The following is a 115343-nucleotide window of genomic DNA, read 5'->3' as shown; positions in this document are numbered from 1 at the left end:
GCCCGCCTCCAGGCGGATCGCCTCGCTGAGGTCCTCCACCGACTCCAGCGAGCGGTGCAGCGCCACCGGGGTCCGGGCCGTCGCCGCGAACCGCGCGTGGGCGCTCAGGTCGTCGGGGGCGAAGGGGTCCTCGATGGCCAGCAGGTCCAGGTCGTCCAACACGTGGAGGGCGTCGAGGTCGGCGGGGTCCTCGGTGTAGCGTCCACCCGCGTCCACCTGGAGGACCAGGAACGGGAACGCGGCGCGCACGGCGCGCACCACGTCGGAGTCCCACCCGGGGCCGACCGAGAGCCTGATCCGGCGGAAGCCCGCCCCCACCTGCCGGTTCACCTCGGTCACCAGAGACTCCACGGTCGCCTGGGGCGGCAGAGTCACCCCCGCGGTCAACGCGGTGCGCTCCCCGCCCAGGGCGTGCGCCAACGGCGTTCCCCGCTGGTGGCTCCACAGGTCCCAGCACGCGGTGTCCAGGGCGCCGACCACCGCGGGGTCCCACGGCAGGTCGGCCCAGGCGTCACCCACCTCCGTCGGGCGCCGCCACAGGTGGTCGAGCAGGGCCGGGGCGAAGGACGTGGCCAGGCCGTCCCACTGCGCGGGGGTCGCGCACGGGATCTCGCCCCAGCCGCTGAGCCCCTCGCCGTCGGCCACGCGCACCAGGACCGGACCACCGGCGCCGCGCCCGCCGGACGCGGCGCGCAGCCGGACCAGTTCGACTTCGACGATCCTGGTCACGGTCGCCGATCCGGTGTGTGCCACGCTCTCCCACCTCGGTGTCTGGTCTCCCGCCGGTCCGGGGGAGCCCCGGCCGGTAGCGGTCTGTCGATTCGACGGTACCCGCGCCCGACCGGACCGGCCACCCCGACCGGTGCGGCGAGCCCCACCTGGTCGGCCCGGTGAGCGGCCGCGACACACGCCCGGGGGCCGACCGCCCCGACGTGTGTCGGAGGCGGCCGGCCCCTGGGAGCACCACCGGATGGGCCCGTGGCGGGCCCGATCAGCCCCGGGCGAGGACGTCGTCCAGCTCGACGTTCTTGAGGCCGTGCGCCTCGGCCACCGGCGCGTAGACGACCTCACCGTCGAAGGTGTTCAGGCCGCCGGCCAGCGCGGCGTCGTCGCGCAGCGCCTGACGCCAGCCCTTGTCCGCCAGCGCCACGGCGTAGCGGAGGGTGTCCTTGGTGAGGGCGTGCGTCGAGGTGTTCGGCACCGCGCCCGGCATGTTGGCCACGCAGTAGAACACGGTGTCGTGCACGGTGAAGGTCGGGTCGGCGTGCGTGGTGGGACGCGAGTCCTCGAAGCAGCCGCCCTGGTCGATGGCGATGTCCACCAGGACCGCGCCCGGACGCATGCGCGAGACGAGCTCGTTCGAGATGAGCTTGGGGGCCTTGGCGCCCGGCACCAGGACGGCGCCGATCACCATGTCCGACTCCAGGACCGACCGCTCCAGCTCGAAGGCGTTGGACACGACGGTCTTGACCTGGCCCCGGTACAGCGCGTCGACGTGGCGCAGCTTGTTGACGTTGAGGTCGAGGACGGTCACGTCCGCGCCCATGCCCACGGCGATCTGGGTCGCGTTCAGGCCGGACACACCCGCGCCGATGACGGTGACGCGCGCCGGGCGCACACCCGGGACGCCGCCCATGAGGACGCCGCGTCCGCCGTTGGGGCGCTGGAGCGTCACCGAGCCGACCTGCGGGGCCAGACGGCCCGCGACCTCGGACATCGGGGCCAGCAGGGGCAGCGAGCCGTCGGGGAGCTGCACGGTCTCGTAGGCGATGCCGGTGACCTTGCGCTCCAGGAGGGCGTCCGTGCACTCGCGCGACGCGGCCAGGTGCAGGTAGGTGAAGAGGGTCTGGCCCTCCCGCATGCGGTGGTACTCGGCCGGGATCGGCTCCTTGACCTTGAGGATCAGGTCGCCGTAGCCCCACACCTCGTCAGCGGTGTCGAGGATGGTGGCCCCCGCCGCCTGGTACTCCTCGTTGGTGATGGAGGAGCCCACACCGGCGTCGCGCTCCACGGCCACGTCGTGGCCGCGGCGGACCAGCTCGTGGACGCCGGCGGGGGTGATGGCCACCCGGTACTCGTGGTTCTTGATCTCGCGGGGCACGCCGATGCGCACGGTTCCTCCAACTGGTATCTCCGTTGATATCCCCACTGTGACCTGGGAAGGCACTGATCCGCCATCGGCAACATGCATGGCCATGAGCGGCCTTGTTGACATCGTGTAAGGACAGTGTGTGGGGTGGGACACGAGGGTGTGCGTGGGAGGGCACGGTCAGGCGGTCGGCTCCACCCCGGTGACCGCCTCCGGTCGGGGTACGCGCCGCCCCGAGACCCACACCGGCCCCACCGACCCCGCCAGCTCCCGGCCCGCGTACGGCCCGGGGTCCGTCGGCGGCACGGTGACACGGTGGACGGGGTCGAAGGCGACCAGGTCGGCGTCGCACCCCACCGCGATCCGCCCCTTCCCCACCAGGCCCAGCAGCTCGGCCGGAGCGCCCGCCGTCCACCGGGCCAGGTCCGCCAACCCCCGGCCCCGCCCGCGCGCGGCCGTCCACAGCGCCGACAGGCTCCACGCCAGCGTGAACAGGCCGTGCGACGGAAGATGCCCCGAGCCCACCGTGGTGATCGCCGACCCGCAGGGCGAGGCCCCCTCGGCCAGCAGAGCGCTCCACAGGGCCCTGCGGTTGGCGTCCGACCGCAGCGGCGGACGGCACACGTGCGCCCACGGCTCCGCGCCCGGGGTCTGCGCCGACAGGCACAGGTAGTGCGGACAGGTCTGCGCGGTCAGGCCGACGCCGACCGACCCCGCCGCGGCCAGGAGCGCCGCGCACTCGGCCGCGGTGAAGGGCGTCACGTGCGTGCGGGCCCCGGCCACGCGCGCCGCCGCGATCACCCGCTCCATCCCGCGCCGCTCCGCCGTGGCCGGACGCTGCTCCGCCGACACCGGGGGCGTGCCCAGCTCGGCGGCGTCCTCGGCGTGCACCAGCAGCACGGTGTCGAGGGCGGCGAGCTCCGCCATGGCCTTGCGCAGCTGGGGGTCGTCCAGGGCGGCCAGGTCCGGGGCGCCGCCGTCGGACAGCGAACAGTGGAAGGCCACCACGCCCGCCGCTCGCAGGTCGGCCAGATCGAGGGGACCGCTGCCCCGGGTCACCCCGCCCAGGAAGTACACCGACACGCCCGTGCCGACCGCCGCGCGCTGGTGCACCTGGAGCGAGTCCGCGCAGGCCACCGGGGGGCGCGCCGGTGCGGGTGCGGCGACCAGGGTGGTCACCCCGCCGCGCAGGGCGGCCTCGCCCGCCCTCCGGTAGCACGCGGCCAGGTCGTGTCCGGGCTCGTGGACGCCGGTGCCCACGTCGACCGCCCCCGGCAGCAGCGCCACATCCTCCAGGTCGGTGACCTCGCGCGCGGGCATCGGCGCGGCGTAGTCGTCCACGGCCTCGATCCGGCCGTCGCGGATCCCGACGCTGAGCGGACCGACCCCCTCGGGTGCGACGACGCACCTGGACCGGACCACACTGTCGAACTCGGTCATGCTCGTCCCTTCGAAGGGCTCGCGATGAGAGAGGGGGGCCTGCGGGTCGCGGGTGCCGTGCGACGGGAGGGAACCGTGGGCACCCGGTGGCGGAGGGACGCGGTTCCGCCGGGACCCGAGCGTATCGCGAAGGGGCTCGACGGAAGGGGCGAACGACGATTTCCAGCCCGGTTCCGGCCCGGGAGGGCGTGGGCCCGCAGGTGCCCGCGCGTGGCGGATCCGGCTCACACCACCCTGGGACGACCCCGTGTGGTCAACGGTTTAACCTGGAGCGCGGTGTCCCCGTGCGGGTCCTTCGGACCGACCTCGGACAGCCGCGCGGCGGCCGCCACGGCCTACCACAGCGCCGACCAGCCATCAACGAGACGCCGACGACGGAGTGACGCGTGGCTCCTCCCGCACAGAACACGACCCCAGCCAAGGTCGACCGGGACGCACCCGGGACCCGACGCGTACCGCTCTTCGCCGGTGCGGCGGCGGTCCTGTGCGTCCTGGCCCTGATCCTGACGCTCATCCTGGGCGGAGCCGCCTTCCCCGTGCTCATCCCGGGGCTGCCCGACGCGGGACAGGGTGTGCGCTGGGGGCTTCCCCTGGCCAAGGTGGTGATGGACGCCTCCGGGGTCCTGACCATCGGCCTCCTGCTGCTCGCGACGGTCCTGCTGCCCTCGGACAAGGGCCGCCTGTCGGCGCAGGCGCAGTACTACGTGCGCGGCGCCACCTGGGCGGCGCTGGCGTGGGCGGTCGCCGCCGTGTTCACCATGTACTTCCAGGCGTCGGAGTTCCTGGCCGTGTCGTTCGGCCAGGTCAGCGTGGACGAGGTCACCGCCTACGCCGGATCGGTCTCCGGCGGCGTCGCGTTGATGTTCGTCATCCTCATCACCACCGGCGTCGCCCTGTTCGGCCGCACGGTCACCTCGGCCACCGGCGGCATCTGGCTGATGGCCGCCGCCCTGGTGGCCGTCACGCCCCCCGGCCTGACCGGCCACTCCGCCTCCGCCGGAGCGCACGAGCTGGCCGTGACGGCGCTGGCCATGCATATCATCGCGATCTCCACGTGGGTCGGCGGTCTGGCCGCCGTGACCTACCACGCGATGCGCCGGGACGGGCAGGACCCGGTCGTGGCGGTCGCGCGGTTCAGCCGACTGGCGCTGTGGCTGTTCACGGGCGTGGCGATCAGCGGTGTCGGCAGCGCGCTGGCCCGGCTCAACACCGTCGACGAACTCGTCCTCACCGAGTACGGCCTCATCATGGTCGTCAAGTTCGTGCTGTTCTGCGTCCTCGGCGCGTTCGGGTACATGAACCGGCGGTACGCGCTCGGAAGGATCCACGCGGCGCCCGACGGGCCCGAGGGCGCCTCGTTCCAGCGGTCGATGTTCCTGCTGGTGTCGGGGGTCGAGATCCTCATCATGGCGGCCGTCGTCGGTATCTCGGTCGGCCTCGGGCGGACCGCGCCCCCGCCGCCGCTGGAGAGCGAGGTCGACCCGGCCGCGGCGATCCTGGGGTTCCCCGTGCCGCCGCCCATGGACGTCGCGAACCTGCTCACGCTGTGGCGCCCGGACCTGTTCTTCATCATGTTCGTCGTCGTCGCGGGCGGTCTGTACGGAGCGGCCGTGGTCCGGCTGCGGCGCCGCGGTGACACGTGGCCGATCGGTCGCACCGTCTTCTTCGGACTGGGCCTGCTGTCCGTCGTCGCCACCCAGCTGAGCGGCTTCGCCACCTACGCCGCGGTGCTGTTCTCGTCGCACATGATCCAGCACATGATGCTGGCCATGCTCGCGCCGATCCTGCTGGTCCTGGGCGCTCCGGCGACCCTGGCGCTGCGCGCGCTCAAGCCGGCCAGGCGGAGGGGGGACCGGGGGCCGCGCGAGTGGCTGACCCTGTTCCTCAACAGCCGGTTCTCCAAGGTGGTGACGCACCCCGCGTTCGCCGCGCCGATGTTCGTGCTCAGCCCGTACGCGCTGTACTTCACACCGCTGTTCGGCACGCTGATGAACGACCACCTCGGCCACATGTTCATGAGCGTGCACTTCCTGCTCTCGGGGTTCCTCTTCTACTGGATCATCGCGGGTGTGGACCCGGCGCCCAGGAAGGTCCCCTACCTGCTGCGCTTCCTGTTGCTGCTGCTGGTCATGGGCTTCCACGCGTTCTTCGGCATCGCGATCATGGAGCAGACGGACCCGATCGCTCCGGAGTTCTACGACCAGATCGAGATTCCCTGGCTGGAGAGCCGCCTGGAGGACCAGTACATGGGCGGGGGCGTGGCCTGGGCGCTGGGTGAGATCCCGACGCTGCTGGTCACGATCGCCATGGTCCGGCAGTGGTTCCAGGACGACATGAAGCAGGAGCGGCGGCGTCAGCGGCACAGCGCGCGCGGCGGCTCCGACGACGCCGACATGGACGCCTACAACGCCTACCTCGCCGAGCTGGACCGCCGTTCGCGCGGCGCGACCGCGACGGTGCGCACGGGGTCGGCCGGGGCGCGGGGCGGTGCGGAGGAGACCGCTCTCGCGGAGTCCGTCGACACGGAGCGGGACGCCGCCGACGCGGACGGCGGTCCGGATCCGGCGTCCGGCGAACGGAGCTGACCGGCCGCCGAACGCTGACCGGCCTCCGGGCATCGACCGCGGCGCTCACCGGCCCTGGAACGACGGTGGGGGCGGGCCCGGCCGGGCCCGCCCCCACCGTCGTTGGACACTACACGGTCAGGGCCGCCACACCCGCACCCAGCAGCCCCACGACCAGGCAGATCACCAGGCTCACGGCGACCACCGGCAGGGACGGCCGCAGGGCGGCGAGGGCGTCGGCCCCGCCCGCCGCGGCCTGACGGCGCGCCGCCAGGGGCAGCAGGGCCACGTTCACGGCGCACACCACCACGGCCACGCAGACCGCCGTGGCGAACGCCGTCCAGAACCCCGCGCCACCCGCGAGGACGTTGGCCGCGGCGAGCGTCGGCAGCAGAACGAGCAGCACCACCGAGGCGGTGCCGAACACGGTGCGCACCCGCGGCGAGGCGCCGTTGCCGCTTCCGGCGACGACGAGGAGAAGACCGATGAGGGCCGCCGTGATGACGGCGCCCCCGATTCCGAACACGGCGATGTTGACCAGCGAATTCACGCTGGTCATTGTCGCACCGCCCCCGGGGTGGCCCCACCCGGGGTGGGCGCGCGCCGTCAGCCGATGTGCTCCACGCGCGAACCGGCGGCGCCCTTGACCACCCGGAGCCGTGTGCTGACCCGTTGCCGCAGGTCGGCGACGTGACTGACGACACCCACCGCGCGGCCCCCGTCACGCAGCCGGTCGAGCATGTCCAGCACCTCCTCCAGGGTGTCCTCGTCCAGCGTTCCGAAGCCCTCGTCCACGAACAGGGTGTCGATGTCGGTGCCGCCCGCCTCCGCGCTCGCCACGTCCCCCAGACCCAGCGCGAGCGCCAGCGAGCTGAAGAAGGTCTCACCGCCGGACAGGGTGGCGGGGTCGCGCTCCACACCGGTCCAGGCGTCCACGACCCGCATGCCCAGCCCGCCCGCCGAACGCGCGCGCCCGTCGCCCGCCGCCTTGTCCACCGTGTACCGCAGCTCGTACCGGCCGTCCGACATCGTCCGCAGCCGGTCGTTGGCGGCCGCCACCACCCGTTCGAGCCGGGCGGCCAGGACGTAGGCGGACAGGCGGACGCCGCCGGTGTTGTCGGCGGAGGTCCCCGCGGTGAGGGACCGCATGCCCTCGGCCACGGCGTAGCGGCGCAGCACCGGCTCGCACCCGGCCAGCGCCCGGTCGAGCTCGTCGCGCAGGGCGGCCAGTCGGCGGGCCCGGTCCTCCAGCATGCTCCGCCAGGCCACGGCGTGGTCGGCGGCGGCCGAGGCGTCCTCGGCGGCGCCGGCCAGGGACTCCAGGTCGGGTACGGGTGCGGCGCCGGCCTCGACCAGGTCGGGGTCGGCCAGGGCCGCCGCCACCGCCGCCCGGTCGTCGTCGTAGGCGCGCGCGCGTTCGCGCAGCTCGCGCCGCCGGGGTTCGTCGAGCGCGGCCTCCCACACCTGGGCCTCGGTGGCGAAGTCGGCGTCCGCGCGGTGCCGGTCCACGTCGGCCGCGGCCATCCGCAGCTCCTCGCCCGCGCGGTCACGGGCCCGCACCGCGTCCGCCGCGGAGCCGACCAGGTCCGCCTCGCGGGTCAGCCGGGCGATCCGCTCGCCGATCCCGGCGTCGTCACCGCGCGCCGCGTCCAGCAGCTCCGTCAGCCGGGCGTGCTCGGCGACCGCGTTGGCGCGGTCGGTCTCGACCTCGGTCTCCAACCGGGTGAGCTCGCCCTCCCTCGCCCTGGCCCGGTCGAGGTCGGCGGTGAGCTGCTCCAGGGTCTCCTCCAACCGGCGCGCCTCCACGGCGGCGCCGCGCGCCTCCTCCAGGGCGCGGGCGTGGGCGGCCACCTCCTCGCGGGCGGCCCCGACCGTGCGCTCCTCGGCGCGCTCCAGCGCGGCGGAACGCCGTTCGCGCAGCGCGGTGACGGCGTTCCCGGCCTCGGCGCGGCGGGCGTCGGCGGCGTTGGCGGCGGTCTGGGCGGCCTTCTCCTCCTCGGCCGAGACCAGCCCCTCCTCGCTGGGCCGCGCGGGCGCGGGATGCTCCAGCGACCCGCACACCGCGCACGGGCTCCCCTCGGCGAGCTGGCCCGCCAGCTCGGCGGCCATGTGGGTGATCCGCCGTTCGCGCAGGTGGAGCGCGTGGTCGTGGGCGCTCTGGGCGGTGTCGACGGCGGCGCGGTGGCGGTCCTCGGCCTCGACGAGCTGTCCGCCCAGACGCTCGTACAGGTCGGCGGCGTCCCGGCGCCGCTCCGCCGCGGCCAGCGCCGCCTGGGCGGTCTCCACCCGGTTCGCGAGGTCGCGGACCTGGCGCAGTTCGCCGGTCACGTTCTCCACCTGGGGCGGCAGGGAGGCGATCCGTTCCCGGACGCGGTCGAGTTCGCCCCGGACACCGCCGAGGCGGTCGGTGAACGCGGTGATGGACCGCCCGAGCGCGGCACGGCGCTCGGCGTCGCCGCGCAGCAGGTCCAGGCGGGCGAGTTCGTCGCGACGCTCGCGCTCGGCGGCGTCCAGGACGGACAGCGGGTCCTGGGCCAGGTCGCCGACACCGGGCAGGCCGGCCACGAGGGACGTGCGTTCGGCGACGGTGAGCCCGGCCTTGTCGAGTTCGGTGCGGCGGTGGTCGCGGGCGCGCAGGACGGGCAGCACCGACGCGGCCCGTTCGGCGGCGGTCAGCCTGGCGTCGATCCGCGCGCGTTCCTCCGCGCCCCCGGCGAGTTCCTCCTGGCGGCGTCGGGCGGCGGCCCACCGGTCCTGGCGTGCCCTGACCTGCCGTCCCGCCGTCCACGCGTCCTGGGCGCGGTCGCGGACCTCGGTGGCCCCCGTGGTCACGACGGCGGCGTCCCGGGCGGTCGCGGCGGTGACTGACGCGAGTTCGGCGGCCCACGCCGAGAGTTCCTCCGGCAGGTCGGGCGCGGGGGATCGGCCGACCTCGCTGATCCGCCCGGCCACGGCGTGCACCCGTTCGTTGGCGGACTCCACCTCCAGCCGGAGGCGGTTGGCGTGCCCCCTGAACCACTCCTCCACGTCCCGGAAGACGCGGGTGTTGAAGATGCGCTCCAGGGACTCGCGGCGGTCCTCGGCCTTGGCGCGCAGGAACCGCGCGAAGTCGCCCTGCGGCAACAGGGCGACCTGGCAGAACTGGTCGAGGGTGAGCCCGAGGAGGTCGCCGACGAACTGCCCGGCCTCGTCGGGTCGGGTGGTGACGCCCTCCCAGCGGCCGTCGACGAGTTCGGTCACCACCACCTTGGCGTTCTCGGTCCGGGTGCCCGTGCCGCGCTTCTTGGGGCGCTCCCAGCGCGGACGGCGTTCGATCCGGACGCGTCTGCCCCGGATCGTGCACTCCAGGGTGACCTCGGGGACGCGGTCGACCGGGGCGTGGTCGCTCTTGGGGGAGCGGTCGTCCCGACGCGCGCCGGGCACCCTGCCGTAGAGGGCGAAGCACACGGCGTCCAGGACGGAGGTCTTGCCCGCGCCCGTGGGCCCGTGGATGAGGAACAGGCCGCCCGCGCTGAGGCGGTCGAAGTCGACGTGCTCGGTCCCCGCGAAGGGGCCGAACGCCTGGACCGTGAGTGTGTGCAGACGCATCAGCGCGTCCCCTCCTGGATCCGGACCTGTTCGACCGCCGTGGTGACGAGCTCGGCCTCCTCCGGGGTGGCGGGGGCGCCGCGGGCCCACTCCACGAAGTCGGTCACCACCTCCCGCTCGCCGCGGTCGGCGACGGCGGCGGCCACCGGACGGGTCTCGGGCGTGCCGCCCTCCGGGGCGAAGTCCAGCAGCAGGGTGTGCGGGAAGCGCTCGCGGAGCCGGTCCATGGGGTGGGCGGGGCGGCGGTGGTCGGTGAGGGTGATCTGGAGCCAGTGACCGGTGTAGGCGCCCCATTCGGGTCGGGACAGCAGGTCGTCGATGCGTCCCCGGATCCTGGCGAGCGGGCGGGGGACGGGAGCGGGGACGAACGCGGCGTCGGCCAGGCCGTCGGCGTCCAGGTCCACCAGCCAGCAGCCCTTGACGTGCCGTTCCTCGGAGAAGGAGTAGGCGAGCGGGCTCCCCGAGTAGCGCACCGACGGGGTGATGGTCTGGCGGCCGTGCAGGTGGCCGAGGGCGACGTAGTCGACGCCGTCGTAGATCGACGCGGGGACGTGGGCGGCGCCGCCGACGGCGATGTCGCGCTCGCTGTCGGAGGGTTCTCCGCCGGTGACGAAGGCGTGCGAGAGGACGACCGACCGGGTGCCGGGTCGCCGCGCGAGGTCGGCGCGGATCAGGTCCATGGCGTGCCCGATCGCCGCGGGGTGGCCGCGTTCGGGCAGGTCCCAGTGGTGGCGGGCGATCTCCGGCTCCAGGTAGGGGATGCCGTAGAAGGCGACGGGGCCGCGGTCGTCGTCGATGACCACCGGGGCGCCGACGCCGTCCAGGGAGCTGCGCAGGTGGACGCCGGAGGCGTCGATGAGGTCCGTGGCGAAGGCCATGCGGGCCATGGAGTCGTGGTTGCCGCTGATGAGGACCGCGCGGGCGCCGGTGGCGCGGATCCGGCTGAGGGCGCGGTCGAACAGGCGGACGGCGTCCACCGGGGGGAGCGCGCGGTCGTAGAGGTCGCCGGCGACCGCGACGACGTCCACGCGGTGCGTGGCGATGGTGTCGACGAGGTGGTCGAGGAAGGCCGCCTGGGCGTCGATGAGGTTCTCCCGGTGGAAGGAGCGGCCCAGGTGCCAGTCCGATGTGTGCAGCAGGCGCATGGAACTGGACATTACCGAACGTGCGGGCGTGTCCGCCGGGAGAACCGGTCAACCTGTGGACGACCGGGCGTCAGCGCTTCCGGGCGAGTGTGAGGCCGTCGCCGATGGGCAGCAGGACCTGGCTGACGCGGTCGTCGGCGACGAGGTGGTCGTTGAAGTCGCGGATGCCCTGGACGGAGGCGTCGGTGTTGTCGGGGTCGACGACGCGCCCGTGGGAGAGCGTGTTGTCGGCCAGGAGGAGGCCGCCCGGCCGCATACGGGGGACGAGCTCCTCCCAGTAGCCGACGTAGCCGGGCTTGTCGGCGTCGACGAAGGCGAGGTCGAACCGCGGCTCCCGGGGCAGGGCGCGCAGGGTGTCCAGGGCCGGGCCCAGCTTGAGGGTGATCCGGTCGGCGACCTCGGCGCGCTCCCAGTAGCGCCGGGCGACGGACGTCCACTCCTCGCTGATGTCGCAGGCCAGGAGGGTGCCGTCGGCGGGGATGCCGCGGGCCAGGCAGATGGAGGAGTAGCCGGTGAAGGTGCCGACCTCCACGACGTCGCGCGCGCCGATCGCCTGGGCGAGGAGGGTCATGAACGCGCCCTGCTCGGGGCCGATCTGCATGCCCACGAACTGTGGGAAGAGGCGTTCGGTCTCCGCGACCAGGTCGGTGAGGACGTCGTCGACCGGTTCGCTGTGGGCGACGAGGTAGGAGTGCAGTTCCGGGGTGATGGTCTCCGTGGATCGAGTCACGGGGTCACCCTACCGATCCTGCTTCCGTGTGTCCGTGAGCGCCCCGGGGCGGCACGACGCGGTCGGTGGGTCGGGACCCCTGATGTCGGGACGAGCGCATCGCTGGTGGGGGTGTCCAGCCCCGATCGCGCGCCTGTGGACGAGCGCCGTGGGCAGGCCGGGCGTCAGTAGGCGGGGAGCAGTTCGGGCCAGTCGAAGAGGTAGATCGAGTAGACGATCACGCCGACGGTGAGCAGCGGTGTGACGACCTTCTTCTCCACGGGCCCGTCGGTGACGAACCCCTGGCCCTGGCCGATCTTCTTCTTGACGAACGGCCAGAAGAGCGGCACGCCCATCTTCGTGATCATGTCGCCGACGAAGTGCAGGACGCAGCCGAAGGCGACCGCCAGGCCCAACCAGGTGTAGTTCACGCCCGACGTGAACAGGGCGAGGGTGATCGCCGCCGTGCCCAGGGCGTTGATGATCCCGGACGCGGTCCGGTTCTTGTCCAGGCCGAAACCCAGGCCCTGGAGCGCGATGCCGATGAGCAGGAACACGAACACCTGCACGGCCAGCTCCGACCACAGGGCCAGCAGCTGGACCAGGACACCCATGAGGATCGCGAACAGGAACGAGTGCGTGCCGACCCGGTGCCCGCCGAACGCCCACGCGAGGATCCCGCTCAGGGTCTCGGTGACCTTCCCGTAGGTCTTGGTCACCGTGGCGCTCCTGTGGTCCAGGTCGGGCAGGAGCGCCGCCCCCGCGCACACGAGCGCGCCGGCGATGATCTCACCCGAACCCAGGTCGAAGCTGAGCCCGAGGAATTCCGTCCCCTGCACGAGCGGAACGACCGCCATCCAACCGACCACGCCGCTCATGGCGTGAGAGTGCCCCATCATGGCCGGAACCGTAGCGGAGTACCGCATTCACCGCGAATCGGAGGTCATTCCGGGCCGCCGCATTCGACGCACGGCGCTCCCCGACACCCGCGCACGACATTCTTCCGCGGCGATCGCGTTCCGATATCCACAGCTCGCCTCGGAGGTCATTGACGCTCGTCTCCTCCGGTTGGTAAACAACCAACCAACCCCCCGGTGGCACGCCACCGAGCCCACGATCCCGACAGGGGCCGCCATGCACACCCACCCCCGCACTCCCGGAATCCTCCTCCGGCGCGCGGCCGCCACCGTCGCCGCGCTCCTCCTCGTCGGGGGCACCACGGCGGCGCCCGCCGCGGCCGGGACCGACGACCGTGACACGTTCACGATCGCCGTCTCCCAACAGGTCGACACGTTCAACCCCTTCGTCGCCCAGCTGGCGGTCACCACCAACGTCCTCGGCCACGTCTACGACACCCTGGTCACCGCCGACCCCGAGACCAACGAGCCCGCCCCCGCCCTCGCCCAGGGGTGGGAGGCCAGCGAGGACGGCCTGACCTGGACCTTCCAGCTGCGCGACGACGTCGTCTTCACCGACGGGGAGCCGCTCACCGCCGACGACGTCGTGTGGACGCTCACCACGATCATGGCGGAGAGCGCCGCCGCCGTCGCCTCGGGCAGCTACGTCGCCGGGTTCGAGTCGGTCACCGCCGAGGGCGACCACACCGTCGTCGTCGAACTCGCCGAACCCCAGGCCACCATGGAGTCCCTCGCCGTCCCCATCGTCCCCAGACACGTGTGGGAACCGATCCTGGAAGCGGAGGGCGACGCCTTCTCCGACCACACCAACGAGGAGTTCCCCGTCGTCGGCAGCGGGCCGTTCACCCTGGTCGGGCACGAACCGGGCGAGTCCATCACCCTGGAGGCCAACCCGGACCACTGGCGGGGCGCCCCCGGCTTCGACGAGATCGTCCTGCGGTACTACTCCGAGAAGGACGCCGCGGTCGAGGCGCTGCGCGGCGGCGAGGTCTCGTTCGTCTACGAGCTCACCGAGGCCCAGGCCACCTCCCTGGAGGGCGTCGACGGCATCACGGTCAACCGGGCCGAGGGCAAGCGCTTCCAGGCCTTCACCGTCAACCCCGGCGCCCGCACCCAGGACGGCGAGGAGTTCGGCGACGGCCACCCCGCCCTCGCCGACCGCACCCTGCGCCAGGCCATCGTCATGGCCGTCGACAACGACGAGATCGTCGAGCTCGCGCACGGCGGCCAGGCCGTCGCCGCCGGGGGTTACGTCCCCGCCCGCTACGACGACTTCCACTGGTCACCGGAGGGGGAGGAGGACTTCCTCGCCTTCGACCCCGACGCCGCCAACGCGATGCTCGACGAGGCCGGGTACGAGCGTGGGGAGGACGGCGTGCGGGTCTCGCCCGACGGCGACCGGCTCGAACTGCGCATGCACGTCCACCGCGACCGCCCCGCCAACGTCAACGCCGGACTGATCCTCGTCGAGCGCCTGGCCGACATCGGTGTCGAGGTCGAGAACCTGACCGTGGACCCGGGCGTGCTCAGCGACGCCCTGTACGCGGGCGAGTACGACCTCATCTTCACCGGGTGGACGGTCAACCCCGACCCCGACTACGTGTTCGGCATCCACACCTGCGGCGCCCTGCCCGAGGAACCGGGCACCATGCAGGGCGACGCCTACTTCTGCGACGAGGAGTACGACGAGCTCTACGCCGCCCAGCTCGCCGAGTACGACCGCCCCACGCGCGCCGGAATCATCCACGGACTCCAGGAGGTGCTCTACCGCGAGGCGGTCGTCAACGTCCTCGCCTACCCCGACATCATGGAGGCCTACCGCAGCGACCAGGTCGGCGACATCCAGATCCAGCCGGACCCGGGCGGCAACATCTGGGGCCAGGACGGCTACTGGGCGTTCTGGTCGGCCCAACCCGTCGCGTCGGCCGACTCCGGCCTGCCCGGCGCGGGCCTGTCCTTCCTGGTCGGCGCCGGGGCGGTCGTGGCCGTCGCGGTGGCCGCCGGCGCCTTCGTCCTCATCCGCCGCCGCGCCACCATGGAGGACCGCGAGTGACCTCGAACCCCACCACGACGGGGGCTCCGGCCGCCCAGGGGGCGCCGGACACCCCCGCCCCGCGCGCCCGCGCGGGCCCCGAGCGCGCCTGGCGCGTGCTCGTCTACGTGGCGGGGAAGCTGGCGACCGCCGTGATCTCCCTGCTCGCGGTGGTCGTCGCCGGGTTCTTCCTCTTCCGGATCCTGCCCGGCGACCCGGTCCGGGCCATGACCGAGGGACGTGAGGTCACCGCCGCGCAGCGCGAGGAGCTGCGCCGCCAGTTCGGGCTGGACCAGCCGCTGTGGCAGCAGTTCCTCGACTACGGCGCGGGGCTGGCCCGCCTCGACCTCGGCACGTCCTTCCAGTACCGGGAACCGGTGGCCGACCTCATCCTCGAACGGCTGGGCCCCACGGTCCTGCTCGCCGGGACCGGCACGGTCGTGGCCGCACTCCTCGGCCTGTTCCTCGGCGCCCGCGCCGGGTGGCGGCCGGGTGGGCGCGCCGACCGCGCGCACACCGCCGTGGCCCTGTTCCTGTGGTCGGTGCCCACGTTCTGGCTGGGGCTGCTGCTCATCGTCGTGCTCGCCTCGGGGCGCGGGTTCGTGCCCGGTCTGTTCCCCACCGGCGGCATGGTCGACCCCGGGGCGACCGGAACCCTGGACACCGCGCTGAGCGTCGCGCGGCACATGGTGCTGCCGGTCGCCACCATGGTCGCGGTGATCTACGCCCAGTACCTCATGATCATGCGCTCCTCCCTGATGGACGAGCGGGGCGCCGACTACCTCACCACCGCCCGCGCCAAGGGCCTGCGCGACGGTCTCGTCCGCCGCAGGCACGCCGTGCCCAACGCGCTCCTGCCCACCGTGACGCTCGTCTTCCTCAACCTCGGCCAGGTGGTCTCCGGCGTCATCCTGGTCGAGACCGTGTTCTCCTGGCCCGGGCTCGGCCAGCTCTTCTACTCCGGCCTGCGCGTGCCCGACCTCGGGCTCGTCCAGGGACTGTTCGTCGTCTTCGCGGCCTCGGTGATCCTCATGAACCTCCTCGCCGACCTGGTCTACCCGCTGCTCGACCCCCGGGTACGGCCGTGAGCGCCCCGACCGGGCGGGGCGCCCGGCCCGACTCCGCCACCGCACCCGCGGCGGACACCGGGACGGGCCCCGTCCCGGCTCCGCCCAGGCCCGCCGCCCTGGCCTGGCGCCGTCGCCGGGCGGCCCTCGTCGCGTTCGCCCGGGACTACGCCCGCCACCGCTCGGGCCTGGTCGGACTGGCGATCCTGGTCGCCATCAGCGCGGTGGCCCTGACCGCGCCCCTGTTCGTGGACGAGAGCGGGCTGTCCATCACCCAGGCGCCCGGCGCCCCCTACGAGCCGCCCGGCTGGCGCTACCCGCTGGGCACCGACAACTTCGGCCGGTCGGTCCTCGACCTGGTCGTCTGGGGCGCGCGGGTCTCGCTCTCGGTGGGGTTCCTGGCCACGTTCGTCTCCGTCGCGCTGGGCACCCTCGTCGGGGTGACCGCGGGACACTTCGGCTCCCACGGCGGTCTGGGCGGAAGGGTCGTGTCCACGGTCCTGATGCGCGTCACCGACTGGTTCCTCGTCCTGCCCACCCTCGTGCTGGCCGTGGCCCTCGCCGCCGTCCTGCCGCGCGGCGTCGGCACCATCGTCCTGGCCATCGGACTCACCGTGTGGCCGCCCACCGCCCGACTGGTGCGCGCCCAGACCCTCGCCGTCGAGGCCAGACCCTACGTCGAGCGCGCCCGCGCGCTCGGCGGCGGCCACGCCCACGTCATGCTCTGGCACGTCCTGCCGAACGTGATGCCGGTGGTGCTCGCCCAGACCACCCTGCTGGTGGCCACCTCGATCATCGCCGAGTCCACCCTGTCCTTCCTCGGCATGGGCGACCCCGCGACGGTGTCGTGGGGCGGCGTGCTGGAGGCCGCTCGCAACGCTGGGGCGATCAGCGCCGGGATCTGGTGGTACATGATCCCGCCGGGACTGGCGATCGCCGCCGTCGCCCTGTCGTTCACCCTGTGCGGGCGCGCGGTCGAGTCCGTCCTCAACCCGCGGGAGGTGCGTTGACCACCCTCCTCGACGTCCGCGACCTGCACGTCGCCTACCGTTCCGCGCGCGGTGACGTCCCGGCCGTGCGCGGCGTGGACCTGACCCTCGACGCGGGGGGCACGCTCGGGGTGGCGGGGGAGTCCGGCAGCGGCAAGTCCACCGTCGCCCTGGCGCTGCTGCGGCTGCTTCCGGGAACCGCGCGCACCACCGGGGAGATCCTGCTGGAGGGCGAGGACGTCCTCGGGATGCGGTGGGGCCGGCTGCGCGCGGTGCGGTGGGCGGGCGCCGCCATCGTCTTCCAGGGCGCGTCGCACTCGCTGAACCCGGTGCGCGGGGTCGGCGACCAGATCGCCGAGCCCATGCTGATCCACCGCACGGTTCCCTCGGAGCGGGTGCGGAGCAGGGTGGCCGAACTCCTGGAGCGCGTGGGTCTGCCCGCGTCGCGTGCGGGCGACTACCCGCACCAGCTCTCCGGAGGCCAGCGGCAGCGGGTCATGATCGCCATGGCGCTGGCGTGCGAGCCGCGTCTGATCATCGCCGACGAGGCCACCACCGCCCTGGACGTGATGATCCAGGCCCAGGTGCTGGCCCTGCTCCGGGGGCTCACCGTCGACCAGGGCATCGGCATGATCATGATCAGCCACGACCTGTCCGTGCTCGCGGCGCACTGCGACCGGTTGGCCGTGATGTACGCGGGCAGGATCGTCGAGCAGGGACCCGCGGCCGAGGTCGTGGACAGCCCGGCGCACCCGTACGCGGGCGCGCTCAGCGCCGCGTTCCCCAGGGTCGGGGACCCCGCCTCGCGCCTGGCGCCCCGGGGCCTGCCGGGCGAGCCGCCGGACCCGGCCGACCCGCCCCCGGGGTGCGTGTTCCGACCGCGCTGCGCCTCCGCGGAGACCGTCTGCGCCACGGTCGACCCGCCGCTGTGGCCGGTCGACCCCGACCACGAGGGCCGCTCCGCCCGCCACGCGGCGTGCGTGCACGTCGGCCCGGCCCGATCGGCTCCCCTGCCCACGGAGCTCCCATGACCCGCATCCCCGTCGAGGAGGGCCGCCGCCTGAGCACCATGCGCACCGACGCCCACCCGCCGCCCCCAGCCGAGCACGACCCCGTCGGGGGGCCGGTCACCCGCCCCGTGCTGAGCGCGCGCGGCGTGGAGGTCGCCTTCAGAGCGGGCATCGCCCCCGGTGGCGGCCGGGGGACCGCCCGCGCGGTCGACGGGGTCGACCTCGACGTCGGCGCGGGGGAGATCGTGGCGCTGGTGGGGGAGTCGGGATGCGGCAAGACCACCCTGGGGCGGGTCCTGCTCGGTCTGGAGCGCCCCACCCGGGGCCGCGTGGTCTTCGAGGGCGAGCCGCTGCGCTACGGCAGCCGCCACCTGCGCGCCTACCGGCGCAGGGTGCAGTTGGTGCAGCAGGATCCCACCGGGTCGCTCAACCCGCGCCGCACCGTCTACGAGTCGGTGGTCGAGGGGCTGCGCGTCCACGAGGGGACCACGGCCGACGAGGCGGAGAGGGTGACCCGGGCGCTGGCCCGCGCCGGGCTGCGTCCGCCCGAACGGTTCCTGGCCCGGTACCCGCACGAGCTGTCCGGCGGCCAGCGTCAGCGCGTGGTGATCGCGGGCGCGCTGGTCCTGGAGCCGGAGGTGCTCGTCGCCGACGAACCGGTGGCCTCCCTGGACGCGTCCGTCCGCGGCGAGATCCTGCGCCTGCTGCTGGACCTGCGCGCCGATCTGGGGCTGTCGGCCCTCGTGGCCACGCACGACCTGGGCCTGGCGTGGAACATCGCCGACCGCGTCGCCGTGATGTACCTGGGCCGGGTGGTGGAGGTCGGCCCGGTGGAGGAGGTGCTCGCCGTGCCCGCGCACCCCTACACCCACGCCCTGCTGTCGGTGCTGCCCGAGACCGAGGGGGAGCCGGTGGTCCTGTCGGGGGAGCCGCCGGACCCGCGTCACGTCCCCCCGGGATGCCGCTTCCACCCGCGCTGCCCGGTGCTGGCCTCGGGCGAGGCGGAGCGCGCGGGGGTGGCCGACCGCTGCCGGACGGTCGACCCGGGGGTCCTGGAGGGGGGCGGAGGATACCATGTCGCGTGCCACTGGGCCACTGACGAAGGTGGCCGGATTCGGCCACGGGGGCGCGTGTGAAGCGGTGGAATGACACGCGGAACGGGCTGGTTCCGGGTGGTCATGACATCAGTGCACATCGCCCCGGACAGCACCGACACCAGCGGATCCGCCCCCGCGGCGCCCGCCCCTGGACCGGTCGTCACCGAACGCGACTTCTGGCACGGTCGGGAACTCGACCTCGACGCCTACCTGGAGCGCGTCGGACTGGAGGGCGACCTTCCGCCCACCCTGGACACGCTGCGCGCCCTCCAGCGCGCCCACCTGGCCGCCATCCCCTTCGAGAATCTCCAGCTCGTCCTGGACCGGCCCATCCCGCTCGACATCGCGTCGCTGACGGACAAGATGGTCCGCCAGCGACGCGGCGGCTACTGCTATGAGCAGAACCTGCTGTTCGCCGCCGTGCTGGATCGCTTGGGGTTCACGTTCACCGCGTTGGCGGCCCGGGTCCTGGTGGGTGCCGAGGGGAGCGCCCGGCCCGCCACGCACGCTCTGCTGAAGGTGGACGTGGACGGCTCACCGTGGCTGGCGGACGTGGGTTTCGGCGGGGGCGGGCTGCTGGAGCCCCTCCCCCTCGTCGACGGTCATCTGGAGGTCCAGGGCGGATGGCCGCGGACCCTCGACCGCACGGAGGTGGTCGGCGCCGACGAGTGGCTGCTCCGTTCCCACAACGGGAGGGAGTGGCGCGCCATGTACTCGTTCGCGACGACCGCGCAGCTGCCCCAGGACTACGCGGTCTTCAGCCACTACCTCAGCACCCACCCCCGCTCGCCGTTCGTGGGGCGCCTGATGGCGCAGAGCGTCGCCCCGGGCGTCCAGCACGTGCTCGTGGACACGAAGCTGACCACGACCGCGCCCGACGGTTCCGTCGCCGAGCGTGAGATGCCGGTCGACGAGGTCGTCGACGTCCTAGACGAGGTGTTCGGGATCGGGCTGGACGTCCGGGAGCGCGCCGTCGTCGAGGAGCGCCTCCGGGAGTTCAGCGGGGAGTGACGCACGTCACACCTGGGGGTGTGTGCTTTCCGCATGCGTCGTGGCACCCGGAGTCACCAGGAGTGTCGTCGGCGGTCGATCGGAGGTGGCCCGGCGTATGCGGATTGTTCATCTGATTTCTGATCATTTCCTATGTTCAACCTCACGAACTCATGGGCAGGACCCTTGAGGTGTCACCGAGGCTCGGTGCACCGAGAGGGGCGTCCCATGGCACGCATCACCACGGACGACGTACACGACTACATCAACGGGGTCTGCTTCAAGACCGGCCCTCCCGGCAAGGTCGGGGTCGAGACCGAATGGCTCGTCACGGACCCGGCCCAGCCGACCGCGGGCGTCAGCCTCGACCGCCTCTCGGGTGCGCTGGACACCACCACGGCCCTGCCCGGGGGAAGCAGGGTCACCTTCGAACCCGGCGGACAGCTCGAACTCAGCTCTCCCGCCCTACCCGGCCCCGCCCGGGCCCACGAGGCCCTGGCCGCGGACCTCGACCACGCCGCCAAGAACCTCGCCGAGGCCGGACTCCGGCTCTCCGGCGCCGCGCTCGACCCGGTCCGTCCGCCGCGCCGCCAGCTCCGTTCGCCCCGCTACGCGGCGATGGAGCGCTTCTTCACCAACCACCGCCAGCCCAGCGGCCGCACCATGATGTGCAGCACCGCCTCCGTCCAGGTGTGCCTGGACACCGGAGCCGACACCGCCGACCTGCGCGCTCGTTGGGAACTCGCGCACCGCCTCGGTCCGCCGCTGGTCGCCGCGTTCGCCAACTCCGCCCACTGGCGCGGCCGTCCGACCGGATGGAAGTCCACCCGGTGGGTGATCTGGGCCGCCACCGACGCCTCCCGCACCCGACCGGTCCTGGACGGCGTCCACCGGCCCGACCCCGCGACCGCCTGGGCCGAGTACGCGCTGGCCGCCCGTGTGATGGCGATCCCGCAGACCCCCGACGGGGACGGCCGCTGGACCGCCGACCCCGGCTTCACCTTCGCCGAGTGGGTCGACGGCCGGGGACCCCGTGCGGCCACCCTGGACGACCTGGAGTTCCACCTCAGCACGCTCTTCCCGCCCGTCCGCCCGCGCGGCTGGTGGGAGCTGCGCATGATCGACGCGCTGCCCCACCGCTGGTGGCCCGTCCCCATGGCCCTGGCCGCCGCCCTGCTCGACGACCCGGTGGCCCGCTCCACCGCCGAGGAGGCCACGGAACGGCTGTGCGGACCGGGCGTTCCCGACCCCCGTCTGTGGCTGCGCTCCGCGCAGAGGGGCATGGCCGACCCCGCCGTCGCCGAGTGCGCCATCGCCTGCTTCGACGCGGCCGTACGCGCCCTGCCCCGGATGGGCGCCGCGCACCTGGCCTCCCTCCTCGACGACTACGCGGACCGGTACACGCGGCGGGGGCTGTCCCCGGCCGACGACGGTCCGCGGATCCCCGGTCCCCGTGACGCGGGCACCGGGGCGTCCAGGACGGGTCCGGACCCGACACACCACTCCGAGCCCAGTGGAGGAGCGCGGTGAACCACGAACAGGAGCTCGCCAAGGAGCGCATCGCCGTCGAACTCGAACGCAGCCGTCGGCGCAGCAACGGCCTGACACTCGACGCCCTGAACGACGACGGGCTGCTCGCCCAACACTCCAAGCTCATGTCGCCGCTGGTCTGGGACCTGGCGCACATCGGCAACTACGAGGAGCAGTGGCTGCTGCGGGCCGCCGGGGGCCGGGAGTCCCTGCGCCCCGACATCGACCACCTCTACGACGCCTTCGAGAACCCGCGCGCCGACCGGGTCACCCTGCCGCTGCTCACCCCGGAGGAGGCCGCCGACTACAACGACCGGGTCCGCCGCCAGGTGCTGGACGTCCTCGACGCGGTCGACCTCTCCCCGGCCGTGCCCCGCCAGCGCGACGGCTCCGACGCCCACCGGGCCCTGCTCGACTCCGGGTTCGTCTTCCACATGGTCATCCAGCACGAGCACCAGCACGACGAGACCATGCTCGCCACCCACCAGCTCCGCAAGGGCGAACCGGTGCTCCTGGACGCGTCCGGTGACGTCGCCCCGCTGAGCCCGCCCGACGCGCCCGAGGTGCTCGTGCCCGCGGGGCCGTTCACCATGGGCGCCGTCGACGACCCCTGGGCCTACGACAACGAGCGCCCCGCGCACACCGTCGACCTCCCCGCGTTCTGGATCGACACCCGACTCGTCACCAACGCCGAGTACCTGCGGTTCATGGACGACGGCGGCTACCAGACCCGGCACTGGTGGAGCCGTGAGGGCTGGGAGTGGCGGCAGCGGCGCAACGCGGTCTCCCCGGCCTTCTGGACCCGTGAGGGGCAGGAGTGGTCCCGCCGCCGGTTCGGCCGCCACGAGATGGTGCCGTCGGAGGAGCCCGTCCAGCACGTCAGCTTCCACGAGGCGCGGGCCTACGCGCGCTGGGCGGGCAAGCGCCTGCCCACCGAGGCCGAGTGGGAGAAGGCCGCCCGCTTCGACCCCGGCGCCGGGCGGTCGACGCGCTACCCGTGGGGCGACGAGGAGCCCGAACCCCGCCACGCCAACCTGGGCCAGCGCCGTCTGGGCCCCTCCCCGGCCGGACGCCACCCCGACGGGGCCTCCCCGCTGGGCGTGCAGCAGCTGATCGGCGACGTGTGGGAGTGGACGTCCACGACCTTCGACGGCTACCCGGGGTTCCGGGCCTTCCCGTACCGGGAGTACTCCGAGGCGTTCTTCGACGAGGGGTACAAGGTGCTGCGCGGCGGTTCGTGGGCGACCCACCCCACGGCGGTCCGCTCGACGTTCCGCAACTGGGACCACCCGATCCGCCGGCAGATCTTCAGCGGATTCCGCTGCGCGCGCGACGCGGAGACCGTCTGATGTGCCGCCACCTCGCCTACCTGGGGCCGCCGCGTACGCTGCACGAGCTGCTGTACGCGGCGCCCCACGCGCTCCACACGCAGTCCTGGGCGCCGCGCCACCAGCGGCACGGCACCGTCAACGCCGACGGGTTCGGGGTCGGCTGGTACCCCCGGCGGGATCCGGCCGGGGATCCCCCGCCGGAGCCCCTCCGTTACCGGCGCGCCATGCCGATCTGGGGCGACGCCTCGTTCGCCGACGCCGCCCGGGCCATCACCTCCGCGTGCGTGGTGGCGGCCGTCCGGGACGCCACCGCCGGGTTCGGCTCGGAGGAGTCGGGGGCCCAGCCGTTCCGCGCGGACCGGCTGCTGTTCAGCCACAACGGCGCGGTCAAGGACGACGAGGCGCTCACCGCCGCCCTCGCCGCGCCCCCTCCCGCCGGAGCCCTGGACGCGCGCTCGCCGGTCGACTCCGCACCGCTGTTCGCGCACACCGTACGGCTGTGGCGCTCCTCGGGGGACCTGCCGGGCACGCTCGCGGCCGTGGTCGGCCACGCCCGTGAGCACTCCGAGGGCCGGTACAACCTGTTGGCCAGCGACGGGGAGTCGATCGTCGGCACCGCCGCGGGCGACACCCTGTTCACCCTGCGCGAACCCGGTGGAGGGGTCTTCCTGGCCTCCGAGCCCTTCGACGACCAGCCGGGATGGCGGCCGGTCCCGGACGACGCACTGGTCGTGGCCACCGCCGAGGGCACCGAGATCACACCGCTCCGCTGAGCAGACACCTACTGCACTCCACTCCCACCGTCACCTCGCGCCCTGGGTACACCACTTAGGGATACAGGAGGCAGCATGTTCCGGATTGACCGAAACTTGACCGCTGACGATCTTGACAAGGCACTCCGCAGGGACGTCGCCGAGGGCCTCACCGCGCGGCCCAAACAGCTCCCGCCCAAGTGGTTCTACGACGAACGCGGCAGCGCCCTCTTCGAGGAGATCACCGGGCTGCCCGAGTACTACCCCACGCGCACCGAACGGTCGATCCTCCAGGAACGCGCCGACGACATCGCCGAGGCCGCCGACGCCGAGGCGCTCATCGAACTCGGCTCCGGCTCCGGGGTCAAGACCAGGCTCCTGCTCGACGCCATGCGGCGCCACGGCCGCCTCACCCGGTTCGTGCCGGTGGACGTCAGCGGCGACTTCCTCGCCGCCTCCGCCTCCGGGCTGGCCAAGGACTACCCGGGCCTGGACGTCCACGCCGTGGTCGGCGACTTCGAGGAACACCTCGGTCTGCTGCCCGTCAGCGAGGACCGCGGCCGCCAGATCCTCGCCGTCCTCGGCTCCACCATCGGCAACCAGGACCCCCTCGCCCGAGCCGCCTTCCTCCGCGACGTCCGGGGCGTCCTGCACCCCGGCGACTCCCTCCTCCTGGGAGCCGACCTCGTCAAGGACCCCGGACGCCTCGTCACCGCCTACGACGACGCCCAGGGCGTCACCGCCGCCTTCAACCGCAACGTCCTCTCCGTGATCAACCACCAGCTGGGCGCGGACTTCGCCGTCGGGGCCTTCGGCCACGTCGCCCTGTGGAACGCCGAACAGGAGTGGATCGAGATGCGCCTGCGCTCCCTCGTCGACCAGCGGGTCCACGTCGCCGACCTCGACCTGACCGTCGACTTCTCCGCCGGTGAGGAGATGCGCACCGAGATCTCCGCCAAGTTCCGCCGCGAGCGGCTGGGAGGGGAGCTCGTCGCCGCCGGGTTCACCCCCACGCACTGGTGGACCGACCCGGCCGACGACTTCGCCCTCGCCCTGGCCACCGCCCACTGACCGCTCACGGCGGGCGGCGACTCCGGTACGGTGGTGCCGTGTTCAAGGTAGGAGTTTTCGGCGCCGACGGGCGCATGGGGTCAGAGGTCGTCAAGGCGGTTCAGGGCGCCGACGACATGGAACTCGTCGCGGGGATCGACCGCGCCGCCGACCGCGACGCGGTCCTGGGGGCGGACTACGTCGTCGACTTCACCCACCCCGACGCGGTGATGGACAACCTGGAGTGGCTGATCGGCCACGGCATCCACGCCGTCGTCGGCACCAGCGGGTTCGACGAGGCGAAGCTGGCGCGGGTGCGGGCCGCGCTGGAGGCCAAGCCCGGCGCGAAGGTCCTGATCGCGCCGAACTTCGGTGTGGCCGCCGTGCTGATGATGCACTTCGCGCGCAAGGCCGCCCCGTACTTCGACTCGACCGAGATCATCGAGCTGCACCACCCCAACAAGGCCGACGCTCCCAGCGGCACCGCCTACCGGACCGCCGAACTGGTCGCCGAGGCCCGGCGCGAGGCCGGCGCCGCCCCGATGCCCGACGCCACCACCTCCGAGATCGCGGGCGCCCGGGGCGCCGACGTCGACGGCGTCCGCGTGCACGCGCTGCGCATCTCCGGGCTCATCGCCCACCAGGAGGTCGTGTTCGGCACCGACGGGGAGACCCTCAAGATCCGACACGACTCGATGAACCGCACGTCCTTCATGCCGGGCGTCCTCCTGGGCGTCCGGAGGGTCGCCGACCTGCCCGAGCCGCTCACCCTGGGCCTGGAGCCCCTGCTCGGCCTGGAGTAGCACACGGTCCGCCGGGCCGCGCCGGGCCAGGCGCGGCCCGGACCGCGCCTCACCCGGCCGGCGGCAGGACCGGCCCGCCGTCCTCCAGGTAGAGCGGCCCCCCGCCGTCCGCCACGGCGAGCGCCGCGAGCATCCTGCGGGCCACGTGCGGGGACAGGACCCGGAACAGGTCGTCCGGCTCGTGCCACGCCCACCCCGACAGTTCGTCCTCGGGAAGCCGCAGCTCGGCGCGCTCGGGTAGGTCGGCGGTGAACAGCCAGTGCAGCGCCGCCGTGCGCGGCGGACGCGCCGGGACCCAGTCCACCACGGCCAGGCGAAGGACGCGGGCCTCGACGCCCAACTCCTCGCGCAGCTCGCGTCGGCACGCGGCCAGCGGTGACTCGCCCGCCTCGATGATCCCGCCGGGGATCCCCCAGGGGCGCTCGGGAACGTAGGTGCGCTCGACCAGGAGCACCCCGCCGCCCGCGGAGCGGATCACGGCCCCCGCGGAGCCCCGGGTCGCGGGCAGGCTCGCGTAGAACTCCTCCTCGGTCACGCCCCCGACCCTAGCGCCCGGGGACCCCGGCTCCTCAGCCCAGGGCCAGCCCGACCGAGAACAGCACGCCGAAGGCCAGCTGGAGTTTGCCGGTCTCGCCCAGCCCCAACACCAGGTCGCGGCCGACCTGGCCGCCCAGGACACGGCGGATCGGCGGCACGGCCAGCGGCGCCGACAGCACCACCAGCGGCACCCACCAGAACACCGGGGTCAGCACCAGCGCCACGACGTACACCGCCGCGATCGCCGCCGCGAACAGGCGGCGCGTGCCCGCCTCGCCCAGCCGCACGGCGAGCGTGATCTTGCCCGTCTCCCGGTCGGTCGGGATGTCCCGCAGGTTGTTGATCACCAGCACCGAGCACGACAGCAGGCCCACGGGCACCGCCGCCACCCACGCCTGCCACGGCGCGGAGCCCACCTGGACGAACACGGTCCCCACGACGGCCACGAGCCCGAAGAACACGAACACCGACACCTCGCCCAGGCCCCGGTACCCGTACGGCGAGCGCCCGCCCGTGTAGTACCACGCCGCGGCGATCGCGGCGGCGCCCACCAGCAGCAGCCACCAGGACGACGCCGCGACCAGCACCAGGCCCACCGCGGCCGCGAGACCGAAGCTCGCCAGCGCCGCCGTCAGCACCTGCCGGGCGGGGGCCAGCCCGCTCGCCGTCAGCCGCACCGGGCCCGTCCGTTCGGCGGTGTCGGTCCCCTTGACGCCGTCGCTGTAGTCGTTGGCGAAGTTCACGCCCACCTGCAGCGCCACCGACACCACCACCGCCAGCAGTGCCTTCCACCACACGAACCCGCCCAGGGCGAACGCCAGGGCGGTGCCGACCGCCACCGGCACGATCGAGTTCGGCAGCGTACGGGGGCGCGTCCCCGAGACCCATTCACTGACCGTGGCCACGCGCGGTCCCTCCACACTCGACGGCGCCCGCCAGCCGGGCGCACCGCCTCCCCACGGTAGTCCCCGACCGGGGCGGGTCGCGCCGCCCCGCCCTCTGTCGGAGATCCCCTACTCCGAGATCGCGGCGTGCAGGCGCACCATCGTCAGCGGCCGTCCCAGGTCGATCTCCCGGCGGGCCCCGTCCGGGCGCCATCCGGAGGACTCGAAGAAGGCGCGCAGCGCGTTGTCGGACTCGGGCACCCACACGTACACGGTCCCGAAACCCGACTCGACCAGCTGCTCCACGCACGCGTTCAGCAACCGGCTCCCGTGCCCCTGCCGGGTACGCTCCGGGGCCACGTGCAGCGCGAACACCTCCGCGTCCTTGCCGGGCCACAGGTCCGGGTCGCCCGCGGGCCCGAACGCCGCGAAGCCCACCACCCTCCGAACCCCGGCCTCCTCGTCCGTGGCCACGACCAACCGGTGCCGTGAGGTCGGCGGCGACGCCAGCGCCGCGGTCCACTGCTCCCGGAACCGGTCGCGCGCCTCCTCGCCCGCCATCTCCGCGAGCACGTCATCGGGCAGCAGCGTCCCGTACACCGCCCGCCACGAGTCCACCTGGACGGCCACCACGGCGTCCACATCGGCGGCGCGGGCGGGGCGGACGAACTGGGCACGGGACACGGTGGGGCCTCCTCGATCGGCAAGATGACCAACACCGGAGTTTCCGGACCTTGCCATGGCATGGGAACATCTACGTCGTGAGCCTCATTATCAGAGTTATCGTGAACGCGCTCGCCCTTTGGGCGGCTGTCTTCCTGATCGACGGGATCGAGGTCGCGACCCGGGACACCACCGAGCAGATCCTCGTCTACCTTGGTGTCGGCGCGATCTTCGGCCTGGTCAACGCGGTCATCAAACCGATCGTCAAAACGGTGGGGTGCCTGTTCTACGTCCTGACCCTGGGACTGATCGGGCTCGTCGTCAACGCGCTGCTGCTCCTGCTCACGAACTGGATCGCCGGACTCTTCGATCTGCCGTTCAGCATCGACGGGTTCTGGCCCGCGTTCTGGGGCGCGATCGTCATCTCGATCGTGAGCTGGCTGGCCAGCCTGTTCCTCCCCGACGGCGGCGACGACTGACCGTCCACCCCCGTCCCGCCGCGCTGACCTGCGAGCGGACCCCGGACCCGCCCGCGTGGCGCGGGTCCGGGAAGGGTAGGTTCACATTCCGGGCCATCCACCTCGACCCACGAGGACGGCGGCCCGCGAAGCCTGATCCCGCGACCCCACGCGCGGGGCACACCAGATCTTTCCCGCGACCGGAACGGATTCCGCCGGTCGCGGTGGCGGACGCGAAGCGCCGCCCGCCCGTGCCCGGACACGTCCGGACCGCGGGCACGTCCAGCTGTTGACGCACACCGAGAGGAGGAGGGGCACACCCGGGCCCACCCGCCCCGCAGCGGCGGCCCGAACGCCTTTCACAGCGATGGTGGACACCAAGAACCGCCCATTCGGCAAGATGCTGACCGCGATGGTCACGCCCATGCTCGAGGACGGCGAACTCGACTACGAGGGCGCGGCCCGACTCGCCACCTACCTGGTGGACGAGCAGCACAACGACGGTCTCGTGATCAGCGGCACGACCGGTGAGTCGCCCACGACGAGCGACGACGAGAAGGACCGCCTGCTCCGCGCGGTCCTGGAGGCCGTCGGCGACCGGGCCACGGTCGTGGCCGGTGTCGGCACCAACGACACCCGCCACAGCATCCGCCTGGCCCAGGCCGCGGAGAAGGCCGGCGCGCACGGTCTGCTGGCCGTCACCCCCTACTACAACAAGCCCCCGCAGGAGGGGCTCATCCGGCACTTCACCTCGATCGCCGACGCGACCGAGCTGCCGGTCATGCTCTACGACATCCCGCACCGCACCGGGACGCCGATCGCCTCCGAGACCCTGGTCCGGCTGGCCGAGCACCCGCGCATCGTCGCCAACAAGGACGCCAAGGACAACGTCGGCGCCAGCTCCTGGGTCATGGAGCGCACCGACCTGGCCTACTACTGCGGCACCGACATCCTCAACCTGCCGCTGCTGTCGGTGGGCGCCGCCGGGTTCGTCAGCGTGGTCGGCCACATCGTCGGCGCCGACCTGCGCGAGATGATCGACGTCTACGAGGCGGGCGAGGTCGGCCAGGCGCTGGCCATCCACCGCCGCCTCACGCCCGTGTACACGGGCATGTTCCGCACCCAGGGCGTCATCACCACCAAGGCCGTGCTCAACCTGTTCGGCCTGCCGTCCGGCCCGGTGCGCACGCCGCTGGCCGACGCCTCCGCCGAACTCCAGGCCCTCCTGCGCGAGGACCTCGCCGCGGCGGGCGTCAAGGGCCCGATCGGCCTCGCGCCCCACCAGGCCGTCCCGGCCAGCGCGGTCAACGTCGAGCGCCTGGCGGAGGGGTCCGTATGAGCCACCCCCACCCCGAACTGGGACCGCCGCCGCCGCTCGGCGAGGGCGCGCTGCGCATCGTCGCCCTGGGCGGGCTCGGCGAGATCGGTCGCAACATGACGGTCTTCGAGTACGACGGCCGCCTGCTCATCGTCGACTGCGGCGTCCTCTTCCCCGAGGAGGAGCAGCCCGGCGTCGACCTGATCCTGCCGGACTTCGACTACATCCGGGACCGGCTCGACGACGTCGAGGCGATCGTGCTCACCCACGGGCACGAGGACCACATCGGCGGCGTGCCGTTCCTGCTGCGCGAGCGCGAGGACATCCCGATCGTCGGCTCCAAGCTCACCCTGGCGCTGATCACCGCCAAGCTGGGCGAGCACCGGATCAAGCCGGAGACGGTCCTGGTCGAGGAGGGGGAGCGGCACGACTTCGGCCCCTTCGACCTGGAGTTCTTCGCGGTCAACCACTCCATCCCCGACGCGCTGGCGATCGGCATCCGCACCCCGGGCGGGACGGTGCTGCACACCGGCGACTTCAAGATGGACCAGCTGCCGCTGGACGGGCGCCTGACCGACCTGGGCGGCTTCGCCCGGTTCGGCGACGAGGGCGTGGACCTGCTGCTGTCGGACTCCACCAACGCCGAGCAGCCGGGCTTCGTGGTCAGCGAGCGCAACCTCAACGAGGCCATCGACAAGGTGTTCCGCACCTCCGACAAGCGCATCGTCGTGGCCTGCTTCGCCTCCCACGTGCACCGCGTCCAGCAGGTGATCGACGCCGCCGTCAAGCACGGCCGCAAGATCGCGTTCGTGGGCCGCTCCATGGTCCGCAACATGAACATCGCGCGCGACCTCGGCTACCTGAGCGTGCCCGGGGACACCATCATCGACGCCAAGCAGCTCGACCAGCTGCCGCCCCACGAGGTCCTGATGGTGTGCACGGGGTCGCAGGGCGAGCCGATGGCCGCGCTGAGCCGCATGGCCAACCGCGACCACCAGATCCGGATCGAGGAGGACGACACCGTCCTGCTCGCGTCCTCGCTGATCCCGGGCAACGAGAACTCCGTCAACCGGGTGATCAACGGCCTGACCCGCTGGGGCGCCAGGGTCGTGCACAAGGGCAACGCGCTGGTGCACGTGTCCGGGCACTCGTCCGCCGGTGAGCTGCTGTACGTGCTCAACATGGTGCGACCGCGCAACTTCATGCCGGTGCACGGCGAGTGGCGGCACCTGCGCGCCCACGCCGACCTGGCCAAGGCCACCGGGATCCCGCAGGACCGGATCGTCATCGCCGAGGACGGCGTCGTCGTCGACCTGTACAAGAACCGGGCCAAGATCGTCGGCGCGGTCCAGGCCGGGTACGTGTACGTCGACGGCTCGTCGGTCGGCGACGTCTCCGAGGCCTCGCTCAAGGACCGCCGCATCCTCGGCGAGGAGGGGTTCATCTCCGTCGTCGTGGCCGTGGACTCCACCACCGGCAAGATCCTCGGCGAACCCGAGATCCACACCCGCGGCGCCGGGATCGCCCCGGAGGCCTACGACGACGTCGTGGACAAGCTCCAGGCCGCCCTGGACAAGGCCGCCGCCGACGGCGTCAACGACCCGCACCAGCTCCGGCAGCTCATCCGCCGCAGCGCGGGCCGGTGGGTGAACGAGACCTACCGCCGTCGTCCCATGATCATCCCGGTCCTGGTCGAGGTCTGACCGGACGTTTGCGTGTACGGCCCGAGGCGCGTTCGGCGCACTCGGGCCGTTCGGCGTCGTCGGCGGTGCGACCGCGCGACACGCCGACCCGAAATCCGCTCCGGGCCTGGACTTCCTAGTAGGCTGCGCGCCGTGGCGTGCCGCCCTGCCCGCCGGACCGAACGACCCGCTCCCCTGGAGGTGTGACCCCCGATGGCCGCGCGTGCCAAGTCCTCCGGAGGCTCCGGGCGTTCCGGCCGGAAGAAACCCGCCGCGCGCAAGTCCGCCCCCGCACGCATGCCCGACGGCCCCATCGCGTTCGTCTTCACCCTGTTCGGCCAGTTCCTGCTGGTGCTGTGGAAGATCGTCGCGCACACCGTCGGCGGCGCGGCGCGCGCCGTGGGCCGCAGCACCCGCGACCTCGACCCCGACCTGCGCAGGGACGGCGCCGGACTGATCCTGCTGGCGGCGGGCGTCCTCATCGCCGGGGCGGTGTGGTGGCAGAGCGAGGGGCCGCTGCTGCGGGCCACCCGGACCGTCGTCGTCGGCGGCTTCGGGACCTTCTCGCCGATCCTGCCCCTGCTGTTCCTGCCCGTCGCCATCCGGCTGATGCGCACCCCCTCCACCGCGCGGGAGGGCGACGCCGGACGTCTGTTCATCGGCTTCAGCGCGATCATGCTCGGCCTGCTCGGGCTCATCCACATCGGCCACGGCGTCCCCCAGCCCTCCGAGGGGCTGGAGGCGCTCATGGACTCCGGCGGGCTCATCGGCTACGTCGCCGCGGGGCCGCTCAGCGCCATCGTCACCCCGTGGCTGACCGGCCTGCTCCTGGCGCTCATCCTCGTCTTCGGCGTCCTCGTGGTCACCGCCACCCCCATCCGACGCGTTCCCGAACGGCTCCAGACGCTCTTCGGCGCCCTCATGGAACGCGACACCGGCCCTGACTCGGGTCTGGGCATCCTGGGCGCCGACCCCGAACCCGACCGGCCCAAGCAGCGCCGCAAGCCGAGGAGGAAGAAGGCCGAGGAGACCGTCGCGGGCGACCACGAACGCCCCTACGACAGCCCCGTCCTGCCCAGCGACCCCGACACCGCGTCCCTCGCCCCCGCCCTCACCGACGAGGAGGAGGCGCGGGCGGAACGGGAGCGGCCGACGCCGAAGCGCAAGGGCCAGCCCGCCCCGGCCGACCGGGGCCGGACCCCCGACCCCTCGCCCGCGCCCGCCACCAGCGAGCAGCTGTCCATCCCCTCGCGCGTCGTCGACGGCGACTACGACCTGCCCGCCCCGGGCATGCTCAAGCCCGGAAGCCCGTCCAAGCCCCGCACCAAGGCCAACGACGAGGTCGTCGACGCGCTGTCGGGCGTGCTGACCCAGTTCGCCATCGACGCCGAGGTCACCGGCTTCACCCGGGGCCCCACGGTGACCCGCTACGAGATCGAGCTGGGCCCGGCGGTCAAGGTCGAGAAGGTCACCGCGCTGGCCAAGAACATCTCCCTGGCGGTCAAGAGCGCCGACGTGCGCATCCAGTCGCCGATCCCCGGCAAGTCCGCCATCGGCGTGGAGATCCCCAACACCGACAAGGACATCGTCAGCCTGGGCGACGTCCTGCGCTCCCCGGCGGCCACCTCCGACGACCACCCCATGCTCGTGGGCCTGGGCAAGGACGTCGAGGGCGCCAACGTGGTGGCCAACCTCGCCAAGATGCCGCACGTGCTGGTCGCGGGCGCCACCGGCGCCGGTAAGTCCACGTGCATCAACGGGCTGATCACCTCGCTGATGATGCGCGCCACCCCCGAGGAGGTGCGCATGATCCTCGTCGACCCCAAACGGGTCGAGCTGACGATGTACGAGGGCATCCCCCACCTGATCACCCCCATCATCACCAACCCCAAACGGGCCGCCGAGGCGCTCCAGTGGGTCGTGGGGGAGATGGACCGGCGCTACGACGACCTGGCCGCGTCCGGCTACCGGCACGTCGACGACTTCAACGCCGCCGTCCGCACGGGGGAGCTGAAGGCTCCCCCCGGCAGCGAACGCGAGTACCAGCCCTACCCCTACCTGCTGGTGATCGTGGACGAGCTCGCCGACCTGATGATGGTCGCCCCGCGCGACGTCGAGGACGCGGTCGTGCGCATCACCCAGCTCGCCCGCGCCGCCGGGATCCACCTGGTGCTGGCCACCCAGCGGCCCAGCGTCGACGTCGTTACCGGGCTGATCAAGGCCAACGTGCCCTCCCGGCTGGCGTTCGCCACCTCCAGCCTGTCCGACAGCCGCGTCATCCTCGACCAGCCCGGCGCGGAGAAGCTGGTCGGCAAGGGCGACGCGCTCTTCCTCCCCATGGGCGCGGGCAAGCCCATCCGGCTCCAGAACGCGTGGGTGTCGGAGAAGGAGATCCGGGCGATCGTCGAGCACTGCAAGAAGCAGTCCGAACCCGACTACCGGGAGGACGTCGCCGCGGGGGAGACGAGGAAGAAGGAGATCGACGAGGAGATCGGCGACGACCTCGACCTGCTGCTCCAGGCGGTCGAACTGGTGGTCACCACCCAGTTCGGGTCGACCTCCATGCTCCAGCGCAAGCTGCGCGTGGGCTTCGCCAAGGCGGGCCGCCTCATGGACCTCATGGAGAGCCGGGACGTCGTCGGTCCCAGCGAGGGATCCAAGGCCCGCGACGTGCTGGTCACCCCCGACGACCTGCCCGGCGTCCTGACCGAGATCCGCGGCGGCTGAGGGCTTCCGGGGCGGCTGACGGTTCGGGGCGGAGCCCGGAACTCGGGTATCTGTCCGATTTGGCGTGATCTTTGGGGCGTCCTTGGGCGTGGTGGCCTGCGCGTGCGCGCACGGAAGAGCAGAGTGGTTCCGTGTGAGCGCAGAGAGTAGCGGGGGAGTGCGCATGGCGACGATCGGTCAGACCCTGGCGGCGGCCAGAGTGGCGTCGGGACTCACGATCACGGATCTCAGCACCCGTACACGCATCCGGATGCAGGTGCTGCGCGGTATCGAGCAGGAGGACTTCGTCCCGTGCGGCGGCGACTTCTACGCCCGGGGGCACATCCGGGGCATCTGCCGGGCCCTGGGACTGGACGCCGCGCCGCTCATCGAGGAGTTCGACCGTGAGCACGCCCACCGTGACGACACCGCCTTCGTCCCGCTGCCCCAGCACCCCGCCGCCGGGCCCCCGGCCGCCCGCGCCGCGACGGAGGCCGCACGCGGCCAGGGCTGGGACGACGGCCTCGCCGAGGCCCACACGGAGCCCCGGCGGATCGGCGGCGACCACGACCCCGGCGACGGGTCGCGACGCTGGGGCCACTTCGAACGCCGACAGCACATGCGCTCCCGGGTCCGCGGCGGCCGACGGCCGCGCGGACGGGCGTCCGCCGTGCCCGGCCCGCGGCGCAGCGCCGAGGGGGACCGTCGCGGCTCCGGCGCGGGTCGGCGCCGACCTCCGTCCGACACGGGTCCCCGGCCGCGCGCGGCGATCAGCGACACCCGCACCGGGCGGGGCGGCGGGGTCCGCCGCCACTGGCCGTGGGCCGTCGTGGGGATCATCCTCCTCCTGGGCGTCCTGGTGGGGGCGCACGCCTGGCTGGAGTGGGAGGGCGCCAACCCGTTGCGGGCCGCCTTCGACACCCGGTCGGACACCGTCGACTCCGCCGTCGCCAAGCCCGGCGCCGACGTGCCGGCGCCCTCGGAGCGGCCCTCGCTCGACGAACCCGTCCCCGCGGAACCCGAGGAGGTCACCATCGCCCTCACCGCCTCGGACCGCAGCTGGGTCAAGGTCACCGGAGGCGACGGGGAGGACCTGTTCACGGGCTTCCTCCTCGACGGCGACACCGAGGAGTACGTGACCGAGGACTCCATCGACCTGTGGCTCGGCAACGCGGGCGTGGTCAGCGTCGCCGTCGACGGCGAGGACCTCGGGCCGCTCGGGCTCCCCGGAGAGGTCACGTCCGTGACCGTCGGCGCCGACGGTGTTGAGGGGTAGCCCCCGACCCGCGGCGCCTCGGGCACGGCCGGTCGAGGTACGGGCGGGTGGGCCGTCCACGGTAGTGTGGTGGGTCGTGGGCGGCGCCGTCAGGCGCCGAGTCGCGCGCCGGACCGGACCGGATCCGCCGTGGCGCGCCCCGCACACCACGTCGAAGCTCTCCCACACGCTTGGAAGCCATGTCATCGCGCCGTACTGTCTCGCTCGTCACCCTGGGGTGCGCGCGTAACGAGGTCGACTCCGAAGAGCTGGCCGGACGCCTCTCCGAAGGCGGATGGGAGCTCGTGGACGGTGACGCCGACGTGACCGTCGTCAACACCTGCGGGTTCATCGACGCCGCCAAGCAGGACTCCATCCAGACGATCCTGGACGCCGCCGAGAACGGCGGCAGGGTCGTCGCCGCGGGCTGCATGGCCGAGCGCTACGGCTCCGAGCTCGCCGAGGCCCTGCCCGAGGCCCAGGTCATCGGCTTCGACGACTACGCGGCCATCACCGACCGCCTCGACGACGTCGTCGCCGGACGCACGCTCGTCCCGCACGACCCCCGGGACCGGCGCACCCTGCTGCCGATCAGCCCCGTGGACCGCGACGCCGCCGACGTCCACGTGCCCGGCCACGCCGCGTTCGCCGACTCCCAGGGCGCCGAGGGCACCGCGCTGCCCTACCGCGCGGCGGTCCCCCGGCGGCGCCTGACCGGCGGGCCGGTCGCCAACCTCAAGATCGCCTCCGGCTGCGACCGCCGGTGCACGTTCTGCGCGATCCCCGCCTTCCGCGGCGCCTACATCTCCCGCCACCCCGACGAGATCGTCCGCGAGGCCGAGTGGCTCGCGAGCGAGGGCGTGCGCGAGGTCTTCCTGGTCAGCGAGAACTCCACGTCCTTCGGCAAGGACCTCGGCGACGTGCGCGCGCTGGAGGGGCTCCTGCCGCGCCTGGCCGCCGTGGAGGGGCTCGACCGGGTGCGGGTCAGCTACCTCCAGCCCGCCGAGGTGCGCCCCGGCCTGGTGGACGTGCTCACCTCCACCCCGGGCGTCGTGCCCTACTTCGACCTGTCCTTCCAGCACGCCAGCGGGACGCTGCTGCGGCGCATGCGCCGCTTCGGCGACCGCGAGCGCTTCCTGGAGCTGCTGCGCACGGTGCGCGAGCGCGCTCCCGAGGCCGGGGCCCGGTCCAACTTCATCGTGGGCTTCCCCGGCGAGACCGAGGCGGAGTTCGAGGACCTGGTCGCCTTCCTCAGCGAGGCCCGCCTGGACGCCATCGGCGTCTTCGGGTACTCGGACGAGGACGGGACCGAGGCCGTCGGCCACGAGGGCAAGCTGCCCGCCGAGGTGATCGACGAGCGCGTGGACCGGCTCAACCGGCTCGCCGAGGAGCTCATGGCCCAGCGGGCCGAGGAGCGGATCGGCTCGGAGGTCACCGTCCTGGTCGAGTCGGTCCTGGAGGACGGCGCGTACGAGGGCCGCGCCGAGCACCAGGCGCCCGAGGTGGACGGCAGCACCATCCTGTACGGGGAGGGCCTGGCCGTGGGCGACCTCGTCCGGGCCACCGTGATCCAGGCGGCCGGCGCCGACCTCGTCGCGGAGCAGGACGACACCGCGCCGGACGGGGAAACCGGAGACAGATGAGCACCCACGATTCCGCGGCGTCGCCCGCCCCCCACGTCCCGCTGTGGAACATCGCGAACATCCTCACGATGAGCCGCCTGGTCATGGTGCCGCTGTTCGTGTGGTTCATGCTCCTGGACGGCCCGTGGTTGCGTCTGGCCGCGTTCGCGGTGTTCGTGCTGGCCGCCGTCACCGACCGGATCGACGGTGAGATCGCCCGCCGCCGCAACCTCGTCACCGACTTCGGCAAGATCGCCGACCCGATCGCCGACAAGGCCCTCACCGGGGCGGCGCTGGTCGTGCTCTCGTTCCAGGGCGACCTGTGGTGGTGGGTGACGATCGCCATCCTCGTCCGCGAGTGGGGCATCACCGCGCTGCGCTTCGCGGTCCTGCGCTACGGCGTCATGCCCGCCAGCAAGGGCGGCAAGCTCAAGACCGTCCTGCAGATCGTGGCGATCAGCCTCTACCTGTTCCCGGCGGCGCTGCTGCCGTTCGGCGCGGTGTTCGCCTGGGCCGCCCACGTCGTGATGGGCGCCGCCCTGGCGGTCACCCTCTGGACCGGGTTCGCCTACGTGGTCGACGCGGTCCGCCTCATCCGCGCCAAGGGCGAGAACGCGGAGTGAGCACCGCGGACGCGACCCCCGGCGGTGACGCGCTCGCCGCGGCCGAGGGGGTCCACCGGGCGCTGCTCCAGGCCGGAACCACCTGCGCCACCGCCGAGTCCCTCACCGGGGGGCTCATCGGCGCCCACCTGACCTCGGTCCCCGGCGCCTCCACCACCTACCGGGGCGGGGTCGTGACCTACGCCACCGACACCAAGGCGGGCCTCCTGGGCGTCCCCGCGGACCTGCTGGCCGCCCACGGCGCCGTCCACCCCGACGTGGCCGCGCACATGGCTCTCGGCGTGCGGCGCCTGCTGGGCGCCGACTACGGGGTCGCGGTGACCGGCGTCGCCGGACCCGACCCCCAGGACGGACGGCCCGTCGGCACGGTGTTCGCGGCCGTCGCCGCACCCGCCGGGACCTGCGAGGTCAGGGAGTTCCGTTTCACCGGGGATCGTTCGGGTATCCGCTACCACACGGTCGAGGGCGCCCTGGCGCTCCTGGACGCGGTCGTCCGCGGGAGGGGAGCGGGAGACACCCGGAACTGACCCCCGTGGTCGGCTCCCGTCGCCCGCTCCGAGGGAACAAGACCACGTGAGGTGGCCGTTCCCCCTCCAGCGAACAGGATGGCAAGAGGTGCCCGAATCGGGCGTGGGGCAGGTACGGTGTTGTATATGAAGGTCGCTACCGGTGGGAGGGAGCGCGAATGATGGTCCTGCTTCGTCACCTACTTGGTGACGTGCTCAGGCGGCTGCGACAGCGCCAGGGCCGCACCCTCCGCGAGGTGTCGGCCGATGCCCGTGTGTCCCTCGGTTACCTGTCCGAGGTCGAACGGGGGCAGAAGGAGGCCTCCTCCGAACTGCTCTCCTCGATCTGCGGGGCACTCGGTGTCCCGCTTTCTCAGGTGTTGCGCGAAGTCTCCGACCAGCTCGCCCTCGCTGAGCTCCAGGAGGCCGCGCTCCTGGAGGACGCGGTCCCCACCGACCCCGTCCCCGCCCAGGAACTCGGCATCGAACCGGTACCGGATCGCGTTCCCCACGTCGCCGACATGGTGGGGGTCTGACCCCCTCGGATCCATCCGTTCAACACCGTGACCGCGTGAAGGAGCCGACCACCCCCGGGTGTCGGCTCCTTCACCGTGTCCGGTGCTGTCGGGGGTTCAGGGATGGGTGTGGTTCACCCAGGCGTCGGGGTCCTCGGCCAGGGCGCGGACGGTCTCGGGCAGCTGGTTGGTCACCAGGTGCTGGAGGTTGACGCCCTCCAGGATGGCGCGCTCGCTGGCGCGCAGGGCGATCCACACCTGTTGCAGGCTGCGTGCGGCGCCGTCGTAGTCGACGTGCTCCGGGCGTTCCCCGCGCACGTTGGCCAGGGGTCCGTCCACGGCGCGGATGATGTCGGCGAGGGAGATCTCCTCGGCCGGGCGGGCGAGCCAGTAGCCTCCGACCGGCCCGCGCTGGCTGCGGACCAGCCCCGCGCGGCGCAGCTGGGTGAGGATGTTCTCCAGGAATTTTCCGGGGATGGCCTGGGCGCGTGCGAGCTGCTCGGCGGTCACCGGCCCCTCACTGGCGACGGCGAGTTCTGCGGCCGCGCGTAGCGCGTAGTCGACCCGGGCTGAAAGGCGCATGCTGTGATTATGCCGTGGTTAGAAGGGCGAATGGGGCACCGGGAGCCGACGGGACCGTCCGCGCCCGGGGTGCTACACGCTAAGAATACTTCTCCGACCGGCTTTCGGGGACATGCCCGAGGTCGGTCCCGTCACAGGCGGGTGGAAGGGCGGCGCACAGGGCTCCGGCCCGGCTCCGGGAGGGAGGTCGGAGCCGGGCCGGAGGCGGTCCGGTGACACGAACGTTCACCGGGTGGACCGAGGCCGTCACGCGCCGCCGGAGGGGGCGGCGTCCATCACGCCGCTCGCGCCCAGCAGCTCGGCGGCGCTGCGCCCGTTGACGTGGGCGGCGCCGTAGGTGCGCACGTGCGTGCCGTGGTCGGGCCGCCAGACGGGCAGCCCCATCTCCACCACCACGGCGGTGGGGCGGGCGCTGAGCAGCCGGGTGACGAGCTCCCGGGCCTGCGCGTAGCGGTGCGCGTCGCGGACCACCACGACCAGGTCCCGGCCGCGCGCGTCGGCGAGCAGCCGCTCGGCGTGCGCGGGGTCGGGGGAGACCCGCTCCGTGCGGGGGAACCACGGGCTCAGGCCCCACGGCACCTCGCCCACGGCCATGCCGGCCGGGGCGTCCACCTCGACCACGTACGGGTCGGACAGGGGCGGCAGGTCGCCGTCGACCCTCACCGCCCGGCGGGCGCCCGACAGCCCGATGCCGTCGGAGTCTGGGGCGGCGGCGCGGTGGGCGGCCGACCCGCGGATCCAGGCGCGCAGCCGCAGCGTGTGCTCGGCGGCCTCCTCCAGACGCTCGCCGGGCAGACGCCCCTCGCGCACGGCCGCGACCAGTGCGGCGCGCACGGCGGCGATCTCGTCGGCGTAGACGAACCGGCCCAGGCACAGCAGGTCGCAGCCCGCGGCCACCGCCCGCACACAGGCCTCGGGGATGCCGATCCGCTCGCTGACGCCGCGCATCTCCATCGCGTCGCTGACGACGGTGCCGGTGAAGCCCAGCTCCTCGCGCAGCAGTCGGGTGACGACGTTCGGGGTGAGCGTCGCCGGGCCCACGCCGCCGAGGGCGGGGACCTCGATGTGCGCGGTCAGGACCGCCTGGACGCCCGCGTCCACCGCCGCGCGGAAGGGCAGGAGTTCGCGGCGGTGCAGCAGGTCGGCGTCGGCGTCCACACGGGGCAGGACGTGGTGGGAGTCCTGGGAGGTGGCGCCGTGGCCGGGGAAGTGCTTGGCGCACGCGGCCACGCCCGCCTCCTGGAGGCCGAGGACGGCGGCGACGCCGTGGCGGGCGACGAGTTCGGGGTCCGAGCCGAACGAGCGGGTGCCGATCACGGGGTTGTCGTCGGCGACGTTGACGTCCACCGACGGCGCCAGGTCGAGGTTGAAGCCGAGCCGGGCCAGGCGCCCGCCCAGGGAGCGGTGGGTGGCCCGGGTCAGGTCGGGGTCGTCGACGGCGCCGAGGGCGGCGTTGCCCGGGTAGTCGCTGCCGCGGGCCTGCCCGATGCGGGTGACGTCGCCGCCCTCCTCGTCGAGCGAGATCAGCGGGGTGTCGGCGGCCTCGGACAGGTGCGCGTTGAGGGCGGTCACCTGATCGGGGCCGTCCAGGTTGTTGTGGAACAGACAGACGCCCGCGATGCCGTCCGCCAGACCCTCCAGCACCCAGCGCGGTGCGTGGTGGGACTCGAATGGCACGAGGAGGGTGGCGTTGGCCAGACGCTCCAGGGTCGGGTCGTTCGGCATGGCGAACTCCGTTCGGTGAGCGAGGGTGCCCAGGGCAGGGCAGACGTGTGGCGGGGAGGAGGGCGGGACGAGGGGAGGAGGGCGGCGCGGGCACACGGGGAGCCGTCGCGGGCCCGCGCCGGGTGGAGGGCGGGTCAGCCCTTGACCGCGCCCATGGTCAGGCCGGAGACCATCCGTCGCTGGACGAACAGGAAGAAGATCATCACCGGGACGGTCAGCAGGGTGGAGGCGGCCATGATCGAGCCCCACTCGATGGACACCGCGCCGAAGTAGTACTGGAGCGAGATCGGCAGGGTGTAGGCCCCGGGGTTGTTCTGGAGGAACGTGAACGCGACCAGGAACTCGTTCCAGGCGGTGATGAACGCGAAGACGCTCGACGCGCCCAGACCGGGGGCCACCAACGGCATGAGGATCCGCCAGAAGACGGTCCACCCGTTGGCGCCGTCGATCGCCGCGGCCTCCTCCAGGTCCTTGGGCACGGCGGCCACGAAGTTGCGGACCATGAGGATGGTGACGGGCAGCGCGACGGCGACGTAGACGACGAAGACGCCCGAGAGGTTGTTGATCAGCTCCATGTCCAGGGTCCGGCCCAGGTGGAAGAAGTTGACGAACAGGGAGATGATCAGGGCCTCGATCGGCACCATCTGGATGACCAGCAGCATGACGATGAAGGCCGAGCGCAGCCGGAACCGGAACCGGGCGACGGCGACGGCGGCGAGCAGCGAGACCAGCGCGGCGAAGACCACCGAGCCGACGGTCAGGACGAGGCTGTTGGTCAGGAAGGACCAGAACGAGGTCCCCGGGATGAGGACGCCCGAGAGCACCCGCTCGAAGTGCTCGAAGGTGATCTCCCTCGGGAGCACGGTGGGCTCGCGGGTGAAGATCTCCCCGGTGGGGCGCAGCGCGGTGGCCAGGACCCAGTAGACGGGGAACACGGCGAAGACGAACACCGCGACGGCGGCGACGTACGTGCCGATGCTTCCGGCGATCTTGCGCGACCGGTGGACGTTGTTCATCGGACCTCCCCCTGGCGGATCATCACGCGCAGGTAGTAGGCGGTGATCGCGAGGACCAGGACGGTCATGATCACGGCGATCGCCGACCCCATGCCGTAGTTCGGCGGGGTCGAGGCGAAGCCCAGCTGGTAGATGTACACGGGCAGCAGCGCCACGTCACGGTTGTCGACACCGTCGGCGAGGACGAACAGCTGCGTGAAGATGCGGAAGTCCCAGATCACCTGGAGGATCAGGAGCAGGGCGAACAGCGGGCGCAGCATCGGGACGGTGACGTTCCAGAAGCTCTTCCACGCGCTCGCGCCGTCCATCCGCGCGGCCTCGTAGAGCTCGGTCGGGATGCTCTTGAGCCCGGCCAGCACGCTGACGGCCACGAACGGGAACGACTGCCAGACCACGGTGAGGATGAGGATCGGGAACAGGGTCGCGGGCTCGTTGAACCAGTTGAACTCCTCCCAGCCCGATCCCGTGAGCCAGTCCGGCAGGCCGCTCAGGATCGTGTTGACGAGCCCGTACCGGGTGTCGAAGAGCCAGCGGTAGACGATCGCGGCGCTGATGACCGGGGTCGCCCAGGCCAGCATCAGGCCGAGGCCGAGCACCGTGGAGGCCCACTTGGGGAGCTTGTTGAGCAGGATGCCGACGAGGGTGCCGAGCACCATCGTCAGGACCACCATGGCCAGGCAGACCACGATGGTGTTGCGGAAGATCGTCCAGAAGCGCGTGTCGGTGAGGACGGACGCGTAGTGGTCGAACCCGACCCATGCGGCCTCGTCGCCCCGGAGCTGGCGCAGGCCGTACTCGTGCAGGGACATCCAGCCCATCTGCACGATCGGCCACAGCAGGACCAGCGACAGCACGAACAGGGCGGGAAGGATCAGGAGGTAGGGGGCGAGTCTGCGGCGGGTCCGCGTCGCCAGCCCACCGGTACGCGCCCCGTTCCCCCTGCTCTCGTTCGCGGCGGAGGGGCGTTCCAGTGTTTGTGTCATGGGAAGTTCTCACCTGGCGGTAGGGCGGGGGCGGCCGCCGCGGTCGGCGGCGACCGCCCCCCTGCCGTGTGCTCCGGGCACGCGGACGTGACTAGTCGGTGGAGCGGTTGAGCGCCTCGGTGAGCTCTTCGTTCAACTCGGGCAGGACGTCGTCGGCGGACTCGCCCTCGGCCAGGCGCTGCACGGCGGTCTGGACGGTGGTCAGCTCCCACTGGACGTGGCCCCAGTTGGGGGTCTCCGGGAAGAGTCGCAGGTCACCGGTGGCCTGCGTGGCGGCGCCCGCCAGGACCGGGTCGGTCTGGAACTCCTCGCTCTCCAGGACGTCACCGTAGGTCGGGAACATCGAGGAGACCTCGTTGTACGGGAGCGCGTTCTCCTTGCTGTTCAGCGTGGTGATGTAGTCGAACGCGGCCTCGGGGTACTCCGTGGTGTTCCACACGGCCAGGTCGGAGCCGCCGCCGAAGGCCGGGGCCATGCCCTCGGCGCCCGGGATCGGCGCCGTCGCCCACTGGTCGGCGTACTCGTCGTTGATGTCCTCGATCTGGGCGCGGGCCCAGGGGCCGTCGATGAACATGCCCAGCTCGCGGTTGGCGAAGTCCGCGTGGGCGCAGTCGACCTCGTTGAGGCCGATGCAGGCGCTCGGGGAGACGCCGTCGACGGTCAGGCCCGCGTAGAACTCCAGGGCCTCGGCGGTGGCGTCGGAGTCGAGCCGGCCGACCCACTCGTTGCCCTCGAGGGTGGCGAAATCGCCGCCGTTGGACCAGACGAAGCTGGCGATGCCGTTCATGAAGTCCGTCGGTGCGGCGAACCCGGGGACGTCGTACTCGCCCTCGATGGCCTCGGCGACCTCGACGAGGTCGTCCCAGGTCTCCGGCGGCTCCTGGCCGAGCTCGCGGAGCCAGTCGGCGTTGTACCAGAGCGCGCGGACGCCGCTGTACCACGGAACGCTGTACTGGGCCTCGTCGAAGGTGCCGTTGGCGTAGGCGCCCTCGAGGATGTCCCCCCGCTCCTCCCAGTCCTCGGCGAGCTCGGCGACGTCGTAGAGGGCGCCGGCGTCGGCCCAGGTGGAGACCTGGTCGTTGCCGATCTCCACGACGTCCGGGCCACCGCTGACCAGGGCGGTCTGGAACCGCTGGGAGAACTCGCCCCAGGGGATCCACTGGACCTCGACCTCGGTGTCGGGGTACTGCTCCTGGTACTGGGCGGCGACCGTGTTCATGAACTCGGTCTGGGCCTCGGTGGCGTCGCCCATCCGCCAGACGGTGAGGGTCTCCGGGGCGTCGCCCGTGCCGCCGCCGCCGTTTCCGTCGTCGGAACCGCCGGAGCACGCGGCCGCGAGCAGCACCGCGGCCGTGGCCGCGGCGATCTTCGGGAACTTCATGTGTACCTGTCTCCCTTCGCACGACGCGCCGGGTACGACGCCTGTGCTCGAGGGGGCCTGGGATCATGGACTGATCCCGCCGCCTCGACGTCTGACTGGGGGATGTGCTCGGAGAGCACGTTGGCCGCCCCGCCGGCGCGGGTACCGGGGAGTCCGATCGTAGGTCGGACCTGCCGGGACGTGACCTCCTGTGAGGTTGTGAGCTAAATTAACAGGAAACTTTCCTAATAAAAACAGGGTGAGGTGTCACGGTTATGTCTCAACGTCCGGGGACTCCCCGGCTGCTGCGCCAGCTCAACGACCGCGCGGCACTGGAACTGCTGCTGTCCGCCGGTCCGCTGACCAGGACGCAGCTCGGGACGAGGACCGGCCTTTCGAAGGTAACGGCCTCACAGCTCCTCGCGCGGCTGGAGGAGCGCGACCTCGTCCGTGTCGTGGGGAGCCAGGCCGGAGGGCGCGGGCCGAACGCCGCCCTGTACGCCGTCGTGCCCGAGAGCGCCTACGTGGCCGCCCTCGACGTCAGCGCGCACCGCGTCACCGCGACCATCGCGGACATCACGGGCGAGGTCGTGGGAGACGTCACCGTCGACCCGAGCGCCTCCGACGACCCCGTCGCCCTCGTCCACACGGCCGTCATGCGCCTGGTCGACACGGCCGGGGTACCCCTCGACCGCGTCCGGGCGTGCGTCATCGGCACCCCCGGCGTGGTGGACCCGCGCACCGGCGACATCCGCTTCTCCTTCGACCTCATCTCCTGGCACGAGGGCGTCCTGGAGGCCCTGCGCGCCGACCTGAAGCGCTCGGTGGTGATCGAGAACGACGTCAACCTGGCCGCGCTCGCCGAACACGCCTCGGGCGCCGCCTCCGGCGTGGACGAGTTCGTGCTCATCTGGCTCAGCGCCGCGGGCGGGGTCGGCATGTCCACTATGATCGACGGCCGGATCCACCGGGGCCGCTCCGGCGGGGCCGGTGAGATCGGCTACCTCCCGGTGCCCGGCGCGCCCACCCCGGTCGAGGCCGGGGTCTCCGGCGGCTACGAGGTGATGGACTCGGCCGGTGAACTCCCGCACGGCTTCCAGGCCCTGGTCAAGGCCAAGCAGGTGGTCGCGCTCGCCCGGGAGCACGGGGTCGAGGGAACGGACGTCACCGAGGTCGTCGCCGCCGCGTCCCGCGCGGGCACACCCGAGGCCGACGCCTTCCTGGACCTGTTCGCCGAGCGTCTGGCGCGCGGCGTCGCCGCGGTCAGCGTGATCCTCGACCCCGGACTCGTCGTCCTGGGCGGGGACGTGGCCCGCGCGGGCGGGGAGAAGCTCGCCGAGCGGATCCAGGCCGCCACCGCGCGCATCGCCCCCAACGAGACCGAGGTCCGCCTGGGCACGGTCGGGGGCAGCCCCGTGGTGCGCGGCGCGCTCCTGCACGCCCTGGAACGCGCCCGCGAGGAGGTCTTCTCCTCCACCGTCTGAGCCCTCGCGCCGTGCCCCGCCCCTGACCCGCTCCCTCACCCGACGGGGCGCGGCCGCCGGCTCAGTCGGCGCACCATCGCGATCCGGGGCAGGACCCGGATCCCCGCGCGCTCCTCGGCCTCCCACACCCGTTCCAGCTCCGGGCCCCACTCCCCGCGCTCCAGAGGAACGAACCCGCGCCGCGCGTACCAGGGGCCGTTCCACGGCAGGTCGCGGAAGGTCGTCAGGGTCAACTCCCGGTCCCCGCGCCCGGCCGCCTCGGCGCACACGGCCTCCAGCAGGGCCGAACCGAGCCCGCGCCGCCCGTGGCCGGGGTGCACGGCCAACTGCTCCAGGTGCGTGCGACCGTCCACGACCACCGTGGCGGCCAGACCGCGCACGGGCTCGCCCGCGACCAGGATCCGGTCGGCGTGCTCGATCAGCTCACGCGGATCGTCCGGCGGCAGCACCACACCGGCGTCGGCGAACACCGTGTCGGCCGCCAGCGACGTCGACACCACGTCCGGCACGTCCTCCGGCCGCATCGGACGGATCCCCGCGTCCACGCCTACCTCCCGTACGTCGCACCGCCCTCCCCGGCGGAGGGCCGCTCGGATGCTATCCCAGGACGCATCCGCAGCCCCTTGGGCGTGACGTGGAACCCGGACGCCACCAGCGCCGCGTCCAGCGGGGTGCCGAACACCTCCACGCCGTCCGCCCGCTCCACCGTGACCGTGCCGAGCGCGCCCGCGCGCACGACCTCCGCCAGCGCGCGGGCGGCCCGCTCCAGCGACGCCGGGGAGGCACCGAAGGTCAGCACGGACCGTCCGCCCCGGGCCACGAACGTCGTGGGCCGCCCGCCGTCGACCACCACCACCGCGCCGGCGGTCCGCCCGGGGCGCTGGGAGACGTGGACGTCCTCCGCGCCCCGGGGCCACGGCAGCTCCGCGCCGAACGGGTTGGCCGGGTCCGTGGCCGCCAGGACCACCGGCGGCAGGGATCCGCCGGGCCCGTCGCCGGCTAGCGCCCGCAGCCGGTCCACCGCACCCGGCAGCGCGAACTGGGCGCCGCCGAGCCCCTCGACGAAGTACCCCCGCCGCACCCGGCCCGCGTCCTCCATCGACCGCAGCACCCGGTACTCGTCCGGGGAGACCCCCTGGCGCTGGCCCCGCACCCACACCCCCGACCGCTGGAGCCGCGCCTCCACGCGCGCCAACGCCACCCGGGTCGCATCCGTCTCCCGGTCCGGGAGCACCGACCAGCGCCCGGCCGCCGTGGGCGGACCCGTACGGGTGGGCATGACGGGCCTCCCCGGCCGCCCCGACCGCCGCCGCGTGTGCGACCGGGGCGCGGGGGCCGAGCCCAGCAGCGCCCGCAGCGGCGCCAGGCCGTCATTGGTCACCAGGCCCGACCACACCAGCTCCCACAGCGCCGCCACCACGTCCGCGTCCGCGACCGCCGCGCCGCCCGTCGCGCGGGCGGTCCGGTCGGCGAGGTCGCGGAAGAACAGGGCCCCGCCCTCGCGCAGCACGCCCAGGACGGTGTCCGCGAGCGTGCCCGGTTCGGGCGGCGCCGGGTCGGGCAGGAGCAGCGCGGCCTCGTCCGCGGGCACGAGGACGACCCACCCCTCCCCGCCCGGGAGGGACCCCGCTCCCGCCCACACGACCTCCCCGGCCTGGGTCAACTCGTCCAGACCCGTCGGCGCGTACCCCTCCACCCGGGCGGGCAGCACCAGCGACTCCAGCGCCGACGCCGCCACGGGCACACCGCGCAACGCCTCCACCGCCGCGAACACCGCGTCCGGCCCCCGCAGCCGCTCACCCGGCACCGCGTTCTGCCACAGCGGGAGGAACCGCGCCAGGGCCGACGGGTCCACCGGCTCGACCTCCCGGCGCAACCGGGCCACCGACCCCCGCCGCAGACGGCGCAGGACGTCGGCGTCGCACCATTCGGTCCCCGACCCGCCCGGCCGGAAGCCTCCGCGCACCACCCGCCCCGTCGAGGAGAGCGCGCGCAGCTCCGCCACGACCGTGTCCTCGGGCAGCCCCAGACGCGCCGCGGCCTCCGCCGGGACGAACGGGCCGTGCGTGCGCGCGAACCGCGAGACCAGGTCGCGCCTCGGCGCGGCCACCGGCTCCAGGAACGCCTCGGGCACCCCGGCGGGCGGCTCCACCCCGGCGCCGTCCCGCAACCGCGCCACGTCCTCCACCGCGCACCAGCGCTCCGCGCCCGCCACCCGGGCCCGCACCACGCGCCCGGCGGCCTCCAGCGCGCCCAGCCAGCCCTCGGCCACACCGCGCTCGGCGGCCTCGTCCGTGGTCAGGGGACCCACCTCCCGCAGCAGGTCGGCCGCCCCCTCCGCGTCCCGGACCGGCGGGGACAGCCGTTGCAGCTGCGCGTCGACCTCCTCCACCACGCGCGGGTCCAACAGCTCCCGCAGATCCGCCTGGCCGAGCAGGTCGGCCAACAGGGACGGATCCAGGGTGAGCGCCCGCGCCCGCGACTCCGCCGCGGGCGCGTCGCCCTCGTACAGGAACGCCGCCGTGTACTCCATCAACAGCGACCGCGCGAACGGCGACGGCCACTCCGTGCGCACCTCCACCACCCGCACCCGCCGCGCGCGGATGTCGGCCAACAGCGCCACGAGCGCGGGCACGTCGAACACGTCGCGCAGACACTCGCGCACCGCCTCCAGCACGATCGGGAACGACCCGTACCGCCCCGCCACCGACAGCAGGTGCGCCGACCGCAGCCGCTGCTGCCACAACGGCATCCGCCGGTCCGGACGCTGCCTCGGCAGCAGGAGGGCGCGCGCCGCGCACTCCCGGAACCGCGCCGCGAACAGGGCCGACCCCGTCAGCGCGTCCGTGACCAGGGCCTCCACGGTGTCGGGGTCGAGCGACACCAGTGCGGCGAGCTCACGCGCGACCACCGGGGAGTCGTGCTCCACGTCCGGCAGGCGCACCACGATCCCGTCGTCCCCGTGCACCACCTGCGCGTCCAGCCCGAGCTCCTCCCGCAGCCGCTGGCCGATCGCCAGCGCCCAGGGGGCGTGCACCCGCGCGCCCAGCGGTGAGTGCAGCACCACCCGCCAGTCGCCCACCTGGTCACGGAAGTGCTCCAGGACCACCGTCCGGTCGTCGGGCACCCGACCCGTGGCCTCCCGCTGCTCGGCCACGTACGCCGCCAGGTTGTCCGCGGCCCAGTCGTCGAGCCCCGCGGCAGCGGCGCGCTTCAGGGCCTCCGCGCGGTCGGCCGTGGCCAGCTCCCGGGTCAGCTCGCCGACCGCCCGGCCCAGCTCCGCCGGGCGGCCGATCGCGTCCGCCTTCCAGAACGGCATCCGGCCCGGCCGTCCCGGCGCCGGACTGACCAGCACCCGGTCGGCCGTGATCGCGTCGATCCGCCAGGACGACGACCCCAGCACGAACACGTCGCCCACCCGCGACTCGTACACCATCTCCTCGTCCAGCTCGCCCACCCGGGTGGGGGCGCGCGACCCCGACGGCGCGTCGGACAGGTGCACGGTGTACAGCCCCCGGTCGGGGATGGTGCCCCCGCTGATCACCGCCAGCCGCTGGGCGCCCGGGCGGGCCCGGAGCACGTCGGCCTCCCGGTCCCAGACCACGCGCGGCCGCAGCTCCGCGAACTCGTCCGAGGGGTAGCGGCCGGACAGCATGTCCAGCACCGACTCCAGCACCGGGTCCGCCAGACCCGCGAACGGAGCCGCGCGGCGGACCAGGGCCGCGAGGTCGGCCACCGGCCAGTCGTCCATCGCGACCATGGCCACGATCTGCTGGGCGAGCACGTCGAGCGGGTCGCGCGGCATCTCCAGCGGCTCGATGCCGCCCGCGCGCATCCGTTCGGCCACGACCGCCGACGCGAGCAGGTCGCCCCGGTGCTGGGGCAGGAACACCCCGCGCGAGACCTCGCCGACCCGGTGCCCCGCCCGCCCCACCCGTTGCAGGCCGCTGGCCACCGACGGGGGAGCGGCCACCTGCACCACCAGGTCGACCGCGCCCATGTCCACCCCCAGCTCCAGGCTGGAGGTGGCCACCACGCACGGCAGGCGGCCCGACTTCAGGTCGTCCTCGACCAGGGCGCGCTCGGACTTGGACATCGACCCGTGGTGGGCGCGCGCGACCACCGGTTCGGCGCCCCGCGACGCCCCGGACTGGGCGATGACCAGTGCGGGGACCTCCTCGTCCGGCAGCCGTGCCCCGACGCGCTCCGCGTACAGGTCGTTGAGGCGGGCGCACAGCCTCTCCGCCGTGTGGCGGCCGTTGGTGAACACGATCGTGGAGGTGTGCCGCTCGACCAGGTCGAGGACCCGGCGCTCCACGTGCGGCCACATCGACCCGCGCGAGAGCCCGCGGGTCTCCGCGCCGGGTGCGGGGCCGGGTTCGTCCATGTCGCGGACCGGGACGACCACCCCCAGGTCCATGTGCGGGGTGTCCGGCGGGGCGACGATCGCGGCGCCGCCGAGGAACTCGGCGACCAGTTCGGGAGGGCGCACCGTGGCGGACAGGCCGATCCGCTGCGCCGGCCGGTCGAGGAGCTCCGCCAGCCGTTCCAGGCTCAGCGCCAGGTGGGCGCCGCGCTTGGTGCCCGCCAGGGCGTGCACCTCGTCGACGATGACGGTCTCCACCCCGGCCAGGCCCTCGCGGGCACGCGAGGTGAGGACGAGGAAGAGGGACTCGGGCGTGGTGATGAGCACGTCCGGCGGGTGGGTGGCCAGGCGGCGGCGCTCGCTCGCGGGGGTGTCGCCGGTGCGGACGCCCACGGTGACGGGGGTGATCGGGGCGCCCGCCGCCTCGGCCCGCTCCGAGATCCCGGCGAGCGGCACGCGCAGGTTGCGTTCGACGTCCACGGCCAGCGCCTTGAGCGGTGACACGTACAGGACGCGGCAGCGCCGGGAGCGGTCCTCGGGCGGGGGCGTGGAGGTGAGGCGGTCCAGGGACCACAGGAAGGCGGAGAGGGTCTTGCCGGACCCGGTGGGGGCGACGACGAGCACGTTCCGGCCCTCGGCGACGGCGGACCAGGCCTCGGCCTGGGCGGCGGTCGGCCCCGCGGGGAAGGCCTGTTGGAACCAGGTGCGTGTCGCGGGCGCGAAGCGGTCCAGGGCGTGTGACGCGTGGCTCATGGGGTCAGTGTGCCCCTCGGCGGGGACGTTCTCCCGGCGGGGCGCGCAGGGGCCGCCCGCGGAGGAGTGGGACACCCTCAACCAATGCCTTCGGTGCGGTACCCGCCCTGGCGGAGACGTTCTCCCGGCGGGGGCGCGCGGGAGGCTCCGATCGCCGATACTGGGACCGATGAGACTCACGGTTTTCTGGCGGAACATGCACGAGCAGTTCGGCGAGGCCTACGCGGAGAGCCTGGCCAAGGACTACGTCATCGAGGGGCTCGGTTCGCGGACCGTCCAGCAGGCGCTCGCCGACGGGGTGGGCGCGAAGGACGTGTGGCGCGCCGTGTGCGACGCGTTCGACCTCCCCCGGTCCGTCCGCTGAGGCCGCCCGGGAACGGCCGTCGGCGGATGCGGGACTCGTTCGAACAATCGAACAGAGGTTCGGGTAATGTGGGTTGTCCACAGACGAAGGTCGGGCGTCGCGTTTGTCGTACCGACCGCGTAGCGTCGTGCGCATCATGAAGAAGAAGGCATCGACCCAACAGGGGTACCCCGTGGCATCTGGAGACCGAGACAAGGCTCTCGAAACAGCGCTCGCGCAGATCGAGCGGCAGTTCGGCAAGGGCTCCGTCATGCGTCTGGGTGACGACGACCGCCCGCCGATCGAGTCGATCCCCACCGGGGCGATCGCGCTCGACGTCGCGCTCGGCATCGGGGGCATCCCCAAGGGCCGGATCGTGGAGGTGTACGGACCCGAGTCGAGCGGTAAGACGACCGTCGCGCTGCACGCCGTGGCCAACGCGCAGAAGGCGGGCGGGATCGCCGCCTTCGTCGACGCCGAGCACGCGCTCGACCCCGCCTACGCCAAGAAGATCGGCGTGGACACCGACAATCTCCTGCTGTCGCAGCCGGACACCGGTGAGCAGGCGCTGGAGATCGTCGACATGCTGATCCGCTCCGGCGCGGTCTCCATCATCGTCATCGACTCCGTGGCCGCCCTGGTGCCCCGCGCGGAGATCGAGGGCGAGATGGGCGACAGCCACGTCGGCCTCCAGGCGCGGCTGATGTCCCAGGCGCTGCGCAAGATCGCCGGTGCGCTGCACCAGACCGGCACCACCGCGATCTTCATCAACCAGCTCCGTGAAAAAGTCGGTGTGATGTTCGGGTCTCCCGAGACCACCACCGGTGGTAAGGCGCTGAAGTTCTACGCCTCGGTCCGGTTGGACGTCCGCCGCATCGAGACGCTCAAGGACGGCACCGACGCGGTCGGCAACCGCACCCGCGTCAAGGTGGTCAAGAACAAGGTCGCGCCGCCGTTCAAGCAGGCGGAGTTCGACATCCTGTACGGCGTGGGCGTCTCCCGCGAGGGCAGCCTCATCGACCTGGGCGTGGAGCACGGCATCGTGCGCAAGTCCGGCGCCTGGTACACCTACGAGGGCACCCAGCTGGGGCAGGGCAAGGAGAACGCCCGCCGGTTCATGCGCGACAACGTCGACGTGGCCAACGAGATCGAGAAGAAGATCAAGGAGAAGCTGGGCGTGCCCGGCGCGGGTGACGACAGCTCCTCCGCCTCCGACGTCGCCGACCCCGTCAAGGAGGCCGCGGCGAAGGACGCTTCCGCCAAGGACGCCCCGGCCAAGGAGGCCCCCGCCAAGGCTCCGACCAAGCGCGCCCCGGCCAAGACCACCAAGGCGCCCGCCCCTGATGCGTGACCGGCGCCGGTCCGCGGACCGCTCCGTGTCACCCGAGGACGAGATCTCCCCGGGCGGGTCCCGCCCGCCCGGGGAGGACCCCGAGGCCAGGGCGCGGGCCCTGTGCCTGCGCATGCTCACCCACTCCCCGCGCACCCGGGCCCAACTGGAACGGGCCCTGCTGCGCCGGGAGTTCCCCCAGGAGACCGTCGAGTCCGTTCTCGGCACGTTCGGCGACGCCGGACTCATCGACGACGCCGCCTTCGCGAACGCGTGGGTGACCTCCCGCCACCACGGGCGGGGCCTGTCCCGGCGGGCCCTGGCCAGGGAACTGCGCACCCGCGGGGTGGAGGAGGACACCGTCCGCGACGCCGTCGCCCACCTGTCGGACGAGGACGAGGCGGCGGCCGCGCGCGAACTCGCCCGCCGACGGCTGGAGATGTCCCGGGGCAAGGACCGCGACACCCGGATCCGCCGGGCCCTGGGCGTCCTCGCCCGGAAGGGGTACTCGTCCGGCCTGGCCTACCGGGTGGTGCGGGAGGAGCTCGAACGCGAGGGCGTCGAGGTCGAGCTGGACGATCCCGAGCTGTAGCCGCTGACCGCACGGGCGACGGGCTCGCCGCCGCTCGTGCCGCACGCGCTCGACGCGACGGTCACGCGCCCACGGGCGACGCGCGTTCCCCCGGTTCGAGCGCAGGCGCGGTCCGCTCGTCCCGTCAGATCGCGCCACCGCCTGTGGACGGCCGTCAGTCGGCGGTCCCGCCGCCCTCGGCCGGTGACGGCGCGACCGCGTCCCCGACCGGTGCGTCGGCGGTGTCCGGAGCCGCCTCGGCCGCCGAGGTCTCCGCGTCCCCCGTCCCCTCGGCCGGTGTCCCGTCCGACTCCTCGGCGCCTTCCGGCGCCTCCGGCTCCGGGCGCGGCGCGGGCGGTTCGGTCTCCAGGGCCAGCGGCGCCACGTCCGCCTCGAACCCGAACACCCGCGCGTAGAAGGCCAACTCCGACTCCAGCGCGCGCACGCGCGAGGCCGCCGACCGGAACCCGTGCGCCTCGCCCTCGAACTCCAGCAGCGCGTACGGCACCCCCCGCTTCCCCAGGGCGGTGGCCATCGTGAACGCCTGGTCGGGCGTGACCACCCGGTCGTCGGTCCCCTGGAGCAGGAGCACCGGCACGTCGATCTCGTCGGTCCGGTTGATCGGTGACCGCTCCCGGTACCGTTCCACGAACCCCGGCAGCGTTCCCACCAGCGAGTCCAGGAACCGCGACTCGAAGTCGTGCGTGGTCTCCACCAGCCCCAGCAGGTCCGCCACCCCGAAGTAGGACACCCCGCAGGCGAACGTGTCCCCGGTCAGCGACAGCAGCGCCGTGAACCCGCCCGCGCTCGGCCCCCGGATCGCCAGCCGTTTCGGGTCGGCCACCCCCTGGTCGACCAGGGCGCGCGCCGCGGCCGCCGTGTCCTCCACGTCGACCACGCCCCACTCCTTGTGCACCCGGGTGCGGTAGGAGCGGCCGTAGCCCGTCGAGCCCCCGTAGTTGACGTCCACCACACCGATGCCGCGGCTGGTGAAGTAGGCCTTGGCCAGGTCCAGCTCGTGCGAGGCGTGCGCGACGGGGCCGCCGTGCGCCCACACCACGAACGGCGCGGGGCCCTCGGCGGTGACCTCGGGGTGGGTCGGCCGGTACACGTTGGCGTGCACCGGCGAGCCGTACCGTCCGGGCAGCGTCACGTGCTCGGGCACGGGAAGGTAGGCGGAGTCGGGCAGGGCGTCCAGCGACTCGCGCAGCACCTCGACCCGCCCCGACTCCGGGTGCAGCCGTACCAGGCACTGCGGGCGCGTGGGGGAGGCGGCGACCGCGACCACGCCGACCCCGTCCGAGTCCACCTGGGACCACGCGGTGAGGTCGGTGGTCACGGGGGTCAGCTCCAGGGTGTCGGGGTCGTACACGCTGGGCGACAGGTCCGCGTTCCCGTGCAGCACCACGACCCTCCCGGAGTCCAGCACCGCGAAGGACCGGTGGCCCAGGCGCCCCGGCGGGGCGTGGAACTCCTCCTCGGCCGGGTAGAGCGCCATCGCCTGCCCCGTCACGCCCGCCTGGTACAGGTTCCAGAACCCCGGCCAGTCCGAGGCCAGGTACAGGGTGTCGGAGTCCACCCACGTGGGCGAGACGACGGACTCGTCGACCCCGCCCTTGAGCGTGACCTCCCCGGTCAGCGCCGAGCCCTCCAGCCGACCGATCCGCAGCTCGGTGCCGTCCCAGGGCATCCTCGGGTGGTTCCACCGCACGTACGCCAGGCGCCGGCCGTCGGGGGAGGGGACGGGCGAGGCGTAGAAGTCGGCGCCGGAGGTCAGGACGCGGATCGCGGCGGGGTCCTCGGCGCCCCGGCCGGACAGGGGGACCGTTACCACGGCCCGGCGCACGCCGTCCGCGACGTGTTCCTCGCGCACGCACAGGATCTGCTTGCCGTCGGCGCTCAGCGCCGGGTCGGCGTAGCGCAGGGCGGCGGGGCGGTCGGGCTCGGGGGTGAGCGGAGTCGGCGCGGCGGCGTCGCGTTCGAGCAGGTAGAGGCGTTGGTCCTCGGCGTTGGCGAAGACGATGCCCATCCGGGTGAGGGCCTTGTCGTCGCGCCGGGGCACCGGGAGGTAGGAGCGCCCCCCGTACTCGTGCACCCGCGTGCCCGCGCCCCAGGGCGCGGGAAGCAGTTCGACGACGGCGCCGTCGGCGTTCCGGCGCATGACGGTGGAGCGTCCGCCCTCCGCCGGGCGCTCCTCCTCCCACCAGACCTCGTCGCCGACGACGGAGGGGAAGGACATCCGGTGCACGCCGCGGGCGACGTCACCGGCGCTGATGGGCGAGGGCCATGAGCCGTGGGGGCTCGACAGTTCAGACATGTCCCGCTCAGGAAGGGTCGTGAATGGAAAACTGATGACATGTCGACCTTAGTCGTCCGGGCCCCCTTTCGGGAGATCAGATCGCCGGTGCGTGAATACCGGCTGGCCATAGCGTGTGACGCGGAGGAGGCGAGTTCGACCGCTGAGTATCGTTCTCTATTCGTGACTGGCGCGACACGGCGGGGATCGACGCGCCGTTCTATGCTTTCGCGGATATCACCTGGTGATGAATGGTCGAGGGAACGGCGGTGGATCACCGTGCGCGGCCGAGGCCCCGTCGTCACCCACACTGCGAGAGAGGAAGCCAGCGATGAGCAAGGGACGCGGGACCATCCGGGCCTCCGTGGCGATCGCCGCGGCCGGTGTGGTCGCCCTGTCGGCCTGCGCGGCCCCCGAGGACGTCGAAGGCCCCGGCGGTGACGATTCGGAGACCACATTCCTCCAGCTCGCCACGGGTTCCACCGGCGGTACCTATTACCCGCTCGGTGGCGAGATCGCGCAGTTGTGGAGCAACAACATCGAGAACGTCCAGGTGGACACGTTCGCCACCGGCGCCTCGGTGCAGAACCTGCGTTCCCTGGAGGGCGAGACCGAGGACGACGAGGGCACCCAGGCCGACCAGAGCGAACTCATCATGGCGGTCAACGGTGTGGCCATGCAGGCCCAGAGCAGCACCGGGCCGTTCGAGGAGGAGCCGCTCGGCAGCCCCGACGGCATCCGCGCGCTCGGCAACATCTACCCCGAGGTCATGCAGGTCGTCGTCCGCGCCGACTCCGACATCGAGTCGATCGCGGACCTGGAGGGCATGAACGTCGAGATCGGCCCGCCCGGCAGCGGCACCGAGGTCGCCGCCCGCCAGATCCTGGAGGCCTACGGTCTGGACCCGGACGAGGACATCAACGCCTACGACAGCACCTTCGGCGACGCGGCCACCGCGCTCGGCGACGGCCAGGTCGACGCCGCCTTCGGCATCCTGTCGGTGCCCGCGGCGGGCATCGTCGAGGTCTCGGCGAGCAACGACGTCCGGCTGCTGCCGCTGGACGGCGAGGAGGCCGAGACCCTCATCGCCGACGACCCGAGCTACAGCCCGCTGACCATCGACGGCGGCACCTACAACGGCCAGGACGAGGACGTCGTCACCCTGACCCAGTGGGCGACCCTGTACACCACCTCGGCCCTGGACGAGCAGCTCGCCTACGACCTGGTCCGCGTCATGTACGAGGAGGCGGGCGACATCGGCCACGACGTCGGCGGCCAGGTTCTGCTGGCCACCGCCATCGACGGCCTGGGCTCGATGGCACTGCACCCCGGCGCCCAGCGCTACTACGAGGAGCAGGGGCTCCTCGACTGATGACCCGTTCGCCCAGGGCCGCTCGGTGGATTCCGGGCGGCCCTGCGCTTGTGACGGTCCTGCTGGGGTGCGCGTTGCTCCTGAGCGGCTCCGCGGACACGGGTTCGGCCTGGTTCGTCGTCCGCGTGTACGGCCAGGACTCACCCGTCCTCAGCGTCCCGGTCGAGATCGGGGACCGGATCGAGCTCAGCCACACGCACTCCGTGCACCGGCGTCCGGTGTACGAGGTCTACTCGGTCTCCCCCTCCTCGGGGCTGGCGATGGAGGAGATCCGCGCCGACGCCCACGGAGCCAACCTCCCCTCGGGGCCGGAGACGGTCGACGGGGTCACCTCGACCTTCGTCCGGGACGGCGAGGGTTACCGCGTCGACCACCACGGACGTCCGCTCGGCACGGTGCGGATGGTCGTGGGGACGCCCGACGTCGACCACCGGCTGACCCTGCGGGGTCGGGAGTTCCGGCTCCTGGACCTGGTGGACCCCCGTGCGAGTGTGGAGCTGTACGTGCAGACCCATCCGGGCGCGCACCTGATGTGAAGGCCGTGGGGTGCCCCCCACCGATGACGAGGATGAGGGTGATGACGACCGACCCCAAGGGCGCCGGCGAATCCGGTGCCGCAGTGACCGCGGGCGGGGCCTCCGCCGGCGGTGAGCCCACCCCCCGGGCACTGGAGGAGATCGAGCGGGATCTCGAAGCCTTGGAGGAGCACGACTTCACCGAGGACACGGGGGTCGAGGGCGTACGCACGGACCTGCGGGCGGTGTGGCGGTGGGGTGTGTTCGCCGTCGCCCTGGCCCTGGCCGTCTTCCACCTGTGGACCGCGTTCACCCAGACGCTCCCGCCCCTCCAGCAGCGCTCGTTCCACCTCGCGCTCGGCCTCGGCCTGGTGTTCCTCCTCTACCCGACCAAGCCGCGCGCCGAGGGTCCCCACGGCCCCTTCTACGGCGGCGCGATGGCCTTCAGCGGGCTGCTGGTGGGCTACATCGGCGTCGGCGTGCTCTCCGGCGCGAACGCGAGCATGTACCTGTACCTGCCGCAGTGGGTGTTCGGCCTGGTCGCGGTCCTGCTGTTCGGCGCGGTCGGGGCGTTCCTGTGGCGCACCCGCGGGACGGCCACCGCCTCCAGGGCGCAGCGGGCCGCGGGGTGGACCCTGCTGGTCGGCGCCGCCCTGGTCGCGCTGGACCTGGTCACGAGTGAGGCGCGCGGCGGATTCTTCTTCCTGCCGATCCTCGGCCTGGTGCTGGTCGTGGTCGCCGTCGCGGCGGCCGTGGCGCTGACGCGGTTCCCGTCGGCGTTCCCGGTCTGGCTGTGGCCGGTCGTCACCCGGTGGGGGCTGACCGCCGTCGGTGCGGTGACCCTGGGCTACATGTGGCTGGCGGGGATCGCGGAGTGGAACGTGCTCGGCCCGGCGCTCGTCGTCCTGGTCGTGGTCCAGGGCGCGCGGCACGTCCCCTGGAACCTGTGGGGGATGCCCCTGTTCGACGTCGCGCTGGCCGGGCTCGGTCTGTTCGCCGGCCTGTACATGTTCGTCAACTACGAGGAGATCACCCGGTCGGTCGGCATCTACAACCCGACCTACGTGACGGTCGGGACGATCGGCCTGCTGCTGATCCTCGTGGCCGCCTCCCGGGTGCTGGGTCCGGCGCTGGTGGTGCTGGCGGGCTCGCTGATCGCGTTCGCCTACTTCGGCCAGTCGATGCCCGGATTCCTGCGCCACCGCGGTTCCAGCGTCGACCAGATCGTCACCAACCTGTACGTGGGCACGGAGGGCGTGTTCGGGACGCCGCTCGGCATCTCGGCGACGTTCATCTTCCTGTTCATGATCTTCGCGGCGATGCTCCAGCGCACGGGCATGGAGCGGTTCTTCACGGACCTGGCGCTGGGCGCGACGGGGTCGTCGGTCGGCGGCACCGCCAAGGTCGGCATCGTCACCAGCGCCTTCTCCGGGACGATCACGGGCAGTTCGGTGGCCAACACCGTCTCCAACGGCGCGTTCACCATCCCGATGATGAAGAAGTCCGGGTACAAGCCCGAGTACGCGGGCGCGGTGGAGGCCGCCTCGTCCACGGGCGGGCAGATCATGCCGCCGATCATGGGCGCGGGCGCGTTCATCATGATCGAGTTCACGGGCGCCACGTACCAGCAGATCCTGACCGCCGCCGCGATCCCCGCGGTGATGTTCTTCGTCTCGCAGTACGTGGTCGTCCACTACGACGCCAAGCGCATGGGCATCGGCGGACTGCCCAAGGAGCTGCTGCCGAACCTGCGGCGGCTCATGATCACCCGCGGCTACCTCATCGCGCCCGTCGTGGCGATCTTCGCCCTGCTGTCGATGGGGTTCTCGCCGATGTTCTCGGCGATGGGCGCCGTGGTGGCGACGGTGGCGGTGAACATCATCACGCAGTTCCTCGTCATGCCGTTCCAGCGGGTCGAGGAGACGGGCAGGCTCGGCGCCCGGCCGATGCGCGACGTCCTGGGCTCGGCGATGCGCCTGTCCCTGCCGATCGTCGTCGCGGCGGGCGCCGCGGCGGTCCTGGTGACCGTCGCCCAGGCGCTCATGGCCGGAATGAACCGGGGGATGGTGGCCCTCGGCGCCACCCTGGTCCTCACCCTGGCGGGCATCGCCGTGTCGGTGGCGTTCCACCGCTGGCGCGCCTCGGGTGAGGACCAGCTGAACCTGCACTCGTTCCTGGACGGGTTGGTGGGCGCGGCCCGCCTGGCGATCCCGATCATCGTGGCGTGCGCGTCGGCGGGCATCATCGCGGGCGTCATCACCACGACCGACCTCGGCCTCAAGCTCAGCAGCGGTCTGCTGGGGATCGCCGAGTCCATCAGCGCGGGTCTGGCCTCCCTGCTGACGTCGGCGGCCACCTCGCCCGTCCTGGCCTGGACGGGCGCGGGCGCCGACTTCGGGGCCGCGGCGGTCGGCACGATGCGGGTGGACCTCTTCCTGGTCCTGTTCATGTCGATGATCGCCTGCCTGATCCTGGGCATCGGTCTGCCCACGACCGCGAACTACGTCATCACGGCGACCCTGGCCGCTCCGGCGATCGTGATGATCCTGGAGGGCGAGGTCGACGAGCGGCTCGCGATGCTGCTGATGGCGCACCTGTTCGTCTACTACTTCGGTGTGCTCGCCGACATCACCCCGCCGGTCTGCCTGGCCGCCTACGCGGCGTCGGGCATCTCCGGAGGCGACCCGATCCGGACCGGGTTCTACGCGGTGCGCATCGCCGTCGCGGCCTTCGTGATGCCGTACATGTTCGTGTTCTCCCCCGAGCTGCTGTTGCAGGAGGTGGACTGGTTCACGGGCACGGTGGCGGCGGTCACCGGCGTCGTCGGCGCGGTCCTGGTGGCGCTCGGACTGGTCGGGTACCTGGACCGGCCGCTGCCCTGGTACAAGCGGATCGGGCTGGTCGTGGGCGGTCTGTGCCTGGTCTCGGGCAGTCTGGCCACCAACGTCGTCGGCCTGGTCCTGCTGGTCGCGATCATCGGGCACGAGAAGCTGGTCACCCGCCGGGAGGGCGGCGCGAAGGTCATCGCGTCGGTGGGCTCCGCGCCCGTCAGGACGGAGGCGAACAGCGGAGCCGGCGCCTCCTCCGGCCAGGGAGCGGCCAAGGAGTCGGCCGAGGGCGAGGACTGAGCCGCGTCCGACCCCCGTGTGCGGCCCGTGCCGCCGACCCGTCGCGGTCGGTGACACGGGCCGTCCCGTGACCGGGATCCGCGTCCCGAACGTGGTTCGCGTGTTCGCGTCACCGGTTAGCCTGGGACGGTGAGCCAGAGTCGTACCTACCAAGTGCGGACCTACGGCTGCCAGATGAACGTCCACGACTCCGAGCGCCTCTCCGGTCTGCTGGAGGACGCTGGGTACGCGCGTGCAGCCGAGGACACCACCGCAGACATCGTCGTCTTCAACACCTGTGCGGTCCGTGAGAACGCCGACAACCGCCTGTACGGCAACCTCGGGCACCTGCGCCCGGTCAAGGACGCCAACCCCGGCATGCAGATCGCGGTCGGCGGCTGCCTGGCGCAGAAGGACCGCGGTGAGATCGTGCGCCGCGCCCCGTGGGTGGACGTGGTGTTCGGGACCCACAACATCGGATCCCTGCCCGCCCTGTTGGAGCGCGCCCGCGTCCAGCGTGAGGCGCAGGTGGAGATCGCGGAGTCCCTGGAGCACTTCCCCTCCACCCTGCCCAGCCGCCGCGAGTCCGCGTACGCCGCGTGGGTGTCGATCTCCGTCGGCTGCAACAACACGTGCACCTTCTGCATCGTGCCCGCGCTGCGCGGCAAGGAGCAGGACCGGCGTCCCGGCGACATCCTGGCCGAGGTGCGCGCCCTGGTGGACGAGGGCGTCAGCGAGATCACCCTGCTCGGGCAGAACGTCAACGCCTACGGGAGCGGGTTCGGCGACCGCCAGGCCTTCTCGAAGCTGCTGCGCGCCTGCGGTGAGGTCGAGGGCCTGGAGCGGGTCCGCTTCACCTCCCCGCACCCGCGCGACTTCACCGACGACGTCATCGAGGCGATGGCCGAGACCCCCAACGTCATGCCGCAGCTGCACATGCCGTTGCAGTCCGGGTCGAGCAAGGTGCTCAAGGACATGCGCCGCTCCTACCGCCAGGAGCGGTTCCTGGGCATCGTGGAGAAGGTGCGCGCCGCGATGCCGCACGCCGCGATCACCACCGACATCATCGTGGGCTTCCCCGGCGAGACCGAGGAGGACTTCGCCGAGACGCTGCACGTGGTGCGCGAGGCCCGGTTCGCGATGGCGTTCACCTTCCAGTACTCCAAGCGGCCCGGGACCCCGGCGGCGACGATGGACGGCCAGGTGCCGCCCGAGGTGGTCAAGGACCGCTACCAGCGCCTGGTGGAGCTCCAGGACTCGATCTCGTGGGAGGAGAACCAGAAGCTGGTGGGCCGCGAGGTCGAGCTGCTGGTCTCCGAGGGCGAGGGCCGCAAGGACGGCGAGCACCGCCGCCTGTCGGGGCGGGCGCCCGACAACCGACTCGTGCACTTCGCCGTGGGCGAGGGCGGGGAGCCGCGCCCCGGCGACATGGTGACCGTGGAGGTCACCTACGCCGCGCCGCACCACCTGGTGGCCGACTCCGGTGTCCGGAACCTGCGTCGCACGCGCGCCGGGGACGCCTGGGCCGCGCGGAACGGCCGACCGGCCGAGGACCCTGGTCCGGGCGTCCTGCTGGGCATGCCGAAGGTCGGCGCTCCGGCGGTCGAGCCCGCGGCCCCCGTCGGCGGGTGCTGCGACGCCTGACCCGGGCACACGCCGCACGCGGCCCCCGGCACGACGCCGGGGGCCGCGGCCGTGTCAGTCGCGGGTGAGGCGTACGTACAGGTCCTTGAACCGCATCGCCCCGGGCGAGGGCACCCGCTCGGGCTCGCGCCCGGGCACGAGGTCCAGGTCCGGATAGGCCCTGACCAGCGACCCGAAGGCCACCTGTCCCTCCTGCCTGGCCAGGGCCGCGCCCAGGCAGTAGTGGATGCCGTGGCCGAAGCCCACGTGCGCCTCGCCCGGCTTGCCGTGGTGGCGGGTGATGTCGAACCGGTGCGGGTCCGGGTACACGTTGGGGTCCCGGTTGGCGCCCGCGAGCAGGGCCACCACGCGGTCCCCGGCGGCCAGCCGACCGCCCTTGAGCTGGACGTCCTCGGCCGCGTAGCGAAGCTGGGTGAGGAGCGCGACACCGCACCAGCGCAGCATCTCGTGGACGCCGGCGGGCAGGAGTCCGGGATCGGACCGCAGCAGGTCCCACTGGTCGCGGTGCGTGAGCAGGGCGTGCGTGCCGTTGGCGAGCAGGTGGGCGGTGGTCTCGTGTCCGGCGATGACGAGCGTGAAGACCAGGGTGATCAGTTCCGCCTCGCTGAGTCGGCCGCCGTCCTCGTCCTGTTCCCTGATCAGCGCGTCGAGCAGGGTGTCCTGGGGTTCGGCTCGGCGCCGCGCGATCATCGCCCCGATGTGGTCGATCATCGCGCCCAGCACGGTGTTCATCCGTTCGGGCCTGGTGGGGTCGAACTCCTGGAGGGTGCGGCTCCACTCCCGCCACGCGGGCCGGTCCTCCTCGGGAACGCCGACCAGGTCGCAGATCACCGTGATCGGCAGCGGGTAGGCGAAGTGTTCGAGGAGGTCGACGGCCCCGTCCTCCTCCGCGTGGTCCGGCAGGCGGGACAGGAGGTCGTCGGTGATCCGCTGGACCTGGGGACGGAGTTCGTTGACCCGGCGCACCGTGAAGGTGCGTGAGACGAGCTTGCGCAGGCGCGTGTGGTCGGAGCCGTCCATGCCGAGGATGCTCTCGGTGACGTAGACGGCCAGGTCCGGGGTGATGCCCATGGCCTCGAGGAGATCAGCCTTCCTGCTCTCGGTCGCTCCCTCGCGCACGTTGGCGGGGTCGACCACGAACCGTCGGTCGCTCAGGATCGTGCGCACGTCCTCGTCGTCGGCGAAGAGGACGACCTCGAAGCCGTCGGCGAACAGGGCCGGAGCGGACCCGCCCGCCCCGGCGACCCGGTCGACCAGGGAGCGGGGGTCGCGGGTCCAGACCGGGTCCAGGAGGTTGATCACGTCGTGGGTCGCGGATGGTGTGGCCGTCATGGGCACTCCAGTGTCAGGTGTCGCGAGTGGCGTGTGTGTAGCGGTCGATCTCGGCCCGGGCGTCCCGGGCGAGGTCCTCGAACAGGGCGGTCACCTTCGGCCAGGCGACGTGCAGGGTGTCGTCGGCGTCGGACTCGCCCAACGTGGCGCGGATGGTGTCGGCCAGGACGTCGGCGTGGTGCTCGACGGACGGCGGTGTGGAGGCGGGCTGTTCGCCCAGGAGCGGCTCGGCGACGAGGAAACCGGTCAGGATCGAGGAGTAGGCGTACATCTGGTCGCCGAGGGGCCGGTCGGTGCGGATCAGGCCGTGGTCGCGGAGGACGTCGAAGTAGGTCTGCGCGGTGGTGCGCCGCCGTTCGACGAGCTCCGTGCTGTACTCGGCGGCGGCCCGTGCGAAGGTGCCCAGGGTCTCGGTCCGGCCCTTCATCACCGTGGCGATGATCGGCGACTCGTGCAGCGCCAGGGCGGTGGTGCGGGCGAGGGTGCTGGGCCAGATCCCCTCGGGTCCCTGGCGCAGGACCTCCAGCGTGCGCTCGATCATGGCGGTCTGGGCGCGGAGCAGGACCACCAGGAACAGCGCCTCCTTGGTGGGGAAGTGCAGGTAGACGGTGCCCTTGCCGACACCGGCCCGGCGGGCGACGTCCTCGACGGTGATCTTGGCGTAGCCCCAGGAGACGAGCAGGTCGCCCGCCGCGTCGAGGATGCGTTCGGCTCGGGCGACGCGGTTGGCGGTTCTGTTCGTCGACTGGGTGGGGGAGGGCACGGCGTACTCCTGCTCATCGGGGTCACGGTGGTGGTTCGCGGGTACCGGTGCGGTCGCAACGACCATAGCCATGCCTCCCCTCGGGTCGTGACTCCGTGACCAGATTTCGAATCCGGTCACGGAGTCAACGCTAGGCGAGAACGGGGCGCCTGGCAAGCGTCCAGGTGACGGGTCGATGCGGCTGGATCGCCTGGGGCGACGGCGATCCAGCCGGGGAGGATCAGCCGCTGGCCGGGCGCTGGGCGTGGGGGACGAGGGTGGCCACGTCGACGAGCGTCTCGCCCGGTTCCTCGCTCGGTCCGGTCATCGCGGTCTCGACGTGGGCGAGCGCGCGCTCGACGAGATCGGGGGAGTCGTGGGGGAGCCACCGCACGCGGGGGTCGCGGCGGAACCACGACTCCTGTCGGCGGGCGAACCGGCGGGTGGCGCGGGCGGTGCTCTCCCGGGCCTCCTCCTCGGTCAGGTCGCCGTCGAGCTGGCCGAGCGCCTGGGCGTAGCCGAGCGCGCGCGAGGCCGTCCGGCCCTCCCGCAGGCCCAGGGCGTCCAGGCGGCGGACCTCGTCCAGCAGCCCGCGCTCCCACATGCGGTCCACGCGGGCGTCGATCCGCGCGTCCAGTTCCTCGCGCGGGGCGCGGAGCCCGACCTGCGCGCACGGGTAGTAGGGGGTGTGGTCGGGCAGGGTGGCGGTGAAGGGGCGGCCGGTGAGTTCGACGACCTCCAGGGCGCGCACGATCCGCCGCCCGTTGCCGGGCAGGATGCCGCGGGCCGCCTCCGGGTCGATCTCGGCCAGCCGGGCGTGCAGGACGCCGGGGCCGACCTCGGACAGCTCGGCCTCCAGGCGGGCGCGCACCTCGGGGTCGGTGCCGGGGAACTCCAGGTGGTCCAGGACCGCGCGCACGTACAGCCCCGAGCCGCCGACCAGGACGGGCAGGACGCCGCGTTCGGCGCACTCCTCCACCCGGTCGCGGGCCATCTCCTGGTAGCTGGCCACGTCGGCGGGCTCGCTGACCTCCCACACGTCCAGGAGGTGGTGGGGGACGCCGCGCATCTCCTCGCGGGTGACCTTCGCCGTGCCGATGTCCATGCCCCGGTACAGCTGCATGGAGTCCGCGTTGATCACCTCGCCGCGCAGCCCCGTGCGTTCCTCCAGCCGGAGGGCCAGCTCGACGGCGAGGTCCGACTTGCCCACAGCGGTCGGGCCGACGACCGCGATCACCTTGATCATGTCCCCAGCCTAGGGGGCCCCGGGCACCGGCGCCGCTGCCTCGGCGGCACACCCTGTCGGGCCGCGCGGCCGGACACGGATCCGTGCCAGCGCATAGCAATAATCACGCCGTTATGGAATATCTGCTTCTCCGGGGCGCACAAAGGAAGAAGACATGCCACCCGGTCCAACGCATGATTGGTCTGTGTTCCCTGCTGTACGGGTCATTTTCTGAAAACGTCTGCGGGTAGGTATGGAAAACACCAGAATTGCTGTTGTGGGAATCGGTCTCTGCTATCCGGACGCGAATTCTCCGATGGATCTTTGGGACAACGTTCTGGCTGGCAGGAGGGCTTTCCGTCGCCTGCCCGACGAGCGGATGAACCTGGATGACTACTGGTCGAAGGATCCGGCGGCGGAGGACCGGTTCTACTCGGAAAAGGCCGCCGTGCTTCGCGGATTCACGTTCGACAGAGCACGGTACCGGGTGTCCGGGAGTTCCTTCAGGTCCACGGACATGACGCACTGGCTCGCTCTCGAAACGATGTCCCGCGCCTTGGCGGACGCCGGTTTCCCCGAGGCTGAGGGGCTTCCTCGCCGAGCCACGGGAGTGGTCATCGGAAACAGCCTGACCGGTGAGTTCTCGCGCGCGAACACCCTGCGGCTGCGCTGGCCCTACGTTCGACGGACGGTGGCCTCCGCACTGCTGGACCACGGATGGCCGGAGGAGGAGACGGACGCCTTCCTGGCCGATCTCGAGAAGTCCTACAAGGCGCCCTTCCCCCGCATCGACGAGGACACGCTCGCCGGAGGGCTCTCCAACACCATCGCGGGCCGGGTCTGCAACCACTTCGACCTCGGCGGCGGCGGGTACACGGTCGACGGTGCCTGCTCGTCGTCCCTGCTGTCGGTCGCCACCGCGGCCAACGCCCTGGCCTCGGGTGACCTGGACGCCGCCCTCGCGGGTGGTGTGGACCTGTCCATCGACCCCTTCGAGGTGATCGGCTTCGCCAAGACCGGGGCGCTCGCCACCGGCGAGATGAAGGTCTACGACAAGGACTCCAACGGCTTCTGGCCGGGTGAGGGCTCCGGGGCGCTCGTGCTCATGCGCGAGGAGGACGCACGCGCGCAGGGCAAGCGCGTCTACGCCGTCATCACGGGCTGGGCGGTCTCCTCCGACGGCAGCGGCGGCATCACCCGGCCGGAGGAGAGCGGGCACCGCCGCGCCCTGGAACGCGCCTACGAACGCGCCGGGTACGGGATCGAGACGATCGGCTACTTCGAGGGGCACGGCACCGGCACCGCCCTGGGCGACGCGACCGAGTTGGCCGCGCTCGGCGGGAGCCGGGCGGCGGCCGACCCCTCCGCGCCGCCGGCGGCGCTCAGCTCGATCAAGGCCAACATCGGCCACACCAAGGCCGCGGCCGGTGTCGCGGGCCTGATCAAGGCGATCCTCTCCGTCCACCACCGGGTCATTCCGCCGGCCACCGGCCACCACGACCCCCACCCGCGACTGGAGGAGGAGGCGGCGCCCCTGCGCGTCCCGGACCGGGCGCTGCCCTGGCCCGAGGACCGCCCCGTCCGCGCCGGCGTGTCGGCGATGGGCTTCGGCGGGGTCAACACCCACGTCACCGTGGAGTCGGCGGCCGACCACCAGGGGGCGGGCGTCACGGCCCGGGTCCGCGAGCTGGTGTCCGGGCGCCAGGACGCCGAGATGCTGGTCGTGGACGGCGGTGACCTCTCCGACGTACGGGGCCGCCTGGCGGAGCTCGCGGAGCTCCTGCCCAAGCTCTCCTACGCCGAACTGACCGACCTGGCGGGCGCGCTCGCCGCCGAGGCCGGCCAAGGCGCCGCCCGCGCCGCGGTCGTCGCCTCCTCCCCGGAAGCCGCCGCGCACGCGGTACGGGCGCTCGTCGAACGGATCGACGCGGGCGACGACGAGGTCATCGCCCCAGCCCGGGGCATGTTCCTCGCGCACCGCACCGCACCCCCCGTCGTCCGCTACCTCTTCCCCGGCCAGGGATCGGGGAGCGGTCGTGTCGGGGCGTTCCGGCGCCGCTTCGCCAGGGCCGAGGAGGTCCTGGCGTCGGCCGGGCTGCCGGAGGGCGGGGACCAGGTGGCCACCCAGGTCGCCCAGCCGCGCATCGTGGCCGGTTCCCTGGCCGCCCTCGCCGTCCTGGGGGACGTCGGCGTCAGGGCCGACGGAGCCGTCGGGCACAGCCTCGGCGAGCTGACCGCGCTGCACTGGGCGGGCGCCCTCGACGCCCCCGCCCTCGTCGGCCTCGCGGCCGCCCGGGGCCGGGCCATGGCGGAGACGGGGCGCGGCGACGGTGCCATGGCCGGACTGTCGGCTCCGCCGGAGCGGGTGGAGGCCCTGATCGAGGGCGAGCCGGACGTGGTCGTCGCGGGTTACAACGGGCCCCGGCAGACGGTGGTCTCCGGGGCGTCCGACGCCGTGGAGAGGGTCCGCGAGCGGGCCCGGGCCGACGGGATCACCGCCACGCGCGTGAACGTCTCGCACGCCTTCCACTCCCCGTTCGTCGCGCCCGCCGCCGAGGTGCTGGACCGCGAGCTCGCCGAGACCGACTTCGGTCGGCTGTCCCCGGGCGTGGTGTCCACGGTGACCGGCTCGGACCTCGGCGCCGACACCGATCCGCGCCGACTCCTCCGGGACCAGGTCGTGCTCCCGGTGCGCTTCCACCAGGCCGTCACGCGGTTGGCCCAGGGGGCGGACCTCCTCATCGAGGCGGGGCCGGGACGGGTCCTCACCAGCCTGGCGGGTGCGGCCGTCCCGGACGTCCCCGCCGTCTCCGTGGACACGGACTCCGACTCGCTGAAGCCCTTCCTCGGCGCGGTGGCCGCGGCCTACGCCCTCGGCGCCCCCGTCGACGTGCGCGCCCTCTTCTCCGGGCGGCTCGTCCGCGAGCTCCCGGAGGAGTTCGAGTTCCTGGCCAGCCCGTGCGAGACCGCTCCCAGTACCGGGGTCGGACGCACCGACGGCGGGACGCCCGTGTCCACCGACACGGGTGGAACGGACGCCGCGGTGGAGGACGCGGACACGCTGGGGCTCCTGCGCACGCTCGTGGCCGAGCGGGTCGAACTCCCCGAGTCCATGGTGGGCGACGACACGCGGCCCCTGGACGACCTGCACCTGAGCTCCATCACGGTCGGGCAGATCGTCAACGAGGTCACCCAGCGCCTGGGCATGCCCCCGATGGGGGCGACCTCGGGGTACGCCACGTCGAGTCTGCGCGAGCTGGCCGAGACCATCGACGCGTTGGCCCGGACTGATGACGGCAGGGCCTCGGCGGGGCAGGCGCCGGGCGCGGCCCCCTGGGTCCGTGCCTTCGAGGTCGCCCGCGTCGGCGCGCCCGTTCCCGCGGGCGTGGCGTCCGACGCCGCCGACGCGGACGACACGGGATGGAGCGTGTACGCGTCCGCCGGCCACCCCCTCGCCGAGCCGTTGCGCGAGGCGCTCTCCGGGGTGGGCGGCGGTGTCCTGCTGTGCCTGCCCGCCGAGGGCGGCGAGCACCTCGTGGGCACGTTCCTCGACGCCGCCCGCTCGGTCCTGGCGACCGGGGCGCGGACGCGGTTCGTCGTGGTCCAGGGCCGACGCGGCGCGTCGGGGGTGGCCCGGACCCTGCATCAGGAGCTGCCGGGGGTGACCACCACCGTGGTCACCCTCCACGACCCCGTCCCCGACTCCCCGGAGGCGCGTGCGGAGGCGGTGCGCCGGGTGGTCGCCGAGGTCGCCGCCACCCCCGCCTCGGCGTACGCGGAGTCCCACCACGACGCCGAGGGCCGCCGCACCGTGCCGGTCCTGCGTGCCGTGCTCCCCGCGGACGCGGACGCGTCGGAGGGGGGCGCGCCGCTCGGTCCGGACGACGTGCTCCTGGTCACCGGCGGGGGCAAGGGCATCACCGCCGAGTGCGCCCTGTCCCTCGCCACCGAGTACGGGGTCGGGCTCGCCCTCCTGGGCCGGGCGGCCCAGGAGGAGGACGCCGAGCTGGCCGCCAACCTGGAGCGCATGGCGGCGGCGGGTGTCCGCCACGCCTACGCCCGCGCCGACGTCACCCGGCGGGAGGAGGTCCGGAGCGCGGTGCGGTCCCTTCAGGAGGAGCTGGGAACCGTGACCGCGGTCCTGCACGGGGCCGGGCGCAACGAGCCCACCGCCCTGGGCGGCCTCACCGAACCGGCCTTCCGGCGCACCCTCGCGCCCAAGACCGACGGGCTCGCGGCCGTCCTGGACACCCTGGACCCGGAGCGCCTGCGGCTGCTCGTCACGTTCGGCAGCATCATCGGCCGGGCCGGACTGCGCGGTGAGGCGCACTACTCCACCGCCAACGACTGGCTCACCGAGATGACGGTCGAGTACGGGCGGGAGCACCCGCACACACGGGTCCTGGCCCTGGAGTGGTCGGTGTGGTCCGGCGCGGGGATGGGCGAGCGCCTCGGCGTGGTCGAGGCCCTGATGCGGGACGGCATCACGCCCGTGTCGGCGGAGGAGGGGATCTCCGTCCTCCACCAGGTGCTGGCCGATCCCTCGGCGGGCCCGGTCCTGGTCGTCAGCGGCCGCACCGGCGGGCTGCCGACCCTGGCGACCGAGGAGCGCGAACTCCCCCTCGGCCGCTTCGTGGACCGGGTCCTGGTGCACTACCCCGGGGTCGAGCTGGTCACCGAGGCCGCGTTGTCCTCGGCGGACGACCCCTACCTGGACGATCACCTGCTCGACGGCGACATGCTCTTCCCGGCCGTGATCGGCATGGAGGCGATGACCCAGGTGGCCGCCGCCGTGAGCGGGCACGAGGGCCCGCCCGTGATGGAGGAGGCGCGGTTCCTGCGTCCCGTCGCGGTGCGGCCCGGTGGGAGCACCACGGTGAGGGTGGCCGCGCTGGTGCGCGACGCCGGAACGGTGGAGGTCGTCATCCGCAGCGAGGAGACGGGCTACGACGCCGACCACTTCCGCGCGCTCCTGCGCTGGCCGCGACCGGAACAGGTGGAGGAGGGGTCCTCGTCCGCGGACGCGGCGCCGGTGCTGCCCCGGGTCCCGATCGATCCCGACGAGATGTACGGGGGCGTGCTCTTCCAGGGCAAGAGGTTCCAGCGACTGCTCTCCTACCGCCGGGTGAGCGCCCGCCACGTGGTCGCGGAACTGTCCACGGCCGCCCCGGGCGACTGGTTCGGGTCGTTCCTGCCCCAGGAACGCCTCCTGGCCGATCCGGGCGTGCGCGACGCCGCCATGCACGTCCTCCAGGCGTGCGTCCCCGACGGCACCCTCCTGCCCGAGGGCGTGGACAGGATCGTCCTGTCCCGGCCGCGGGACCAGGAGTCCGACCGCGTGCTCCTGGACGCCCGAGAGCGGTTCCAGGACGGCGACTCCTACGTCTACGACGTGGACGTGCGGGATCCCGTCGGGACCGTGGTCGAGCGGTGGGAGGGCCTGCGGCTGCGCGCGGTGCGCAGGAGCGGCGGGGCCGGGCCCTGGGTGCCCGCGCTGCTCGGCTCCCACCTGGAGCGGGAGTTGGAACGCGTGCTCGGCGGCTCCAGGGCCGTGGTCGTCGATCCCGACCCCGAACCCCGCCCCGGAGAGGTGTCCGAGGACCGCGGGGACAGGACCGAACTGGCGGTCGGCAGGGCGCTGAACCGGCCCGTGAGGGTGCGCCGCCGGCCGGACGGTCGCCCCGAGGTCGAGGGTGCGGTGGTGTCCGCCTCCCACGGAGCCGGGGTCACCCTGGCCGTCGTGGGGCGGGAGCGCCTGGCCTGCGACGTGGAGACCGTTCTCGACCGTTCCGACCGGGAGTGGGACGGGCTGCTCGGCAGGGACGCCGTGTCGGTGCGGCACCTGGTCGCCAAGGAGGCGGACGAATCCGTCCACGTCGCGGCGACCCGGGTGTGGGGCGCCCTGGAGTGCCTGCGCAAGGCGGGCGGCACCGGGGGCTCGCTGACGCTGGAGCGGGTCCTGGAACACGGGTGGGTGGTCCTGGCCTCCGGCGGCCTTCGGATCGCCACCTGGGCGACCACCCTGAACGGCGACCCCGAACCGGTGGTCTTCGCCGTCCTGGCCGGAGAGGAGAGCTGATGTCCGACTACTACGAGATCCGCCACACGGTCGGTTTCGAGGAGACCAACCTCGTGGGCAACGTCTACTACGTCAACTACCTGAGATGGCAGGGGCGCTGCCGGGAGATGTTCCTCAAGGAGCGCGCGCCCGGTGTCCTGGCGGACCTGCGCGATGACCTGAAGCTGTTCACGCTCCGGGTGGACTGCGAGTTCTTCGCCGAGATCACCGCCTTCGACGAGCTGTCCGTCCGGATGAGGCTGGGGGAGCTGACCCAGACCCAGGTGGCGTTCTCCTTCGACTACGTCCGGTTGGACCCGGAGAGGGAGACGCTGGTGGCCCGCGGGTCCCAGCGGATCGCCTGCATGAGGGGGCCGAACACGGCGACCGTGCCCACCCGCGTCCCGGAGGAGCTGCGCACCGCCCTGGCCCCCTACGCCTCGGACGGCACCGGACTGACGGCCGGTCGCGGCTCCGAGCGAGGGGCGGTGGCCTGACGTGGTGGACCTGCGCCGGGTGATGTCCACGTTCGCGACCGGGGTCACGGTGATCTCGGTCGGCGGCGACACCCCCCACGGCATGACGGCCAACGCCTTCAGCTCGGTCTCCCTCGATCCTCCGCTGGTCCTGTGCTGTGTCTCCGGTACGGCCCGGATGCACAAGGCGGTCGTGTCCGAGGGGCACTTCGCGGTGTCGGTGCTGTGCGCCGAGCAGGAGGACACCGCCCGGTACTTCGCCGACCGGGCGCGGCCGGAGGGCCTGGACCAGTTCGCCGCCGTGGAGTGGTTCCCCGGACCGGGCACCGGCGCACCCCTGATCGCCGACGCGCTGGCCTGGCTGGAGTGCGACGTGACGGAGGAGATCGTGGCGGGCGACCACTCGGTGTTCGTCGGCCGTGTCCTCCACGCGGTCACCGGGCCGGAACGGTCGGCGCTGCTGTTCCACGGGGGCGCCTTCCAGGGCCTGGGCCGTGCCCGCCCGGCGGACGGAGCCGGCGGTCGGGTGAGGTCGGGATGAGCGCCTCCGCGGCCGGGCACACGCCCTAGTCCTCGGACGGGGACGGCAGCAGCCCGGAGGACGCCGCGATCGATCCGCGCGCGTCCTCCGGGCAGTCGCCGCACCCCACCATCAGGGAGACGAGTTGGTCCTCGAAGCAGCGGGCGGCGTCGTAGGGCGGGATGAGGTAGGAGCCCAGATGCAGGGCGGTGAGGCCGTGCATCGCGATCCAGAGCCGGTGGGCGACCAGTTCCGGGTCGGCGCGGTCGAACCGGCCGGACGCGATACAGCGGTCGACGCACGCGGTCACGTGGCGGAGTGTGTACCGCCCGTACTGCCGGTCCTCCTCCGAGAGGCTGAAGCCCGCGAGCGAGCAGCCGCCGAACATGACCGGATACAGGTGCGGATTCCGGGCGGCGTTGTCGAGGAAGGCCCGGCCCAGGAGGCCGAGGTCGCGGACGGGGTCGTCGGTGGCACGGACCCGGGACAGGCTCTCCTCCAGGCGGGCGAAGCCCTCGCGGACCATCGCGTGCACCAGTCCGCCGATGCCGGAGAAGTGGGTGTAGACGGCCATGGTGGAGCTGCCGGACTCGCGGGCGATCCTGCGGGTGGACAGAGCTTGGGGCCCCTCCAGGGAGAGAAGCCGGGCGGCCACGTCGATCAGTGACGTACGCAGTCGTGGGTCTGCCTTACGTGGGCTCATGGAATCAATATCGGTCTTCCGGGCCGAACCCATCTACTCGTGGTCGACCTTTTCCGATCCCACCTCGGAGGGCGTCTTCGCACGCCGATTGTTCGGCTCATATTCCAGGCCGGTTTGCCCGAGGGTCTCATCCAGAGGACCTTGACACGAAGTGATTACTCCATGACCGGGTGACTGGAGGCTGGTATGTCATGAGGAAGGATGATTTTTCCCTGTTCTGGGCAACCTAATCTTCGTTGTCCGGAGGTGGTCAGAGTTGTTGACAGGGCTCATGTGACCTCTGTGGCGATGTCTTGCCCACCCTGGACTCTCACTATTCGTGGATGGGCTGTGACATTAGGTGTCGGCTCTTTTTCGGGTTCGACACTGTGTTCGAGTCTATTTTTATCTGGTTTCCACGCTGGTGCCGCAATTCTGGAGATGAGGTGCGGGGGTCGGGATGTGACGATGGACCGGTGCCAGCGTCGAAGGGTGAGGATGTGGTGGCGTTATGGAAGCGGCGGCGTGTCCGTTCGGCCGGAAGGAACTCACAGAGCGTGACCATCGCGTTTCTTGAAGTTTCGTGAGTGTTTCCCGGTCTGGACCGGTCGAGTGCGATTCTGCCGCCGGCGGGGTCGGATTCGATGGTTGCGGCCTTTCCTGTCCGATGACGCTGTTCACTCCGGCTGTCCCCATTCTGTTCTGAGTTTTCCTGTTCCCTGATGTTCGACGGCTGATCTCGAGTTGGGAGATAGCAGTGGAGAGATCTGTACGCCAGGCTGTCGCATTCATTCGTAGTCGATATTACGAGCCCATCACCCTCAGCGACGTGGCGGCTGAGGTCTTCGTGAGCCCCTACCACTTCTCCAGGATCTTCTCGCGCGCCGTCGGCCTCACCCCGGGCCGCTACCTCACGGCCGTCCGCCTGTTCGCGGCCAAGCGCATGCTCCTGACCACGGACCTCACCGTCTCCGACATCGTGTGCAGCGTCGGATACAACAGCGTGGGCACGTTCACCAGTCGGTTCACCCGGGCGGTCGGCATGTCGCCGACCCAGTACCGGGACCCCGCCGTCGCCCGGCTGACGGTCGCCGCCTCGGACGACTTCGCCCGACTGCCCGATCTCGGGGACATGATCGAGGCCAGTCGCGACAGGCGGGTCCCGCCGGGGGCCGCCGGCGTGCTGCACGGATCACTCGACATCCCCACGACCGTCGGCGGGGTCGACGCCCTCGTGGGGGTGTTCGACGACGCCGCTCCCCAGGGCGCGCCCGTCGCGTTCGAGGCCTTCACCGCGCACGGGCGGACCGAGTTCGAGGTGACCGGGGTGCCGAACGGCTCCTACCACGTCATCGCCGTGGCCATGCCCTACGGGGTCAGGGCGGACACCTCGCGAGCGCTGACGGCGGGGACCCGCGCACACGTCACGGTCGCCTCCGGACTGAACACGTACGTGTCCCTGTCGATGGGTCGGGCCGAGGAGACGGCTCCGCCGATCGCCGTGACGCTGGCCGACGCCTCGGCGGCGGGCACGGACTTCCGGCGGACCGGCGACCGCGGACTCCAGCCGACGGTGGCCTGAGGCATGGCGGGCCGTATCCTGCGCGCGATGTCCCGCGCACTGCTGGCACCGCCCCTGGCCGACGTCGGATTCGCGCGTCGGGGCTTTCCCGGTCGCGACGCGCCGGCGGCCCGACGTCTGGAGGCGATCCCCGAATCCGTCGTCTGCGGGTTCGAGTGGGGCATGGAGGCGCGTCGGCTGTGGGAGGTCGAACACCGCCTGGAGACCGTGGACGCCGCCCTGCGGGGATTCGCCTACGAGGGCGCGACCATGGCCTTCACCGTGCTCGACGCCCTCCCCCTCGGCGGGTCGGAGCGTACCCGCGAACTCATGGACGGACCGGCCAGGCCGCACACGTTCCTCGCCTACATCGGGATCGGGTTCGCCATGGCCCGGCTGCCCCGGGGCCTGTGGAAGGGGGTCCTGCCCGAGCTCTCGGACAACCCCTACCACCCCACGATGAGCTGGCTGGCCGTGGACGGCTACGGGTTCGATCTGGCCTACTTCGACACACCGCGCTGGGTCGGGCGCCAGGAGACTCCCCGCCCCTACCCCTGGCTCGGCGCCCCCGCCTACTTCCACCGCGCCTTCGACCAGGGGGTCGGCCGGGCGCTGTGGTTCATCCACGGAGCGCGCCCCGCGGCGGTCACCGATGCCGTGCGCGCCTTCCCCGAGGAGCGCCGAGCCGACCTGTGGGGCGGTGTCGGACTCGCCGCGGCCTTCGCGGGAGGAGCCGAGCCCGAGGAACTGAAGGCACTCCTGCGGGACGCCGGGGCGGCCGCGCCCCACGTCGCGCAGGGAGCGGTCTTCGCGGCCAAGGCCCGGGTGTTCTCGGGGTGCGTCCCCGAGCACACCGAGACCGTGGTCCGGGCGCTCACCGGTACGGACTCCGCGGGGGCGGCGGCCCTGGCCGACGACCACGCGGTCGAGCCGGGAGCCCGCGGCGGCGTACCCGCCTACGAGATCTGGCGCGCCGGAATTCGGGGGCATTTTCGTTGAGGGAAGTCCGGCGTCGGGCAATCGCGAAGTAGACCCCGAACTTCCGCACCGGAAACATGGAAAAAGAGAACGACGATATGCGGCACGCGTAGGTCGGGAGGACGAAATGGCCAGTGTATTCGGCGTGCTCAGACGCCGGATCATCACTCCGAGCCCATCCGAGGTCACCGTGGAGACCCGTGGTTTCCACGACAAGAATCCCGCCGGCCGCGAAGTTCTGGAGACGGTGGGACAATCCTTTCTCACCGGTCTCGGCGACGCGTTGGAAACGGGATCCGCGGAACGCACCGACCGGCGCCTCGCCACCCTGTCGACGCGCTACAGGGGGTTCGCCTACGAGGGCGCCGCGATGGGGCTCGCGCTGGTGGACGCGCTGTCGCCGCGGAAGGGGCGGACCGAGCGCTTCCTGGAGGGCCCCGGCGCACCCCACCTCTACATGGCCTACGTCGGCATCGGTTGGGCCATGGCCCGGCTGCCCCGGCCGCTGTGGCCGCGCACCGACCGCCTCGACCCCGTGCTCCGGTGGCTCGTCCACGACGGCTACGGCTTCCACCAGGCCTACTTCCACACCGACGCGCACGTGCGCCGCCGGATGCGGGACGGGCGCGCGGCGCGGTACACCGGAGACGGCGCCTACGCCCTCCGGGCCGCGGACCAGGGTGTCGGCCGGGCCCTGTGGTTCGTGGGCGGGACGGACGTCGACCGCGTCGCCGAACTCGTCGACTCCTTCGCCGAGGGCCGCAGAGCCGACCTCTACGCCGGGGTGGGGCTGGCCGCCGTCTACGCGGGCGGCGCGGACGCGGACGAGCTGCGCCGCCTCCGCGAGCACGCCGGAGAACACACCCCGCACCTCGCCCAGGGCGGTTCCTTCGCCGCCGAGGCCCGGGTCCGCGCGGGGCTCGTCGTCCCGCACACCGAGGTCGCCAGCGAGGTCCTGTGCGGCATGGACGCCGAGAAGGCCGCCCGCCTCTCCCGCGACCTGCGCCCCGAGGCGGTGGGCACGGAGGACCCCGACCGCCCCTGGTACGAGGTGTGGCGCTCCCGCCTGGCCGAGGAGTTCGCGCTCCGGGACGGAGGAGGTGCGCGCCCGTGACGGCGACGGACCGGCGCCACCCCCCGCGCACCCCGCCCTCGGCGGTGCCCGGAATGCTGCGCGACCTGCTCACCGACCGGCTCGCCATGATGTCCACGGCGGTCGAACGCCACGGCGACGCCGTGCGCATGGCGGCCGGACCCAAGACCCTCTACCTCTTCAACCACCCCGACCACGCCAAACACGTACTGGCCGAGAACCACGGCAACTACCACAAGGGCATCGGACAGGTCCACGCCAAACGGGCCCTCGGCGACGGGCTGCTGACCAGCGAGGGCGAGCTGTGGCGCGGCCAGCGCCGGACGATCCGCCCCGTCTTCCAGCACCGCAGGATCGCCGCCCAGGCGGACGCGGTGGCCAAGGAGGCCGTCGCCCTCGTGGACCGGTTGCGGTCGCGGGCGGGGCGCGGTCCCGTCGACGTCTCGGAGGAGGCCACCGGGCTGACCCTGGGCGTGCTCGGCAGGACCCTCCTCGACACCGACCTGCACGCCTTCGACACCATCGGCGCCGCCTTCGAAGCGGTCCAGGACCAGGCCATGTTCGACATGGTCACGATGAACAAGCTGCCGGTGTGGCTGCCCCTCCGCACGCAGACGAGGTTCCGGCACGCCCGCGCGGAACTCCAGAGGATCGTGCGACGGCTCGTCCGGGAGCACACCGCCGACGACGACGCGGACGACGCGCTCTCCCGCGTGCTCGCCGACACCGCGGGGGAGGCCGACCCGCGGATCCGCTCCCGCCGGGTGCGTGACGAGCTGGTCACACTGCTGCTGGCGGGGCACGAGACCACGGCCAGCACCCTGAGCTGGGCGCTCTACCTCGTGGACCGCAACCCCGGTACCGCCGAGCGGCTCAGGGAGGAGGCGGTGCGCGTCCTCGGGACCCGGGCGCCGACCCACGAGGACCTGCACCAGCTGACCTTCACCACGATGGTCGTGCAGGAGACGATGCGGCTGTATCCGGCCGTGTGGATCCTGCCGCGCGTGGCGCTGGACGACGACGAGATCGGCGGATACCACGTGCCCGCAGGATCCGACGTGCTGATCTGCCCGTACACCCTGCACCGGCGCGCCGACTCCTGGACGGACCCCGAGCGGTTCGACCCCGAACGCTTCTCCCCGGACCGCCGTGACGACCGCCACCGCTACGCCTACATCCCCTTCGGGGCCGGACCGAGGGTCTGCGTCGGCAGCAACCTGGGGATGATGGAGGCCGTCTTCGTGCTCGCGGTCATCGCGCGCGACCTGCGCCTCACCCTCCCACCGGGCCACCGGGCCGTCCCCGAGGCCATGCTCTCGCTGCGCGTACGCGGCGGCCTTCCGATGAACGTCCACACGGTCTGAGTCCCCGCACGCGCCCCCCACCCCACCACGACAGGAGACCACCATGACCAGTGGCACCCCCGACACGGACGGTGTCGAGACTCTGACGCTGGAGGCGTTCGCCGACACCATCCTCCCGGGTGCGAAGCGCAGACCGGACGATCCGAGCGTCGCGGGTCGCTCGCACGACGCGGGGTCGGTCGAGGCGGGAGCGCTGGAGCTGCTGCGGACCCCGGCCACGGGTCTGACGTCCGGTCTGCCCGAGTTCGTCGAACTGCTCAACCGGCACGCCGAGCACTACGCACGCGAGCACGGCCTGGCCGCGGACGGGGAGCTTCCGCCGTTCGTCCGGTTGTCCTTCGACGACCGCACCGCCCTGGTGCGCGCGCTCACCGCGCCCGGTCACCCGGAGAAGGAGTTCTGGGTGATGCTCGCTCTCTTCTGCAACATGGCCTTCGACAGCGCGGCCCACATGAGCACCCCGACCGCCATCGCGGAGGGCCACCCCGGGCTGACGGCGATGGGCTTCGCCGCCCCGGACGCGGACGGTCTGCTGCGCTTCAAGGAGTACTCCTACGGCAGGCCGACGGCCCGCCTCCACCCGGACACCACGGCCTCGGGGAGCCTCGCATGACCACCACGGAGAAGACCGACGTCCTCGTCGTCGGCAGCGGTTTCGGCGGCGCCATCACCGCCTACCACCTCGCCGCGGGCGGGGCGCGGGTCACCGTCCTCGAACGCGGCCCCTGGCTGGAGACCGAGGAGCTCCAGCACGACTTCCTCCTCGGCTCCTCGTACACGCGCGCCTTCGACTTCACCGTGGGCGACGGGATGAGCGTGCTGGGCGGCAACTGCGTCGGCGGGGGGAGCATGGTGTACTTCGCCGCGCTGCCCAGGGCGCCCCGGTTCGTCTTCGAGCGCCGCGGCTCCATCGGGCGGCGCATGTGGCCCTCGGCCATCGACCGGGACACCCTCGACCCCTGGTACGACCGGGTCGCCGAGGCGCTGGGGGTGCGCACCCAGGACTGGTCCGACGTCAGTTACGCCGGGGGACTGTGGGGCGCCGCGTGCGACCACTCCGGACGCACGGCCAACCCGGTACCCGTCGCCATCGACAAGGACACCTGCGTCAACTGCAACTGGATGATGGCGGGCTGCCGGTTCGAGGCCAAGAAGTCGCTGGTGTTCAACTACCTGCCCGCCGCCGTCGCCCACGGGGCGCGGATCCGGCCGCTGCACGAGGTCCAGCGGTTGGAACGGCTCGACGACGGCGGATACCGGGTCCACTACAACGTCGTCGACGACAGCGACTACCGGGTCACCACCGACTCGGGCGTCATCGACGCCAAGATCGTCGTCCTCGCGGCCGGGGCGGGGGCCACGCCCGTCATCCTCAAGCGCTCCGAGGAGCACCTGGGCGCCATGCCGCACGCGGTGGGCCGCTACTTCTCCGGCAACGGAGAACGGCTCAACACCGCCGTCGTCAACGAGGACCGGGTCCGTGACGTCCTGGGCCTGTCCCGGGACGACGAACGCGCCTACGAGGCGTTCCAGATCGGCAAGGGCCCCTGCGTGGCCAACTGGGACCGGCTCGACCCGGCGCTGCCGGAGTACTCCCGGTACTCGCTCGAACAGCTCTACTTCCCCCCGGCCCTGGGCACCATCCTCGCCCAGACCCCCGGCGTCCCCGGACCGTCGTGGTTCGGCGCGGACAAGAAGGAGATGCTCCGCCGCTGGAAGTCCTGGCTGATCATCTTCACCATGAGCGAGGACGACAACGAGGGCGTCTTCGGCGCGCCCCCGCCCACGGGCAACGCCGTACGCCTGTCCCAGCAGATGCTGGGTCGCGGCCCACTCACCTACCGGCCCACGGCCAACACCTGGCACGGCTGGAACAGCGCCGACGCCGAGGTCAAGGAGATCCTCGAAAAGGACGGCATCGCGAGCGTCGCCCCCTGGACCAACGACCTGGTCGGGGCCTACACCGTGCACCCGCTGGCCTCGTGCCGCATCGGCGACGACCCGCACACCTCGGCCCTGGACGACCGCCACGAGCTGCGGAACCACCCCGGGATCTTCGTCACCGACGGCTCCTCGGTGCCCGGCGCCCTGACCGTCAACCCGGCGATGACCATCGCCGCCCTCGCCGAGCGCTCCGTGCCCGGCATCGTCGAGGCCGCCCGTGCGCGCGGCGTCGACGTCACCTACGGCGCTCCCGCTCCCGACGGCGCCACGTCGGGGCGCGGGGGCGTCCTCCACCTGGCCGGTCGGACCTCGGCCTGACCGGACACGCCGAGACGGGAGGAGGACCCGTGCTCCGTTCCATCCTGCGGGCGGCCGTGCGCCGGTCGCTGAACGAGGTGCGCCACATCCGCCCCGACCCCCCGGGCCGGGCGCGCGGTGGGGTCGCCGACCTCCACCGCCGGGTGGAACGGGACTTCGGCGTCCTCGCCCCGCCCGTGGTCATGCTCTCGCCCGCCCCGGAGTGCGCCGCGGCGACCTGGACGGCACTGCGCGAGTCGCTCCTGGTGCCGGGGCGCACCGGACGGGGCGAGCGGGAGGCCGTCGCCACGGCCGTGTCCCGGGCCAACGCCTGCCCCTACTGCGTGGAGGTGCACGGAGCCACCCTCGGGTCCCTCGACGGGACCGGGGACGGCTCCGAGGCCCCCGATCCGCGGCCGCTCGGGTCGCTCACCCCCGCCGAACGCGCGGAGCTGGGCGCGGTCGAACTCACCTTCCAGCACATCAACCGCCTGGTCAACGTGTTCCTGCCCGACTCGCCCCTGCCCGACTTCGCGCCCGCTCCGGTGCGGGGGACGCTGCGGCGCGCCACGGGGGCGGTGATCGCCGCCCGAACGGGACCACCGCTGTCCCCCGACACGTCGCTGGAACTGCTGCCCCGGAACGCCCGGAACGCCCGGAACGCGGCCGTCCCCGACGACCTGCGCTGGGCGCTGGGGGAGCCGCGGATCGCGGGCGTCCTGGCCGCGGTGGCCGCCGCCGTCGACGAGGCCGGGTCCCGGGTCCTTCCGGGCGCCGTGCGCGCCCTGGTCCACCGGCACCTCCACGAGCACGGCGCCGCACCCGCCGGGGTCAGCCGCGCCTGGGTGGAGGAGCCCGTCGCCGCGCTGTCCCCGTCCGACCGCGCCCTGGGGCGGCTGGCCCTGCTCACCGCGCGCGCCTCCTTCCAGGTCGGCGACGACACCGTCGCCGCGTGCCGGCGGGCCGGAGCCGACGACGCCGACCTGGTCAGAGCCGTCTCCTGGGCCGCGATGGCCGCGGCCCGCCACGCCACCGCCCGCAATGCCGCATCCGTTCGCCGCATCGAACCGAACCGAGGGAAACAGACGTGAACAACCTGCCCAACGTCATCACGGAACTGCCCGCCGTCATCGACCACCTGGCCGCGGAGGCGGCCCAGATCGACGCCCTGGTGGCCGACCTGGACCCCGCCGACTGGGCGCGCGAGACCCCGGCCCCGGGATGGACCGTGGCCGACCAGGTCGCCCACCTGTGCTTCGTCTTCCGGCTGGCCGGGACCGCGGCCTCCGACGCGGAGGCGTTCGCCGCCATGACGGCCGAGGCCGGCAAGGACTTCGACGGAGCGGTGAACGCGGTCCTGCGGACCTACCCCCTGGACGACCCCGAGAAGCTGCTCGCCCGCTGGCGCGCCGACCGCGACTTCGCGGTGGAGGCGCTCGCGGCGGCCCCCGCCGACCAGCCGGTGCCCTGGCTCGTGCGCCCCATCCCCCCGGGCATCCTGGCCTGCGCGGGCATGATGGAGGCCCTCGCCCATGGGCAGGACATCGCCGACGCGCTGGGCGTCGTCCCCGAGCGCACCGACCGGATCGGCAACGTCGTCGGGTTCGCCGTGATGGTCTGGGAGTTCGGCTACCAGTCCCGGGGACTCACCCCGCCCGACACCGAGTTCCGCTTCGAGCTGACCTCCCCCTCCGGACAGAAGTGGGAGTTCGGCCCCGCCGACGCCGAACAGCGGATCACCGGGGACGCGGCCGACTTCTGCCTGCTCGTCACGCGCCGCCGCCACCGCGACGACCTCGACGTGACCGCCGTCGGAGCCGACGCCGACCACTGGCTCGACATCGCCCAGGCCTACCGCGGCCCGGCCGGGCCCGGCCGGAAGCCCGGTCAGTTCTCGTCCTGACCCCGCGGCCGGTCCGCGCACGCCCCGGCCCGACCCGCGCACCGCCGGGTCGGGCCGTTTCGTGTCCGCTGGTGAAGGAACCCCCGGAGGCGTAACGTGTCCGCGTGACCACCGTGGTGACGTCCACGGTGGCGTGGAACGCGCGGGGAAGGGGAGCGGGGACGACGGACGCGGGAAGCCCGCCGAGTCCCCCGGTGCTATGAGGTTCGGAGTTCTCGGCCCCGTGGCCGTCTGGACGGGCGCGGGTGATCAGGTGACCGTGCCGGGCCGCAAGGTCCGTGCACTGTTGGCGTCCCTCCTGGCCGCGGAGGGGCGGCCCGTCCCGCCGCCACGGCTCGTCGAGGAGATCTGGGAGGGACGCCCACCGCAACGCGCCGGAGCGGCCCTGCACGCCAAGGTGTCCCAGCTCAGGCGGGTCCTGGAGGGGGCCGAGCCCGGCGGCCGGGAACTCGTCGCGCTCAGGGACTCCGGCTACCTGCTGGCCGCCGACCGCGACTCCGTGGACGCCTGGCTCTTCCGCGACCTGGTGGGGTCCGCGCGCGACCGCTCCGACGCGGCCTCCCGCGCCGCCGACCTCACCGAGGCCCTGGCGTTGTGGCGGGGTTCCGCCTACGCCGACTTCGCGGACGAGCCCGCGCTCAGGGCGGTGGCCACGCGACTGGACGAGGAGCGGGTGGAGGCCCTGGAGGCCCGCGCCGAGGCCCTGGTCGACGCCGGGGAGTACACGCGCATCATCGGGGAGCTGGAGGAGTTGGTGCTCCGCCACCCCCTGCGCGAACGCCTGCGAGCGGCCCAGATGCGGGCACTGCACCACGCGGGCCGGCGCAGTGAGGCCCTGGACAGCTACGCCCGGTTGCGCGCCCTCCTGGCCGAGGAGCTCGGCCTGGAGCCGGGTGAGCGGGTGCGCCGGCTCCAGGAGGCGATCCTGCGGGGGGACCTTCCACCGGTGTCCCCTCCTCCGTCCGCGCCCTCCGCGCCGCCGACGCGGCGCGGGGTGCCACGGGGGCTCGCCCGGATCGTCGGCCGCGAGGCGACGGTCGGGGAGGTGCGCGAACTCCTGCGGGCGCACAGGTTGGTCACCCTCACCGGCCCGGGGGGTGTCGGCAAGACCCGGGTGGCGTTGGAGGTCGGCGCCCGGGAGCAGGACGCCGGCCGCGACGTGGTGCTCGTGGAACTGGCCGCCCTCGGCCCCGCGCCCGGGCCCGAGGACGCCCCCCGCCTGGCCACCGAACTGGCCCGTGCCCTGGACCTCAGGACGGGCCCGGGGCCGACCACGGCCGAGGAGGCGGTGGCCGTCGCCCTCGGTGACCAGGAGGTCCTCCTGGTCGTCGACAACGGTGAGCACGTCGTGGAGGCACTCGCACCCCTGGTGGAGTCCCTCCTGGGCGGCGCCGCCGGGACACGGGTCCTGCTCACCAGCCGGGAGCCGCTGGCGGTGGCGGGGGAACGCCGGTACGAGCTCCACCCCCTGGAGCTGCCCGCCCCGGAGGACGCCCTCGGCACGGAGAGGGTGAGGGAGAGCGCGGCGGTCCTGCTGTTCGTGGAACGGGCCTCGGCGGCCTGCCACGGGTTCACCCTCGACGACTCCAACGCCGCGGACGTCGCGGCCCTGTGCCGTCGGCTGGACGGGCTGCCCCTGGCCCTGGAGCTCGCCGCGCCGCGCGTGTGCTCCCTGGGCGTGGCGGAGGTGCTCGACCGCCTGGACGACAGCTTCCGGCTCCTGGACGGCGGACGGAGATCGGCGTCGCCACGGCAACGGACCCTGCGCGCGGTCACGGACTGGAGCTGGAACCTGCTCACCGACGGAGAACGCGCGGTGCTGCGCCGGCTCGCCGTCTTCGCGGACGGGTGCGACCTGCCCTCCGCGGAGTCGGTGTGCTCCGGTGACGGCGTCCGGTCGGGCGAGGTCGCCGGGACCCTCGCCCGCCTGGTCGACCGGTCGCTGGTGGTCTCCGCGGCGCCCGGGCCGTCCGGGGCCCGCCCCCGGCGTTTCCGGCTGCTGGAGACCATCGCCGCCTACGCCGACGAACGGCTGGACGACTCGGGAGAACGCCGCACGGTCCGCCGTCGGCACCTGGCCCACTACACGGACATGGCGCGTCGGTGCGCGGAACTCCTGCGGGGAGGGGAACAGCGCTCCGCGCTCGCCCGTCTGGACGCCGAGTCGGCGAACACACGGGCGGCGTTGGAGAGGGCGTTGCGGGCCAAGGAGACCGAGGGAGCGTGGGCACTGGCCGCCTCCCTGACCTGGTACTGGCTCTTCCGAGGGCGGCTCGCGGAGGGACGCGCCCTGCTCGACGACCTGGTGGGCCAGGGGCACGCCCTGCGGCAGGGGCCGAGGAACGACGCGGAGGGCTGGTGGGCCGGGCTCGCCCTCCTGGACGGGGCCGGGCTCGACACCGACGGCCGCGTGGGCCGTGTCGTGGAACGGTTCCGCGACGGAGCGACCGAGTGCTCCGCGTCGACCCGCTGGTTCCTGGCGCACGCGCTGTTGAACACCGGGGACGCGGGGGCGGGCGGGCCCGTGGCCGAGCGGGCGCTGGCGGACGCGCGGCGTGCGGGCGACCGCTGGACGGAGGCGGCGGTCCTGTGCGTGCGGGCGGGTCAGGCGCAGGCGCGCGGCGACCTGGAGGTCCTGCACCGCGACGCGACGCGGGCGCGGGCCCTGTTCACCGAACTCGGCGACGGCTGGGGCACGATCCAGGCCTCGTTCGTCCTCGCCTCGTGGGCCGAGGTGGTCGGCGACTACGACCGCGCCCGGGAGCTGCACCAGGACAGCGCCCGACAGGCCCGCGACCTGCGGATGTGGCCGGAGGAGGCGGACGCGGTCACCGGTCTGGCCAGGATCGACATGCTCACCGGAGACTTCGCGGGAGCACGGGCGCACCACGAGCGGGCCGTGCGGCTCGCGACCGACAGCGGATACAAGGTGGGGGAGCTGTTCGCCCGGATCGGGCTCGGGCTCGGTTCGCGCCGGGAGGGCAGGCTGGACGAGGCCCGGGAGCATCTGAGCGGAGTCCTGGAGACCAACCGCCGCTCCGAGGTCGACACCGACGTCGTGGACGGCCTCCTCCTCACGGAGTTGGGCTTCGTCGCCGAGTCGGAGGGGCGGGTCGACGACGCCCTCCGGCTCCAGACGGAGGGGTACGAGGTCGCCCTCAGACTCGGCGACCCGAGGGCGCTCGCCCTCTCCCTGGAGGGGCTGGCGGCGGCCACCGCGGTCGGGGGCCGCCACACCGTCTCCGCGCGGCTGCTCGGCGCCGCCCACGCCCTGCGGGAGTCCGTCGGAGCCCCCCTCCCCGAGGCGGAGAGGGGAGACGTCCGACGGGTGGAGCTCCTGCTGAGAGGGGTGCTCGGCGACGAGGGCTTCGAGAACGGACTCGCGCTGGGTCGGCGGACCCGCCCGGCGGAGGCCGTCACGCTCGCCGTCCCCGAGCCGCGGTGATCGTCGTCCGGTTCAGCAGGTGATGGTGACGGAGTCCGACGTGCGGCGGAACATCATGTTCGGGTCCCACACCATCGCCTGGTAGGAGTGCGTGCCGCTCCGGCGGCAGTACATGCTGACGGTCTGCTCGGTCCCCGGTTCGAGGTAGCGCTCCTGGATGGTGCGCGGTCGCGTCGCGGTCGCCTCCCGTACGAGCCACAGCACGGTCAGGGCGCCGCACTCGCTACGGGCGGTGGCCTGGACGTGCGACCCGGAGGAGGTGAGCACGGGGTCGGTCGGAACGGACAGGCACGAGGCGTCGGCCAGCGCGGGCGGGGCGCTCAGCGTGGTCGTCACCGAGACCGCGGCCAGCGCGGTCGCCAGGAACGGGCGGAGCTTGGGCAACATGGGAACCTCCCTGGAAGGCGGTGCGGATGCGGTTCAGTCGGACAGGCGCACGGCACGGATGATCGTCTGCTCGACGGAGTTGCCGTCGGAGTCCGTCAGGTGGGCACGGAGCGAGAGGTACTCGCCGGCGGGTCCGCCGGGTGTCCGGATCAGCGCCATCCGGCGGTCGCCGCCGCGCCTGACGACCCGGGCCGCCTCCCACGTCTCGCCGTCGTCGGTGGAGGTCTCCACCGTGAGTTCCTCGACGTCGCCGTGGACCGAGTCGGGGTGGGCCTCGACGGTCAGCGGCAGCCGGATCAGGCCCCGTGCGCGCACGGTGTTCCACGCGTCGACCTCGGGCTGGTAGCGCACCACCCAGAGGGGCAGGCGTTCCCGGCCGGAGGCGACGGTGTCGGAGGAGACCGTCCACTCGGCCTCGATACGCGTGGACAGGTCCGCCACCGACGCGCGCGACGTCCTGCTCTCCAGGCGCAGCTCGCTCTCACCGGGTTCCAGGGTCGCCCGCAGGTGTCCCGTACCCGACTCGGCGACGAGGTCGCCGTCCTGGAACAGCCGGATCGAGGCCTCGTCCGTCCTCGAACCACCCTGGTGGCGGTCCTGGTCGGAGTACATCGGCATGCCGAACCACAGGTCGTCGCCGGTGCGCACGGCGTGCTCGCCCCACAGGAACATCGGCCCGATCACGGCGGCGTTCCATCGTTCCGTGTAGCTGCCGCCCGCCTCGTAGGAGCGGGGGACCGAGCCGAGCGCGGTGACGTCGCGGACGGTCCCGTCGTCCGTGACACGGTTCTCCCCGAAGGCGCTGCTCCACATGGTCGCCCCGGCCTCCAGGCGGTGGACGGTCGAGGAGGGCAGGGCGTAGGGGAGGAACACCGTCGCGGTGCCGCTCACCCCGGGTGCGCTGCCGAACAGCGCCTTCGTGGCCGCGCTCCCGGGGGTCTGGGCGAAGTGCTCGACCGTGACGGCGGCGAGGTCGCCCGGTTCCACGGTCCGGTCGTACCCGGTGGGGAAGGCCCCCTCCACCGTGTCGAGCAGGTGGACGGTCTCCGGGGAGCCGCGGAGCTCTCCGGTCTCGTCGCGGTGCGCCCACGTGGAGGCGACGAACGAGGTCAGGCCGTCCACCGGGGCCGACGGGCCGACCTGGGCCGTGTACAGACCGGAGAAGTCGTCGGCCTGGAGGGAGACGCGCACGTTCTCGGTCCCGGCCCGGTTCTCGACGCCGATCTCCACCAGGGCCGTGTCCGTGCCGTCCGCCCCGGGGTCCGTGGTGACGGGTCGGGTGGTGGTGGCGTCCATCACGACCTCGTCGTCGCCGTCGAGGACGATCAGCGGGTGGACCAGACGGTGCCAGTCGGCGTCCGGGTCGGTGAAGTCGGAGACGTCGGTGATCAGCATGTAGCGGCCTTCGGGCAGCGTGAACGTGGCCGTGGCGGAGCCGCCGGCGAACTCCAGCACGTCGCCGTCCAACCCGAACACCATCGACTCCGCGTCGTCCGTGGGCGCGCCGTCCGGGCCCAGGTGGCGGACGGTGAGGTCGTGGCACTCCTCCTGCCCGCACCCCGCACCGGCCGCCGAGAGGGTGCGCGCGGCCGTCGCGGCCGCCGGGGCGGGCGTCTCCGGCGCGCGGGGCAGGTCCGCGGGCAGGACGAGGCGGCGCTCGCCCGCGTGGACGGAGGTGAAACGCGTGCCCTCACGCCCCTCCCCGGGGGTGATGGCCACGTGGTCGCCGTCGGGGGACACCGTCACGGTGTCCCCCGTGTCGAGAACGGTCTCCTGGAATCCGTCGGCGGGTTCGAGGGGGGTGGATTCGGTGTGCGCCGATGCGTGAGGGGCGGTGGAGAGTGTCAGGGCGGTCGTGACCGCCAGCCCGGTGGTTCCGATGATCCGGTGCGTCCAGAGACGGGGCGCAAGGGAAGGGTGAGTCAACAGCTGTGCCTCTCTCGCTCTTGTGACTGAGGGGGCGACCCTCGCACATCCTGCGGCGCGCCCTCCCGCCCTGGCTTCCTCCCGGTTGTGCGACTGCCGCACACTCCGTCAGCAGAGCAAGGAAGGAGACGTTCGGTCCGCGGGGCGCTGACAAGCATGGGGTGGCGTTCGGCGGGCGCGCGCCCGCCGTCGGCGGCGTAGGAGAGGAGAACCGAGCATGGTGGAAGACGCGCGGACCGGTACGGACGAGAAGGCGGTCCGAGCCGTCGTGGACGGTGTGATGGACGCGTGGGCGGCCAACGACGCGGACGCGTTCGCGTCGCTGTTCGACACGGACGCGAGCCTGATCGGCGACACGTACATGCGTGGACGGGAAGGAATCCGCGCCTTCATGGGCCAGGGCTTCGAGGGCCCGTACAAGGGCTCCAGCGTCGTCGTCGAACCGCTGGACGTGCGGTTCGTCCGCGACGACGTGGCGTTGCTCGTCACCAAGGGCCGGGTCCAGATCCCCGGTGTCCCCCCGGAGGCGCCGGACCTGGCCTTCTTCGCCACGTGCACCCTGGTCCGCGGCGACGACGGGTGGCTGATCGCCGCCTACCAGAACTCCAAGGCGACGAGTGAGGACGGCTGACGCCGATCGCGCGCGGACGGTAAGTCCGACGCACAGGGAACCGTAAGCGGGCGGTGCGAGTGTGGACCCCATCCCGGGGCGGGCACACACGCACCGCCCGCGTTCGCGCACAGGATGAGGAGGAGTGCCATGTATCCGCCCAAGGCGGTGTCCGAGCAGGAGTGGCGGGCCGGCCACGAGCGCCTGCTCGCACAGGAGAAGGAGCTGACGCGGCTCCAGGACCGGCTCGCGGCGGAGCGCCGGCGACAGCCCGCGGTCCGCGTCGACAAGGAGTACGTGTTCGACGGCCCGGCCGGGGAGAGCTCCCTGGAGGACCTCTTCGAGGGCCGTCGCCAGCTGATCGTGTACCACTTCATGCTGCCGCCCGGGTCCACCCACCAGTGCGAGGGCTGCTCCATGTTCGTGGACAACCTCGGCCACCCCGCGCACCTCAACGCCCGCGACACCACGCTCGCGCTCGTGTCCCGGGCGCCGTACGAGGAGATCGCCCGTGTCCGGGACCGGATGGGGTGGACGGTGCCCTGGTACTCGTCGTTCCGCGACTCCTTCAACGAGGACATGGGCGTCACGGTGGAGGGCTCCGACAGCTTCGGCCTGAGCGTCTTCCTCCGGGACGGCGGCTCGGTCCACCGGACGTACTTCACCGCGGGGCGGGGCGTGGAGAAGCTCGGCACGAACTGGAGCCTGCTCGACCTGACCCCCCTCGGCCGACAGGAGACCTGGGAGGACAGCCCCGACGGTGTCCCCCAGGAGTCTCCGTACGCCTGGTGGCGGCTGCGCGACGAGTACGGGAGCTGATCGGACATGGACACGGACACGAGTACCGGGCCCAGAGCGGGCGCGCGCGAGTGGACGGTGCTGGCCGTCCTGGCGCTTCCGACGCTGCTGCTCTCGATCGACCTGAGCGTCCTGCTGCTGGCGCTCCCGCACCTGACGGCAGACCTCGGCGCCAGCGGGGTCCAGCTGCTGTGGATCACCGACATCTACGGGTTCATGGTCGCGGGCTTCCTCCTCATCATGGGTTCGCTCGGCGACCGGATCGGGTGCCGCAGGCTCCTGTTCATCGGAGCCGTCTTCTTCGCGTTGGCCTCGGTGGCGGCGGCGATGTCCACCAGCGCGGGGATGCTCATCGCGACGCGCGCCGTGCTCGGGGTGGCCGGCGCCAGCCTGATGCCGTGCACGTTGGCCCTGGTCCGGACCGCGTTCCGCGATCCGCGTCAGCGGGGCGTCGCGGTGGCGATCTGGATGAGCTGCTTCATGGTCGGCATCGCGGTCGGCCCGATCGTGGGAGGGGTCCTGCTCCAGTACTTCTGGTGGGGCTCGGTCTTCCTCCTCGCCGTGCCGATCATGGTCCTGCTGCTGGTCGTCGGTCCCTTCCTGCTGCCGGAGACACCCGCGGGCGGCTCGGCCCGCCTGGACCTGGCCAGCACCCTGCTGGTCCTGGCCACGGTGCTCCCGGTGATCTACGGGATGAAGGAGATCGCGGCGGAGGGCGCCACCGCGCTCCCCCTGCTCGCCATCGCCCTCGGCCTGGCCATGGGGGTGGCCTTCGTGGTCCGTCAGCGCGCGCTGGCCAGTCCGCTGCTGGATCTCGGGCTGTTCCGGAACCGGTCCTTCAGCGCCGCCCTGGTCGGCCTGCTGTTGGCCACCGCCGCGGTGGGAGGGGTCTCCCTCTACGTGACGCAGTACCTCCAGCTGGTCGGCGGGCTGTCCCCGCTGACGGCCGGGCTGTGGCTGCTGCCGGCGGCGGGCGGCATGATCCTCGGTTCCATGTCGGCGCCCGTCCTCATCGACTGGGTCCGCCCGGCCTACGTCATCTCCGCGGGCCTGGTCGCGGCGGCGGTGGGCTGCGCGGTCCTGGTCTCGGTCGGCCCGGGCGCCGGGCTCGCGGTCGTGGCGGGCGGCTACGCCCTCGTCTACTTCGGCACGGGCCCCATGGGCGCGCTCGGCACGGATCTGGTCGTCGGGTCGGCCCCGGAGGACAAGGCCGGTGCGGCCGCGGGCATGTCCGAGAGCAGCGGTGAGTTCGGCATCGCGCTGGGCGTGGCGGTGCTGGGCAGCGTCGGCACGGCCGTCTACCAGGGCACCATGGGCGGTGGGGAGCACTCCTCGCTCGCCGCCGAGGTGTCCGCGACCGAAGGGATGTCGGCCGCCGAGGCCGCGCGGGTGTTGGAACCGGCGCGGGCGGCCTTCGTCGACGGAATGAACGCGGTCTCGATCGGCAGCGCGGCGCTCCTGGTGCTGCTCTCCGTCGTCATCGTCTTCGCGCTGCGCCACGTGCCCCCGGCACGGGCCGCGGCGGACGCCGGACCGGGGGCCGGGGAGGACGAGGGAGACCGGCGGGAGCGGGTGGCGCCGGAACGTCCCTGACCGATGCCGTCCCCCGTCCGGCACGGTCGCCGGACGGGGGACGGACCCGTGGGGACACCGTCCGTCCCCACACGTACGGGGCCGCCGAACTCGGTTCGGCGGCCCCGGTCACGCGTTCGGGCTCAGGCCGCGGCGCCCCGCCCCCGCCGATCGATCCCCCGAACCAGGTCGGCGGCGCGCTCGGCGATCGTGATCGTCGCCGCGTTGGGGTTGCCCCGGACGAGGGTCGGCATCACGGACGCGTCGGCCACGCGCAGGCCCTCCACACCCCGGACCCGCAGGTCCGCGTCCACCACGCTGCCCATGGCGCACGTGGAGGAGGGGTGGTAGATGGAGTGCGCGTACCGTCGGACGAACTCCCTCAGGTCCGCGTCCGACTCGGACGCGGGCACCTGGTGCGCCGTCTTCGTGTAGTCGCGCAGGGACTCCTGCCGGGCGATGTCCAGCGCCATGCGCAGAGCCTCGACGGCCGAGTCCATGTCCTCGGGGGCGTCGAAGTAGTTGTGCACGATCCGCGGTTTGGCGGTGGGCATGTCACTGGCCAGCTCCACCCTTCCCCGGCTCGCGGGCGTGAGCATGGACGGCCCGAAGGACAGGGCGTGTCCGGTGGGCGCGGCCAGACCGCTGTCGACGAACATGATCGGCGCGGTCAGGAACTCCACGTCGGGCGCGGGCAGGTCACCGCGGGTGCGGGCGAAGCCCCCGACCTCCGGCCCGTTGGACGTCATCGGCCCGGACCGGCTCTCCTGGAAACGGCGGACGTTCTCGGGCGAGCCCGCCGCCAACAGGCTGACGGGGTGGTCGTGCGTGTAGACCAGCGGCAGTAGCACGTGGTCCTGGAGGCCGGCGCCCACCGCCGGCAGGTCGGCCACGACGTCGATCCCCAGCGGGGCCAGGGCCTCCGGCGCACCCACGCCGGACAGCATGAGCAGTTGCGGCGAGTTGTACGCGCCTCCGCACAGCAGGACCTCGCGCTCGGCCCTGATCACCTCCTCCCCCTCGGGCCCGCCCACCGCGACGCCCGCGGCCCGGCCGTCGTCGATGACGACCCGGTGGACGGTGGTGCCGGTGCGGACGGTGAGGTTGGGGCGGTCGGCCGCCGGGTGCAGATAGGCGGTCGCGGTGCTGCACCGCATCCCGTCCTTCTGCGTGAGCTGGAAGAAGCCGAAGCCGTCCTGCTCGGCGCCGTTGAAGTCCTCGTTGGCCGGGTGGCCCGCCTGCTCGGCGGCCGCCAGGAACGCCGTCGACATCGGGTTGCGCGACCGGTTCTCGGAGACCGACAGGGGGCCGCCCACCCCGTGGAAGCGGGATTCGCCGCGTTCGTTGTCCTCGGCGAGCCGGAAGTAGGGCAACAGGTCCTCGAAGGACCAGCCCTCCTGACCCCAGTCGTCGAAGTCCGTCCGGTTCCCCCGGATGTAGATCATCGTGTTGATGGAGCTGGTGCCGCCCAGGACCCGGCCCCGGGGCAGGTACACCTTGCGCCGCCCCAGGTGGGGCTCCTCGTGCGTGTGGTAGTCCCAGTCCACCTCGGTTCGGAACAGGTGCCCGAAGGTCGAGGGGATGTGGATCCGTTCGGAGGTGTCCGCCGGGCCCGCCTCGATCAGGCACACGGTGGTGTCGGGATCCTCGCTCAGGCGCGCCGCCAGCACACAGCCGGCCGACCCCGCGCCCACGATCACGTAATCGAACACGGTGTTCTCGTCCCTTCCGGTCGCCGCGGAGGCCATCAGATGTAGAGGGTGTTCGGTTCGAGCCCGGACAGGACGCGTCCGTACAACTCGAAGCCGGTGTCCGGATACATGAGGGCGTGCAGGTTGAGCGCGGTGATGTCGCGGACCATCCGCTGCATCGGGTGCTCGGTGTACACCGAACGCCCACCGCTCGCCTCACCGAGGAGGGTCACCGCGTCCTTGGCCCGACGGCACAGCGCCGACATGTCCGCACGGCACCGGGCGCGCTCCAGCAGCGACCACTCCTCGCCGAGCGACCCCTTGGCGTCGACGACCGAGGTGAGCCGCTCGGCGTGGAACCGGGCCTCGTCCGCCATCAGGGAGGCCTGGGCCACCTGGAGGTGGGTGACCGGTGCGTCGGCCTGGCGGCCGTAGTCGGTGTAGGTGATCCCGCGTTCGGTGGAGCGCTCCAGGAAGAGTTCGAGGGCGCCCTCCGCGAGACCGGTCGGGGTGCCGGCCGAGGTGGCGGCGGCCACCGCCAGCAGCGGGGCCCGGTACATGGGCAGTTCCCGGTTGGCCTCGGAGACCGTCTGCCCCTGCATCACGGCGCCCAGGGGCAGGACGCGGTCGGAGGGGACGAAGACGTTCTCCGCCACGGTGGTCACACTGCCGGAGCCCCGCAGGCCCGCCGCGTGCCAGTCGTCGACCAACCGAAGGTCCGACATCGGCACCAGCGCCATGATCGGCTGCATGCCCGAGCCGTCGGGGGTGGGGGTGACCGCGATGATCGACTGCCAGTGGCTGTGCGGCGCCGCGCTGATGAAGCCCCACCGGCCGTTGACGACGAACCCGCCGTCCGTGGGCTCGGCCGCGCCCCCCGGGCTGAGCGTGCCGCAGACACGGCCGCCGTGCTCGGACAGGACCTCCTCCTGGACGTGGTCGGGGAACATGCCGACCATCCAGGTGGGGATCCACCACACCGACGTGTTCCAGGCGGTGGCGCCGTCCGCCTGCGCCAGGACGGACGCCACCTCCAACGTGGTCCGGGTGTCGGACTCGTAGCCGCCGTACCTGGTCGGCACCCGCATCCGGAAGACGCCGGCCTCGTCCAGCGCCTCGACCACCTCGTCGTGCAGCCTCCTGTTCTCGTCCTGCCAGGGCGCGTGCTCGCGAACGAGGGGCACGATGGCCCGCACGCGCTTGACGATCTCCTCCCGGCCGGGATCGTTGTCCATCCGGTGCTCCTTCTGCGTCTCGGTGGTCGGCGGCCCGAGGGCATTTCCACGAATTCCCTTGGGGCACACGTTTCACCTCGGAGAATCACACCTTTTCCGTGCGGCGGCGACTTCTCCATTGCGGGGGTCGGAATGCGGTCCCTTTCCCGTGGGGGGAGGAGGACAATCCAGGAGATGTGGTCGGGCGAATCGGCGGAGAGCATGGAGGAACGGCGGGGCCGGAAACCCGGAGCGACGGATCTGAGGCCGTTGCCCCGTCCGGAACCGAGAACACCCGACGATGGAGGCACGTGTGTCAATGAAGGCACCAGCCAACGCAGGAAACCTGGACGCCTACTACGGTTCCTTCACCTCCGACCGGGAGAAGGAGGCGCTCAGCGTCCCCCTCCGCCTGGTCGCCGCTTGGTCGGAGAACGACGGCGACAAGGTCGCCGACACCTTCGTCGAGGACGGGGTCATGATCCTGCCCGGCGACGTCTACAAGCAGAACCGCGAGGAGATCCGCGCGTTCATGACCGCCGCCTACGCCGGCCCGTTCAAGGGCACCGGCGTGACGGGCGCCCCGGTGGACGTGCGCTTCGCGGCCGACGACGTGTGCCTGGTCCGCACGCACGGCGGGATCCTGGCGCCGGGGGAGACCGAGATCGCCCCCGAGCTCGCCGTTCGGTCCACCTGGGTCCTCGTCAAGCGGGACGGTGAGTGGAAGCTCGCCGCCTACCAGAACAGCCCGCGTGGCGAGGGCGCGACCCTGCGCTGGTGAGCGCACCGCTCTCGACACGGAGCACCGGAGACTCCGGCCGCCTGGCCGGGAGAGGAGACCATTGATGTCCAACGACGCTGCCTCACTCGTCGCCCAGGCGAAGGAGTGGGCGGGAAGCTACGGCCCCTTCCCCAACGGTGAGGAGGGGGCGGCCCTGAGCGCCGTCCTGCGTGCGCGGGCCGCCTGGGCCGAGGGCGACGCAGACGCGCTGGCCGACGTCTTCGTGGAGAACGGCAGTCTGCTCCTGGGCGACGACCAGTACACGAGCCGCGAGCAGATCCGCGGCGCGATGTCGGAGGCCCTGTCGGGCCCCTACAAGGACACCCGCCTGGTGGAGCAGCCCATCGACATGCGCTTCCTCGGAGACGACACCGCGGTCGTCGTGACCGAGGGCGGGGTGGCCCGCTCCGGCGAGGAGTCCCCGGCCAAGGAGTACCGCTCACGCACCGTGTGGGTCTCCGTCCGCCGGGACGGGGAGTGGGTGCTGCTCTCCTACCAGTCCAGCCCGCTGGCCTGACGAGCGCCGGTCGCCGGGAGCCGGCGGAGAGGAGGGGGCGCCCCGCGGGGCGCCCCCTCCTTCTCGTGTCGCGTCGCGCCGGAGACTCCGGAGGGCGGGGGCGTCAACCGGACCGCACCCGCCCTCCGCCCGGCTCCTACAGGAGGTCGCGTACCGCCGCCAGGATCTCCTCGTGGTCCAGGGGCTCGTCCGAGGCCGGAGCGTACCGCGCGTACCGGACGGTGTCCCCCGCGTCGACGACGAACACGGCACGGCACAGCAGACGCAGTTCCTTGACGGCGACGCCGTAGGCCAGCCCGAAGGAGAGGTCGCGGTGGTCGGAGGCGACGATCCCCTCCTGTCCGGCGGCCCCGCACCAGCGCCGCTGGGCGAAGGGCAGGTCCGCGGAGACCGTCAGCAGCTCGACGCCGGGGAGGGAGCCCAGCGCCTCGGCCAGGAACCGGGTCTGCCGGTCGCAGACCGGGGTGTCCACGGACGGGACCGAACACAGGACCCGTACCGCGCCCGGCGCCCAGGACAGCCGCACGGGCGCCATGTCGGGGGTGATGACGGTGAAATCGGGTGCCGGGTCGCCCTCCTGGACGGGCTGACCCAACAAGGTCACGGGACGGCCCCGGAAGGTCGTCGTCCCCAGGCTCTCTCTCACGGTGTCCACGGTCGTACTCCTCACGTCGTCGATCGGCCGGTGGTTCCAAGGGGGTGCGGCGGGGCCGCGCTCGGCGGACTCACTCGGCCCCGGTGTCGTCCAGCGCCAGCCACGCCGGGGCGGTGCGCGCCCACGCGACGGTCCGGGCCAGTCCGTCGCGCAGGGGTGTCCGGCACTCCCAGCCCAGCAGGCGGTGCGCCTTGTCGGTGTCGGGTATCCGCCGCCCCAGGTCCTCGTAGGCGCTGCCGAGGCTCGCCTCCGTGTCCACGTAGCGGAGGGGGACCCCACCGCCCGTCAGTTCGCCGATCAGCTCGGCCACCTCGGCCACGGTGCTCTCCCGCCGACCGCCGATGTTGAACGCCTCGCCGATGGCGGACTCGGCGGTCCCGGCCGCGACCGTGGCCTCCACCGCGTCGCCCACGTAGGTCAGGCACCGGGTCTGCCGGCCCTTGTCGTAGACGGTCAGGGGACGGCCGTTCAGCGCCCGGTGGACGAGACGGCTCACCAGGTAGGCCGGTCGCTGTCCGGGGCCGAAGGCGTTGAAGTAGCGGACGACGGAGACCGGCAGCCCGTACCGCTCGGCGAACGCGAACGCGAGGTGTTCGGCGAGGGCCTTGCTCGTCCCGTAGCTCCACCGGGCCTTCGAGGTCGACCCGAGCACCCGGTCGTCGTCCTCCGCCCAGGGGACGGCGGGGTTCTTGCCGAACACCTCGCTGGTGCTCGTCATGACGAGCCGGGCGTCCGCTCGGAGCGCGGCCTCCAACACGTGGCGGGTGCCCGTGAAGTTGACGTCGATGACGGCCAGGGGATCGGCCAGGTACTGGTCCACTCCCACGATGGCGGCCAGGTGGTAGACGACGTCCACGCCGCCGTGCAGGGCACGCGCCACGTCCTCCGGGTCCCGGACGTCACCCGGGATCCACCGGACCCCCTCCGGGGCCCGGTGGCCGCCGGCGGCGTCGGCGCGGTCGAGGACGCGGACCTCGCAGCCCTGCTCCAACAGCCGTCGCACCAGGTGGCGGCCGACGAACCCGTTCCCTCCGGTGACCACCGCCCGCCGGTGTGCGGCCCCGGTCACCGCCCGATCCCCTCGTAGTGGAATCCGGCGGCGCGCAGGCGGTCCACGTACGCACCGGCCAGGTTCGCGCGGCCGTCGAAGAACAGGCACGGCCGGGTGACCGGCAGGGCCGTCAGGTCCACCGACTCCATCTCCCGGTGGTAGGCGAGGACGGCCACACAGTCGGCGTCGGTCACGGCGGCCTCCAGGGACGGGGCCGGGGCGCGACCGAACACCCGCTCGGTGTCCGCCGGGTCGACCAGCGGGTCGAACAGGGTCACGTCCGCGCCGGACTTGTCCAGCTCCGTGACGACCGGCAGGACGGGGGTCTCGCGCAGGTCGGCGGTGTCGTTCTTGAACGACAGGCCCAGCACGGCGACGCGGGCGCCCTCCGTGGTCCTGCCCAGGCGTTCGAGCCCGGCGAGCATGCGGCCCGCCGCGTACCCGGGCATCGCCGTGTTCGCCTCCCGGCCCGCCACCGGGGTCAACAGGTCCAGTCCGTGCTCGCGCGCCGAGTGCCAGACCATCCAGGGGTCCTTGGTGAGGCAGGAACCGCCGACCCCCACGCTGGGCATGAGCACGTTGACGTTGCCGGAACCCTTGGGGACGGTGTTGGCGGCTGGGATGACCTCGTGCGCGTCGACGCCGAAGAGCGCGCAGTAGCGGGCGAGCTCGTTGGCCAGGGCGATGTTCAGGTCGATCCACCAGTTGTCGGCGAGCTTGACGATCTCGGCCGCCTCCGCGGAACCCACGGTGATGACCCGGACCCCGAGTCCCCGCCGCCAGAACTCCGCCGCGTCGGCGGTGCTGTCCGCGTCCAGACCGCCGACGACCATCGGCAGTTCGCGCAGCTCGCGCATCGCGGCGCCCTCGGCCAGGCGCTCGGGGGCGAACGCCAACCCGAAGTCCTCACCCGCCACCAGTCCCGACCGTTCCAGCGACCGCCGCACCCTCGCGGAGGTCGTGCCGGGCGGAACGGTGCTCTTGAGGATCACCAGTTGACCCTCGCGCAGGTGCCGGGCGAGTTCGTCGCAGGCCCCGGCGAGCTGGTCGTCCGCCATCGAGCCGTCGTCCCTGACGGGTGTGCCGACGGTGATGAGCACGACGTCCGCCGCGCCGACGCCGGTCTGGTCGGTGGAGATCCGGATCCGTCCCGCCGCCAGCCCCCGGGCCAGGCTCTGCGGCAGTCCCTCCTCGCGGAATCGGCAGTGCCCGCGGGTGAGCTCGTCCACCAGGGTCGTGTCGGTGTCGACGCCGATGACGTCGTGTCCTCGATCGGACAGCGTGGCCGCGACGCACGATCCGACGTAGCCGAGACCGATCACCGCCACGGTGGGCAGCCGGTCATGGGGTATCCAACGCATGGTCCACCTCGTGTGAGTGGTCGAGTGGGGGCACCCCGGCCCGGTGCCGCCGCACGGGCGGCACCGGGCACGAGGGTGCCAGGGGGGTGGTCCTTCAGCGCCGCGACGCGGCGAACTCCTTGACCGAGGCGACGACGTAGTCGATCATCTCCTCGGTCAGACCGGGGTAGACGCCCAGGTGGAAGGTGCTTTCCATGACCCGGTCGGTGTTGACCAGCTCCTCCGCCACCCGCCGTGGCCGGTGGGTGTAGGCCGGGTGGCGGAGGAGGTTGCCCGCGAACAGGCGCCGTGTGCCGATCCTGCGCTCCTCCAGGAAGTCGATGAGGTCCGCGGCGGAGAACGGGGCGTCGTCGGCGACGGTGAGGACGAAGCCGTACCAGCTCGGGTCGCTGTCCGCGGTCGCCTCGGGCAGGAGCAGGTGCGGGACTCCGTCCAGGCCCTCGCGCAGCCGCGCCCAGTTGGCGCGTCGAGCCGCGCAGAAGACGTCCATCTTGCCCAGCTGGGACAGGCCGAGGGCGGCGGCGGTGTCGGTCGTCTTGAGGTTGTAGCCGACGTGGGAGTAGATGTACTTGTGGTCGTATCCGGGTGGGAGGTCGCCCAGTTGCCAGGAGAACCGCTTGAAGCACGTGTTGCTCTCGCCGGGAGCGCACCAGCAGTCGCGTCCCCAGTCGCGCAGTGACTCCACGACGCGGGCGAGGTTCAGGTCGGAGGTCAGCACGCAGCCGCCCTCGCCCATGGTGAGGTGGTGGGCGGGGTAGAAGCTGACCGTGGCCAGGTCGCCGAAGGTGCCCGTGTACCTCCCCCGGTAACGGGATCCCAGCGCGTCGCAGTTGTCCTCGATGAGGAAGAGGCCGCGGTCGGCGGCCAGTCGCGCGATCTCCTCCACCTCGTAGGGGTTGCCCGCCGTGTGGGCGATCGCGATCGCCTTGGTGCGCGGGCCCAGTGCCCGCTCCACCCGTTCGGCCGTGGTGTTGTACGTGCCGAGTTCGATGTCCACGTACACGGGGACGAGCCCGTTCTGGAGGATGGGGTTCACCGTGGTCGGGAAGGCGGCGGCGACGGTCACCACCTCGTCTCCGGGCACCAGCGCGCGCTCGCCGAGTTGGGGCGAGGTGAGCGCGGTGACGGCGAGGAGGTTGGCCGACGAACCCGAGTTGGTCAGGTGGGCCTTGCGCACGCCGACCTTGCGGGCCAGCGCGCTCTCGAACTTGCGTGCGCTGGCCCCCGAGGCGATGCGCATGTCCAGCGCGGCCTCGACGAAGGCCACGCGGTCGTCGGCGTCCAGCACGGCGCCGGAGGGCCAGATCTCGGTCTCGCCGGGGACGAAGGGCCCCTCGGACCTCGTCTTGTCGTGGTAGGCCAGGACGGCGTCCAGGATCTCCTTCTTCGCTTCCTCCATGACGGCACCCCTCGTCCCTTCCTCGTGCGGTCGTGATGTGTCAAGAATCCGTCTCGATGCGGCTGTGGTCCCCGACGACGAGCCGGTGCCCGATGGGGGCCGCGGTCCTCGTGGACCGGACGACGGACTCCCGTCCGACCACGGAGCGTCTCAGGGGGGCGGGGCCGTCGATCCGGGCGCCGTCCATCAGGACGCTGTCGGCCACGTCGGCCCCGTTCAGTGAGCAGTGCGCGCCGATCGACGTCCCGGGGCCCAGGACGGAGTCCGTCACCACGGTCCCGGGACCGATCACCACGGGTCCGACCACGGTGGAGCGGATCACCCTGGCGCCCTCGCCGAGGGAGACCACGCCGTCCAGGCGACTGTCCGGGTCGACGTCGCCCTCCAACGCGGGCCGGGTGAGCGTGCCGAGCAGGTGGCGGTTGGCGCGCAGGACGTCGTCGGGCCGTCCGACGTCCGCCCAGTACCCCGTGTACTCACCGGCGCTCACGCCGTATCCGTGCTCCAGGAGCCACTGGATCGCGTCGGTGATCTCCAGCTCTCCCCGGCCGCTCGGTTCGATCGCGCGGACGGCCTCGTGGATCGCCGGCGAGAAGAAGTAGACGCCGATGATCGCCCAGTCGCTGACGGGGACGGTGGGTTTCTCGACCAGCCCGCCGACCTTGCCGTCCTCGCCCATGTCCACGACCCCGAACGCGGAGGGGTCCGCGACCCGCTGTACCGCGATGTGCGCGTCCGAGCGCCGGAGCCGGAACTCCTCCGCGAGCTCGGTGAATCCGGAGGGCAGCAGGTTGTCGCCGAGGCAGAGCACGAAGGCGTCCCCGCCCAGGAAGTCCCGTGCCGCCCGGACGCAGTCGGCGAGCCCGAGGGGACGGCTCTGATGGATGTAGGTGAGCCGCGCCCCGAACCCGCTCCCGTCCCCGAGCGCGTTTCGGACGTGGTCCGCGCCGTCGCCCGTGATGACTCCGATGTCGGTGACCCCCAGTTCGCGTACGCCGCGGACCACGTGTTCGAGGACCGGGCGTCCCGCGACGGGGACCAGCTGTTTGGGTCGGGTGTGGCTGAGCGGCCGCATCCGCGATCCGGTTCCGCCCGCCAGGACGAGGGCCCTCATCGGCGGCTCTCGTTCCGTGTCCGGGGCCGACGCGCGACCGAGGAGACGAGCTCCTTGGCCACGCGCTCGACGTCGGCGTCGGAGAGCCCCTGGTGCTGGGGGAGCAGCAGGGTGCGCTCGGCCGCCTCCTCCACGCCGGGGAGCCGGACCCCGTCCGCCCCGTAGGCGGACACACGGTGCAGGGGCGCGTAGCGGAAGGTGGTGTAGACGCCCCGCTCCAGGAGTTCGGCCGCCACCCGGTCGCGTTCCCCCGGGTCCAGACGAACCCAGTGGAAGTAGTGGGACGAGGCGTGGTCCTCGGGCGCCGGCGGCGGCGCCGCCACGCCCTCGACCCCGTCCAGGAGGCGGTCGTAGGACGCCGCCACGTTCCTCCTCCGGTCCACGAACGCGCGCAGCCGGCCCAGCTGCACGAGCCCGATGGCCGCGGTCAGGTCGTTGCCGACGATCCTGCGGCCGAATCCCTCCACGTCCAGGTCCCACCATCGCCGCGCGACCGACCGTGACGCGCTCATCCCGCTGTGGTGGCGCAGCCCGTGGTAGGCGAGGCGCCGCGCCCGGTCGGCCTCGTCCGGGTTCCGTACGAGGACCATCCCCCCGTCGCCCGTGCTGAGGATCTTCATGGCGTCGAAGCTCCACACGGCGATGTCGCCGAAGGTGCCGCAGGCCCGGTCCCCGACCCGCGAGGCGACGGCGCACGCGGCGTCCTCCACCAGCCGTACGCCCCGCTCACGGCAGAGCGCGGCGATCCGTTCGACGTCGCCCGGCAGACCGCCGTAGTGCAGCAGGACCACCGCCCGGGTGCGGGCGGTCAGGCTGCGCTCCACATCCTCCACGGTCGGGTTGAGGGTGCGCGGGTCCACGTCGCAGAAGACGGGGCGCGCGCCCGCCGCGCACACGGCGTTCGCCGCCCCCACGAAGCTGATACTCGGCATCACCACGTCGTCGCCCGGGCCCAGGCCCAACAGCTCCACGGCGAGGAAGAGCCCCGCGGTCGCCGAGTTGACGAACAGCACGCCGTCCGGTTCGACGCCCAGATGGTCGGCGAAGGCCGCCTCGAAGGCGGTGGTGCGCGGGCCCATCCCGGGCCAGGAGTCGCTGAACACGGCCTCGACCGCGGCCAGCTCCTCCGGGCCCAGGCTGGGCTGGAACACGTTGATCATGAGGTGCCCTTGCGCATGGCGGTGAGCGCTCGCAGGGTCGGGATGACGGACGCGGGCGAGGGTGACGCCAGGACCTCGCCGCGCACCCGGTCGGCCCCGGCGCGGAAGTCGGCGTCCTTGAGCACCCTGCGCACGTTCTCCCTGACGTCCTCGACGTCCTGGGTCCGGTGGTCGATCCGAAGCCCCGCGGACCGGGAGGTGACGTAGCCCGCCGTGATCGAGGACTCGGCGTGCTTGGACGCCTCCATGCCCTCGCCGGGCGCGGCCATGACGCCGTGGTCGTCGTCGGTGTCGGTGATCAGCTGCGGCACCCCCAGCGCGGCGGCCGCGGCGAAGGTGCCCACCCCTCCGTGGTGGATGATCGCGTCACAGGTGGGCAGCAGCTGGTTCAGCGGCAGGTAGTCGATGGTGCGCACGTTCTCGGGGACGGCGGCGCCCTCCAGCTGGGTGGCGTCCAGCGTGGCGACCACGTCCACGTCCAGCCCGCCGACGGCCTCCAGGATGCCGGGGACGTGCCCCCAGCCGCCCTTGAGGAACATGCGCTGGGACAACCCCAGGGACAGGGCGACACGGGGCCTGGCGGGCCTGCCCCGGAGCCAACCCGGTACGGGCGTCTGACCGGCGTAGGGCACCCATCGGACCGGGACGGTCAGGGCGCTCGTCGGCAGACGCATGGCCTCGGGAAGCGGGTCCATCGTCCATTGGCCCAGGAGCAGTTCGTCGTCCACCCGGACCCCGTGCCGCTCGGCGATCGGGCGCACCGAGGCCGCCAGGGGCTCCTGCGCGGCGTCGGCCGACGCGGTGGAGAGGAACAGCTCACGGCTCCACCCGAAGTAGTCCTGTCCCCACAGCAGTCGGGCGTGGGCGGCTCCGCACGCCGCGGCGGCGACGGCGCCGGCCGGGAAGCACGGGTCCCACAGCACCAGGTCCGGTTTCCAGTCCCGGGCGAAGTCGACGAGGTCGTCGACGGCCGTGAACTGCTCCTCCCCGGTCGGGTTCATGGGGGAGAAGTCCCAGATGGAGGGCAGCATGAAGTGGGTGAACACGTCCCAGGTGTCGCGTCCGCCTCCGGACGGGGACACCGTCGCGCTCAGCTCCGCCATGCGGCGGCGTTCCTCGGGATAGGGGTTGCCCGGACCCATGGGGATCATGTCCGGCGCGCCCACGGAGACGGCGGGCAGGCCCACCTCCGCCGTCCTCCCCTCGAGCGCGTGGTGGGAGACGACACGGACCTCGTGCCCCTCGGCCTGGAGCGCCCAGGCGAGGGGGACGAGCGGGTACAGGTGGGCGGCGTTGGGCCAGAGGCAGAAGACGACTCTCATGGGTCCGTTCCAACTCGTCGGGGGTGTGGTGAGGGGCGGGTCAGGACACACGGCCCACGGCGCTGAGGAAGCGCCGGGTCGACTCCTCCCGGCCCGGCTCCGGCCGCCAGAGGCCGGGCGGCACCAGGCCGGGTTCGAGCAGCTCGAACCCGTCCATCAGGGAGCCGATCTCCTCGCTGGTGCGGTACACCATGGGAGCCGGGGAGTTCTTGTACGTCTCCATCATCAGACGGCGCTCGTCGTCGGGTGAGTCGTCGGTGCACAGGTGGGTCAGGGCCGCGAAGGAACCGGGGGCGAGCCCCTCCCGGTAGCGGGCCATGAGGCCTCGGGGGTCCTCCTCGGGCTTGATGAAGTGGAAGACCGCCACGAAGAGCAGCGCCACCGGCTGGGAGAGGTCGATCAGGTCCCGGGTGACCGGGCTCTCCAGGATCGACTCGGGCTCGCGCAGGTCGGCGGTCAGGGTGCGGGCCCGGTCCCCGGCGCCCTTCAGGAGCCGTTCACCGTGGGCGGCCACGACGGGGTCGTTGTCGACGTACAGGACACGCGCCTCGGGGGCCACGGCGTGGGCGGCCTGGTGGGTGTTGTCCACACTGGGCAGTCCGGCCCCGACGTCGATGAACTGTCGAATGCCGTGCTCGGCGGCCAGGTGGCGGACGACCCGGCCCAGGAAGTGCCGGTTCTCCCAGACCACCGATCGGGTCAGCGTGACGCCGAGCCGTTCGATCACCCGGTCGGCGGCCTCCCGGTCGACGGGGAAGTTGTCGGTCCCGTGGAGGAAGTAGTCGTACATCCGCGCCGGCGAGGGGCGGTCGGGGGAGAAGACCTCGTCCTCGGGGATGCTGCCTGTGGTCATCAGACGTCCTTTCTCTGTTGCTGCGTGCGATTCCTCGCCGTTCGGACGGCCGGGGTCACCCCCGGATGGGGCTGCTCTGGTGGGACATCAGATGCCAGCGGCCGGATCGACGCACGATCACCCACACCGCCCGGATCTCGCGCTCCGGGGCGACCGCGTCCTCACCGGGCATGACGATGCCGCCCTGGGTGACCACGAGGGCGACGTCGGGGGCGAGGAAGCGCATGGCCAGGGGCCATCCCTTGACGTGGGCGCCGCGCAACGGGCCCCGGAAGCCGGCCGCCATGAACGCGTGGATCGCCTCGCGGTCGGGCAGCTCCTCGTCCTGGATGAGCAGGCTTCCGTCGGGGGTGAAGATCGAGGCGAAGAAGTCGGCGTCGTTGGCCAGCCACGCGGCCTGGATCAGCTGCGGGACGGTGAGCACCTCACGGCTCAGGTCGCTCGGGAAGTCCTTGTAGTACTCCGGGTCCTCCTCCACCCCCGCCTCGGCGAGAATCAGCGCGGCCGTGCTCTCCCCGGAACCGGGAGACGACCCGTTCCGGGTCGTCGTTTCTCGGGGCATGGTCAGCCTCCTCGTGAACGTGGGTCGCGGCCGAATTCCCGGACGCGTGCTCATCGTCACGGCCTTTTCGCACCCGTCGCGTCTCCTGGATTGCCGGCCGGGGAAAGGCGCGCGGCGAGCCATGGTCGCAATTCCGGAGACGCGGCTGACCGGGAATGGGTGCGAGATTCGAGCATCGGGCGATCCGATGCCCGCGGATGCGCCGAAACGTACACGTAAGGAGGCCGGCACGATGACCGGAGCCCGGAAGGGGACGGCGGTGGTGCTCGGGGCGAGTATCGCCGGGCTGTTCGTCGCGCACGTCCTCGCCCGAGTCCACACGAGGGTCGTACTCGTGGACCGCGACGAGGTGGTCGGTACGGACACCGCACGCCGTGGCGTCCCCCAGGGACACCACGTGCACGGCCTGCTCGCCAACGGCCAGCTGATGGCCGAGGACCTCATGCCCGGACTCAAACGCGACCTGCTGGAGAACGGCGTCCCGATGGGGGATCTCGGCGGGCAACTGCGCTGGTACTTCAACGGCAGGCGGTTGGCGCCGGTACGCACAGGACTCGTGGTCATCGGCGGGGACCGGGCGATCCTGGAACACCACGTGCGCCGACGTGTCGCGGAATTGCCGAACACCGAGTTCCGGCAGGGCACGGACATCGTCTCCCTGGTCCACGACGACGCGGCCGCGCGGGTGACCGGGGTCCGCGTCCAGTCGCGCACCGGGGGGCCCGAAGAGGTGATCGACGCCGACCTGGTGATCGACGCGTCGGGCCGCGGCTCGCGCACCCCGGTCTGGTTGGACTCGCTGGGGTACGGGCGGGTCCCCGAGGAGACCGTCCGGATCGGGTTGAGCTACACCACCCGCCGGTTCCGCCTGCGGTCGGACCCCTTCGGATCGGACGTGTCGGTCAACCCGGTCGCCACTCCCGACCATCCGCGCGGCGCCTTCCTCACCACGTTGGGCGGGGACCTGTGCGCCGTGTCCCTGACCGGAGTGCTGGGGGACACGCCGCCCGGAGACCTGGAGGACTTCCTGGACTTCGCCCGGTCCCTGCCGGTGCCCGACGTGTACGAGGCGCTCAGGGACGCGGAGCCCCTGGGCGACGCGGCCACCTTCAAGTTCCCCGCCAGTGTGCGCCGCAGGTACGAGGCGATGGACCGCCTGCCCTCCGGGCTGCTCGTGGTGGGCGACGCGGCGTGCACGTTCAACCCGGTCTACGGGCAGGGGATGACGATGGCGGCGCTGCAGGCACGGGTCCTGCGCGAACACGTCGCCGACGGCGCCGCCCCCTCGCCGCGGGCGTTCTACCGCGCCACCCGGCGTGCGCTGGATCCGGCCTGGTCCATCGCGACCGGCGGCGACCTCGCCTTCCCCGAGGTCGAGGGGAGGCGCACGCCCCTGGTGCGCTTCGTCAACGCCTACCTGGACCGTCTCCGCCACGCCGCGCACGACGACGTGCGGCTCTCCGAGGCCTTCCTCCGCGTGATCGGCCTCGTGGACCCGCCGGAGAGACTCCTCACCCCGAGCCTGGCCCTCCGCGTCCTGCGCCGGGGGGCGAGGCGCGACCGAACCCACTCCGAGCCGACCCGGATCGGTCAGGGGCCGATCCCCTGACCACAAGGGCGGCCTGGGCGTTCCCCTCCGCCCGCACACCCGTGCACGTCGAACATCCTCTTCTTTGGAGCACCGAATGCGGCTGATGTACCGCGTCGCGACGGTGGCGGTGGCTCTGGCGCTCATGGGCGCCCTCGCCGCCTTCACCGTCCGTCCCTCCGCCAGTGAGCAGGAACGGGCGGAACGGGCCGCGCCCTTCGCCTTCGAGACACTCGCCCTGAACTCCGAACCCGACGACGCCCGACACGAGCGGGACGTGGCGCCCGCCCTGGACCACTTCCGGGGATGGATCTCCTCGGTGGGCGCGGGCGGCGCCCTGCTGGACCTGCGCGGCCTGGGCACGTCCTCGGACGCCTGCCTGGTCGACCCGCGCGACGACAGCGTCACCCTGCGCAACGCCCCCGGCAGCGGACAGGACGACTACCCCGTGGTCGAGCTCCTGCCCGACGGCCTGCCCTACGACCACACCATGGCCCCGATGGGCTGTGTCCCCGCCGACATGGACGAGGACGGCGACCAGGACCTCATCGTCTACTACTGGGGTCGGTCACCCGTCCTGTTCCTGAACACGGCGGAGCCCGGGGCGGCCCCCTCCGCGGCCGACTTCACCGCCCACGAGTTCGTGGCGCCGATGCAGGTCTGGAACACGACCGCCCTGAACGTGGCCGACATCGACGGCGACGGCGGACTCGACGTCCTGGTCGGCAACTACTTCCCGGACGGCGCCCGCGTCCTCGACCCCGAGGCGGACGACGAGACGCGGATGGAGATGCAGCAGAGCATGGGGCTGGCCACCAACGCCGGCCGCAACCGCGTCCTGCGCACCGAGCCGACGGGCGAGGCCGACACCCCGCCGACCGTCACGGACGCCACCACCGCGCTCCCCGAACGGGTGATGACCGCCTGGACACTGGCGATCGGCTTCCAGGACCTGTCCGGCAACGGTCTGCCCGACATCTACCTGGGCAACGACTTCGGCAACGACAACCTCCTCGTCAACACCTCCACCCCCGGTGACGTGCGGCTGGAACTGGTCGAGGGGGAGCGCGACATGACCACCCCCAAGTCCCAGGTCCTGGGCAACGGGTCGTTCAAGGGCATGGGGATCACGTTCACCTACGTGGACGGCCAGGACCTGCCGATGATGGTCGTCAGCAACATCACCAGCCCCTACGCGCTCCACGAGAGCAACTTCGCCTTCGTGCCCGACGGGGACGGCGCCGACCTCCTGGAGGGGTCCGTGCCCTTCGACGAGACCAGCGAGGAACTGGGCCTGGCGCGCAGCGGCTGGTCCTGGGACGTCAAGGCGGGCGACTTCGACAACGACGGCACCGACGAGCTGTTCCAGGCGACGGGCTTCCTCCAGGGGGAGAACACCCGCTGGCCGGAGCTCCAGGAGATCGCCATGGGCAACGACCAGCTGCTCAGGTACCCCTGGGTCTGGCCCACCTTCGCCGAGGGCGACGACCTGTCCGGGCACGAGTCCAACCCCTTCTGGGTGCGCGGTGAGGACGGTCGCTACGACGACCTGGCCGAGCCCCTGGGGATCGCCGAGGAAGACGTCACCCGCGCCTTCTCCTTCGGCGACGTCAACGGAGACGGACTCCTGGACGCCGTGGTCGCCAACCAGTGGCAGGACTCGCGCCTGCTGCTCAACACCGCGCCCGACGCCGCGCCCGGCGCCGTGCTCCGCCTGATGCGGCCGGGGGCGGTCGACGGCGCGCCCACCCCGGCGATCGGCGCCTCGGTCGTGGCGGACGACGAGGGCCACCCCCCGCAGATCCGCCAGCTCTTCCCGGCCAACGGCCACGTGGGGGCCTCCGACTCCATCGTCCACCTGGCGGCCCCGGAGGGCGACCTCCCGGTCACCGTCTCCTGGCGGGACGGTGACGGCGGCACCCACACCGCCGACCTCGTGGTCGAGCCGGGTACCCACACGATCCTCCTCAACGACGACGGAACGGCGGTTGTCCGATGACTGTCACCCGATCCGACGGCGGTCCGGCCGCCGGTGCCGCGGAGGCGCCGACCGAGCCGCCCGCCACCCCCTCCGCACCGACCACGAGACCGCCGGTGGACAGGCGCCTGAAGGCGCTGCGCATGTTCGCCGTCTCCATCACCGTGTTCAACATCGTGGGGCACCTGTTCCTGGGCTTCGAGCAGTCGCCCGTGACGCCCATCGTCGCCCTCCTGTTCGGCTACGCCCTCGACCTCCTCCTGGAGACGTTGGACGCGCGCGCGGCGAACCGGGCGCCCGGGTACGCCGGCGGATTCGGCAAGGCGGTCGACTACCTGCTGCCGACCCACATCGCCGGTCTGGCCTGCGCGATGCTCCTGTGGGGCAACACGTCGCTGTGGCCGTACCTGTTCGCCGTGTCCATCGCGGTGAGCAGCAAGTACCTCCTGCGTATCCCGGTCGGCGGGCGCAAGCGGCACTTCCTCAACCCCTCCAACCTCGGGATCGCGGTGACGCTGCTGCTCTTCCCGTGGGTGGGGATCGCCCCCCCGTACCACTTCACGAACGACACCTTCGGCACCGTGGACTGGCTGATCCCGCTCGGCATCCTCATGGCCGGGACCATGCTCAACGTCAACCTCACCAAGCGGTGGCCGCTGATCCTCGGCTGGGTGGGCGGCTTCGTCCTCCAGGCCGTGCTGCGGTGGCTGATCCTCGACCACATGCTGGTGGCGGCGCTGGCGCCGCTGACCGGGGTGGCCTTCATCCTGTTCACCAACTACATGATCACCGACCCCGGGACGACGCCGAACCGGCCGCGCAACCAGATGGTCTTCGGCCTGACCACGGCCCTGGTGTACGGCGTCCTGGTCAGTTTCCACGTCGTCTTCGGGCTCTTCTTCGCGCTCATCATCACCTGCCTCCTGCGCGGAGCGGTCCTGTTGGCCGCCCCCTGGTTCTCCCGATCGAACACTCCGGTGCCCGGGGGAGAACGCGCCGGTGGCGGCGCTCCCGCCTAGACGGGCCGGGACGAACAGGGGCCGTCCGGCCTCGGGAGGGATCCGAGGCCGGACGGCCCCGACGTCATGGGCTCTAGGATGGGCCGCATGCGATTCGCCAAGGGCCACGGAACAGAGAACGACTTCGTGATCCTCCCCGACCCGGACGGGGAGCTCGACCTCACGGAGGGGACCGTCCGTCTGCTGTGCGACCGCCGGGCGGGGATCGGCGGGGACGGGGTCCTGCGCGTGGTCCGCACCCGTGCCCTCGGCGAGACCCTGGCCCCGGCGGCCCGAACCGCCGAGCGGGCCGAGTGGTTCATGGACTACCGCAACGCGGACGGAACCGTCGCGGAGATGTGCGGCAACGGGGTTCGGGTGTTCGCGCGCTACCTGCTGCACGCCGGACTGGTCGACCGGGACCGCTTCGAGGTGGGCACCCGCGACGGGGCCAAGGAGGTCCGGATCGAGGCCAGCGGTGACGTCACCGTCGACATGGGCCGGGTGGAGATGCAGGGCGCCTCCTCGGCCAAGCTCGCGCGTCAGGTCGTGCACGGCGCGCAGATCTCCGTCGGCAACCCCCACCTGGCCTGCGAGGTCGAGGGGCCGGTGGCCGAGGTCGACCTCACCCGGGCGCCCGAGCTGGACGGGGAGGCCTTCCCGCAGGGCGCCAACGTGGAGGTGTACGCCGAGGTCGCGCCGGGGGTCCTGGAGATGCGCGTGTACGAGCGCGGCTCGGGGGAGACCCGCTCGTGCGGGACGGGGATCGTCGCCGCGGCGGCCGCCGCGACCCCCACCGGGGAGGGCGCCACGTGGACCGTGCGCGTTCCCGGCGGCGAGTGCGTCGTGTTCCTGGACGCCGGCGGCGCGCGCCTGAGCGGCGCGGCCGTCATCGTGGCCGAGGGAGAGACCTCCCTGGTGTGACCGCGCCGCGATCGGCCGGTGTCAGATCCCTCCGACGAAGCGCCCGGGAGCCAGCCGGTGCTCGGGGTCCAGCGCGTCCTTGACCGAGCGCATCAGCGCGATCCCGGGGACCTCGCCCCACGGGTCCACACCGGCCTCGCGCACGTGGGGCTCGGCGCGTGTCAGCGTCAGCGACCAGCCCGGGCGGGAGCGCACGGCCTCGGCGACCCCCGCGATCACGGCTGTGCCGGTCCCCGGCGGGAACGCGGCGTACAGCGCGCCGCTGGGGACCGAGCCCCGCACGAGCACGTCCGCGTCGGCGGCCCGGACGAGTTCGCCGATCCACGCCGCCGCCGCGACCGAGTCGGCGGGGGGACACGCCACGAAGCCGAGCGTCCCCCGCGCGGGGACCAGCCCCCACCCCTCGGGGAGCCGTTCCGAGACGACCGTGTCGCCGCCCAGGGCGGCGCGCACCCCGTCGACCCGCGCGCCCATCCCCTCGGCCATTCCCTCCAGGACCACGTGCAGGCGGGCGCCGCCCTCCGACGGCCAGTCCAGGGCCACCGCCGAGGGCGCCACCGGTCGCGCGCGCAGCGCCGCCGCCATGCGCTCACCGTGGGCCCGGGAGGAGACGGCGGCGGTCACCACCCGCAGGGCGGGCGGAGCCGGGTGCAGCCGGAAGGTCACCGACGTGATCAGGCCCAGGGTTCCCAGCCCACCGGTGTGCAGTTTGGCCAGGTCGTACCCGGCCACGTTCTTCACCACCCGGCCGCCGGTGCGGGTCACCACGCCGTCCGCGCGGACCACGGTCATGCCGATCACCAGGTCCCGCAGCGCGCCGAACAGCAGGCGGCGCGGCCCGCACACGCCGGTGGCGACCATCCCGCCGACCGTGCCGCCCGCGCGGACGGGGTCGGCGGACAGCCGCTGACCGGCCGCCGCCAGCACGTCCGTCAGCTCCGCCACGGGCGTCCCCGCGCCCACCGTGACCACCAGGTCGTCGGCGGTGTGCTCGATCCCGGTCAGGGCGGCGGTGTCCACGAGCAGGTCCGCCGAGCGTGGCGGGCCGCCCCAGTCCAGGGCGGTGCCGCCGCCCCGGAACACCGCGCTCAGACCGTGCCGGGCCGCCACGGCCATGACCCGGGCCGCGGCGGCCTCGTCCGGAGGGCGTACCACCAGGGCGGGAACCACACCGCCGACGGCGTCGTCGGGCGTGCCGGGGCGCGGTTCGGCACCGGCCAGGTCGTCGAGCACGGACGGTTCGACGGCGTCGGGTGTCGGTCGGGCAGGCCGCACGTGGCTCCTTCGGATCGGCGGATCAGAACTGTGTCGCCCGGCCCGACTCCACCAGCGGGTGCACGCCCTTGCGCACCCCGGGCCGCTCACCGCACAGGCGCGGGGTGGGCAGGAGCTTGTCCGGGTTGGCGATCCCGTGCGGGTCGAAGGCCCGGCGGAACCGGTCGAAGGTGTCGAGGTCGTCGGGGGAGTACATGCGGGGCATCGAGCACGCCTTGTCGGTGCCCACGCCGTGCTCGCCGGTGATCGAACCGCCGTACTCCACGCACAGGTCCAGGATCGCCGCGGACACCTCCTCGGCGCGGCGGTAGCCGTCGGGGTCGGCGTCGTCGAACATCACCAGGGGGTGCAGGTTGCCGTCCCCGGCGTGGAAGACGTTGGCCACGCGGATTCCGGACTCCGCCGACAGCGCGGCGATGCGGCGCAGCACGTCGGGCAGGGCGGTTCGGGGGACGACGCCGTCCTGCACGATGTAGGCGGGGCTCATCCGGCCCACCGCGTCGAAGGCCGCCTTGCGACCGGCCCAGATCCGCGCCCGTTCGTCGTCGCCGCCGGCCGTGCGGGTCTGGCGGGCGCCATGGGCCGTGCACAGCCCCACCACCTCGGCCAGGTGCGCGTCCAAGTCCGCCGCGGGCCCGTCGAGTTCGACGATGAGCACGGCGGCCGCGTCGGCGGGGTAGTCGCAGTCGACGAAGGCCTTGACCGCCTCGATGGACAGGGCGTCCATCATCTCGACGGCCGAGGGCAGCACGCCGGAGGAGACGATCGCGCTGACCGCCGCGCCGCCCGCGTCCAGGGAGTCGAAGGCCGCGAGCAGGGTCACCGTGCGCTCGGGCAGCCGGGTCAGTCCGACGGTGACCTCGGTGACGACGCCGAGGGTGCCCTCGGAGCCGATGACCGCGCGGACCAGGTCGTAGCCGGGGCCGTCGGGGGCCTTGCCGCCCAGGCGCACCACCTCGCCCTCGGGGGTGACCAGCTCCAGTCCGCGCACGTGGGTGGCGGTGAACCCGTACTTGAGGCAGTGCGCGCCGCCGGAGTTCTCGGCGACGTTGCCGCCGACCGAGCACACCGCCTGGCTGGAGGGGTCGGGGGCGTAGTAGTAGCCGTGCGGCGTGGCCAGGGTGGTGATGTCGAGGTTGGGGACGCCGGGTTCGACGACGGCGCACTCGTTGGGGATGTCGATCTCCACGACGCGGCGCATCCGGGCGGTGGTGAGCAGGACGCCCTCGCGGTGCGGGAGGGCGCCGCCGCTCAGGCCGGTCCCGGCGCCGCGGGGGACGAACGGGACGCCGGTCTCGGCGCACAGGCGGATGACCGCGGCGACCTGCGCGGTGGTGGTCGGCAGGACGACCACGCCGGGCAGCGACCGGCGGTGGGTGAGGCCGTCGTGGTCGTAGGCCCGGCGCTCCCGGGCGTCGGTGAGGACCCCGTCGGGTCCGCAGATGTCGCGGAGCCGTGGGATGAGGGCGGTCAGGGCCTCGGACATGGGTGCCCCCGGTGCCGTCGTCGCAGCGTGTCGATCGCAACGTATGACGGCACCCCTCGCCGGGGCAAGGGGTGCCGTGGGGTGTCGACCCCGTTGGGGAGAGGGCCGCGCGTGTGGTTACGGCATGCGCTCGTAGGCGGGCAGGGTGAGGAAGTCGACGTAGTCGTCGGCGAGGGCGACCTCGGCGAACAGCTCGCTGGCCTGCTGGTAGAGGGCCTCGTCGAAGGCGTCGCCGAGGGCGCCGCGGATCGTGGTGAGCTCCTCGTCGATGATCCGCGTGACGAGCTCGGCGGTGACCTTGGGGCCGTCGTCGAGGGTGACGTCGTTGTGCAGCCACTGCCAGATCTGGGAGCGGGAGATCTCGGCGGTCGCGGCGTCCTCCATGAGGTTGTGGATGGCCACCGCGCCGTTGCCGCCCATCCAGGTCGCCAGGTACTGGAGGGCGACGTTGATGTTGTTGCGCAGACCGGTGAGCGTGACGCCGCCCTCGGTCTTGTCGACGGCGAGCAGGTCGGCGGCCGAGACCTCGACCTCGGGGCGCTGCTTGTCGATCTGGTTGGGGCGCTCGCCCAGGACGCCGTCGAAGATCTCCTTGGCGACCGGGACCAGGTCGGGGTGGGCGACCCAGGAGCCGTCGAAGCCGTCGCCGGACTCGCGGGACTTGTCGTCGCGGACCTTGGCGAAGGCGACCTTGTTCACCTCGGCGTCCTTGCGGGACGGGATGAAGGCCGCCATGCCGCCGATGGCGTGCGCGCCGCGCTTGTGGCAGGTCTTGACCAGCAGCTCGGTGTAGGCGCGCATGAACGGCGCGGTCATGGTGACGGCGTTGCGCTCGGGCAGCAGGAAGCCGCGGCCGCGGGTGCGGTGCGTCTTGATGATGCTGAAGAGGTAGTCCCAGCGGCCCGCGTTGAGACCGGCGGAGTGCTCGCGCAGCTCGTAGAGGATCTCCTCCATCTCGAACGCGGCGGGGATGGTCTCGATGAGGCAGGTGGCGCGGATGGTGCCGCGGGGGATGCCGAGGCGCTCCTGGGCGAGGACGAAGATGTCGTTCCAGAGGCGGGCCTCGAGGTGGCTCTGCATCTTGGGCAGGTAGAAGTACGGGCCCTTGCCCTTGTCCAGCTGGCGCTGGGCGCAGTGGAAGAAGTAGAGGGCGAAGTCGACGATGCCGCCGCTGGTGCGCTGGCCGTCGACGAGGACGTGCTTCTCGTCCAGGTGCCAGCCGCGCGGGCGCACGACGATCGTGGCGAGCTCGGAGTCCTCCTTGAGCGCGTAGCTCTTGCCCTGGGGGGAGGTGAAGTCGATCTGGCGGTCGAGGGCGTCGCGCAGGTTGAGCTGCCCGCCGATCATGTTCTCCCACAGGGGGGTGTTGGCGTCCTCGAAGTCGGCCAGCCAGACCTTCGCGCCGGAGTTGAGCGCGTTGATGGTCATCTTGCGGTCGGTGGGGCCGGTGATCTCGACCCGGCGGTCGGTGATGCCGGGGGCGGGGTCGGCGACCTTCCAGCTGTCGTCCTCGCGGATGTGCTTGGTCTCCGGGAGGAAGTCGAGGTCCGTTCCGGCCGAGATCTGCTCCTGGCGCGTCCTGCGCGCGGCGAGGAGCTCCTGGCGGCGTCCCTCGAAGGTGCGGTGCAGCTCGGCGACGAGGTCGAGGGCCTCGTCGGTGAGGATCTCGTCGAAACGGTCGTGGAGGGGGCCCGTGATCTCGACCCCGTGCGTGGCGCCCATGGATAACCTTCCGCAATACGAAACAAGCTTCTGGTATGTGGAAAAGAAGCTACTCTCTTGATGTCGAGCGGTCAACGCGCGGTGCGTGTTGCATGCCGGGTGAACTTTCGCTGATGTGAAGGTTTGCGAAACTTCTTCCGGGAAGTTGCGCGTTTCTTCAGTATCTCATCCGATGCGGTGGCTGCATCTCACCCTCTCGATCTCGAGAGTTTCTGGGGATGCCTGGGATAATCACGTGCCTGGACACGGCCGAGGTGGGACCATCGACCCACGGCCACCGGCGCACGCCCGACCGGGAAGATCCGCGGCGGCCAGGACGTTGACCCACCTGGAGGGATATGAATACTTCTGACATCCGCGGAGCCGCCCCGACCGGGCCCACGACCCCCGGCGAGGACGAGTTCCGCGAGGCGATCGCCACCGGGGACGCGGACGACCGCGGCGACGAGACCGGCGGCGGCCGTGGCACCGCGTCACGCGACACCCCCGAGCGGGGCGAGATGGAACTCGCCGAGCGGCACGCGCTGCGCCGCGTCCAGGGGCTGTCCACCGAGCTCACCGACATCACCGAGGTCGAGTACCGGACCCTGCGCCTGGAGCGCGTCGTGCTCATCGGCGTGTGGACCAGCGGCACGCAGACCGAGGCGGACAACTCGCTCACCGAACTCGCGGCCCTGGCCGAGACCGCCGGGGCGCTCGTGCTGGAGGGTGTGACCCAGCGCCGCCCCAAGCCGGACCCCGCCACCTACATCGGCAAGGGCAAGGCCGTCGAGCTGCGCGACATCGTCGAGGCCACCGGGGCCGACACCGTCATCTGCGACGGAGAGCTCACCCCCGGCCAGCTCCGCCAGCTGGAGGACGTGGTCAAGGTCAAGGTGATCGACCGCACCGCGCTCATCCTGGACATCTTCGCCCAGCACGCGCGCAGCAGCGAGGGCAAGGCCCAGGTCGAACTCGCCCAGCTCAACTACCTGCTTCCGCGACTGCGCGGTTGGGGTGACTCCCTGTCCCGGCAGGCCGGCGGCTCCGGCGGCGGTTCCGGCGGCGGCGTGGGCCTGCGCGGTCCCGGTGAGACCAAGATCGAGACCGACCGCCGGCGCATCAACGACCGGATGGCCAAGCTGCGCAGGCAGCTCGCCCACATGCGCACCGCCCGTGACGTCAAGCGCGACGTGCGCCGGACCCGCGAGGTCCCGTCGGTGGCCATCGCCGGCTACACCAACGCGGGCAAGTCGAGCCTGCTCAACCGGCTGACCGGCGCCGGGGTGCTGGTGGAGAACGCCCTGTTCGCCACCCTGGACCCGACCGTCCGCCAGGCACGCACGCCCGACGGCCGCGGCTTCACCCTGAGCGACACGGTCGGATTCGTCCGGCACCTTCCGCACCAGCTGGTGGAGGCGTTCCGCTCCACCCTGGAGGAGGTCGCCGACTCCGACCTGATCCTGCACGTGGTCGACGGA

90 protein-coding genes (2 of these 90 cut by a window edge) are annotated in these 115343 nt (G+C 72.7%); 51 read left to right on the top strand and 39 right to left on the bottom strand.

From position 1 onward, the window contains the following. From AB0I72_RS06450 to AB0I72_RS06440, 3 genes are all read right to left on the bottom strand, one after another. Positions 1-753, bottom strand: partial view of an enolase C-terminal domain-like protein gene (locus AB0I72_RS06450; protein WP_358563643.1) — the 5' portion only. Its footprint begins 438 nt before the window's first position; the window shows 753 of its 1191 coding nt (coding positions 1-753); it begins with the start codon at positions 751-753; its stop codon lies beyond the left edge, outside the window. Between the two features lie 238 nt (positions 754-991). After that, positions 992-2113 carry an alanine dehydrogenase gene (gene ald, locus AB0I72_RS06445; RefSeq protein ID WP_358563641.1) on the bottom strand — a complete coding sequence of 374 codons (1122 nt, stop codon included), beginning with the start codon at positions 2111-2113 and terminating at the stop codon, positions 992-994. A 156-nt stretch (positions 2114-2269) separates the two neighbouring features. After that, entirely contained in the window at positions 2270-3529 is a 1260-nt protein-coding gene (locus AB0I72_RS06440) for an amidohydrolase family protein (protein WP_358563639.1), read from the bottom strand. Positions 3530-3915: 386 nt separating this feature from the next. Between AB0I72_RS06440 and AB0I72_RS06435 the strand changes: the two genes are divergently transcribed. Beyond that, on the top strand, positions 3916-6114 hold the full coding sequence (locus AB0I72_RS06435; protein WP_358563637.1) for a cytochrome c oxidase assembly protein: 2199 nt from the start codon (positions 3916-3918) through the stop codon (positions 6112-6114). Between the two features lie 109 nt (positions 6115-6223). On the opposite strand, the gene AB0I72_RS06430 is transcribed toward AB0I72_RS06435, so the two are convergent. From AB0I72_RS06430 to AB0I72_RS06410, 5 genes are all read right to left on the bottom strand, one after another. Next, positions 6224-6652: a hypothetical protein gene (locus AB0I72_RS06430; RefSeq protein WP_358563635.1), complete on the bottom strand. Its 429-nt coding sequence runs from the start codon at positions 6650-6652 to the stop codon at positions 6224-6226. Positions 6653-6699: 47 nt separating this feature from the next. Next, positions 6700-9681 (bottom strand): SMC family ATPase, encoded by a 2982-nt coding sequence (locus AB0I72_RS06425; protein WP_358563633.1) that lies wholly within the window; start codon positions 9679-9681, stop codon positions 6700-6702. After that, positions 9681-10838, bottom strand: coding sequence for an exonuclease SbcCD subunit D (locus AB0I72_RS06420; protein WP_358563631.1), 1158 nt, complete (start codon positions 10836-10838; stop codon positions 9681-9683). Before AB0I72_RS06420 ends, AB0I72_RS06425 begins: the two co-directional genes overlap by 1 nt. A gap of 58 nt (positions 10839-10896) precedes the next feature. Continuing rightward, a complete protein-coding gene (locus AB0I72_RS06415) occupies positions 10897-11556 on the bottom strand; it encodes an O-methyltransferase (protein ID WP_358563629.1) in 660 nt (219 codons plus the stop codon). A 164-nt stretch (positions 11557-11720) separates the two neighbouring features. Next, positions 11721-12434: a metal-dependent hydrolase gene (locus AB0I72_RS06410; RefSeq protein WP_358563627.1), complete on the bottom strand. Its 714-nt coding sequence runs from the start codon at positions 12432-12434 to the stop codon at positions 11721-11723. A 235-nt stretch (positions 12435-12669) separates the two neighbouring features. Here AB0I72_RS06410 and AB0I72_RS06405 point away from each other — a divergent pair, with 235 nt between their 5' ends. From AB0I72_RS06405 to dapB, 11 genes are all read left to right on the top strand, one after another. Next, on the top strand, positions 12670-14505 hold the full coding sequence (locus AB0I72_RS06405) for an ABC transporter substrate-binding protein (protein ID WP_358563625.1): 1836 nt from the start codon (positions 12670-12672) through the stop codon (positions 14503-14505). Next, complete coding sequence (locus AB0I72_RS06400; RefSeq protein ID WP_358563623.1) at positions 14502-15572, top strand: ABC transporter permease; 1071 nt, start codon at positions 14502-14504, stop codon at positions 15570-15572. The genes AB0I72_RS06405 and AB0I72_RS06400 overlap by 4 nt, the downstream gene beginning before the upstream one ends. Positions 15573-15670: 98 nt before the next feature. Continuing rightward, positions 15671-16561, top strand: a complete 891-nt coding sequence (locus tag AB0I72_RS06395; protein ID WP_358563776.1) for an ABC transporter permease — start codon at positions 15671-15673, stop codon at positions 16559-16561. Next, positions 16558-17571: an ABC transporter ATP-binding protein gene (locus AB0I72_RS06390; protein WP_358563621.1), complete on the top strand. Its 1014-nt coding sequence runs from the start codon at positions 16558-16560 to the stop codon at positions 17569-17571. Before AB0I72_RS06395 ends, AB0I72_RS06390 begins: the two co-directional genes overlap by 4 nt. Positions 17572-17609: 38 nt before the next feature. Then, positions 17610-18686 (top strand): ABC transporter ATP-binding protein, encoded by a 1077-nt coding sequence (locus AB0I72_RS06385; RefSeq protein ID WP_358563774.1) that lies wholly within the window; start codon positions 17610-17612, stop codon positions 18684-18686. A 42-nt stretch (positions 18687-18728) separates the two neighbouring features. Then, positions 18729-19658 (top strand): arylamine N-acetyltransferase, encoded by a 930-nt coding sequence (locus tag AB0I72_RS06380; RefSeq protein ID WP_358563619.1) that lies wholly within the window; start codon positions 18729-18731, stop codon positions 19656-19658. Positions 19659-19865: 207 nt separating this feature from the next. Continuing rightward, positions 19866-21167 carry an ergothioneine biosynthesis glutamate--cysteine ligase EgtA gene (egtA, locus tag AB0I72_RS06375; protein ID WP_358563617.1) on the top strand — a complete coding sequence of 434 codons (1302 nt, stop codon included), beginning with the start codon at positions 19866-19868 and terminating at the stop codon, positions 21165-21167. After that, positions 21164-22516: an ergothioneine biosynthesis protein EgtB gene (gene egtB, locus AB0I72_RS06370; RefSeq protein ID WP_358563615.1), complete on the top strand. Its 1353-nt coding sequence runs from the start codon at positions 21164-21166 to the stop codon at positions 22514-22516. Before egtA ends, egtB begins: the two co-directional genes overlap by 4 nt. Continuing rightward, a complete protein-coding gene (gene egtC, locus AB0I72_RS06365; protein WP_358563613.1) occupies positions 22516-23271 on the top strand; it encodes an ergothioneine biosynthesis protein EgtC in 756 nt (251 codons plus the stop codon). Before egtB ends, egtC begins: the two co-directional genes overlap by 1 nt. Positions 23272-23346: 75 nt before the next feature. Next, entirely contained in the window at positions 23347-24321 is a 975-nt protein-coding gene (gene egtD / locus AB0I72_RS06360; protein WP_358563611.1) for an L-histidine N(alpha)-methyltransferase, read from the top strand. A 38-nt stretch (positions 24322-24359) separates the two neighbouring features. Continuing rightward, a complete protein-coding gene (gene dapB, locus AB0I72_RS06355) occupies positions 24360-25103 on the top strand; it encodes a 4-hydroxy-tetrahydrodipicolinate reductase (protein ID WP_358563609.1) in 744 nt (247 codons plus the stop codon). A 49-nt stretch (positions 25104-25152) separates the two neighbouring features. Here dapB and AB0I72_RS06350 read toward each other — a convergent pair whose 3' ends face one another. From AB0I72_RS06350 to AB0I72_RS06340, 3 genes are all read right to left on the bottom strand, one after another. Beyond that, the gene (locus tag AB0I72_RS06350; protein WP_358563607.1) at positions 25153-25638 is read right to left on the bottom strand and encodes an NUDIX hydrolase; all 486 of its coding nucleotides are present in this window, start codon (positions 25636-25638) and stop codon (positions 25153-25155) included. Positions 25639-25672: 34 nt separating this feature from the next. After that, positions 25673-26545 carry a 1,4-dihydroxy-2-naphthoate polyprenyltransferase gene (locus AB0I72_RS06345; protein WP_358563605.1) on the bottom strand — a complete coding sequence of 291 codons (873 nt, stop codon included), beginning with the start codon at positions 26543-26545 and terminating at the stop codon, positions 25673-25675. 108 nt (positions 26546-26653) lie between these two features. Then, positions 26654-27208 carry a GNAT family N-acetyltransferase gene (locus tag AB0I72_RS06340; protein WP_358563603.1) on the bottom strand — a complete coding sequence of 185 codons (555 nt, stop codon included), beginning with the start codon at positions 27206-27208 and terminating at the stop codon, positions 26654-26656. A 77-nt stretch (positions 27209-27285) separates the two neighbouring features. Between AB0I72_RS06340 and AB0I72_RS06335 the strand changes: the two genes are divergently transcribed. The 9 genes from AB0I72_RS06335 to AB0I72_RS06295 all read left to right on the top strand — a co-directional run bounded on the left by AB0I72_RS06335 (position 27286) and on the right by AB0I72_RS06295 (position 37893). Further along, positions 27286-27666 carry a phage holin family protein gene (locus tag AB0I72_RS06335; RefSeq protein ID WP_358563601.1) on the top strand — a complete coding sequence of 127 codons (381 nt, stop codon included), beginning with the start codon at positions 27286-27288 and terminating at the stop codon, positions 27664-27666. A gap of 346 nt (positions 27667-28012) precedes the next feature. Then, positions 28013-28984 (top strand): 4-hydroxy-tetrahydrodipicolinate synthase, encoded by a 972-nt coding sequence (gene dapA, locus AB0I72_RS06330; RefSeq protein WP_358563599.1) that lies wholly within the window; start codon positions 28013-28015, stop codon positions 28982-28984. Then, positions 28981-30666, top strand: coding sequence for a ribonuclease J (locus AB0I72_RS06325; protein ID WP_358563597.1), 1686 nt, complete (start codon positions 28981-28983; stop codon positions 30664-30666). Before dapA ends, AB0I72_RS06325 begins: the two co-directional genes overlap by 4 nt. Before the next feature lie 192 nt (positions 30667-30858). Further along, entirely contained in the window at positions 30859-33372 is a 2514-nt protein-coding gene (locus AB0I72_RS06320; protein ID WP_358563595.1) for a DNA translocase FtsK, read from the top strand. A gap of 163 nt (positions 33373-33535) precedes the next feature. Continuing rightward, positions 33536-34627: a helix-turn-helix domain-containing protein gene (locus AB0I72_RS06315; protein ID WP_358563593.1), complete on the top strand. Its 1092-nt coding sequence runs from the start codon at positions 33536-33538 to the stop codon at positions 34625-34627. Between the two features lie 179 nt (positions 34628-34806). Next, positions 34807-36249, top strand: coding sequence for a 30S ribosomal protein S12 methylthiotransferase RimO (rimO, locus tag AB0I72_RS06310; protein WP_358563591.1), 1443 nt, complete (start codon positions 34807-34809; stop codon positions 36247-36249). Beyond that, positions 36246-36851: a CDP-diacylglycerol--glycerol-3-phosphate 3-phosphatidyltransferase gene (gene pgsA / locus AB0I72_RS06305; protein ID WP_358563589.1), complete on the top strand. Its 606-nt coding sequence runs from the start codon at positions 36246-36248 to the stop codon at positions 36849-36851. The genes rimO and pgsA overlap by 4 nt, the downstream gene beginning before the upstream one ends. After that, on the top strand, positions 36848-37378 hold the full coding sequence (locus AB0I72_RS06300) for a nicotinamide-nucleotide amidohydrolase family protein (protein WP_358563587.1): 531 nt from the start codon (positions 36848-36850) through the stop codon (positions 37376-37378). Before pgsA ends, AB0I72_RS06300 begins: the two co-directional genes overlap by 4 nt. 158 nt (positions 37379-37536) lie before the next feature. After that, complete coding sequence (locus AB0I72_RS06295) at positions 37537-37893, top strand: helix-turn-helix transcriptional regulator (protein ID WP_358563585.1); 357 nt, start codon at positions 37537-37539, stop codon at positions 37891-37893. 96 nt (positions 37894-37989) lie between these two features. Here AB0I72_RS06295 and AB0I72_RS06290 read toward each other — a convergent pair whose 3' ends face one another. The 5 genes from AB0I72_RS06290 to AB0I72_RS06270 form a co-directional block, all read right to left on the bottom strand. Further along, entirely contained in the window at positions 37990-38454 is a 465-nt protein-coding gene (locus AB0I72_RS06290; protein WP_268641665.1) for an Rrf2 family transcriptional regulator, read from the bottom strand. Between the two features lie 246 nt (positions 38455-38700). Beyond that, positions 38701-40179: a glycoside hydrolase family 3 N-terminal domain-containing protein gene (locus AB0I72_RS06285; protein WP_358563583.1), complete on the bottom strand. Its 1479-nt coding sequence runs from the start codon at positions 40177-40179 to the stop codon at positions 38701-38703. A gap of 134 nt (positions 40180-40313) precedes the next feature. Then, the gene (locus tag AB0I72_RS06280; protein WP_358563581.1) at positions 40314-41195 is read right to left on the bottom strand and encodes a carbohydrate ABC transporter permease; all 882 of its coding nucleotides are present in this window, start codon (positions 41193-41195) and stop codon (positions 40314-40316) included. After that, positions 41192-42178: a sugar ABC transporter permease gene (locus tag AB0I72_RS06275; protein ID WP_358563579.1), complete on the bottom strand. Its 987-nt coding sequence runs from the start codon at positions 42176-42178 to the stop codon at positions 41192-41194. The genes AB0I72_RS06280 and AB0I72_RS06275 overlap by 4 nt, the downstream gene beginning before the upstream one ends. 91 nt (positions 42179-42269) lie before the next feature. After that, positions 42270-43559 (bottom strand): extracellular solute-binding protein, encoded by a 1290-nt coding sequence (locus AB0I72_RS06270; RefSeq protein WP_358563578.1) that lies wholly within the window; start codon positions 43557-43559, stop codon positions 42270-42272. Positions 43560-43813: 254 nt separating this feature from the next. Here AB0I72_RS06270 and AB0I72_RS06265 point away from each other — a divergent pair, with 254 nt between their 5' ends. Continuing rightward, on the top strand, positions 43814-45022 hold the full coding sequence (locus AB0I72_RS06265; protein ID WP_358563576.1) for an ROK family transcriptional regulator: 1209 nt from the start codon (positions 43814-43816) through the stop codon (positions 45020-45022). A 35-nt stretch (positions 45023-45057) separates the two neighbouring features. Here AB0I72_RS06265 and AB0I72_RS06260 read toward each other — a convergent pair whose 3' ends face one another. After that, positions 45058-45546, bottom strand: coding sequence for a GNAT family N-acetyltransferase (locus AB0I72_RS06260; protein WP_358563772.1), 489 nt, complete (start codon positions 45544-45546; stop codon positions 45058-45060). Positions 45547-45569: 23 nt separating this feature from the next. After that, positions 45570-50141: an ATP-dependent helicase gene (locus AB0I72_RS06255; protein ID WP_358563574.1), complete on the bottom strand. Its 4572-nt coding sequence runs from the start codon at positions 50139-50141 to the stop codon at positions 45570-45572. 169 nt (positions 50142-50310) lie between these two features. Here AB0I72_RS06255 and AB0I72_RS06250 point away from each other — a divergent pair, with 169 nt between their 5' ends. From AB0I72_RS06250 to recX, 3 genes are all read left to right on the top strand, one after another. Next, the gene (locus AB0I72_RS06250; protein ID WP_358563572.1) at positions 50311-50505 is read left to right on the top strand and encodes a DUF3046 domain-containing protein; all 195 of its coding nucleotides are present in this window, start codon (positions 50311-50313) and stop codon (positions 50503-50505) included. Positions 50506-50641: 136 nt separating this feature from the next. Then, on the top strand, positions 50642-51835 hold the full coding sequence (recA, locus tag AB0I72_RS06245) for a recombinase RecA (RefSeq protein ID WP_358563570.1): 1194 nt from the start codon (positions 50642-50644) through the stop codon (positions 51833-51835). Next, a complete protein-coding gene (gene recX / locus AB0I72_RS06240) occupies positions 51828-52406 on the top strand; it encodes a recombination regulator RecX (RefSeq protein WP_358563568.1) in 579 nt (192 codons plus the stop codon). Before recA ends, recX begins: the two co-directional genes overlap by 8 nt. 154 nt (positions 52407-52560) lie before the next feature. On the opposite strand, the gene AB0I72_RS06235 is transcribed toward recX, so the two are convergent. Next, positions 52561-54702: a prolyl oligopeptidase family serine peptidase gene (locus tag AB0I72_RS06235; RefSeq protein WP_358563566.1), complete on the bottom strand. Its 2142-nt coding sequence runs from the start codon at positions 54700-54702 to the stop codon at positions 52561-52563. A 310-nt stretch (positions 54703-55012) separates the two neighbouring features. Here AB0I72_RS06235 and AB0I72_RS06230 point away from each other — a divergent pair, with 310 nt between their 5' ends. The 4 genes from AB0I72_RS06230 (at position 55013) to miaB (ending at position 61319) form a co-directional block, all read left to right on the top strand. Further along, positions 55013-56053, top strand: coding sequence for a TAXI family TRAP transporter solute-binding subunit (locus AB0I72_RS06230; RefSeq protein WP_358563564.1), 1041 nt, complete (start codon positions 55013-55015; stop codon positions 56051-56053). Between the two features lie 50 nt (positions 56054-56103). Next, on the top strand, positions 56104-56589 hold the full coding sequence (locus AB0I72_RS06225) for a DUF1850 domain-containing protein (protein ID WP_358563562.1): 486 nt from the start codon (positions 56104-56106) through the stop codon (positions 56587-56589). 41 nt (positions 56590-56630) lie between these two features. Beyond that, positions 56631-59696, top strand: a complete 3066-nt coding sequence (locus AB0I72_RS06220) for a TRAP transporter fused permease subunit (RefSeq protein ID WP_358563560.1) — start codon at positions 56631-56633, stop codon at positions 59694-59696. 153 nt (positions 59697-59849) lie between these two features. Next, positions 59850-61319, top strand: a complete 1470-nt coding sequence (miaB, locus tag AB0I72_RS06215; RefSeq protein ID WP_358563770.1) for a tRNA (N6-isopentenyl adenosine(37)-C2)-methylthiotransferase MiaB — start codon at positions 59850-59852, stop codon at positions 61317-61319. Between the two features lie 54 nt (positions 61320-61373). Here miaB and AB0I72_RS06210 read toward each other — a convergent pair whose 3' ends face one another. From AB0I72_RS06210 to miaA, 3 genes are all read right to left on the bottom strand, one after another. Continuing rightward, positions 61374-62651, bottom strand: a complete 1278-nt coding sequence (locus tag AB0I72_RS06210; RefSeq protein WP_358563558.1) for a cytochrome P450 — start codon at positions 62649-62651, stop codon at positions 61374-61376. 13 nt (positions 62652-62664) lie between these two features. Further along, positions 62665-63486, bottom strand: coding sequence for a TetR/AcrR family transcriptional regulator (locus AB0I72_RS06205; protein ID WP_358563556.1), 822 nt, complete (start codon positions 63484-63486; stop codon positions 62665-62667). A 148-nt stretch (positions 63487-63634) separates the two neighbouring features. Beyond that, complete coding sequence (gene miaA, locus AB0I72_RS06200) at positions 63635-64639, bottom strand: tRNA (adenosine(37)-N6)-dimethylallyltransferase MiaA (protein ID WP_358563554.1); 1005 nt, start codon at positions 64637-64639, stop codon at positions 63635-63637. Positions 64640-64871: 232 nt separating this feature from the next. Between miaA and AB0I72_RS06195 the strand changes: the two genes are divergently transcribed. The 3 genes from AB0I72_RS06195 to AB0I72_RS06185 are packed head-to-tail and all read left to right on the top strand — an operon-like array spanning position 64872 to position 71693. Further along, a complete protein-coding gene (locus AB0I72_RS06195; RefSeq protein ID WP_358563552.1) occupies positions 64872-70697 on the top strand; it encodes a type I polyketide synthase in 5826 nt (1941 codons plus the stop codon). After that, positions 70697-71173, top strand: coding sequence for an acyl-CoA thioesterase (locus AB0I72_RS06190; protein WP_358563550.1), 477 nt, complete (start codon positions 70697-70699; stop codon positions 71171-71173). The genes AB0I72_RS06195 and AB0I72_RS06190 overlap by 1 nt, the downstream gene beginning before the upstream one ends. 1 nt (position 71174) lies before the next feature. After that, the gene (locus AB0I72_RS06185) at positions 71175-71693 is read left to right on the top strand and encodes a flavin reductase family protein (RefSeq protein WP_358563548.1); all 519 of its coding nucleotides are present in this window, start codon (positions 71175-71177) and stop codon (positions 71691-71693) included. A gap of 25 nt (positions 71694-71718) precedes the next feature. Here the strand turns inward: AB0I72_RS06185 and AB0I72_RS06180 are convergent, their stop codons facing one another. Then, entirely contained in the window at positions 71719-72375 is a 657-nt protein-coding gene (locus AB0I72_RS06180) for a TetR/AcrR family transcriptional regulator (RefSeq protein WP_358563546.1), read from the bottom strand. Positions 72376-73111: 736 nt separating this feature from the next. On the opposite strand from AB0I72_RS06180, the gene AB0I72_RS06175 reads away from it, so the two are divergent. From AB0I72_RS06175 to AB0I72_RS06135, 9 genes are all read left to right on the top strand, one after another. After that, entirely contained in the window at positions 73112-73936 is an 825-nt protein-coding gene (locus tag AB0I72_RS06175; RefSeq protein ID WP_358563544.1) for an AraC family transcriptional regulator, read from the top strand. Between the two features lie 3 nt (positions 73937-73939). Further along, the gene (locus AB0I72_RS06170) at positions 73940-74914 is read left to right on the top strand and encodes a DUF1702 family protein (protein ID WP_358563542.1); all 975 of its coding nucleotides are present in this window, start codon (positions 73940-73942) and stop codon (positions 74912-74914) included. A gap of 106 nt (positions 74915-75020) precedes the next feature. After that, the gene (locus tag AB0I72_RS06165; protein WP_358563540.1) at positions 75021-76007 is read left to right on the top strand and encodes a DUF1702 family protein; all 987 of its coding nucleotides are present in this window, start codon (positions 75021-75023) and stop codon (positions 76005-76007) included. Further along, positions 76004-77350, top strand: coding sequence for a cytochrome P450 (locus AB0I72_RS06160; RefSeq protein WP_358563538.1), 1347 nt, complete (start codon positions 76004-76006; stop codon positions 77348-77350). The genes AB0I72_RS06165 and AB0I72_RS06160 overlap by 4 nt, the downstream gene beginning before the upstream one ends. Before the next feature lie 43 nt (positions 77351-77393). Further along, positions 77394-77963, top strand: coding sequence for a DUF5987 family protein (locus AB0I72_RS06155; RefSeq protein WP_358563536.1), 570 nt, complete (start codon positions 77394-77396; stop codon positions 77961-77963). Further along, complete coding sequence (locus AB0I72_RS06150) at positions 77960-79612, top strand: GMC family oxidoreductase (RefSeq protein ID WP_358563534.1); 1653 nt, start codon at positions 77960-77962, stop codon at positions 79610-79612. Before AB0I72_RS06155 ends, AB0I72_RS06150 begins: the two co-directional genes overlap by 4 nt. A 29-nt stretch (positions 79613-79641) precedes the next feature. Continuing rightward, complete coding sequence (locus AB0I72_RS06145) at positions 79642-80682, top strand: carboxymuconolactone decarboxylase family protein (protein ID WP_358563532.1); 1041 nt, start codon at positions 79642-79644, stop codon at positions 80680-80682. Beyond that, positions 80679-81494 (top strand): TIGR03084 family metal-binding protein, encoded by an 816-nt coding sequence (locus tag AB0I72_RS06140; protein WP_358563530.1) that lies wholly within the window; start codon positions 80679-80681, stop codon positions 81492-81494. The genes AB0I72_RS06145 and AB0I72_RS06140 overlap by 4 nt, the downstream gene beginning before the upstream one ends. Before the next feature lie 199 nt (positions 81495-81693). After that, entirely contained in the window at positions 81694-84939 is a 3246-nt protein-coding gene (locus AB0I72_RS06135) for a BTAD domain-containing putative transcriptional regulator (protein WP_358563528.1), read from the top strand. 12 nt (positions 84940-84951) lie between these two features. Here the strand turns inward: AB0I72_RS06135 and AB0I72_RS06130 are convergent, their stop codons facing one another. Both AB0I72_RS06130 and AB0I72_RS06125 read right to left on the bottom strand, forming a co-directional pair. Next, entirely contained in the window at positions 84952-85326 is a 375-nt protein-coding gene (locus AB0I72_RS06130) for a hypothetical protein (protein WP_358563526.1), read from the bottom strand. 33 nt (positions 85327-85359) lie between these two features. After that, a complete protein-coding gene (locus tag AB0I72_RS06125; RefSeq protein ID WP_358563524.1) occupies positions 85360-87252 on the bottom strand; it encodes a hypothetical protein in 1893 nt (630 codons plus the stop codon). Positions 87253-87469: 217 nt separating this feature from the next. Here AB0I72_RS06125 and AB0I72_RS06120 point away from each other — a divergent pair, with 217 nt between their 5' ends. The 3 genes from AB0I72_RS06120 to AB0I72_RS06110 all read left to right on the top strand — a co-directional run bounded on the left by AB0I72_RS06120 (position 87470) and on the right by AB0I72_RS06110 (position 90253). Next, entirely contained in the window at positions 87470-87883 is a 414-nt protein-coding gene (locus tag AB0I72_RS06120; protein WP_358563522.1) for an SgcJ/EcaC family oxidoreductase, read from the top strand. Between the two features lie 129 nt (positions 87884-88012). Continuing rightward, positions 88013-88681: a DUF899 domain-containing protein gene (locus AB0I72_RS06115; protein WP_358563520.1), complete on the top strand. Its 669-nt coding sequence runs from the start codon at positions 88013-88015 to the stop codon at positions 88679-88681. Positions 88682-88687: 6 nt separating this feature from the next. Next, positions 88688-90253 (top strand): MFS transporter, encoded by a 1566-nt coding sequence (locus tag AB0I72_RS06110; RefSeq protein WP_358563518.1) that lies wholly within the window; start codon positions 88688-88690, stop codon positions 90251-90253. 122 nt (positions 90254-90375) lie between these two features. On the opposite strand, the gene AB0I72_RS06105 is transcribed toward AB0I72_RS06110, so the two are convergent. Together AB0I72_RS06105 and AB0I72_RS06100 are read right to left on the bottom strand one after the other, a co-directional pair. Beyond that, positions 90376-91944, bottom strand: a complete 1569-nt coding sequence (locus AB0I72_RS06105; protein ID WP_358563516.1) for a GMC family oxidoreductase N-terminal domain-containing protein — start codon at positions 91942-91944, stop codon at positions 90376-90378. 35 nt (positions 91945-91979) lie between these two features. Beyond that, on the bottom strand, positions 91980-93158 hold the full coding sequence (locus AB0I72_RS06100) for an acyl-CoA dehydrogenase family protein (RefSeq protein WP_358563514.1): 1179 nt from the start codon (positions 93156-93158) through the stop codon (positions 91980-91982). Between the two features lie 298 nt (positions 93159-93456). On the opposite strand from AB0I72_RS06100, the gene AB0I72_RS06095 reads away from it, so the two are divergent. Both AB0I72_RS06095 and AB0I72_RS06090 read left to right on the top strand, forming a co-directional pair. Next, on the top strand, positions 93457-93918 hold the full coding sequence (locus tag AB0I72_RS06095) for an SgcJ/EcaC family oxidoreductase (RefSeq protein WP_358563768.1): 462 nt from the start codon (positions 93457-93459) through the stop codon (positions 93916-93918). A gap of 64 nt (positions 93919-93982) precedes the next feature. Continuing rightward, complete coding sequence (locus AB0I72_RS06090) at positions 93983-94435, top strand: SgcJ/EcaC family oxidoreductase (protein WP_358563512.1); 453 nt, start codon at positions 93983-93985, stop codon at positions 94433-94435. A gap of 136 nt (positions 94436-94571) precedes the next feature. On the opposite strand, the gene tpx is transcribed toward AB0I72_RS06090, so the two are convergent. From tpx to AB0I72_RS06045, 9 genes are all read right to left on the bottom strand, one after another. Then, positions 94572-95090: a thiol peroxidase gene (tpx, locus tag AB0I72_RS06085; protein ID WP_358563510.1), complete on the bottom strand. Its 519-nt coding sequence runs from the start codon at positions 95088-95090 to the stop codon at positions 94572-94574. A gap of 70 nt (positions 95091-95160) precedes the next feature. Further along, positions 95161-96159, bottom strand: a complete 999-nt coding sequence (locus tag AB0I72_RS06080) for an SDR family NAD(P)-dependent oxidoreductase (protein WP_358563508.1) — start codon at positions 96157-96159, stop codon at positions 95161-95163. Then, on the bottom strand, positions 96156-97502 hold the full coding sequence (locus AB0I72_RS06075) for a nucleotide sugar dehydrogenase (RefSeq protein WP_358563506.1): 1347 nt from the start codon (positions 97500-97502) through the stop codon (positions 96156-96158). The genes AB0I72_RS06080 and AB0I72_RS06075 overlap by 4 nt, the downstream gene beginning before the upstream one ends. Before the next feature lie 94 nt (positions 97503-97596). Beyond that, complete coding sequence (rfbH, locus tag AB0I72_RS06070) at positions 97597-98901, bottom strand: lipopolysaccharide biosynthesis protein RfbH (RefSeq protein ID WP_358563504.1); 1305 nt, start codon at positions 98899-98901, stop codon at positions 97597-97599. 40 nt (positions 98902-98941) lie between these two features. Further along, complete coding sequence (locus tag AB0I72_RS06065; RefSeq protein ID WP_358563502.1) at positions 98942-100015, bottom strand: glucose-1-phosphate thymidylyltransferase; 1074 nt, start codon at positions 100013-100015, stop codon at positions 98942-98944. Then, positions 100012-101175, bottom strand: coding sequence for a DegT/DnrJ/EryC1/StrS family aminotransferase (locus AB0I72_RS06060; RefSeq protein WP_358563501.1), 1164 nt, complete (start codon positions 101173-101175; stop codon positions 100012-100014). Before AB0I72_RS06060 ends, AB0I72_RS06065 begins: the two co-directional genes overlap by 4 nt. Beyond that, positions 101172-102497, bottom strand: a complete 1326-nt coding sequence (locus AB0I72_RS06055; protein WP_358563500.1) for a nucleotide disphospho-sugar-binding domain-containing protein — start codon at positions 102495-102497, stop codon at positions 101172-101174. The genes AB0I72_RS06060 and AB0I72_RS06055 overlap by 4 nt, the downstream gene beginning before the upstream one ends. 40 nt (positions 102498-102537) lie before the next feature. After that, the gene (locus tag AB0I72_RS06050; protein WP_358563499.1) at positions 102538-103350 is read right to left on the bottom strand and encodes an SAM-dependent methyltransferase; all 813 of its coding nucleotides are present in this window, start codon (positions 103348-103350) and stop codon (positions 102538-102540) included. A gap of 55 nt (positions 103351-103405) precedes the next feature. Then, positions 103406-103912, bottom strand: a complete 507-nt coding sequence (locus AB0I72_RS06045; protein WP_358563498.1) for an SgcJ/EcaC family oxidoreductase — start codon at positions 103910-103912, stop codon at positions 103406-103408. A 232-nt stretch (positions 103913-104144) separates the two neighbouring features. Here AB0I72_RS06045 and AB0I72_RS06040 point away from each other — a divergent pair, with 232 nt between their 5' ends. From AB0I72_RS06040 to dapF, 4 genes are all read left to right on the top strand, one after another. Next, positions 104145-105521, top strand: a complete 1377-nt coding sequence (locus AB0I72_RS06040; RefSeq protein ID WP_358563497.1) for an FAD-dependent oxidoreductase — start codon at positions 104145-104147, stop codon at positions 105519-105521. A gap of 76 nt (positions 105522-105597) precedes the next feature. Then, positions 105598-107499 carry a VCBS repeat-containing protein gene (locus AB0I72_RS06035; protein WP_358563496.1) on the top strand — a complete coding sequence of 634 codons (1902 nt, stop codon included), beginning with the start codon at positions 105598-105600 and terminating at the stop codon, positions 107497-107499. Then, a complete protein-coding gene (locus AB0I72_RS06030) occupies positions 107496-108497 on the top strand; it encodes an enediyne biosynthesis protein UnbU (protein ID WP_358563494.1) in 1002 nt (333 codons plus the stop codon). Before AB0I72_RS06035 ends, AB0I72_RS06030 begins: the two co-directional genes overlap by 4 nt. A 78-nt stretch (positions 108498-108575) precedes the next feature. Then, the gene (dapF, locus tag AB0I72_RS06025) at positions 108576-109400 is read left to right on the top strand and encodes a diaminopimelate epimerase (protein WP_358563492.1); all 825 of its coding nucleotides are present in this window, start codon (positions 108576-108578) and stop codon (positions 109398-109400) included. A gap of 21 nt (positions 109401-109421) precedes the next feature. Here dapF and AB0I72_RS06020 read toward each other — a convergent pair whose 3' ends face one another. From AB0I72_RS06020 to aceB, 3 genes are all read right to left on the bottom strand, one after another. Beyond that, a complete protein-coding gene (locus AB0I72_RS06020) occupies positions 109422-110633 on the bottom strand; it encodes an FAD-binding oxidoreductase (RefSeq protein WP_358563766.1) in 1212 nt (403 codons plus the stop codon). 64 nt (positions 110634-110697) lie between these two features. Further along, positions 110698-112161: an FAD-linked oxidase C-terminal domain-containing protein gene (locus tag AB0I72_RS06015; protein WP_358563490.1), complete on the bottom strand. Its 1464-nt coding sequence runs from the start codon at positions 112159-112161 to the stop codon at positions 110698-110700. A 117-nt stretch (positions 112162-112278) separates the two neighbouring features. Continuing rightward, entirely contained in the window at positions 112279-113883 is a 1605-nt protein-coding gene (aceB, locus tag AB0I72_RS06010; RefSeq protein ID WP_358563488.1) for a malate synthase A, read from the bottom strand. Positions 113884-114221: 338 nt separating this feature from the next. Between aceB and hflX the strand changes: the two genes are divergently transcribed. Continuing rightward, positions 114222-115343: the 5' portion of a GTPase HflX gene (gene hflX / locus AB0I72_RS06005; RefSeq protein ID WP_358563486.1), read on the top strand. It continues 402 nt past the right edge of the window; 1122 of the gene's 1524 nt are visible here — the first part of the coding sequence; the start codon lies at positions 114222-114224; the stop codon falls past the right edge of the window.

Origin of the sequence: Nocardiopsis sp. NPDC049922 (assembly GCF_040660275.1) — a bacterium.
In the GTDB taxonomy this organism is placed as follows: domain Bacteria; phylum Actinomycetota; class Actinomycetes; order Streptosporangiales; family Streptosporangiaceae; genus Nocardiopsis.
Note: the sequence above shows the minus strand (reverse complement) of the source record. Positions and strands in the feature narration are given on the sequence as shown.

Bases quoted from the DNA above. Each gene is read 5' to 3' on its own strand.
- egtC (WP_358563613.1), top strand. From the start codon at position 22,516: ATGTGCCGCCACCTCGCCTACCTGGGGCCGCCGCGTACGCTGCACGAG.
- AB0I72_RS06035 (WP_358563496.1), top strand. From the start codon at position 105,598: ATGCGGCTGATGTACCGCGTCGCGACGGTGGCGGTGGCTCTGGCGCTC.
- AB0I72_RS06430 (WP_358563635.1), bottom strand. From the start codon at position 6,652: ATGACCAGCGTGAATTCGCTGGTCAACATCGCCGTGTTCGGAATCGGG.
- AB0I72_RS06100 (WP_358563514.1), bottom strand. From the start codon at position 93,158: ATGGACAACGATCCCGGCCGGGAGGAGATCGTCAAGCGCGTGCGGGCC.
- AB0I72_RS06095 (WP_358563768.1), top strand. From the start codon at position 93,457: ATGAAGGCACCAGCCAACGCAGGAAACCTGGACGCCTACTACGGTTCC.
- dapF (WP_358563492.1), top strand. From the start codon at position 108,576: ATGGGCCGCATGCGATTCGCCAAGGGCCACGGAACAGAGAACGACTTC.
- aceB (WP_358563488.1), bottom strand. From the start codon at position 113,883: ATGGGCGCCACGCACGGGGTCGAGATCACGGGCCCCCTCCACGACCGT.
- AB0I72_RS06280 (WP_358563581.1), bottom strand. From the start codon at position 41,195: ATGAACAACGTCCACCGGTCGCGCAAGATCGCCGGAAGCATCGGCACG.
- AB0I72_RS06040 (WP_358563497.1), top strand. From the start codon at position 104,145: ATGACCGGAGCCCGGAAGGGGACGGCGGTGGTGCTCGGGGCGAGTATC.
- AB0I72_RS06290 (WP_268641665.1), bottom strand. From the start codon at position 38,454: ATGCGCCTTTCAGCCCGGGTCGACTACGCGCTACGCGCGGCCGCAGAA.
- AB0I72_RS06295 (WP_358563585.1), top strand. From the start codon at position 37,537: ATGATGGTCCTGCTTCGTCACCTACTTGGTGACGTGCTCAGGCGGCTG.
- AB0I72_RS06135 (WP_358563528.1), top strand. From the start codon at position 81,694: ATGAGGTTCGGAGTTCTCGGCCCCGTGGCCGTCTGGACGGGCGCGGGT.
- AB0I72_RS06275 (WP_358563579.1), bottom strand. From the start codon at position 42,178: ATGACACAAACACTGGAACGCCCCTCCGCCGCGAACGAGAGCAGGGGG.
- rfbH (WP_358563504.1), bottom strand. From the start codon at position 98,901: ATGGAGGAAGCGAAGAAGGAGATCCTGGACGCCGTCCTGGCCTACCAC.
- AB0I72_RS06260 (WP_358563772.1), bottom strand. From the start codon at position 45,546: ATGCGGCCGGAGGACGTGCCGGACGTGGTGTCGACGTCGCTGGCGGCC.
- AB0I72_RS06425 (WP_358563633.1), bottom strand. From the start codon at position 9,681: ATGCGTCTGCACACACTCACGGTCCAGGCGTTCGGCCCCTTCGCGGGG.
- AB0I72_RS06230 (WP_358563564.1), top strand. From the start codon at position 55,013: ATGAGCAAGGGACGCGGGACCATCCGGGCCTCCGTGGCGATCGCCGCG.
- AB0I72_RS06170 (WP_358563542.1), top strand. From the start codon at position 73,940: ATGGCGGGCCGTATCCTGCGCGCGATGTCCCGCGCACTGCTGGCACCG.
- AB0I72_RS06195 (WP_358563552.1), top strand. From the start codon at position 64,872: ATGGAAAACACCAGAATTGCTGTTGTGGGAATCGGTCTCTGCTATCCG.
- AB0I72_RS06190 (WP_358563550.1), top strand. From the start codon at position 70,697: ATGTCCGACTACTACGAGATCCGCCACACGGTCGGTTTCGAGGAGACC.
- AB0I72_RS06130 (WP_358563526.1), bottom strand. From the start codon at position 85,326: ATGTTGCCCAAGCTCCGCCCGTTCCTGGCGACCGCGCTGGCCGCGGTC.
- AB0I72_RS06405 (WP_358563625.1), top strand. From the start codon at position 12,670: ATGCACACCCACCCCCGCACTCCCGGAATCCTCCTCCGGCGCGCGGCC.
- AB0I72_RS06235 (WP_358563566.1), bottom strand. From the start codon at position 54,702: ATGTCTGAACTGTCGAGCCCCCACGGCTCATGGCCCTCGCCCATCAGC.
- recX (WP_358563568.1), top strand. From the start codon at position 51,828: ATGCGTGACCGGCGCCGGTCCGCGGACCGCTCCGTGTCACCCGAGGAC.
- AB0I72_RS06030 (WP_358563494.1), top strand. From the start codon at position 107,496: ATGACTGTCACCCGATCCGACGGCGGTCCGGCCGCCGGTGCCGCGGAG.
- AB0I72_RS06045 (WP_358563498.1), bottom strand. From the start codon at position 103,912: ATGCCCCGAGAAACGACGACCCGGAACGGGTCGTCTCCCGGTTCCGGG.
- egtD (WP_358563611.1), top strand. From the start codon at position 23,347: ATGTTCCGGATTGACCGAAACTTGACCGCTGACGATCTTGACAAGGCA.
- AB0I72_RS06320 (WP_358563595.1), top strand. From the start codon at position 30,859: ATGGCCGCGCGTGCCAAGTCCTCCGGAGGCTCCGGGCGTTCCGGCCGG.
- dapA (WP_358563599.1), top strand. From the start codon at position 28,013: ATGGTGGACACCAAGAACCGCCCATTCGGCAAGATGCTGACCGCGATG.
- AB0I72_RS06150 (WP_358563534.1), top strand. From the start codon at position 77,960: ATGACCACCACGGAGAAGACCGACGTCCTCGTCGTCGGCAGCGGTTTC.
- rimO (WP_358563591.1), top strand. From the start codon at position 34,807: ATGTCATCGCGCCGTACTGTCTCGCTCGTCACCCTGGGGTGCGCGCGT.
- AB0I72_RS06165 (WP_358563540.1), top strand. From the start codon at position 75,021: ATGGCCAGTGTATTCGGCGTGCTCAGACGCCGGATCATCACTCCGAGC.
- AB0I72_RS06285 (WP_358563583.1), bottom strand. From the start codon at position 40,179: ATGCCGAACGACCCGACCCTGGAGCGTCTGGCCAACGCCACCCTCCTC.
- AB0I72_RS06255 (WP_358563574.1), bottom strand. From the start codon at position 50,141: ATGAGCCACGCGTCACACGCCCTGGACCGCTTCGCGCCCGCGACACGC.
- miaA (WP_358563554.1), bottom strand. From the start codon at position 64,639: ATGATCAAGGTGATCGCGGTCGTCGGCCCGACCGCTGTGGGCAAGTCG.
- AB0I72_RS06205 (WP_358563556.1), bottom strand. From the start codon at position 63,486: ATGGCTATGGTCGTTGCGACCGCACCGGTACCCGCGAACCACCACCGT.
- AB0I72_RS06420 (WP_358563631.1), bottom strand. From the start codon at position 10,838: ATGTCCAGTTCCATGCGCCTGCTGCACACATCGGACTGGCACCTGGGC.
- AB0I72_RS06270 (WP_358563578.1), bottom strand. From the start codon at position 43,559: ATGAAGTTCCCGAAGATCGCCGCGGCCACGGCCGCGGTGCTGCTCGCG.
- AB0I72_RS06090 (WP_358563512.1), top strand. From the start codon at position 93,983: ATGTCCAACGACGCTGCCTCACTCGTCGCCCAGGCGAAGGAGTGGGCG.
- AB0I72_RS06015 (WP_358563490.1), bottom strand. From the start codon at position 112,161: ATGTCCGAGGCCCTGACCGCCCTCATCCCACGGCTCCGCGACATCTGC.
- AB0I72_RS06410 (WP_358563627.1), bottom strand. From the start codon at position 12,434: ATGATGGGGCACTCTCACGCCATGAGCGGCGTGGTCGGTTGGATGGCG.
- AB0I72_RS06065 (WP_358563502.1), bottom strand. From the start codon at position 100,015: ATGAGGGCCCTCGTCCTGGCGGGCGGAACCGGATCGCGGATGCGGCCG.
- AB0I72_RS06385 (WP_358563774.1), top strand. From the start codon at position 17,610: ATGCGCACCGACGCCCACCCGCCGCCCCCAGCCGAGCACGACCCCGTC.
- recA (WP_358563570.1), top strand. From the start codon at position 50,642: ATGAAGAAGAAGGCATCGACCCAACAGGGGTACCCCGTGGCATCTGGA.
- AB0I72_RS06210 (WP_358563558.1), bottom strand. From the start codon at position 62,651: ATGACGGCCACACCATCCGCGACCCACGACGTGATCAACCTCCTGGAC.
- AB0I72_RS06380 (WP_358563619.1), top strand. From the start codon at position 18,729: ATGACATCAGTGCACATCGCCCCGGACAGCACCGACACCAGCGGATCC.
- pgsA (WP_358563589.1), top strand. From the start codon at position 36,246: ATGAGCACCCACGATTCCGCGGCGTCGCCCGCCCCCCACGTCCCGCTG.
- AB0I72_RS06180 (WP_358563546.1), bottom strand. From the start codon at position 72,375: ATGAGCCCACGTAAGGCAGACCCACGACTGCGTACGTCACTGATCGAC.
- AB0I72_RS06060 (WP_358563501.1), bottom strand. From the start codon at position 101,175: ATGATCAACGTGTTCCAGCCCAGCCTGGGCCCGGAGGAGCTGGCCGCG.
- AB0I72_RS06315 (WP_358563593.1), top strand. From the start codon at position 33,536: ATGGCGACGATCGGTCAGACCCTGGCGGCGGCCAGAGTGGCGTCGGGA.
- AB0I72_RS06120 (WP_358563522.1), top strand. From the start codon at position 87,470: ATGGTGGAAGACGCGCGGACCGGTACGGACGAGAAGGCGGTCCGAGCC.
- AB0I72_RS06075 (WP_358563506.1), bottom strand. From the start codon at position 97,502: ATGCGTTGGATACCCCATGACCGGCTGCCCACCGTGGCGGTGATCGGT.
- AB0I72_RS06050 (WP_358563499.1), bottom strand. From the start codon at position 103,350: ATGACCACAGGCAGCATCCCCGAGGACGAGGTCTTCTCCCCCGACCGC.
- AB0I72_RS06265 (WP_358563576.1), top strand. From the start codon at position 43,814: ATGTCTCAACGTCCGGGGACTCCCCGGCTGCTGCGCCAGCTCAACGAC.
- AB0I72_RS06250 (WP_358563572.1), top strand. From the start codon at position 50,311: ATGAGACTCACGGTTTTCTGGCGGAACATGCACGAGCAGTTCGGCGAG.
- AB0I72_RS06440 (WP_358563639.1), bottom strand. From the start codon at position 3,529: ATGACCGAGTTCGACAGTGTGGTCCGGTCCAGGTGCGTCGTCGCACCC.
- AB0I72_RS06110 (WP_358563518.1), top strand. From the start codon at position 88,688: ATGGACACGGACACGAGTACCGGGCCCAGAGCGGGCGCGCGCGAGTGG.
- AB0I72_RS06325 (WP_358563597.1), top strand. From the start codon at position 28,981: ATGAGCCACCCCCACCCCGAACTGGGACCGCCGCCGCCGCTCGGCGAG.
- AB0I72_RS06055 (WP_358563500.1), bottom strand. From the start codon at position 102,497: ATGAGAGTCGTCTTCTGCCTCTGGCCCAACGCCGCCCACCTGTACCCG.
- egtA (WP_358563617.1), top strand. From the start codon at position 19,866: ATGGCACGCATCACCACGGACGACGTACACGACTACATCAACGGGGTC.
- AB0I72_RS06155 (WP_358563536.1), top strand. From the start codon at position 77,394: ATGACCAGTGGCACCCCCGACACGGACGGTGTCGAGACTCTGACGCTG.
- AB0I72_RS06220 (WP_358563560.1), top strand. From the start codon at position 56,631: ATGACGACCGACCCCAAGGGCGCCGGCGAATCCGGTGCCGCAGTGACC.
- AB0I72_RS06115 (WP_358563520.1), top strand. From the start codon at position 88,013: ATGTATCCGCCCAAGGCGGTGTCCGAGCAGGAGTGGCGGGCCGGCCAC.